This window comes from Nocardia sp. NPDC059240 (assembly GCF_042753865.1).
Classification (GTDB): Bacteria; Actinomycetota; Actinomycetes; order Mycobacteriales; family Mycobacteriaceae; genus Nocardia.
The window spans coordinates 55451-168393 of record NZ_JBHZAC010000006.1 but is presented as its reverse complement, the minus strand read 5'-3'; the positions used below and the strand labels follow the sequence as shown (position 1 = coordinate 168393).

At 67.6% G+C, this 112943-nt stretch carries 115 protein-coding genes and 1 tRNA gene (2 of these 116 running past the window's edge); 57 read left to right on the top strand and 59 right to left on the bottom strand.

Features of this window, described 5'->3' with window-relative positions:
- The 3 genes in view from ACFXHA_RS23070 to purH are tightly spaced (at most 26 nt apart) and all read left to right on the top strand, a layout consistent with a single transcriptional unit that may run on beyond the window.
- On the top strand, positions 1-92 hold the end of the coding sequence (locus ACFXHA_RS23070) for a DUF6350 family protein (protein ID WP_379359960.1). Its footprint begins 1429 nt before the window's first position; the window shows 92 of its 1521 coding nt (coding positions 1430-1521); the start codon falls outside the window, past its left edge; its stop codon occupies positions 90-92.
- A gap of 26 nt (positions 93-118) precedes the next feature.
- Entirely contained in the window at positions 119-772 is a 654-nt protein-coding gene (purN, locus tag ACFXHA_RS23065) for a phosphoribosylglycinamide formyltransferase (protein WP_379359958.1), read from the top strand.
- Positions 769-2343, top strand: a complete 1575-nt coding sequence (gene purH / locus ACFXHA_RS23060; protein WP_379359956.1) for a bifunctional phosphoribosylaminoimidazolecarboxamide formyltransferase/IMP cyclohydrolase — start codon at positions 769-771, stop codon at positions 2341-2343. Before purN ends, purH begins: the two co-directional genes overlap by 4 nt.
- Positions 2344-2425: 82 nt before the next feature.
- On the opposite strand, the gene ACFXHA_RS23055 is transcribed toward purH, so the two are convergent.
- Positions 2426-2890 carry a hypothetical protein gene (locus ACFXHA_RS23055; RefSeq protein WP_379359954.1) on the bottom strand — a complete coding sequence of 155 codons (465 nt, stop codon included), beginning with the start codon at positions 2888-2890 and terminating at the stop codon, positions 2426-2428.
- Positions 2891-3107: 217 nt separating this feature from the next.
- Here ACFXHA_RS23055 and ACFXHA_RS23050 point away from each other — a divergent pair, with 217 nt between their 5' ends.
- Positions 3108-3668, top strand: coding sequence for a LysM peptidoglycan-binding domain-containing protein (locus ACFXHA_RS23050; RefSeq protein WP_379359952.1), 561 nt, complete (start codon positions 3108-3110; stop codon positions 3666-3668).
- An 87-nt stretch (positions 3669-3755) separates the two neighbouring features.
- Here ACFXHA_RS23050 and rpsR read toward each other — a convergent pair whose 3' ends face one another.
- From rpsR to rpmB, 4 genes are read right to left on the bottom strand one after another with little or no spacing between them, the layout of a single operon-like run.
- Positions 3756-4010 (bottom strand): 30S ribosomal protein S18, encoded by a 255-nt coding sequence (gene rpsR / locus ACFXHA_RS23045; protein WP_067816435.1) that lies wholly within the window; start codon positions 4008-4010, stop codon positions 3756-3758.
- A 33-nt stretch (positions 4011-4043) separates the two neighbouring features.
- Complete coding sequence (gene rpsN, locus ACFXHA_RS23040; protein WP_379359950.1) at positions 4044-4349, bottom strand: 30S ribosomal protein S14; 306 nt, start codon at positions 4347-4349, stop codon at positions 4044-4046.
- A 23-nt stretch (positions 4350-4372) separates the two neighbouring features.
- Complete coding sequence (rpmG, locus tag ACFXHA_RS23035; protein ID WP_379359948.1) at positions 4373-4543, bottom strand: 50S ribosomal protein L33; 171 nt, start codon at positions 4541-4543, stop codon at positions 4373-4375.
- 10 nt (positions 4544-4553) lie between these two features.
- Positions 4554-4790: a 50S ribosomal protein L28 gene (gene rpmB, locus ACFXHA_RS23030; protein WP_379359946.1), complete on the bottom strand. Its 237-nt coding sequence runs from the start codon at positions 4788-4790 to the stop codon at positions 4554-4556.
- Between the two features lie 111 nt (positions 4791-4901).
- On the opposite strand from rpmB, the gene mrf reads away from it, so the two are divergent.
- The 3 genes from mrf to rpmF are packed head-to-tail and all read left to right on the top strand — an operon-like array spanning position 4902 to position 6698.
- Positions 4902-6233, top strand: coding sequence for a ribosome hibernation factor-recruiting GTPase MRF (gene mrf, locus ACFXHA_RS23025; RefSeq protein ID WP_379359944.1), 1332 nt, complete (start codon positions 4902-4904; stop codon positions 6231-6233).
- Between the two features lie 4 nt (positions 6234-6237).
- A complete protein-coding gene (locus ACFXHA_RS23020; protein ID WP_379359942.1) occupies positions 6238-6522 on the top strand; it encodes a type B 50S ribosomal protein L31 in 285 nt (94 codons plus the stop codon).
- Positions 6523-6524: 2 nt separating this feature from the next.
- Entirely contained in the window at positions 6525-6698 is a 174-nt protein-coding gene (rpmF, locus tag ACFXHA_RS23015; RefSeq protein WP_379359940.1) for a 50S ribosomal protein L32, read from the top strand.
- Here rpmF and ACFXHA_RS23010 read toward each other — a convergent pair.
- Positions 6695-6919 (bottom strand): hypothetical protein, encoded by a 225-nt coding sequence (locus tag ACFXHA_RS23010; protein ID WP_379359938.1) that lies wholly within the window; start codon positions 6917-6919, stop codon positions 6695-6697. The two genes, rpmF and ACFXHA_RS23010, sit on opposite strands and share 4 nt — an antisense overlap.
- Positions 6920-7244: 325 nt before the next feature.
- Complete coding sequence (locus ACFXHA_RS23005; RefSeq protein ID WP_379359936.1) at positions 7245-8273, bottom strand: DUF1906 domain-containing protein; 1029 nt, start codon at positions 8271-8273, stop codon at positions 7245-7247.
- 154 nt (positions 8274-8427) lie between these two features.
- Here ACFXHA_RS23005 and ACFXHA_RS23000 point away from each other — a divergent pair, with 154 nt between their 5' ends.
- The gene (locus ACFXHA_RS23000; RefSeq protein ID WP_379359934.1) at positions 8428-9216 is read left to right on the top strand and encodes a VOC family protein; all 789 of its coding nucleotides are present in this window, start codon (positions 8428-8430) and stop codon (positions 9214-9216) included.
- Positions 9217-9219: 3 nt separating this feature from the next.
- On the opposite strand, the gene ACFXHA_RS22995 is transcribed toward ACFXHA_RS23000, so the two are convergent.
- From ACFXHA_RS22995 to ACFXHA_RS22975, 5 genes are all read right to left on the bottom strand, one after another.
- Positions 9220-10044, bottom strand: a complete 825-nt coding sequence (locus ACFXHA_RS22995) for a hypothetical protein (protein WP_379359932.1) — start codon at positions 10042-10044, stop codon at positions 9220-9222.
- Positions 10045-10057: 13 nt separating this feature from the next.
- Positions 10058-10612, bottom strand: coding sequence for an ATP/GTP-binding protein (locus ACFXHA_RS22990; RefSeq protein ID WP_379360681.1), 555 nt, complete (start codon positions 10610-10612; stop codon positions 10058-10060).
- Positions 10613-10790: 178 nt separating this feature from the next.
- Positions 10791-11168 (bottom strand): DUF742 domain-containing protein, encoded by a 378-nt coding sequence (locus ACFXHA_RS22985; RefSeq protein WP_369633742.1) that lies wholly within the window; start codon positions 11166-11168, stop codon positions 10791-10793.
- Between the two features lie 11 nt (positions 11169-11179).
- A complete protein-coding gene (locus tag ACFXHA_RS22980; protein ID WP_379359930.1) occupies positions 11180-11590 on the bottom strand; it encodes a roadblock/LC7 domain-containing protein in 411 nt (136 codons plus the stop codon).
- The gene (locus tag ACFXHA_RS22975; RefSeq protein WP_379359928.1) at positions 11587-14706 is read right to left on the bottom strand and encodes an ATP-binding protein; all 3120 of its coding nucleotides are present in this window, start codon (positions 14704-14706) and stop codon (positions 11587-11589) included. The genes ACFXHA_RS22980 and ACFXHA_RS22975 overlap by 4 nt, the downstream gene beginning before the upstream one ends.
- Before the next feature lie 332 nt (positions 14707-15038).
- Between ACFXHA_RS22975 and ACFXHA_RS22970 the strand changes: the two genes are divergently transcribed.
- The 9 genes from ACFXHA_RS22970 to ACFXHA_RS22930 all read left to right on the top strand — a co-directional run bounded on the left by ACFXHA_RS22970 (position 15039) and on the right by ACFXHA_RS22930 (position 23518).
- Positions 15039-15728: a response regulator transcription factor gene (locus tag ACFXHA_RS22970; RefSeq protein ID WP_379359926.1), complete on the top strand. Its 690-nt coding sequence runs from the start codon at positions 15039-15041 to the stop codon at positions 15726-15728.
- Positions 15729-15817: 89 nt separating this feature from the next.
- A complete protein-coding gene (locus ACFXHA_RS22965; RefSeq protein ID WP_379360679.1) occupies positions 15818-17203 on the top strand; it encodes an ATP-binding protein in 1386 nt (461 codons plus the stop codon).
- Between the two features lie 501 nt (positions 17204-17704).
- Positions 17705-19216: a S1C family serine protease gene (locus ACFXHA_RS22960; RefSeq protein ID WP_379360677.1), complete on the top strand. Its 1512-nt coding sequence runs from the start codon at positions 17705-17707 to the stop codon at positions 19214-19216.
- Positions 19217-19314: 98 nt separating this feature from the next.
- Positions 19315-19809, top strand: a complete 495-nt coding sequence (locus ACFXHA_RS22955; protein ID WP_379359924.1) for a molybdenum cofactor biosynthesis protein B — start codon at positions 19315-19317, stop codon at positions 19807-19809.
- On the top strand, positions 19806-20102 hold the full coding sequence (locus tag ACFXHA_RS22950) for a hypothetical protein (RefSeq protein ID WP_379359922.1): 297 nt from the start codon (positions 19806-19808) through the stop codon (positions 20100-20102). Before ACFXHA_RS22955 ends, ACFXHA_RS22950 begins: the two co-directional genes overlap by 4 nt.
- A 247-nt stretch (positions 20103-20349) precedes the next feature.
- Complete coding sequence (locus ACFXHA_RS22945; RefSeq protein ID WP_379359920.1) at positions 20350-21021, top strand: MspA family porin; 672 nt, start codon at positions 20350-20352, stop codon at positions 21019-21021.
- A gap of 60 nt (positions 21022-21081) precedes the next feature.
- Positions 21082-21753, top strand: coding sequence for an MspA family porin (locus ACFXHA_RS22940; RefSeq protein ID WP_379359918.1), 672 nt, complete (start codon positions 21082-21084; stop codon positions 21751-21753).
- A 342-nt stretch (positions 21754-22095) separates the two neighbouring features.
- Complete coding sequence (locus ACFXHA_RS22935; RefSeq protein WP_379359916.1) at positions 22096-22773, top strand: MspA family porin; 678 nt, start codon at positions 22096-22098, stop codon at positions 22771-22773.
- Between the two features lie 64 nt (positions 22774-22837).
- A complete protein-coding gene (locus ACFXHA_RS22930) occupies positions 22838-23518 on the top strand; it encodes an MspA family porin (RefSeq protein WP_379359914.1) in 681 nt (226 codons plus the stop codon).
- 95 nt (positions 23519-23613) lie between these two features.
- Here the strand turns inward: ACFXHA_RS22930 and mscL are convergent, their stop codons facing one another.
- The 5 genes from mscL to ACFXHA_RS22905 all read right to left on the bottom strand — a co-directional run bounded on the left by mscL (position 23614) and on the right by ACFXHA_RS22905 (position 27471).
- Complete coding sequence (gene mscL, locus ACFXHA_RS22925) at positions 23614-24012, bottom strand: large conductance mechanosensitive channel protein MscL (RefSeq protein ID WP_379359912.1); 399 nt, start codon at positions 24010-24012, stop codon at positions 23614-23616.
- Between the two features lie 87 nt (positions 24013-24099).
- Entirely contained in the window at positions 24100-24747 is a 648-nt protein-coding gene (locus ACFXHA_RS22920) for an SAF domain-containing protein (protein ID WP_379359910.1), read from the bottom strand.
- 96 nt (positions 24748-24843) lie between these two features.
- The gene (locus tag ACFXHA_RS22915) at positions 24844-25149 is read right to left on the bottom strand and encodes an FmdB family zinc ribbon protein (protein ID WP_379359908.1); all 306 of its coding nucleotides are present in this window, start codon (positions 25147-25149) and stop codon (positions 24844-24846) included.
- A 70-nt stretch (positions 25150-25219) separates the two neighbouring features.
- Complete coding sequence (locus ACFXHA_RS22910; protein ID WP_379359906.1) at positions 25220-25804, bottom strand: 5-formyltetrahydrofolate cyclo-ligase; 585 nt, start codon at positions 25802-25804, stop codon at positions 25220-25222.
- 23 nt (positions 25805-25827) lie between these two features.
- Positions 25828-27471 carry a purple acid phosphatase family protein gene (locus tag ACFXHA_RS22905; protein WP_379359904.1) on the bottom strand — a complete coding sequence of 548 codons (1644 nt, stop codon included), beginning with the start codon at positions 27469-27471 and terminating at the stop codon, positions 25828-25830.
- A 198-nt stretch (positions 27472-27669) separates the two neighbouring features.
- Here ACFXHA_RS22905 and ACFXHA_RS22900 point away from each other — a divergent pair, with 198 nt between their 5' ends.
- From ACFXHA_RS22900 to glpR, 4 genes are all read left to right on the top strand, one after another.
- Positions 27670-28590 (top strand): UTP--glucose-1-phosphate uridylyltransferase, encoded by a 921-nt coding sequence (locus tag ACFXHA_RS22900; RefSeq protein WP_379359902.1) that lies wholly within the window; start codon positions 27670-27672, stop codon positions 28588-28590.
- Positions 28591-28634: 44 nt separating this feature from the next.
- On the top strand, positions 28635-29894 hold the full coding sequence (gene glp, locus ACFXHA_RS22895; protein WP_379359900.1) for a gephyrin-like molybdotransferase Glp: 1260 nt from the start codon (positions 28635-28637) through the stop codon (positions 29892-29894).
- 9 nt (positions 29895-29903) lie between these two features.
- Entirely contained in the window at positions 29904-30554 is a 651-nt protein-coding gene (locus ACFXHA_RS22890) for a GNAT family N-acetyltransferase (RefSeq protein WP_379360675.1), read from the top strand.
- A 204-nt stretch (positions 30555-30758) separates the two neighbouring features.
- Positions 30759-31820 carry a gephyrin-like molybdotransferase receptor GlpR gene (glpR, locus tag ACFXHA_RS22885; protein WP_379359898.1) on the top strand — a complete coding sequence of 354 codons (1062 nt, stop codon included), beginning with the start codon at positions 30759-30761 and terminating at the stop codon, positions 31818-31820.
- A gap of 218 nt (positions 31821-32038) precedes the next feature.
- Here glpR and ACFXHA_RS22880 read toward each other — a convergent pair whose 3' ends face one another.
- Positions 32039-33043 carry a hypothetical protein gene (locus ACFXHA_RS22880; protein WP_379359896.1) on the bottom strand — a complete coding sequence of 335 codons (1005 nt, stop codon included), beginning with the start codon at positions 33041-33043 and terminating at the stop codon, positions 32039-32041.
- A complete protein-coding gene (locus tag ACFXHA_RS22875) occupies positions 33043-33789 on the bottom strand; it encodes a ParA family protein (RefSeq protein WP_379359894.1) in 747 nt (248 codons plus the stop codon). The genes ACFXHA_RS22880 and ACFXHA_RS22875 overlap by 1 nt, the downstream gene beginning before the upstream one ends.
- A 319-nt stretch (positions 33790-34108) precedes the next feature.
- Here ACFXHA_RS22875 and ACFXHA_RS22870 point away from each other — a divergent pair, with 319 nt between their 5' ends.
- Together ACFXHA_RS22870 and ACFXHA_RS22865 are read left to right on the top strand one after the other, a co-directional pair.
- Positions 34109-35029 carry an NlpC/P60 family protein gene (locus ACFXHA_RS22870; RefSeq protein ID WP_379359892.1) on the top strand — a complete coding sequence of 307 codons (921 nt, stop codon included), beginning with the start codon at positions 34109-34111 and terminating at the stop codon, positions 35027-35029.
- 69 nt (positions 35030-35098) lie between these two features.
- Positions 35099-36076 (top strand): SMP-30/gluconolactonase/LRE family protein, encoded by a 978-nt coding sequence (locus ACFXHA_RS22865; protein ID WP_379359890.1) that lies wholly within the window; start codon positions 35099-35101, stop codon positions 36074-36076.
- Here ACFXHA_RS22865 and ACFXHA_RS22860 read toward each other — a convergent pair.
- The gene (locus tag ACFXHA_RS22860; RefSeq protein WP_379359888.1) at positions 36025-36681 is read right to left on the bottom strand and encodes a TetR family transcriptional regulator; all 657 of its coding nucleotides are present in this window, start codon (positions 36679-36681) and stop codon (positions 36025-36027) included. The two genes, ACFXHA_RS22865 and ACFXHA_RS22860, sit on opposite strands and share 52 nt — an antisense overlap.
- 269 nt (positions 36682-36950) lie before the next feature.
- Between ACFXHA_RS22860 and ACFXHA_RS22855 the strand changes: the two genes are divergently transcribed.
- A complete protein-coding gene (locus ACFXHA_RS22855) occupies positions 36951-37661 on the top strand; it encodes a helix-turn-helix domain-containing protein (RefSeq protein ID WP_379359886.1) in 711 nt (236 codons plus the stop codon).
- Positions 37662-37736: 75 nt separating this feature from the next.
- On the opposite strand, the gene ACFXHA_RS22850 is transcribed toward ACFXHA_RS22855, so the two are convergent.
- Positions 37737-38042, bottom strand: a complete 306-nt coding sequence (locus ACFXHA_RS22850) for a hypothetical protein (protein WP_379359884.1) — start codon at positions 38040-38042, stop codon at positions 37737-37739.
- A gap of 194 nt (positions 38043-38236) precedes the next feature.
- On the opposite strand from ACFXHA_RS22850, the gene ACFXHA_RS22845 reads away from it, so the two are divergent.
- A complete protein-coding gene (locus ACFXHA_RS22845; protein WP_379360673.1) occupies positions 38237-39193 on the top strand; it encodes an undecaprenyl-diphosphate phosphatase in 957 nt (318 codons plus the stop codon).
- 72 nt (positions 39194-39265) lie between these two features.
- Here the strand turns inward: ACFXHA_RS22845 and ACFXHA_RS22840 are convergent, their stop codons facing one another.
- Both ACFXHA_RS22840 and ACFXHA_RS22835 read right to left on the bottom strand, forming a co-directional pair.
- Positions 39266-40924: a cutinase family protein gene (locus tag ACFXHA_RS22840; RefSeq protein ID WP_379359882.1), complete on the bottom strand. Its 1659-nt coding sequence runs from the start codon at positions 40922-40924 to the stop codon at positions 39266-39268.
- 182 nt (positions 40925-41106) lie between these two features.
- On the bottom strand, positions 41107-42513 hold the full coding sequence (locus ACFXHA_RS22835) for a lipase family protein (protein WP_379359880.1): 1407 nt from the start codon (positions 42511-42513) through the stop codon (positions 41107-41109).
- A gap of 180 nt (positions 42514-42693) precedes the next feature.
- Here ACFXHA_RS22835 and ACFXHA_RS22830 point away from each other — a divergent pair, with 180 nt between their 5' ends.
- Entirely contained in the window at positions 42694-43512 is an 819-nt protein-coding gene (locus tag ACFXHA_RS22830) for an SDR family oxidoreductase (RefSeq protein ID WP_379359878.1), read from the top strand.
- 12 nt (positions 43513-43524) lie between these two features.
- Here ACFXHA_RS22830 and ACFXHA_RS22825 read toward each other — a convergent pair whose 3' ends face one another.
- Together ACFXHA_RS22825 and ACFXHA_RS22820 are read right to left on the bottom strand one after the other, a co-directional pair.
- Complete coding sequence (locus ACFXHA_RS22825) at positions 43525-44052, bottom strand: hypothetical protein (RefSeq protein ID WP_379359876.1); 528 nt, start codon at positions 44050-44052, stop codon at positions 43525-43527.
- Between the two features lie 50 nt (positions 44053-44102).
- The gene (locus ACFXHA_RS22820) at positions 44103-45338 is read right to left on the bottom strand and encodes a hypothetical protein (RefSeq protein ID WP_379359874.1); all 1236 of its coding nucleotides are present in this window, start codon (positions 45336-45338) and stop codon (positions 44103-44105) included.
- A 566-nt stretch (positions 45339-45904) separates the two neighbouring features.
- Between ACFXHA_RS22820 and ACFXHA_RS22815 the strand changes: the two genes are divergently transcribed.
- From ACFXHA_RS22815 to xdhC, 3 genes are read left to right on the top strand one after another with little or no spacing between them, the layout of a single operon-like run.
- Entirely contained in the window at positions 45905-47389 is a 1485-nt protein-coding gene (locus ACFXHA_RS22815) for a xanthine dehydrogenase small subunit (protein WP_379359872.1), read from the top strand.
- Positions 47386-49869, top strand: a complete 2484-nt coding sequence (xdhB, locus tag ACFXHA_RS22810; protein ID WP_379359870.1) for a xanthine dehydrogenase molybdopterin binding subunit — start codon at positions 47386-47388, stop codon at positions 49867-49869. The genes ACFXHA_RS22815 and xdhB overlap by 4 nt, the downstream gene beginning before the upstream one ends.
- Position 49870: 1 nt before the next feature.
- Entirely contained in the window at positions 49871-50725 is an 855-nt protein-coding gene (xdhC, locus tag ACFXHA_RS22805; RefSeq protein ID WP_379359868.1) for a xanthine dehydrogenase accessory protein XdhC, read from the top strand.
- Positions 50726-50781: 56 nt separating this feature from the next.
- Here xdhC and ACFXHA_RS22800 read toward each other — a convergent pair whose 3' ends face one another.
- From ACFXHA_RS22800 to ACFXHA_RS22780, 5 genes are read right to left on the bottom strand one after another with little or no spacing between them, the layout of a single operon-like run.
- Complete coding sequence (locus tag ACFXHA_RS22800; protein ID WP_379359866.1) at positions 50782-51420, bottom strand: histidine phosphatase family protein; 639 nt, start codon at positions 51418-51420, stop codon at positions 50782-50784.
- Positions 51417-53147 (bottom strand): carbamoyltransferase, encoded by a 1731-nt coding sequence (locus tag ACFXHA_RS22795; RefSeq protein WP_379359864.1) that lies wholly within the window; start codon positions 53145-53147, stop codon positions 51417-51419. Before ACFXHA_RS22795 ends, ACFXHA_RS22800 begins: the two co-directional genes overlap by 4 nt.
- Positions 53095-54198 (bottom strand): NAD(P)/FAD-dependent oxidoreductase, encoded by a 1104-nt coding sequence (locus ACFXHA_RS22790; protein WP_379359862.1) that lies wholly within the window; start codon positions 54196-54198, stop codon positions 53095-53097. Before ACFXHA_RS22790 ends, ACFXHA_RS22795 begins: the two co-directional genes overlap by 53 nt.
- Complete coding sequence (locus ACFXHA_RS22785) at positions 54195-55163, bottom strand: hypothetical protein (protein WP_379359860.1); 969 nt, start codon at positions 55161-55163, stop codon at positions 54195-54197. Before ACFXHA_RS22785 ends, ACFXHA_RS22790 begins: the two co-directional genes overlap by 4 nt.
- 29 nt (positions 55164-55192) lie before the next feature.
- On the bottom strand, positions 55193-55657 hold the full coding sequence (locus ACFXHA_RS22780) for an SRPBCC family protein (protein WP_379359858.1): 465 nt from the start codon (positions 55655-55657) through the stop codon (positions 55193-55195).
- A 459-nt stretch (positions 55658-56116) separates the two neighbouring features.
- Here ACFXHA_RS22780 and ACFXHA_RS22775 point away from each other — a divergent pair, with 459 nt between their 5' ends.
- The 3 genes from ACFXHA_RS22775 to ACFXHA_RS22765 all read left to right on the top strand — a co-directional run bounded on the left by ACFXHA_RS22775 (position 56117) and on the right by ACFXHA_RS22765 (position 58469).
- The gene (locus tag ACFXHA_RS22775) at positions 56117-56617 is read left to right on the top strand and encodes a nucleoside deaminase (protein ID WP_379359856.1); all 501 of its coding nucleotides are present in this window, start codon (positions 56117-56119) and stop codon (positions 56615-56617) included.
- Between the two features lie 119 nt (positions 56618-56736).
- Positions 56737-57681 carry an ATP-binding cassette domain-containing protein gene (locus tag ACFXHA_RS22770; RefSeq protein WP_379359854.1) on the top strand — a complete coding sequence of 315 codons (945 nt, stop codon included), beginning with the start codon at positions 56737-56739 and terminating at the stop codon, positions 57679-57681.
- Positions 57678-58469 (top strand): ABC transporter permease, encoded by a 792-nt coding sequence (locus tag ACFXHA_RS22765; protein WP_379359852.1) that lies wholly within the window; start codon positions 57678-57680, stop codon positions 58467-58469. The genes ACFXHA_RS22770 and ACFXHA_RS22765 overlap by 4 nt, the downstream gene beginning before the upstream one ends.
- Position 58470: 1 nt before the next feature.
- Here ACFXHA_RS22765 and ACFXHA_RS22760 read toward each other — a convergent pair whose 3' ends face one another.
- Positions 58471-61713 carry a BTAD domain-containing putative transcriptional regulator gene (locus ACFXHA_RS22760; RefSeq protein WP_379359850.1) on the bottom strand — a complete coding sequence of 1081 codons (3243 nt, stop codon included), beginning with the start codon at positions 61711-61713 and terminating at the stop codon, positions 58471-58473.
- A 120-nt stretch (positions 61714-61833) separates the two neighbouring features.
- On the opposite strand from ACFXHA_RS22760, the gene ACFXHA_RS22755 reads away from it, so the two are divergent.
- Positions 61834-62460, top strand: coding sequence for a hypothetical protein (locus ACFXHA_RS22755; protein ID WP_379359848.1), 627 nt, complete (start codon positions 61834-61836; stop codon positions 62458-62460).
- Here ACFXHA_RS22755 and ACFXHA_RS22750 read toward each other — a convergent pair.
- The 3 genes from ACFXHA_RS22750 to ACFXHA_RS22740 all read right to left on the bottom strand — a co-directional run bounded on the left by ACFXHA_RS22750 (position 62441) and on the right by ACFXHA_RS22740 (position 64633).
- Positions 62441-63154 carry a GNAT family N-acetyltransferase gene (locus ACFXHA_RS22750; protein ID WP_379359846.1) on the bottom strand — a complete coding sequence of 238 codons (714 nt, stop codon included), beginning with the start codon at positions 63152-63154 and terminating at the stop codon, positions 62441-62443. The genes ACFXHA_RS22755 and ACFXHA_RS22750 overlap by 20 nt on opposite strands.
- A gap of 9 nt (positions 63155-63163) precedes the next feature.
- Positions 63164-63607 (bottom strand): hypothetical protein, encoded by a 444-nt coding sequence (locus ACFXHA_RS22745; protein ID WP_379359844.1) that lies wholly within the window; start codon positions 63605-63607, stop codon positions 63164-63166.
- An 81-nt stretch (positions 63608-63688) separates the two neighbouring features.
- Complete coding sequence (locus ACFXHA_RS22740) at positions 63689-64633, bottom strand: LysR family transcriptional regulator (RefSeq protein ID WP_379359842.1); 945 nt, start codon at positions 64631-64633, stop codon at positions 63689-63691.
- Positions 64634-64693: 60 nt separating this feature from the next.
- Between ACFXHA_RS22740 and ACFXHA_RS22735 the strand changes: the two genes are divergently transcribed.
- The 3 genes from ACFXHA_RS22735 to ACFXHA_RS22725 all read left to right on the top strand — a co-directional run bounded on the left by ACFXHA_RS22735 (position 64694) and on the right by ACFXHA_RS22725 (position 68110).
- Positions 64694-65326 carry a hypothetical protein gene (locus ACFXHA_RS22735; RefSeq protein ID WP_379359840.1) on the top strand — a complete coding sequence of 211 codons (633 nt, stop codon included), beginning with the start codon at positions 64694-64696 and terminating at the stop codon, positions 65324-65326.
- Between the two features lie 194 nt (positions 65327-65520).
- Positions 65521-67074: an ArnT family glycosyltransferase gene (locus ACFXHA_RS22730; RefSeq protein WP_379359838.1), complete on the top strand. Its 1554-nt coding sequence runs from the start codon at positions 65521-65523 to the stop codon at positions 67072-67074.
- A 46-nt stretch (positions 67075-67120) separates the two neighbouring features.
- Positions 67121-68110 (top strand): SGNH/GDSL hydrolase family protein, encoded by a 990-nt coding sequence (locus tag ACFXHA_RS22725; protein WP_379359836.1) that lies wholly within the window; start codon positions 67121-67123, stop codon positions 68108-68110.
- A gap of 30 nt (positions 68111-68140) precedes the next feature.
- Here ACFXHA_RS22725 and ACFXHA_RS22720 read toward each other — a convergent pair whose 3' ends face one another.
- Positions 68141-69142, bottom strand: a complete 1002-nt coding sequence (locus tag ACFXHA_RS22720; protein ID WP_379359834.1) for a hypothetical protein — start codon at positions 69140-69142, stop codon at positions 68141-68143.
- A 173-nt stretch (positions 69143-69315) separates the two neighbouring features.
- Here ACFXHA_RS22720 and ACFXHA_RS22715 point away from each other — a divergent pair, with 173 nt between their 5' ends.
- Positions 69316-70266, top strand: coding sequence for a TIGR03564 family F420-dependent LLM class oxidoreductase (locus ACFXHA_RS22715; protein WP_379359832.1), 951 nt, complete (start codon positions 69316-69318; stop codon positions 70264-70266).
- Positions 70267-70351: 85 nt separating this feature from the next.
- Positions 70352-71194 carry an NmrA family NAD(P)-binding protein gene (locus tag ACFXHA_RS22710; protein ID WP_379359831.1) on the top strand — a complete coding sequence of 281 codons (843 nt, stop codon included), beginning with the start codon at positions 70352-70354 and terminating at the stop codon, positions 71192-71194.
- Between the two features lie 13 nt (positions 71195-71207).
- On the opposite strand, the gene ACFXHA_RS22705 is transcribed toward ACFXHA_RS22710, so the two are convergent.
- The 3 genes from ACFXHA_RS22705 to ACFXHA_RS22695 all read right to left on the bottom strand — a co-directional run bounded on the left by ACFXHA_RS22705 (position 71208) and on the right by ACFXHA_RS22695 (position 73970).
- Complete coding sequence (locus ACFXHA_RS22705; protein WP_379359829.1) at positions 71208-72782, bottom strand: hypothetical protein; 1575 nt, start codon at positions 72780-72782, stop codon at positions 71208-71210.
- Between the two features lie 141 nt (positions 72783-72923).
- Positions 72924-73151 (bottom strand): hypothetical protein, encoded by a 228-nt coding sequence (locus ACFXHA_RS22700; RefSeq protein WP_379359827.1) that lies wholly within the window; start codon positions 73149-73151, stop codon positions 72924-72926.
- A gap of 84 nt (positions 73152-73235) precedes the next feature.
- On the bottom strand, positions 73236-73970 hold the full coding sequence (locus ACFXHA_RS22695) for an SDR family oxidoreductase (RefSeq protein ID WP_379359825.1): 735 nt from the start codon (positions 73968-73970) through the stop codon (positions 73236-73238).
- Between the two features lie 113 nt (positions 73971-74083).
- Between ACFXHA_RS22695 and ACFXHA_RS22690 the strand changes: the two genes are divergently transcribed.
- Positions 74084-74998: an AraC family transcriptional regulator gene (locus tag ACFXHA_RS22690; protein ID WP_379359823.1), complete on the top strand. Its 915-nt coding sequence runs from the start codon at positions 74084-74086 to the stop codon at positions 74996-74998.
- Positions 74999-75021: 23 nt separating this feature from the next.
- On the opposite strand, the gene ACFXHA_RS22685 is transcribed toward ACFXHA_RS22690, so the two are convergent.
- The 5 genes from ACFXHA_RS22685 to ACFXHA_RS22665 form a co-directional block, all read right to left on the bottom strand.
- On the bottom strand, positions 75022-75483 hold the full coding sequence (locus ACFXHA_RS22685) for an anthrone oxygenase family protein (protein WP_379359821.1): 462 nt from the start codon (positions 75481-75483) through the stop codon (positions 75022-75024).
- A 130-nt stretch (positions 75484-75613) separates the two neighbouring features.
- Positions 75614-76417, bottom strand: a complete 804-nt coding sequence (locus ACFXHA_RS22680) for a HEAT repeat domain-containing protein (protein WP_379359819.1) — start codon at positions 76415-76417, stop codon at positions 75614-75616.
- Between the two features lie 130 nt (positions 76418-76547).
- A tRNA-Ala gene (locus ACFXHA_RS22675) sits at positions 76548-76620 on the bottom strand.
- Between the two features lie 88 nt (positions 76621-76708).
- Positions 76709-77323: a TetR/AcrR family transcriptional regulator gene (locus ACFXHA_RS22670; protein WP_379360671.1), complete on the bottom strand. Its 615-nt coding sequence runs from the start codon at positions 77321-77323 to the stop codon at positions 76709-76711.
- A gap of 100 nt (positions 77324-77423) precedes the next feature.
- Positions 77424-78134, bottom strand: coding sequence for a uracil-DNA glycosylase (locus ACFXHA_RS22665; protein WP_379359817.1), 711 nt, complete (start codon positions 78132-78134; stop codon positions 77424-77426).
- Between the two features lie 139 nt (positions 78135-78273).
- On the opposite strand from ACFXHA_RS22665, the gene ACFXHA_RS22660 reads away from it, so the two are divergent.
- The 7 genes from ACFXHA_RS22660 (at position 78274) to ACFXHA_RS22630 (ending at position 86172) form a co-directional block, all read left to right on the top strand.
- Positions 78274-78945, top strand: a complete 672-nt coding sequence (locus ACFXHA_RS22660; protein WP_379359815.1) for a trimeric intracellular cation channel family protein — start codon at positions 78274-78276, stop codon at positions 78943-78945.
- A 126-nt stretch (positions 78946-79071) separates the two neighbouring features.
- Positions 79072-79515 (top strand): GyrI-like domain-containing protein, encoded by a 444-nt coding sequence (locus tag ACFXHA_RS22655; RefSeq protein ID WP_379359813.1) that lies wholly within the window; start codon positions 79072-79074, stop codon positions 79513-79515.
- Entirely contained in the window at positions 79512-79946 is a 435-nt protein-coding gene (locus tag ACFXHA_RS22650) for an effector binding domain-containing protein (protein WP_379359811.1), read from the top strand. The genes ACFXHA_RS22655 and ACFXHA_RS22650 overlap by 4 nt, the downstream gene beginning before the upstream one ends.
- Before the next feature lie 253 nt (positions 79947-80199).
- Positions 80200-80949 (top strand): hypothetical protein, encoded by a 750-nt coding sequence (locus tag ACFXHA_RS22645; protein ID WP_379359809.1) that lies wholly within the window; start codon positions 80200-80202, stop codon positions 80947-80949.
- 2 nt (positions 80950-80951) lie between these two features.
- A complete protein-coding gene (locus ACFXHA_RS22640; RefSeq protein WP_379359808.1) occupies positions 80952-83099 on the top strand; it encodes an Rv1355c family protein in 2148 nt (715 codons plus the stop codon).
- Between the two features lie 67 nt (positions 83100-83166).
- Positions 83167-84990, top strand: a complete 1824-nt coding sequence (locus ACFXHA_RS22635) for a putative bifunctional diguanylate cyclase/phosphodiesterase (protein ID WP_379360669.1) — start codon at positions 83167-83169, stop codon at positions 84988-84990.
- A 207-nt stretch (positions 84991-85197) separates the two neighbouring features.
- The gene (locus ACFXHA_RS22630; protein WP_379359806.1) at positions 85198-86172 is read left to right on the top strand and encodes an SDR family oxidoreductase; all 975 of its coding nucleotides are present in this window, start codon (positions 85198-85200) and stop codon (positions 86170-86172) included.
- 3 nt (positions 86173-86175) lie between these two features.
- On the opposite strand, the gene soxR is transcribed toward ACFXHA_RS22630, so the two are convergent.
- A complete protein-coding gene (gene soxR, locus ACFXHA_RS22625) occupies positions 86176-86685 on the bottom strand; it encodes a redox-sensitive transcriptional activator SoxR (protein WP_379359804.1) in 510 nt (169 codons plus the stop codon).
- Positions 86686-86760: 75 nt separating this feature from the next.
- Between soxR and arcA the strand changes: the two genes are divergently transcribed.
- Both arcA and ACFXHA_RS22615 read left to right on the top strand, forming a co-directional pair.
- Positions 86761-88002, top strand: coding sequence for an arginine deiminase (gene arcA, locus ACFXHA_RS22620; protein WP_379359802.1), 1242 nt, complete (start codon positions 86761-86763; stop codon positions 88000-88002).
- A gap of 7 nt (positions 88003-88009) precedes the next feature.
- The gene (locus tag ACFXHA_RS22615; protein ID WP_379359800.1) at positions 88010-88384 is read left to right on the top strand and encodes a GntR family transcriptional regulator; all 375 of its coding nucleotides are present in this window, start codon (positions 88010-88012) and stop codon (positions 88382-88384) included.
- Positions 88385-88417: 33 nt separating this feature from the next.
- On the opposite strand, the gene ACFXHA_RS22610 is transcribed toward ACFXHA_RS22615, so the two are convergent.
- Positions 88418-90025: a dolichyl-phosphate-mannose--protein mannosyltransferase gene (locus tag ACFXHA_RS22610; protein WP_379359798.1), complete on the bottom strand. Its 1608-nt coding sequence runs from the start codon at positions 90023-90025 to the stop codon at positions 88418-88420.
- 107 nt (positions 90026-90132) lie between these two features.
- Between ACFXHA_RS22610 and rsmI the strand changes: the two genes are divergently transcribed.
- Entirely contained in the window at positions 90133-90990 is an 858-nt protein-coding gene (gene rsmI, locus ACFXHA_RS22605) for a 16S rRNA (cytidine(1402)-2'-O)-methyltransferase (protein ID WP_379359796.1), read from the top strand.
- Positions 90991-91100: 110 nt separating this feature from the next.
- On the top strand, positions 91101-92345 hold the full coding sequence (locus tag ACFXHA_RS22600) for a cytochrome P450 (RefSeq protein ID WP_379359794.1): 1245 nt from the start codon (positions 91101-91103) through the stop codon (positions 92343-92345).
- Between the two features lie 45 nt (positions 92346-92390).
- Here the strand turns inward: ACFXHA_RS22600 and ACFXHA_RS22595 are convergent, their stop codons facing one another.
- Positions 92391-93548 carry an alpha/beta hydrolase fold domain-containing protein gene (locus ACFXHA_RS22595; RefSeq protein ID WP_379359792.1) on the bottom strand — a complete coding sequence of 386 codons (1158 nt, stop codon included), beginning with the start codon at positions 93546-93548 and terminating at the stop codon, positions 92391-92393.
- A gap of 99 nt (positions 93549-93647) precedes the next feature.
- Here ACFXHA_RS22595 and ACFXHA_RS22590 point away from each other — a divergent pair, with 99 nt between their 5' ends.
- The 3 genes from ACFXHA_RS22590 to ACFXHA_RS22580 are packed head-to-tail and all read left to right on the top strand — an operon-like array spanning position 93648 to position 95580.
- On the top strand, positions 93648-94232 hold the full coding sequence (locus tag ACFXHA_RS22590) for a dihydrofolate reductase family protein (protein WP_379359790.1): 585 nt from the start codon (positions 93648-93650) through the stop codon (positions 94230-94232).
- Positions 94229-94774 (top strand): dihydrofolate reductase family protein, encoded by a 546-nt coding sequence (locus tag ACFXHA_RS22585; protein WP_379359788.1) that lies wholly within the window; start codon positions 94229-94231, stop codon positions 94772-94774. The genes ACFXHA_RS22590 and ACFXHA_RS22585 overlap by 4 nt, the downstream gene beginning before the upstream one ends.
- Entirely contained in the window at positions 94774-95580 is an 807-nt protein-coding gene (locus ACFXHA_RS22580; RefSeq protein ID WP_379359786.1) for an alpha/beta fold hydrolase, read from the top strand. The genes ACFXHA_RS22585 and ACFXHA_RS22580 overlap by 1 nt, the downstream gene beginning before the upstream one ends.
- On the opposite strand, the gene ACFXHA_RS22575 is transcribed toward ACFXHA_RS22580, so the two are convergent.
- The 9 genes from ACFXHA_RS22575 to ACFXHA_RS22535 form a co-directional block, all read right to left on the bottom strand.
- A complete protein-coding gene (locus ACFXHA_RS22575; RefSeq protein WP_379360667.1) occupies positions 95526-97664 on the bottom strand; it encodes an MMPL family transporter in 2139 nt (712 codons plus the stop codon). The two genes, ACFXHA_RS22580 and ACFXHA_RS22575, sit on opposite strands and share 55 nt — an antisense overlap.
- 84 nt (positions 97665-97748) lie before the next feature.
- The gene (locus ACFXHA_RS22570) at positions 97749-98933 is read right to left on the bottom strand and encodes a peptide synthetase (protein WP_379359785.1); all 1185 of its coding nucleotides are present in this window, start codon (positions 98931-98933) and stop codon (positions 97749-97751) included.
- Between the two features lie 12 nt (positions 98934-98945).
- Positions 98946-99986 (bottom strand): SDR family NAD(P)-dependent oxidoreductase, encoded by a 1041-nt coding sequence (locus ACFXHA_RS22565; protein WP_379359783.1) that lies wholly within the window; start codon positions 99984-99986, stop codon positions 98946-98948.
- Positions 99983-100252 carry a hypothetical protein gene (locus ACFXHA_RS22560; protein WP_379359781.1) on the bottom strand — a complete coding sequence of 90 codons (270 nt, stop codon included), beginning with the start codon at positions 100250-100252 and terminating at the stop codon, positions 99983-99985. Before ACFXHA_RS22560 ends, ACFXHA_RS22565 begins: the two co-directional genes overlap by 4 nt.
- Positions 100249-102081, bottom strand: coding sequence for a fatty acid CoA ligase family protein (locus ACFXHA_RS22555; RefSeq protein WP_379359779.1), 1833 nt, complete (start codon positions 102079-102081; stop codon positions 100249-100251). The genes ACFXHA_RS22560 and ACFXHA_RS22555 overlap by 4 nt, the downstream gene beginning before the upstream one ends.
- Positions 102078-102989 (bottom strand): hypothetical protein, encoded by a 912-nt coding sequence (locus ACFXHA_RS22550; protein ID WP_379359777.1) that lies wholly within the window; start codon positions 102987-102989, stop codon positions 102078-102080. The genes ACFXHA_RS22555 and ACFXHA_RS22550 overlap by 4 nt, the downstream gene beginning before the upstream one ends.
- Before the next feature lie 11 nt (positions 102990-103000).
- Positions 103001-104053: a 3-oxoacyl-ACP synthase III family protein gene (locus tag ACFXHA_RS22545; protein WP_379359776.1), complete on the bottom strand. Its 1053-nt coding sequence runs from the start codon at positions 104051-104053 to the stop codon at positions 103001-103003.
- Between the two features lie 375 nt (positions 104054-104428).
- Complete coding sequence (locus tag ACFXHA_RS22540) at positions 104429-105121, bottom strand: TetR/AcrR family transcriptional regulator (protein ID WP_379359774.1); 693 nt, start codon at positions 105119-105121, stop codon at positions 104429-104431.
- Positions 105122-105240: 119 nt separating this feature from the next.
- Complete coding sequence (locus ACFXHA_RS22535; RefSeq protein WP_379359772.1) at positions 105241-105909, bottom strand: TetR/AcrR family transcriptional regulator; 669 nt, start codon at positions 105907-105909, stop codon at positions 105241-105243.
- Positions 105910-106074: 165 nt separating this feature from the next.
- On the opposite strand from ACFXHA_RS22535, the gene ACFXHA_RS22530 reads away from it, so the two are divergent.
- Both ACFXHA_RS22530 and ACFXHA_RS22525 read left to right on the top strand, forming a co-directional pair.
- On the top strand, positions 106075-106878 hold the full coding sequence (locus ACFXHA_RS22530; protein WP_379359770.1) for a helix-turn-helix domain-containing protein: 804 nt from the start codon (positions 106075-106077) through the stop codon (positions 106876-106878).
- Between the two features lie 8 nt (positions 106879-106886).
- Positions 106887-107690, top strand: coding sequence for a helix-turn-helix domain-containing protein (locus ACFXHA_RS22525; protein WP_379359768.1), 804 nt, complete (start codon positions 106887-106889; stop codon positions 107688-107690).
- A gap of 267 nt (positions 107691-107957) precedes the next feature.
- Here ACFXHA_RS22525 and metG read toward each other — a convergent pair whose 3' ends face one another.
- A complete protein-coding gene (gene metG, locus ACFXHA_RS22520; protein ID WP_379359766.1) occupies positions 107958-109517 on the bottom strand; it encodes a methionine--tRNA ligase in 1560 nt (519 codons plus the stop codon).
- A gap of 89 nt (positions 109518-109606) precedes the next feature.
- Here metG and ACFXHA_RS22515 point away from each other — a divergent pair, with 89 nt between their 5' ends.
- On the top strand, positions 109607-110434 hold the full coding sequence (locus ACFXHA_RS22515; protein ID WP_379359764.1) for a TatD family hydrolase: 828 nt from the start codon (positions 109607-109609) through the stop codon (positions 110432-110434).
- 215 nt (positions 110435-110649) lie between these two features.
- Positions 110650-111777, top strand: coding sequence for a transglycosylase family protein (locus ACFXHA_RS22510; RefSeq protein WP_379359762.1), 1128 nt, complete (start codon positions 110650-110652; stop codon positions 111775-111777).
- On the opposite strand, the gene ACFXHA_RS22505 is transcribed toward ACFXHA_RS22510, so the two are convergent.
- The 3 genes from ACFXHA_RS22505 to ACFXHA_RS22495 all read right to left on the bottom strand — a co-directional run.
- Positions 111778-111909: a hypothetical protein gene (locus ACFXHA_RS22505; protein ID WP_379359760.1), complete on the bottom strand. Its 132-nt coding sequence runs from the start codon at positions 111907-111909 to the stop codon at positions 111778-111780. It abuts the gene before it with no gap.
- 107 nt (positions 111910-112016) lie between these two features.
- Entirely contained in the window at positions 112017-112898 is an 882-nt protein-coding gene (rsmA, locus tag ACFXHA_RS22500; RefSeq protein ID WP_379359758.1) for a 16S rRNA (adenine(1518)-N(6)/adenine(1519)-N(6))-dimethyltransferase RsmA, read from the bottom strand.
- Between the two features lie 13 nt (positions 112899-112911).
- Positions 112912-112943, bottom strand: the 3' portion of a protein-coding gene (locus ACFXHA_RS22495) for a lipase family protein (protein WP_379359756.1). The gene runs 1168 nt beyond the window's last position; the window shows 32 of its 1200 coding nt (coding positions 1169-1200); its start codon lies beyond the right edge, outside the window; it ends in the stop codon at positions 112912-112914.

The window sequence follows — 112943 nt, the reverse complement described above, 5'->3', positions numbered from 1 at the left end:
ATCAGGACGACCCCGCACCCCCTGTGAAATCGGCCGAGAACCCCGACATCGTGGACGCGGAAGTGGTAGAGGGAGACCTGCCGGACAAGTAGCAATCGGGCGATAGTTACTCTTAGGCGTGTCCACGCCCGTCCGTCAGCTGCCGCCGACCGCGCCCGCGACCATTGTCGTGCTGGCCTCCGGCACCGGATCTCTCCTACGTTCGCTGCTGGAAGCGACTCGGCAGCCGGGGTATCCGGCCGAGGTGATCGCGGTCGGGGTGGATCGTGATTGCGCGGCCACCGCGCACGCCGAGGACTTCGAGGTCTCCTCCTTCAAGGTGGCATTGAGCGATTTCGCGAACCGCACCGAATGGGATGCCGCGCTGACCGAGATCGTCGATGCCTTCCAGCCGGATCTGGTGGTGTCGGCGGGCTTCATGAAGATCCTCGGCCCCGAGTTCATGGACCGGTTCGCCGGTCGCATCATCAATACCCATCCCGCGCTGCTGCCCGCGTTCCCGGGCGCGCACGGGGTGCGGGACGCGCTCGCCTACGGGGTGAAGGTCACAGGTTCGACCGTGCACCTGGTCGATTCGGGTGTCGACACCGGGCCGATCCTCGCGCAGGAGGCGGTCGAGGTGTTGCCCGACGACGACGAGGCTTCGCTGCACGAGCGCATCAAGGTTGTGGAACGGCGGTTGCTGGCGGAGGTCGTCGCAGCCGTCGCTACCCGAGGCATTGTCTCCGATGGACGAAAGGCAGTTATTCCAGATGAGCGAGTTCTCCGGTGAGTGAACGTAAGCCGATCAAGCGGGCCCTGGTCAGCGTCTACGACAAGAGCGGTCTGATCGAACTGGCCACGGGCCTGCATCAGGCGGGCGTGGAGCTGGTGTCGACCGGTTCGACCGCCAACAAGATCGCCGACGCCGGTATCCCGGTCACCAAGGTCGAAGACCTGACCGGTTTTCCGGAGACCCTGGACGGTCGCGTCAAGACGCTGCATCCGCGCGTGCACGCCGGCATCCTGGCCGACACCCGCAAGGAAGAGCACGTCGACCAGCTCGTCGAGCTCGGTGTCGAGGCGTTCCAACTGGTGGTGGTGAACCTCTACCCGTTCACCCAGACCGTGGCCTCGGGCGCGAGCATCGACGAATGCGTCGAGCAGATCGATATCGGCGGCCCGTCCATGGTGCGCGCCGCCGCCAAGAACCACCCGTCGGTCGCCGTCGTGGTGAACACCGGTGACTACGCCGAGGTGATCGCCGCCGTGCAGCAGGGCGGTTTCACCCTGCCGCAGCGGACCGCCTTGGCCGCCAAGGCTTTCCAGCACACCGCCACCTACGATGTGGCCGTCGCCAGCTGGATGACCAATGTGGCCGTTCCGGCCGCCGCGCCGGAATCCGATGCGGCCCAGCAGTTCCCGGCCTGGATCGGCGCGACCTGGAACCGTGAGAACGTGCTGCGCTACGGCGAGAACCCGCATCAGGGCGCGGCGCTCTACGTCAACGAGGCCGGTCCGGCCGGGCTGGCGCAGGCGCGGCAGTTGCACGGCAAGGAGATGTCGTACAACAACTACACCGATGCCGATGCCGCCTGGCGTGCCGCCTACGACTTCGACGCGCCCGCCGTCGCCGTCATCAAGCATGCGAATCCGTGTGGCATCGCGGTCGGCGCGGACATCGCGCAGGCGCACCGCAAGGCGCACGCCACCGATCCGGTCTCCGCGTACGGCGGCGTGATCGCGGCCAACCGTGAGGTCTCCGTCGAGATGGCCGAGCAGGTCGCCGACATCTTCACCGAGGTCATCGTGGCCCCCTCCTACGCCGATGGCGCGGTGGAGGTGTTGCAGCGCAAGAAGAACGTGCGCGTGCTCGTGGCCGAGCCCGCCCAGCGCAAGGGTGCGGAGTTGCGTCCGGTCAGTGGCGGCGCGCTGCTGCAGGAGCGCGACATCCTCGATGCCGACGGTGACAGCGCCGCCAACTGGACCCTCGCGGCCGGTGAGGCCGCCGACGAGGCGACCCTGCGCGACCTCGAATTCGCTTGGCGCGCTTGCCGGGCCGTGAAGTCCAACGCCATCCTGCTGGCGGACGAGGGCGCGGCCGTCGGTGTCGGCATGGGCCAGGTCAACCGGGTGGATTCCTGCAAGCTGGCCGTGGAGCGGGCCGGTGACCGGGCCAAGGGCGCGGTGGCGGCGTCGGACGCGTTCTTCCCGTTCTCGGACGGTCCGCAGATCCTGGTGGCCGCGGGCGTGCGCGCGATCGTGCACCCGGGCGGGTCGATTCGTGACAAGGACACCATCGAGCTGTGCCGTGAGGCCGGGGTGACCCTGTACCTGACGGGGTCGCGTCACTTCGCTCACTGAGGTGAGACCCCCTCGGGGGCAATAGATTTCGGGGCCGGTGCGCTGATGTGCACCGGCCCCGAACTGTGTGCCGGCTCGGGATCTACCCGGCGCTCAATACTTTTCGATCACCCAGCGGTGCCTTCAGCGGGAGTTCCAGCGTGCCGAAGACGGCGATCATGGTGCACATTTTGCCGACCGCGCTGGGCAGGGTGCCGGATTTCAAGTCGACGGTGACGGTCGAGGAGGTCTCGGTGACGGCGGCGTCGACGCCGTAGCATTCCGGCGAGCCGGTCTGGAAGTTCACCGCGATCTTGTCGGGGGCGACGCGGGTCCAGCTGTCGAATGGAATGGTGTGCGGGCTGACGATGGTGGGATCGGCCGTGAAGGCTCGCCCGATTTGCCCGTTAGGTGCCTCGGTGGGCGTATTCGTGGTCGTCGTGGCAGCGCTGCTGCTGGATTTCGATTGGTCGCCACTGTTTTCCGTGCTCCCGCATGCGGTGATGGTGAGCCCGATGAGGGCGGCCGCGGTGGCAGCGAACAGGCGGCGTCCCCGGGTCCGGTACATGGCTGACACCCTAGTGTCCCGCGACCGTACGGCCGGTTCCGAGCGCGCGTTTCGACCCGCTGGCGAATTTCCGGCGAAGACACGCCGAAATCTTCGCAGAACCGGCGCGTAACAGTGCGGTGACCGGCGAACCATCGCTAACCTAGTCCCAGATGTGCGAATGCAGTTCCGCGCCATCGACTTATCTCATGATCTCCCCCTCCCGAAAGGACACCCCGTGGGCGACTCGTTGAAGGTCGGCGAAGAACTCGGTCGTGGAGAGTCGCTGCAAGGCGGCGCCTACACTCTGACTCTGCAAGATGATGGCAACCTGGTGCTGACCGACCCGACCGGCAAGGTCGAGTGGGCTTCCGCCACCAATGGCCAGGGCGTTGTCCGGGCCACCCTGCAGGACGACGGCAACTTCGTCCTCTACAAGGAGGATGGCGCCGCCTGGTCCACCGAGACCAACGGCAAGAGCGCGGACCGCCTGGTGGTTCAGGCCGACCGCAATGTCGTGCTCTACGGCTCCGACGGCAGCGCGCTGTGGAGCTCCGAAACTCAGACCGACAACCCGCTGGCGGCACCGGAGCCGGTCCAGACCCAGGCCGCCGCGGTCGAAGAGGTTCCCCCGCCGCCGCCGGCCGCTCAGACCTACACGGTCGAGCCGGGTGACACCCTGTGGGCAATCGCCGAGCGTTTCTACGGCGACGGCAACCGCTACCAGGAGATCGCCAACGCCTCGGGTATCAGCAACCCGGACGCCATCGACGTGGGCCAGGTCCTGACCATCCCGTAATCGGCGCTACGCCAAGTACTTTGGGATGAAACTATGAGGCTCCGATGCGAAAGCATCGGAGCCTCATAGTTTTTCGTTGTTACGTACTTACCGGCTCGTGAACGGCAGCAAAGCCATCTCTCGGGCATTTTTCACCGCCACAGCGACCTGGCGCTGTTGTTGCGGGGTCAGCCCGGTGACGCGCCGGCTCCGGATCTTGCCGCGGTCGGAGATGAACGTGCGCAGCAGGTTCACGTCCTTGTAGTCGACCGTCTCGACGCCGGCGGAGATCAGGGGGTTCTTCTTCGGGCGGCGGGCCTGCTCGGCGCGGACCTTCTTCGACGGTGCTCGCTTCACTGCCATGTCAGCGGTTCCTCACTCACGAATGTGGATGCTTTACCAACTCGATTTGTGCACACCGGGCAGCTCTCCCCGATGGGCCATCGCGCGTACCCGCACACGCGAGAGGCCGAACTTCCGGAGATGACCACGCGGGCGTCCGTCCGCGGCGTCCCGATTGCGCAATCGTACCGGACTGGCGTCGCGCGGCATTTTCGCGAGGGCGGCCTGTGCGGCGATGCGGTCGGCATCGTCGCTGGTCGGCTTGCGAATGATCTCCTTCAGCTCCGCCCGGCGTTCGGCGTAGCGGGCCACGATCTGTTTGCGCTCTTCGTTTTTGACGATCTTCGATTTCTTCGCCATGCCTGATAGGTCCTCTCGGAAGGTCAGCGGTCCTCGCGGAAATCGACGTGCCGCCGTGCGACAGGGTCGTACTTCTTGAGCACCATCCGGTCGGGATCATTGCGCCGGTTCTTGCGGGTGACATAGGTGTAACCCGTTCCGGCGGTGGACTTCAGCTTGATGACGGGCCGGATATCGGTCGACTTCGATGCCATTGCTTCCCTTTCAGATCTTCTCGCCGCGTGCCCGCAGGCGCGCCACGACCGCTTCGATCCCATCGCGATCGATGGTCTTGATGCCCTTGGCGGAGACGTTGAGTGTGATGCGCCGCCCCTCGCCGGGCAGGTAGTAGGTCTTGCGCTGGATGTTGGGGTCCCAGCGCCGGTTGGTCCGCCTGTGCGAGTGCGATACGGACTTGCCGAAGCCCGGCTTGCGGCCGGTGACCTGGCAGATGGCCGACATGGGCACTCCCTTCCCGGGTTAGACGTTCATGACAATCGTTTTCGACAACGAACTTATTCCAAGGTACATTGACTCCCCGGTAATTGAAAATCATTGTCGAAAGGGGGAGCGGTGACGTTCCACAGCAATCCGGTGTCGTCCCCACGCAAGCCTGTGCTCGTCCTCGCGGGACTCCCCGGGCGTGCCGCCGACGGGGTGGACCGGGCGGCTCGTCTGCTCGGGACCGAGCCCGGCACCGTCGTGGTCCGCCACGATCTGACCGAACTGCGCGAGGGAGTGGTGCGCCGCAGCGTCCGGATCGGCGGTCGCGAGAGCATCACCGTGCTCGAGCTCGCGCACGGCTGTGTGTCGTGCACGCTGCGCGCCGACCTGCTGCCTTACCTGTGCCTGCTCGCCGAGCGGGATTCGGTGCGCCGCATGGTGCTCGCGCTCGACCCGGCCTTCGAAGCGGAAGCGGTGTGTCAGGCCATCGCCGACGTGGTGGTCACCGGCGTCGTCGGCCGGGTGGACGGCCCGGCCGGGCGCAGTGTGCGCATCGATACCGTGCTCACCTGTGTCGACGCCCGCGACTGGCTGGCCGACGCCACCGGCGACGAGACCCTCGCCGAGCGCGGCCACGCCACCGCCGAGGACGAGCGCACCATCGCGCAGCTCGCCGTCGGCCAGGCCGAATTCGCCGACGCCCTGGTGGTTTTCGACGGCGGCGCCGACCTGTTCGACCGGGAGCGGACGGGTGCCGTGTTGGCCCGGCTCACCCCGCAGGCCCCGGTCGCCTGGGTCCACGGTCCCGATGCCCTGGACACGGATGATCTGACCTGGCTGTTGCGCCGGGTGCCCGACGACGCCCGTCGCGGCGCGCCCTTCGATCCGCACTCGCCGCTGCTGGCCGGTCAGCCGCCGCTGACCCCGGATTGCGGTGTGGCACTGCTGGAATTCGCCACCGATCGCCCCTTCCATCCCGACCGCCTGCACTCGGCCATCGACGTGCTGCTGGACGGCGTGGTGAGCGCCCGCGGCCGGGTGTGGCTGGCGACCCAGCCGGACGAGGTGGTGTGGCTGGAGTCCGCCGGTGGCGGCATGCGGGTCGGCGGCGCGGGAAAGTGGCTGGCCGCCATGACGTCCCGGGAACTCGACGAGGCCGATGCCGAGGGCGATCGGCGTTGGCGGGAACGTCGCGCCATGGCCTGGCTGCGCTGGCACGAGGAATTCGGTGACCGGCACACCTCGCTGGTGATCCTGGTCGCCGACGCCGATGCCGAGGAGATCCGCCACGCCCTGCACTGGGCGCTGGTGGACGAGGACGAACTGCGGCAGGTGCGATTCGCGCCGGAGCGGGTCGCGCTGTGGACGGATCCGTTCGGCGATCAGCACGAAGAGCCGTGCGACACCACCCGATCCGCGCCCGTCGCCGGGGACGGCATTACTCGCAACAACGAAAGGTGAAGTGATGAAACAGGGAATCCATCCCGCCTACCATCCGGTGGTCTTCCAGGACGTGAGCACCGGCAAGTGCTTCCTGACCCGTTCCACCGCGGTCTCCACCCGCACCATCGAATGGGCGGACGGCAATACCTATCCGCTGCTGGTGGTTGATGTGACCTCGGATTCGCATCCGTTCTGGACCGGCAATCAGCGCGTGCTCGATACCGCGGGCCGGGTGGAGAAATTCGAGCGCCGCTACGGCAAACGCGTTCGCGGCGGCGGAAATTCGACCCCGGACAAGGAGAACTGATCATGGCTGTTCCGAAGCGGAGAATGTCACGCGCCAATACGCACAGCCGGCGCTCGCAGTGGAAAGCGACCGTGCCGGAGCTGATTCCGGTCAAGGTCGGGGGAGTGGAGTATCAGGTGCCGCGCCGCCTCGCCCGGGCGGTGCAGCGCGGCCTGATCGATCCGTCGAAGCTCTAGCCTTCCTTGGCCGCCAGGTCCACGAGGGTGGCGGCGAGGCGGAAGTACTTGTTCTTGCCGAGGTCGGCGATGGTCTTCACGCCGAGCGCCTCGAGCAGCTGGGCGTCGTGCTTCTCGGTGAGTCCGGCGAGCGCCGAGGGCGGCGCGGCCAGGAGTTCATCGACGGTCTTGGTCTCATAGGCCTTGTCGAGAGCTTTGTCGAGTACCACGCTGACGGCCACGAGAGCCTCCTTCATCTGGAACTGAGCAAGAGATCGGACGACGCCGACAATAACCCCGAAGTTGCTGTCCCACCAGAGATCTGCCCGAGTGTTGCGGATTGGTGAACCGGACGTCCAATTGTTTCGAGAGTGCGAAAAAGTCTTCCCAAAGTTGTGAACTCGTGGCCTGGCGGCGGTATCCTCGTGCCTTGAGGGCGGGTTCTTCTGATTACAGAAGAACCCGCTCATCGCCACTTCAGGGCCAGTTCAGCAAGGGTTTCGGCGCCGTTCGCCGGCCGTGTGGCCGCTTTTCGCATTCCGGAGAAAATCCGACATTTCACCCAGTTCAGTTGCCGGATGGGGCATTCGACGGAGCAGCTACCGGAGCTTGTCCGCTTTGGGCGGGCTTGCCCGAATCGCCATTGGGTCCGGTGCCCCAGCCCGGCAACGGCACGCCGGGCAGCAACTGCTCGAGCTTTGCCAACTGGTCGGCGACGGCGGTGGCCGGGCCCTCCACCAAGGAGAAGGGGAACGGCCAGCGATGCTGCCCGGACACCCGGGCCAGCTCACTGCGGAGTTCGGCGGTCGTGGCTTCCAGATCGCTGATCTCGGTGCGCAATTCGTCGATCTGGGTGAGCGCCGCCGCCAGCCCGTCCACGACCGTCCGGTGGTGTCCCTGCGCGTCGGTGCCCAATTGCGGCCAGCCGCTGAGCCCGGGCCCGCGTAACTGGGTCTGGATATCGCGCAGTACTTCGTCCTGTTCGGGTGTCAAGTCGGGTTCCTCCGTGTTCACATCCCATTGACCGAAATCTGCCCGGTCGGTTTGATTCACATCGCATGGCACACCGTCGACCGTCACCTGCTCGCCGGTCTGGAACAGCGCGAGCCGCGGATCCACATTGCCGCCCGACCAGGCCACCGTCTGCCAGGCCCAGGTGGCGGTCCCGGCGTCCAGGGCCCGGCTCACCGGCCAATAGCCGCCGTAGATGCCGACATTCGCGCGGCCCAGCACATCGGCCGCACCGTTGAGGTAGTCGTTGATCGGCACCTGCTGCTGCGGGGTGGCGTCGAAGTCGGCGGAGAAATAGATCGGCCGATCCGCCCGCCCGCCGCAACGCAGCACCTGCGCCAGCGCCGAATGCGCGTCCGTCACGCCCGCGCCGTAGCCGTCGAGCATCCGCGCGGCCGTGGTCTCCCAGTTGGAAACGATCGAAATGCCGTGTGCGCGCAGATTGTCCGCTTCGGCGGGAGTGAGAAGTTTGCCCGGAAGGGTGGGCCCGCCGTCGGACAGATACCGGACGACGAAGTCGTACCCGGCCGCGCGAATGGCACTGGGAGCGGGCCGACCTGCGGCGTAGTCCAGCCCGAATCGCATGCTACCCACTGTAATTCGCCCGACACGCCCGGTGTGAGCCATTTCGAAAGTCCGAACGGGGACACCGCCGAACTCCCGCGACCGCCTGGGCGGAGTGGTTGACTGGGGCTACTTGTGAGCTGCGTCACGAATAGTTCAGAAACGGAGAAGTGGGATGCCTGTACGCAATGAGGCTTGGCCGCCCGGAACACCGTGTTGGGTCGACTGCCAGGTCGACGATCCGGTCAAGGCAGGCGAGTTCTACGGAGCGTTGTTCGGCTGGGATCTGCAAGGGGGCGGCGAGGATTCCGGCGGCTACCTCATGGCGCTACACGCCGGGCAGGCGGTGGCCGGGATCGGACCCAAGCCGGAGGTGGGGGTGCCGTCGGTGTGGACCACGTATTTCGCGGTGGCCGATGCCGACAAGAGCGCCGAACAGGTCACGGCGGCCGGTGGCACGCTACTGGTTCCGGCGTTCGACGTGATGGAGTTCGGCCGCATGTTCGTGGCCGCCGACGCCTCGGGCGCGCCCTTCGCGGTGTGGGAGGCGCGCGCGCACGACGGCGCGGCGGTGTACAACGAGCACGGCTCCTATGTCTGGAACGATCTGCACACCGGCGATCTCGACGCCGCGAAGCGTTTCTACGGCGAGGTCTTCGGGTTCACCTTCACCGAATTCGATGACGAGAACATGCGATACGCGACCTTCACCCCGCCGGGCGGCAGTGAGGCGGTGGGCGGCATCAACGATGACAGTGTGAACGGCGTCGCCGCGGCCCAGCCGTACTGGCTGAGCTGGTTCCAGTTCCAGGACATCGACTCCGGGTTGACCCGGGCCGTGGAGCTGGGCGCGACCGTGCTGATGTCCGCCACCGACGGCCCGTTCGGGCGGATGGCCATCATGGCCGCGCCGCAGGGCGAGCTGTTCGGACTGCTCGACCCCACGACGTCTGTCGCCGACTGAGATTCAGCGCCGTCCGCTGTGCGCCGAGGCCTGCTGCGAGGCCGCCTGCAGCGAGGTGCTGTGCAGTGCGGGGGCGGCCGGTGGCTCGGGGGGCGCGCTCGGCGTCCGCGCCTCCCGGCGGTCCGGTGCGACCAGGATGGCCGTGATCGGAATCGCCAGCGAGAGCGTGCCGACGATGAAGAACGGCACGAAGAAGTTGAACAGCACATTGCCCTGCGGCTGCGGCTGGGCCGGGTCCAGATGCACCTGCAGCCCGGTCAGCCCGGCGTAGTGCATGCCGGTCACCAGGACCGCGTAGACGAGCGCACCGAGCAGCACCAGCGGCACCGACGACACCCACAGGCTGAACCACAGGGTCAGCGCCGAGAGCACGAACGCGATCACGTACACCGCGACCGTGGACACCAGTGATTGGTCCACGCTGCCCTGGATGCGAATCGCGCTGAGCAGCAACTGGTGGATGCCGCCGAAGCCGAGGGCCATCAGCGCGGCGCCGAGCAGCAGCCGCCACCACACCAGTCGCTTGCCGTTGAGGAGCATCGCGATCAGCACGGTGACCGCCGCGACCACCGAGAACAACGTGATCGACAGATTGTCGTAGCGCAGCTGGCTGCCCTTGATGTCGAAGCCCAGCATCGACACGAAGATCGGCATGGCCACGCCGACACCACCGATGGAGATGGACGCCACGAACAGCCAGACCAGCCGGAACTTCTGGGTCACCGACTTGGTCGACTGCCGAATGCAGGCCAGCCCGCAGGCCGCGCCCGCGAAGGACACGATCAGCGCCAGCGCGACGACCCAGTAGCCCATCGAGAAATAGATCATCCGGTTGTCCCCCTTAACCGCGAGCGGCGTTTTCGCGCTGCGCCGCCATCAGCCTTTCGATCGCGTATTCGGTGACGGCGGCCAGTGAGCGGCGGACCTCGACCGGATCGCGCGCGTCGATATCCACGATCGGCACGCCGTCACGCACGCTCAGCGCCTCACGCAGTTCGGCGACCGGGAAGCGTGGGGCATCCGGGAATCGGTTGACCGCGATCAGGAACGGCAGCGACTTGGCCTCGAAGAAGTCCACCGCGGCGAAGCTGTCCTCGATGCGGCGGGTGTCGACCAGCACCACCGCGCCGATGGCGCCCTTGATCAGGTCGTCCCACATGAACCAGAACCGCCGCTGCCCGGGCGTGCCGAACAGGTACAGCACCAGGTTGCCGGGCAGGATGATGCGCCCGAAATCCATGGCCACCGTGGTGGTTTCCTTGCCCGGCGTGGCGGCGAGGTCGTCGACCCCGTCCGAGTAGCCGGTCACCATGGCCTCGGTGCGCAGCGGCACGATCTCCGAGACCGCGCCCACGAAAGTGGTCTTGCCCGCGCCGAATCCGCCCGCTACGACGATCTTGGTCGAGGCGGTGCGGGCCTCCTCGCCGGGGCGCGGCGGGAAGGGGAACTGTCCGGTGGTGTACGCCGGGACCTGCCCGGTCGAGTACGCGGGAAGCTGTCCCGTCGAGTACGCGGGAGCCTGCCCGGTCGGGTACGCGGGGCCCCCGTGCGGGCCGCCCGGGTACCCCCCGCCGTCAAAGGGCGCGGAGCCCATGCAGGGTCCTCTCCATCAGGGATCGCCGCTCGTCGAAGGTCGCCTGATCGCTCAAGGTGGAATGCACGCGCAGGGTTCCGGCGACGACGAGATCACCGATCACGACCCGGACCATGCCCAGTGGCCGTCCCAGGTGTGCGGCGATCTCCGCGACCGAGAGCCGCGCGGTGCCCAACCGCAGGATCTCGGTGCGCACGTCACCGGCGGGCCAATCGAAATGTGCGGTATACGACAGCGTTTCGACGACCGCCTCGAGCGGCAGATCCACCGCCGGCTCGGTGCGACCGCTGGTCAGAGCGTAGGGACGAACACGTGTGGTCGGAGGCCGGTTACCGCCACCGCCAAGGGGATTGGTCATGCGCGGCTCATCTAGGAGGCGGTGCGGGCGGTGGCCGAGACTGCGGATCCGACCCGGTCGACGAGGAGGGCCATCTCGTAGCCGATGCGGCCGATGTCGTGCTGCTTGTTGGCCAGCACCGCCAGATGCGAGCCATTGCCGACGCTCATGACCAGCAGGTAGCCGCGCTGCATCTCGACGATGGACTGCATCACCTTGCCGCCCTCGAAAAGCTGTGCGGCACCGGCGGACAGGCTGGCCAGACCGGCGGTCACCGCGGCCAGCTGTTCGCCGCGATCGGACGGCAGGTGTGGGCTGGTGGCCTGGAGCAGACCGTCCGCGGAGACCAGGACGGCATGCGAGACGCCCGGCACCTCCCGGGTGAAGCGAGTGACCAACCAGTTGAGGTTCTCATCCGTGTTGGTGCTCTGGGTGTCGGTCATGCATACCCTCCGTCGTTGTACTGGGAGTCTGCCCGTCCGGAACGGACGCCGCTGAGATGCCTGCTCAGGCTGGTGCGGATCTCGTCCGGATTGCGGCCTTCGCCGTCGTCCTCCTGGGCGACGGCACCGGGCACCAATTGGGCGCCGGGATGCCGGATCGGCAGCCCGCCCTGGGTGCGGCTACTGGTGGTCGGGTTGGCCGCTTCTTCGGCCGCGGCCCAGCCGGCGTCCGAACTCGACGACCACGCCGCGCTCTCGTATTCGGCGCTTTCGATTGCAGCGCTCTCGTTTACCGCCGTGCCCTGTCCAGCCACGCCCTGTCCGGCGCCGCCCTGTCCGGCCCTGTCCGGTTCGTTGGCCGGTTCCACCAGCCACTCGGAGACCATGCGCTGGAAGATCGGCGTCGGGGCGGGTGCGGCCGCGTTGCCACGAATGCCATTGGCGGCGTTGCCGTTGGCTCCGGTAGTGCCATCGGGTTCGGCACCGCCGGTGGGTCCGGGGTGGCCCTCGAACGCCGCGTTGGCGCGCGGGACCGTGCGCTCGACGGCATCCGAGACGGGGCCGACCGAGCCGTGGCCGGCCGAGCCGACCGGGCCCACGACATAACCGTTCTCGGTGGGGCGAGCCACGGGGTGCTCGCCGGTGCCGAACGCGCTGTAGCCATTGCCGAACGACGTGCCCGCGCTCTCGGCCTCGGCGCTGAACACGTACCCGGAGTTGTTGCCGCCCGCGGTGATCGGGGTGATCGGTTCCGGTTCCTGCGCTGCGGCCTCGGGCGTCGGTGCCTCACCCCAGAAGTCCAGTTCCGCAGGGGCGGGCGTGGCCTCGGATTCCGGCCGCAACGCGGTCACGCCGTAGGCGCGCGCCTCGTCCGGTGCGGTGAACACATCGGTGAAACCGTCGGAGAAGCGATCCTGCGCCGGCGGTTCGCGCCGGGCCGGCAAGGGCAGCACCGGTTGTTCCCCGGTGTCCGGGCCCGGCTTGCGCTGCGGCAGGCCGGAACTGGTGGTCGCGAAGCGCCCGGTGTTGGTGGCCGCGGGCTGGGCCGGTTCGGGCGGGTTGGGCACCGGTGTCAGTCGAGGTGGCGTGATCACCGGCTGCGGTGCCGAACTCGGCCCCGCGGGAAGGCCGACCGGTGCGAACGGCATCGGTCCCGAACCCATTCCGGCGGGCATCGGGATCGGCCCCGAGGCCATCGCGGCCGGGGGCACCGGCAGCGCCGTCGGCACCGCGTACTGCCCGGTCGGGTCGCCGCCGCGCTCCGGCGCGGGCGAGACCAGGCTGCCCGGCAGATGCACGCTGGCGGTGATGCCCGGCTGCTGCACCATGGCGGAGGTGCGGCGCAGGCTGACGGTGATGTTGTGCCGCTTGGCCAGTCGGCCGACGACGAAAAGACCCATGCGGCGGGCGGTCTCGACATTGACCTCACCACCGGAGGCCAGGCGATCGTTGATGCCCTGCAGGTCCTCGGCGTTCATGCCGAGGCCGCGGTCGGTGATCTCGATGAGATAGCCGCCGTCCACCGCGCGCGCCACCGACACCGCCACCGGGGTGGTGGGCGGGGAGTAGCGCAGCGCGTTGTCGATCAGCTCGGCCAGCAGGTGCTCGATATCGACGGCCGGTTCACCGGCGACGATGCCGTCGGGCACGGTGCCGATCTCGACGCGCTGGTAGTCCTCCACCTGCGAGACCGACGACCACAGCATGTCCGAGAGCGGCACCGGCGCGAGATGGCCACGGCGCAGCGCGGTTCCGGCCAGCACCAGCAGGTTGTCGCCGTTGCGGCGCATGCGGGTGGCGAGGTGGTCGAGGCGGAACAACGACTGCAGCCGCTCGGAGTCGTCCTCGTCGCGCTCGAGTTCCTCGATCAGGCTCAGCTGCTGCTCGACGAGGGATTGGCTACGGCGCGAGAGGGTCTCGAACATGTTGCCGATCTGCAGGCGCAGGCGCGCCTGTTCGGCGGCCAGGTGCAGCGCCTGGGCGTGGATGTCGTCGACGGCGCGGGCCAGCTGCCCGATCTCCTCGGTGGTGTGCACGTCGACCGGGGTGATCTCGGGGGTCGCGCCGCCGGCGCGCACCACCTCCAGCTCCTGTGGCAGGTCGATGTGGGCCACCTGCAGGGCATCTCGCCGCAGGCGCCGGACCGGCACGACCAGCGAGCGGGCCACCACCAGCGCGAGCGCCAGACCGGCCAGCAGCATCCCGATCACGACCGAGGTGTCGCGCAGCACGTTGTTGCGGGCCTCGGTGGTGAGCTGGGACAGCTTGCCGTCCATGGAGCCGGCGACGCCGCTGGTTTCCTTGTCGTAGGCGTCGGCACTGCTGCGCAGCGAATCCTGCATGGCCGGCAGGGTGCCCGCGTCGGGCACGTTCTGCATCAGGATGCCGACGCGGGTGCCCGCATTGTCCTTGAGCGTGTTGGCGTTCACCGCGGCTTCGGGCGCGAGCCCGCGGTACACCTCGATCATGGTGATCTCGGCGCCGATCGCGGTGAGCAGCTTGGTGCGCAGCGCCGGGTTGTTGCCCGCGCCCGGCACCGCGAGCATGACCCGCTCCTGGGTGAGCAGCCGCGCGGCGGTCAGCGCCGCGCCGAACTGCAGGAAGGATTGCTGGACGCGAAGGTCACCGACGGTGGGCGCGTTGGTGAGTGCGTTCTGGGCTCGCGTCTGGACCTCGTCGGCCTGATCGCCGATGGTTTGCGGCGAGCTGGTGCGCAGACTGTTGCGCATGGTCTTGGCGACCGCGACCGAGGTGCCCAGTTCCTTCACGACGCCGGGATCGGCGTTGGAGGACTTGAGCACGGTGTCCAATTCGGCCTGCGCCTGATCGAACTTGGTGGTAGCCGCGTCGAGCGCGGGGTCGGAGTCCTCGTTGCCGCCGGTGATGGCCGCGACCGCGAGTTCATTGGTGGCGGTGACGAATTTGACCGACGAGCGCATGACGTCCATCTGCTCGGTCGCCGCGCTCAGTTTCGAAATGGTCTGCAATTCGCTGTTGATGCGCAGTACCGCGAAGGTCGCGGCGAGGAGCACCGGGAGCACCAGCACGATGCCGACCTTGCGGGTAACGGGCCAGTTGGACAGGCTGAATTGCCACGACCGGGGTGCTGCTTCCATCCCGCTTCCGTTGCCTCCGCTTTTCACGAGTGACCCCCGGGTACGTATGCGGTTGTACGGCTTTGGGGTCGAACCCACGCAGAACCAACTAGAGGTCTTCTTTTACGGCCTGCAACATACCGCGTGAGCTGCGTAACGGCAATTCGAGCGACTCGCAGGTTTAGTTTCCGAATGCGGCCTTCCTGCAACGTTTTTCGCGTCGATTCGGTTGCCATTGCAACCATGTCGCCGCGGGCATCCGAAAAACCCGCAGGTCACCTGCTCGAGCCGCTCGGCGTGTCGGAGGGGACCTTCTCAGTCACCTCTCAGTCGCTGTGGGCAGACTGGTTGCCATGCGCATTCTGGTAGTCGACGACGATCGCGCGGTGCGAGAATCGCTGCGTCGTTCGCTGACCTTCAACGGGTACACCGTCGACCTCGCCGTCGACGGTCTGGACGCCTTGGAGAAGACCGCCGGCCAGCGACCCGACGCCCTCGTCCTGGACGTCATGATGCCCCGCCTCGACGGCCTCGAGGTGTGCCGCCGCCTCCGCAGCACCGGCGACGATCTGCCGATTCTGGTACTCACCGCACGGGATTCGGTCTCCGAGCGCGTCGCCGGCCTCGACGCCGGCGCCGACGACTATCTACCCAAGCCCTTCGCGCTGGAGGAACTGCTCGCCAGATTGCGCGCCCTGCTGCGCCGCACCGCGGGCGATCCGGTCGACCCGGCCTCGGAGGCCATGAGCTTCGCGGACCTGTCGCTGGATCCGGTCACCCGCGAGGTCACCCGCGGCGAACGCCCGATCAGCCTCACCCGCACCGAGTTCTCGCTGCTGGAAATGCTGATGGCCAACCCGCGCCGGGTGCTCACCCGCAGCCGCATCCTGGAAGAGGTGTGGGGCTACGACTTCCCCACCTCCGGCAACGCGCTCGAGGTGTACATCGGCTACCTGCGCCGCAAGACCGAGGCCGACGGCGAAATTCGTCTCATCCACACCGTGCGCGGCGTCGGCTACGTGCTGCGCGAGACCCCGCCGTAGGAGCCGAGCTCGTGGGTAGAACCGTTCCCCGGCGGCCGGTGGTCGCCGGACTCGGGTCCCGTACGGAGACGGCCGAACTGCGGCCGCCCATGCCGTTGACCCGATCGGTGTCACTGCGCTGGCGCGTGACCCTGCTGGCCGCCTCCGTGGTGGCCGTCGCCGTCGCCTTCACCTCCATCGCCGCCTACGCCATGGTGGCGCGTTCGCTGTACGCCGACGTGGACTCGCAACTGCGGGCCCGCGCCTCGGTGATGATCGACAACAACCTCGACAGCCTCGGCTTCCAGTCGCTGGTGTTCGTCGGGCTGTACACCAGCGATGTCGGTGTGGCCCTGGTCTTCCCGGACCAGTCCCAGTACGTGCCGCCGCAGACCACCCTGCCGCCCATCGGCGATCAGGAACGCGCGGTGGCGCGCGGCGAGATCGGCTCCTCGCTGCGCACCGTCGGCGATCAGCGGGTGCTGGCCCGGCGCACCCACTCCGGGTCCACCCTGGTGGTCTCGCAGCGGCTGCAGCCCACCAAGGAGGTCCTCGACCGGCTGGCGTGGCTGCTGTTCGTGGTCGGCGGGTGTGGGGTCGTGGTGGCCGCCGCGGCCGGAACCACCGTGGGCCGCACCGGTTTGCGGCCCATCGCGCGGCTCACCGCCGCCACCGAACGCATCGCCCGCACCGATGACCTCACCCCCATCCCGGTCACCGGCGACGACGAACTCGCCCGGCTCACCGAGAGTTTCAATACGATGCTGCGCGCCCTCGGCGAATCCCGGGAGCGGCAGCGCCGATTGGTCGCCGACGCCGGGCATGAGCTGAAGACGCCACTGACGTCTTTGCGCACCAATATGGAACTGCTCATCGCCTCCTCGCGGCCGGGCGCGCCCCGCATCCCGGACGAGGACATGGCCGAGCTGCGCTCGGATGTGATGGCCCAGATCGAGGAGTTGTCCACGCTGGTGGGCGATCTGGTGGACCTGGCCCGCGAGGACGCCCCGGAGACCGTCTACGAGCAGATCGACCTCGGCGACGTGGCCGAGCGGGCGCTCGAGCGAGTCCGGCGGCGGCGCACCGGAATCGAATTCGACGCCAAGCTGCGGCCCTGGTTCATCTACGGCGACGAACCCGGCCTGGAACGCGCACTGCTCAATGTGCTCGACAACGCCGCCAAGTGGAGCCCCGAGGGCGCGAAGGTGTTCGTCACCATGCGCGAGAGCGGGCGCGGCCTGCTGGAGTTCGCCGTCGAGGACGCCGGACCCGGCATTCCGCCCGCCGAACGCGAGCTGGTGTTCGAACGCTTCTACCGGACCACCGCCTCGCGTTCCATGCCCGGTTCGGGCCTGGGTCTGGCCATCGTGAAGCAGGTGGTGACCAAACACGGGGGCACCATCAACATCGATACTTCCGACCGTGGCGGCGCTTTGATCCGTATCGTGCTGCCAGGAGAAGGTGCACCACCGCATTCCGTGGTCGCGGACAACTGAGCTCGACAGCTTGGACAACTGCACACCGTAAAGCTGGGCTAGAAGCAAGCGCGGTCTCAGTCCGCTCTCAGTCGTTCCCGCCAGGATTGGCGACGAGACTCGAGGAGAAAACGAGAAATGACCGAGGATTCGAACCAGCGGGGCACCGAGCCCGAGGGCAACGCCGCGAACGAAGGCGCCGCCGCCGAGGCCGCGAACCGGGCCGCCCAGCCGAACCCGCCCGCGGGCGACCAGCCCTTCACCCCGCCCGCGACCCCGGCCGATTCGCCTCGCACCGCGGACGCACCGGACACCACCTCCGGGCTGCCGCAGCGCGACCCTTCGGGCCCGGCCGGCCCGGCCACCCCGGACGCCGGTTCCCAGCCCTTCGACGGTTTCTCCGCACCGCGGCCCCCGGCCGCTCCCGCATCGCCCGCGCCGGGTGGGCCGGGATTCGATGCGGCGCAGTCGTTTTCCGCGGGCGCGTCGCAGGGGCAGGGCGGCGATCCGGCCACCCAGGTGATGCCGGGTGCCGCGTACGGCGCTGCGGGACAGCAGGGTTCGGAGTGGGCGCGCGGCGGCGATCCGGCCACGCAGGCGATTCCGGGCGCGCCCTACGGTGCTCCGCACGGCGGTCCGGCTCCGCAGGGCGGTCCCGCCTACGGCGCGGCTTTCGGTGGGGCACAGCCCTATTCGGAGCAGTACGGGGGCGGTAAGCATCCGACGGAGGAGATTCCGGTCGGATCGCCGTACGCGCCTCCCGGTGCGTACGGGCAGGCGTATGCGGCGTCGGGGGCCGGATACGCGACCGGTCAGCATCCGGCGTACGCGACGGGTCAGCATCCGACACAGGTCATTCCCGGCATGCCCGGGGGACCGGGTATGCCGGGTGGACCGGGCATGCCGTACGCGGCGGCCCCCGCGCCCAAGCGGTCCGGCCGTGGCGGGCTGGTCGCGGGCGCGGTGGTGCTCGCACTGCTCAGCGGCGGCATCGGCGGCGGCGTGGGTGCGCTGGTGGCGCACAACGACAATCACACCGTCGCGACCAATGCGCTCGATCAGCCGGTCGGCAAGGGCAAGGCCGAGCCCGCGCCGGACGGTTCGGTGCAGGCCGTGGCGCAGAAGGTGCTGCCCAGCGTCGTCATGATCCAGGTGGCGGGCGTGAAGGCCGAGGGCGAGGGCTCCGGCGTGATCCTGTCCTCGGACGGCCTGATCCTCACCAACAATCACGTGGTCAGCGGTGCGGGCCAGAACGCCAAACTGACGGTGGCGTTCAGTGACGGCACGACCGCCCCGGCCACGGTCGTGGGCGCGGATCCGATCTCGGATATCGCGGTCATCCGGGTGACCGGCAAGGCCGATCTGAAGCCGGTCGACCTGGGTTCGTCCGCCGATCTGGCGGTCGGCCAGGGCGTGGTGGCGATCGGTTCGCCGCTGGGCCTGGCGGGCACCGTCACCAGCGGCATCGTGTCCTCGCTCAACCGGCCGGTCTCGACCAGCGGCGAGCCGGGCTCGCAGGGCACGGTCATCGACGCCATCCAGACCGACGCCGCCATCAACCCGGGCAACTCCGGTGGCGCCCTGGTCGATATGAACGGCAAGCTGATCGGCATCAATACCGCCATCGCCACCATGGGCACCGCGGAGTCGGCGGGCGCGCAGAGTGGTTCCATCGGGCTGGGTTTCGCGATCCCGGTGGACACCGCGCGGCGGGTGGCCGACGAACTGATCAAGAACGGCAAGGCCACCTACGCCCAGATCGGCATCACCGTGAAGGCGCAGGACGATGTGAACGGTGCGCGCGTCATGGACGTGTCACCGGATGGCCCGGCCGCCAAGGCGGGCATCCCGAAGAACGCGATCATCACCAAAATCGATGACCAGATCGTGGATTCGGGCAACTCACTGATCGCCGGGGTGCGCTCGCACCGGCCGGGCGACAAGGTCAAGGTGACCTACACCGACGACCAGGGTAAGAACCCGAAGACCGTCGAGGTGACCCTCGGCGAGGCAGCTGTGGAGGGCGGCCGATGATGAATCGAACGAATAGCAGGGAACCCGTACCGACGATTCGTGTCACCCCGGATGGGGGTTGGGAGCTGTTGTCGGACAAAGGCACTACGGTGAGCACCATGGAAATCGATGCCGCTGTGGCCGGCCGTGCTCTTGTCGTGGTCGTCGACGATCGAACCGCCCATGGCGGGGTGGATTCGCTGGGTCCGCTGGTCACCGAGCTACTCACCGAGGCCGGGTTCCTGGTGGACGCCTCGATCTCGGTGCAGGCCGACGAGGTGGAGATCCGCAATGCGCTCAATACCGCGGTGATCGGCGGTGTCGATCTGGTCATCTCGGTCGGCGGCACCGGCATGTCGCCGCGCGACGTGACGCCGGAGGCCACCGAAGAGGTGCTCGACCGTGTGCTGCCGGGCATCAGCGAGGCGCTGCGTTCCTCCGGACTGGCGTCGGGTTCGCTGGAAGCGGGTCTCTCGCGTGGGCTGGCCGGGGTGTCGGGCAGCACGCTGGTTGTCAACCTGCCGGGTGCGCGGGCGGCGATTCGCGATGGCATGGCGACCCTGGGTCCGCTGGCCAGCCGCGTGATTGATGAGTTGTCCGGTCTGTCGGAATGACCGACGCCGGTAGTCCTTCGGGGCCGGCCGATTCCACAGGATCGGCCGACCCCACCGAGTCGCCGGACTCTGATCCCACCGAGTCGACAGACTCCGATTCGATCGAGTCGCCCCGTCCGGCCGAGCGCCGGGCGGGGCCTCGTCGTTTATCTCCCGCCGAGCGCGCCCGTCTGGCCCGTATCTTCGGCGACGAATTGCCGTCCGCGTCCAAGGACGAGCGCTCGCCCGAGCCCGAATCCGGTGGCTCCTCCGATGATTGGCTGCGTTCGCAGGTCCCGCCGCATCACGGCTGAATCACGCTCTTATCCCGACTGCTGAGAATTTGCCATTGCTCTCACGGTGGGATTTGGCGTGTCCTTAATGATTCTGTTGCCATTTGGTAGCTGTTGTGGCTAAGGTCTCCATCGGGTCAACAAAGCTACGGCTCTATCGGTTTTGACATGCATGCTCGAGCGTTGCCTCCGATAGGAATGCCGAGCCGTAGCGACCTCTTCAGCCCCGGTGGTCGGGGTTGTCCGCAAGAAAACTGATGAGGGAACTATGAGCGAGAACCGGACTGCCGGTTTGCGGCGCGCCGCCCGTATTGCGGGTGTGGGCGCGGCCGCCTCTGTGGCCTTGGGCCTGATGTCCACCGGCGCCGCAAACGCTGACACCTTCGTGCCGTTGCCGGACGGTCACAAGGTCGCCGCGGGCGTCACCATCGATCGAGTCGGCGAGTCCGCCGTCATCTCGCCGTCGCTGTCGGCGAACGGCGCGGGACGCACCGCCTGGCTCTCGGGCAAGGTCATCGCCAATGTCGATACCCCGGACGGCAAGGTCGGCCCGAACAACGGCCCGAAGAACGGCCCCGGTTCGAACAACTCCTCGACCCACGGCACCTCGCAGGTCAACACCGGTTACATCATCGGCTGCCAGGTCAACATCTCCGACAGCGCGATCTCCGCGGGCGTCTCCGGTGGCGTGAGCCTGACCGGCGCCAACGCGGGCGGCTCGATCGGTCTGAACCTCGGCCCCGGCCAGGTCACCTTCGTGCAGGTCAACTCCAAGGACATCCCCAGCTCGGGCACGTACTCCATCGATTACAAGGATGTGCCGGTCGACGTGCAGGGCTGCGCGGGCTACGCCCAGGCGCGCGCCTACACCGTGGTCGAGATCATCGGCGACAACTACTCGAAGACCACCCTCTACGGGCAGCCGTTCAGCCTCGGCTGACGTGTGGTCATTACCCGATTCATTTCTCGCGTAAGCGAATTCGACCCTAGAGGGAAAATCATGAACGTTCGCAAGACGATGGCGCGGGCCGCCGGGATCGGCGCTGTCGCCACCGCTGCCCTGGGCCTGTTCTCGACCGGCGCGGCCAATGCCGACACCTTCATTCCGCTGCCCGGCGGCTCGATGACCCAGACCATGGACGACGGCACCGTCGTGACCATCACCATGACCGGCGAGTCGGCCAACATCAACCCGTCCATGGGCGCCACCCCGCTGCACCGCAATGCCTGGGCCTCGGGCTCCGCGCAGGTGCAGCTGTCGGGCACCAACGGCACGGTCGGCGGCAAGATCGTGCCCGGTTACGTGGTCGGTTGCCAGGTCAACATCTCCGGTGGCGGCGCCAACGGCGGCCCCAGCGTGGGTGCCAACTACGACGGCTCGAGCCCGACCGCCGGCGCCAATGTCGGTGGCAACCTGACCCTGGGCCCCGGCCAGTCGAAGGCCTTCTACCTGCTCGATCAGGAAATGCCGGACGACTACGGCCAGGAAGCGCACTACGTGCGCAACAAGTTCTCGGGTAACTCGGGTTCGGTGACCTGGTCGGACGAGACCATCAACCTGAACGGTTGCGGCGGCTACGCGCAGGCCCGCTCGTTCGTGGCGGTCCAGATCGAGACCGATCACGTCATCACGGCCTACACGCTGTGGGGTCAGCCCTTCAGTCTCGGCTGACATCGATCCAGCTTCGGCTGGATCAGTTTCCGCTCAGCGGAATGCCCAAGGGGCCCGGTGCAATAGCACCGGGCCCCTTTTGCTATCCATGACTTTCTCGACATACCTGCGGGTTTGTCTCAGCCGGTGACCGATCCTGTTCGCTCACGTCTCAAAGCTCACAGCGGTGATGTAAAGTGCCCTCCGTCGCTACGCGAAAAGAATTTGTTACCAGTAACACAGTGGCAACAATGTGGCGACAAACTCTACCGGGGATTCGCAAGGGTCCCAGGGGATTCGCAAGAGTCCCATTTCAACCTCGGTGGTCGAGGTTGAACCGCTAGAAACCTGATGAGGGGAAGTATGAGCGAGAACCGCACCCACGGTGTGCGCGTCGCGGCCCGTTTTGCGGGCATCGGCGCGGCCGCGGCCGTGGCCATCGGCCTTTTTTCCACTGGTGCCGCTAACGCTGACACCTTCGTGCCGTTGCCGGACGGCCAGAAGGTGAACCCGGCGGGCACCGTCACAATCACTCGGACCGGAGAGCACGCGATCGTCTCGCCGTCGCTTTCCGCCAATGGCGCGGGTCGCGTCGTGTGGGTCAGCGGCGCCGCGAGCGCCGTCGTCGACACTCCGGACGGCACCACCGGTCCGTGGAACGGCCCGACCAACAGCCCGGGTTCGAACAACTCGTCCACCCATGGCACGTCGATCATCAGCACCGGCTACATCGTCGGCTGCCAGATCAGCATCGGCGAGGACGCGATTTCTGCCGGAATCTCCGGCAACGTCAGCCTGAACAGCGCGGGCCTCGGTGGCTCGCTGGGTGTCAACCTCGGCCCCGGCCAGGTGGCGTTCGTTCAGATCGACTCGAAGGACATCACCAAGTCCGGCACCTACTCGGTCGAGTACCGGGACGCGGAGATGCAGATCCAGGGTTGCGCGGGGTACGCCCAGGCGCGTGCGTACACGACGGTCGAAGTTATCGGCAACGACTACTCCAAGACCACCCTCTACGGCCAGCCTTTCAGCATCGGCTGATGTGGTCTACACCCCGCCAAATCCTTTCTCGCGCAAGCGATTCGAATCTTCGAGGGACAACCAAATGAACATCCGTAAGACCGTGGCGCGGGTGGCCGGTGTAGGTGCCGTTGCCACTGCCGCTCTTGGCCTGTTCGCCCCCGGCGCCGCCAACGCCGACACCTTCATTCCGCTGCCGGGCGGAACCATCACCCAAACCCTTTCCGACGGAACCGTTGTCACGGTGAACCTGGTCGGCGAGTCCGCCAACCTCTCCGGGTCGATGGGTGCCACCCCCGTGCACCGCAACGCCTGGGTCTCGGCCTCGGCGCAGGTTTCGATCTCCGGTGACACCACCGCCACCGGCGGCAAGATCTACCCCGGTTACGTGGTCGGCTGCCAGGTCACCATCGATGGCGGCAACGTCAACGGTGGCGCCACCGGTGGTGCGAGCTGGGACAGCTCGGGCAACGTCACCCCGCAGGCCGGCGCCAACACCGGTGCCAACCTGACCCTCGGCCCCGGCCAGGCCAAGTCGTTCTACATCCTGGATCAGGAAATGCCGGACGACTACGGCAAGGAAAGCCACAAGACCCGCAACAAGTTCACCGGCAACAGCGGTTCGGTGACCTGGGCCGATGAGACCATCGGTCTGAGCGGTTGTGCCGGTTACGCCCAGGCGCGCGCCTTCGTGAGCGTCGAGGTCGAGACCGACAACGTGATCAGCTGGGTCACCCTGTGGGGCCAGCCCTTCAGCCTGGGCTGATCCGCCTGAGCTGACAAGCTGAAATACCAACGGGCCCGGTGCTTTTCGCACCGGGCCCGTTTGCTTTGTCCGGCTTCAGCTTTCGTGTTTGTCGCCTAGCTTTCGTGTTTGCCACCGGCGCTGCGTTCGGCGAGCAGATCCCGGATCTGGTGCAGCAGTTCGTTATCCGTGAGCGCGTCGTCCTTGCTGCCCCAGCGGGACTTGGCCTTGTTGGCGGGGATCACCAGCACGAAGTAGAGCAGCGCCGCGATGATCACGAAGTTGAGCGCCGCGGTGATGATCGGCCCGATCGCCACGAAGGTGGCGGGTTTGTCGGCCACCAACTGGAAGCCCAGGCCGAGTTGATTGGAGCCACCGAACAATGCCAGCAGCGGATTGATCACGCCGTCGCTGAAGGCGGTGACGATGGCGACGAACGCGGTACCCATGACCACGGCCACGGCCAGGTCGACGACATTGCCGCGTAGCAGAAAGTCCTTGAAACCCTTGAGCATTGCCGAAACTCCTCTACTCGAGCTGATCGAACGCAGTGGTATTCGGGTGTAGAGCGCTATTGGGGCTGTACGGCGATGCTAGTTCATTCAATGAAAGACCACGGTGAGCGCCGTGCGCAGCGAGGCCGCCGCCACCGTCGTGGCCCGGCGGGAATCCAAGGCCACCAGCACCACCCGGTCGGCGCGCCCGCGCCCGCCGTCGGACCCTGACACCAGCACCACGACCGCGTCCGAGGCCAGCAGGCGGGCCGCCCGCGCGCCCCCGCCGGAGTCCGCGCCCGCGACCACGTCGACCCGGTCACCGGCTCGTAGAATCTCGGCAACGGCATTGTCCGCCAGGCGAATCGGGACGATGCGCGCATCGGGTGCGTGCGCCGCCAGCGCCGCCAGCCGCGATCCGACCACGCGCGGTTCGGTCACGATCTCCCCGGCCGCGAGGCCGCCCGCCAGGGTGGCGCCGCGCACTCGTCCGGCGTCGCGTAGCGCTCCCGCGGGCAGCGTGGCGGTCTCGCGTGGCGCGGTCCGCAGATCACCGTCGCCCAGTACCTGACCGGGGGCCAGGTCGTGGGCGGCGACCAGCACCTCGGTATGTCCTGCGGTCGGCTCGGTACGGACGGCCAGAAAGGCCGCGAGCGCAAGTAGCCCGACCGCCGACGCGCGTCGCGCCCGCGGCGCATCCGCCCCGGTCAGGCGGCTACGGAAGTCTTCCAAGAATGCTCGGACCGCTCGCGTCATGGGGGCAGCGTAGGGCCGTGCCCGGGGCGACACGCGCGCCGAAAAGCCGGGCTGTGGAGAACGGCCCGGCTGTGGATGAACGACGAGAAAAGGGGATTAAGCGGCCGAGGTGCTGCTCGGCGTGCTGGTCGACGTCGAGGCGGACGTGGTGCTCGACGCGGCCGAGGAGCTGGAGCCGCTGTCCGGGGTGGACGCGGGCTTGGCGGCCTCGGAGGAGGTGGAGCCGTTGCGGCTGTCGGTGCGGTAGAACCCGCTGCCCTTGAAGACGATGCCGACCGAGTTGAACAGCTTGCGCAGCTTGCCGTTGCACTGATCGCAAGTGGTCAATGCGTCATCGGAGAAGGACTGCACGATGTCGAACTTGTTGTCGCACTCGGTGCATGCATACGAGTAAGTAGGCATCGGGTAACCTCCACGCTCTTCGTCGAATTGGCACTCTACAGCTGGCAGTGCCAACGCTGCCAATCGGGTGTCAATTCCCGACGTGATCTTCCAGTCGCCGCAGACCGCCGAACGGGGTCAGTGCCCATCCCATTCGGTGGTCGTGGGACTCCTCCGGCAAACGCGCCACGAGTTCGTCGTCACGCACCACGGCGACCAATCGCGCATCGGCGCGGCAGGCGCCCAAACTGCGATCGTAATAACCGGCCCCGCGCCCCAATCGGACGCCTCGCCGATCCACCGCCAATGCCGGAACCAGAATGGTGGCGGCGAGCGCGATCCCATTCGCGACCGGCTCGCCCTCGGGTTCGCGGAGTCCGAACCGCCCGCGCCGCAAGCCTTCCGGTCCGGTGTACTCGGCCCATTCCAGCGGGCCGGGCTCACCGGTCACCGGAAGCAGCACCCGGGCCCCGGCCGCGCGCAGCGCGTCCAGCATGGCGAGCGATCCGGGCTCGCCACCGACGGGTACGTAGGCGCACACCCAGTCGTCGCCGCCGAGTTCGGCGGCGGCCGTCGCCAGCGCCGCCGCCTCGCGTTCCCGGCTCTCCGTCGAGAGGGCCTTGCGCGCCGCGAGGATCTCCTCGCGCCACGCTCGCTTGTCCCGTTCGCCCGTCACGCTCCCACCCTAGGGAGCCGCCCTCAGCGGTCCGAGCGGGGCCGGGTGAGAGTGAAGGTGTCGATCGCCTTCAGCTCGCTGCTCGGTCCGGTGAGCGCGTAATAGGTGCCCTTGATGGTGGTGTTGCCGCCCGGTGTCCCCGGGTCCACGTCGAAGGAGCAGAACCCGTACGGGTTCGCCGCGTCCTTGAAGGCCGACCAGGGCGCGTCCTCGAGCACGTACACGGGGGTCTTCTTGCCGGTGGCCGGATCCACGTCGCCGACGGAGGTAATGACCCGGCACTTGTCGCCCGGGAAGAACAGCTGATTGGACGGCGAGGAGGTGCCACCGCCGCCGATCACCAGGTGCACGGTGCCCTTGGTGGTGTCGACCACGTCCTTGCGGGTGTCGGCGGGCTTGGGGGTGAGCGTCTCGAAGCCGGTGGTGCCACGCACCGGATGGGAACGCTCGTAATGGTGTTCGTGCCCGCACAGCACCAGATCGACCTGGTACTTGTCGAACAGCGGCAGCCAGTCCTGCCGGATGCCCAGGTCCGCGCCGTTGAACTTGTCGGCCGAGGAGATGGCGACCTGGTGCATGAACACCACCACCCAGTCGATGCCCTTGTCGGCGCGGGCCTTGGCCAATTCGCCTTCCAGCCACCGCTTCTGGGCGCCGCCGGAGTAGCCCTTGACGTAGCTGTTGCCGCCGTCCTGCAGGCAGATGTCGTCATTGGCGACGGCGATGACGCGCACGCCGCCGACGGTGAAGGAGTACCAGAGGCCCTTGGCGTGGTCCTCGGCTCCGGCGTCCGGCACGCTGAAATACGTTTGGAATGCCTGATATCCGATGGGCCCGTTGCCGAGTTCGTTCTCGTGGTTGCCGGGCGCGGGCATCCAGGGCCGGTAGCGGGCGGAGCGAGAGTTGTTGGTCCAGTAGTCGTTCCAGGTGCGGACCCGGTCGGTGGCGATATTCGCGTAGCAGAGGTCGCCGTTGATCAGATTGAACAATGGCGCGAGCGACTCCACGGCGGCGGTGACGTCGCCGGCGTATTGCGAGCCGAGATTGTCGTTGAGGGCCTTGCCGTCGACGATCTTGCCGACCGTGGGGGTGCCCTGATCGCCGAAGCTGGTGAAGCGGAACTTGGCGCGGCCCGCGGGAGCGGTGCGGATGGTGCCCAGTTCCGGCGGCGCGCCGTCGTGCCCGGCGGCGTACACGTAGTCGGTGTCGGGGGACAGGCCGGTGATGCGCGCGTGGTGGGCCTGAATCTCGATGCCCGACTTGGCATCCCGATAGGTGCGGGTCTCGGCCTGCACGCTCTTGCCGAAGCCCGCGTCGGCGGTGCCGTAGCGCACGGTGGGTGCGGTGACCGATCCGGTGGTGTGCCAGCTGACCACGACCTCGCGGGTGGCGTCGGCCCCGAACTGCAGGTGCAGTCCCGAAACCCGCGGCGCGGCAGCCCGATCGGGACTGGTCACCAGCTCGGCCGAGCGCGGCCAGGCGGCGGCGTTGGAGGTGTCGCTGCCGCGCAGTGCCACCGCACCGCCCGCGCCGACGGCCAGTCCGGCGATACCGGCGATCGCGGACGCTCCGAACAATCGGCGGCGGCTGAGTCCGGCGGCGGCAGCGTTCGGTGCGGCGGTGTTTTCCGAGTGATCGGAGCTGTGGGGATCCTCACGGTCGGTCATAGGTGTCAGCTAACAACCGCTGGGTACGGCGAAGGTCACGGCGTGGCGAACATGAAATGAAATAAACAGGTCGGTCTACCAGATGAGACTCGGTCCGGCGTTCGATGCGCCCTTCACCGTCGCGACCTTTAGGCTCTCGGGGATATCGAGGCGGCCACGAGCCGCTTCGAGCTTTTCACGGATGGATAGGGTGAATTCATGACAGCTAACGGCGGCGGAGCCGATGCGTGCTTCCGCACCGCGGTGGTACCCGCGGCGGGGCTCGGCACCAGGTTCCTGCCCGCGACCAAGACGGTTCCCAAGGAGCTGCTGCCGGTGGTCGACACCCCGGGCATCGAATTGGTCGCCGCCGAGGCCGCGGAATCCGGCGCCAATCGGCTGGTGATCGTGACCTCGCCCGGAAAAGACGGTGTGGTCGCGCATTTCGTCGAGGATCTGGTGCTGGAGAGCACCCTCGCCGAACGCGGCAAGTTCCATCTGCTCGAGAAGGTGCGCAAGGCCCCGGCGCTGCTGGACGTGACGTCGGTCGTGCAGGAGGAGCCGCTGGGCCTGGGTCACGCGGTGGCACAGGCGGAATCGGTGCTCGACGACGACGAGACCGCCATCGCCGTGCTGCTGCCCGACGATCTCGTGCTGCCCTCGGGCGTGCTGGAGCTGATGGCGCAGGTGCGCTCGGAACGCGGCGGCTCGGTGCTGTGCGCGATCGACGTGCCCAAGGACGAGGTCAGCGCCTACGGCGTCTTCGATGTCGAGGAACTGCCGGGCGCTCCCGAGGACGTGCTCAAGGTCAAGGGCATGGTCGAGAAGCCCGCCGTGGAGGACGCGCCGTCGACCTTCACCGCCGCCGGGCGATACCTGTTGGACCGCGCCATCTTCGACGCGCTGCGCCGCATCACCCCGGGCGCGGGTGGCGAACTGCAGCTGACCGACGCCATCGCGCTGCTGATCGACGAGGGTCACCCGGTCCACGTGGTGGTCCATCGTGGGTCGCGACACGATCTGGGCAACCCGGGCGGTTATCTTCGTGCTGCGGTCGATTTCGCGTTGGAGCGCGAGGAATACGGTCCCGCCCTGCGCGAGTGGCTCGAACAGCGGCTCGGGCGGACCGGAACCCGCTAGCCGACCGCGCACCAACAGGCCAGTGGAGACAATGGAAGGGCGGCATGCGCTCGGTTGAGGATCAGCAGATCAAGGTGACCGCCGCGGCCGTGGCGCCGCGGCCGGTCCGGGTCGCGATCAGCGAGGCCCAGGGACTGCTGTGTGCCGAGGACGTGGTCACCGAGCGTCCGCTGCCCGGATTCGATCAGGCCGCCATCGACGGATATGCCGTGCGCAGTGTGGATGTCGCGGGCGCGGGCGCGAGTATCCGTGACGAGGACGGCAATTCGGTGGATCTGAGTCTGCCGGTGGTGGGTGAGGTGGCCGCGGGCTCGCGGCAGCCGATTCGCCTGCAGCCGCGTCAGACCGTGCGGGTGGACACCGGCGCGCCGCTGCCGACCCTCGCCGATGCGGTACTGCCGCTGGAGAACACCGACGGCGGCCGGGCTCGGGTGAAGGTCTACGAGTCGGTGCGCTCGGGTGATTACGTGCGCCGCATCGGCGATGACGTGCAGCCCGGGGATCTGGCCGTGCGTGCGGGCACCATCATCGGCCCGGCCCAGGTGGGTCTGCTGGCCGCGGTCGGCAAGGACAAGGTGCTGGTGCATCCGCGCCCGCGGCTGTCGGTGCTGTCGGTCGGCGGGGAGCTGGTCGACATCGATCGCACGCCCGGTCCGGGCCAGGTCTACGACGTGAACTCCTACGCGCTGGCCGCCGCCGCGCGCGACGCGGGCGCGGATGTGAACCGGGTCGGCATCGTGAGCGCCGACCCCAAGCGGCTGCGAGATGTGGTGGAGGGCCAGCTGGTTCGCTCCGAGGTGGTCGTGATCGCGGGCGCGGTCGGCGGCTGGGCCTCCGAGCAGGTGCGCGAGGCCCTCGAGGGTCTCGGCGAGCTGGAGATCACCCGGGTGGCCATGCATCCCGGTTCGGTGCAGGGTTTCGGTCTGCTGGGCCGCGACGAGGTGCCGACCTTCCTGCTGCCTTCGAATCCGGTTGGTGCGCTGGTGGTTTTCGAGGTCATGGTGCGGCCGTTGATCCGGATCGCCTTGGGCCGCCGCCATCCCATGCGCCGGGTGGTGCGGGCGCGCACCATCCTGCCCATCGCCTCGATTCCGGGCCGCCGCGGTTATCTGCGCGCGCAGCTCATGCGCGACGAGCAGACCGGTGACTATCTGGTGCAGCCGCTGGGGGGTCCGAACGGCGCGTCTTCGCATCTGCTGGCCACCATGGCCGAGGCCAACAGCCTGATCGTGATCGATCCGGATGTCACGGAGGTGCGTACGGGGGACGAGGTGCGGGTCGCGTTCCTGGCACAGCGAGGGTAGGGCGTGGACATGAATGTCTTCCGGACCGCCCAGCATCCGGGCTGGCCGGCGCATCTGGGACCGGTGCGGGTCGCGGCCGGTGTGGTCACGCTGCGCCCGATCCGCCTGCGTGACGCCTCGGTGTGGAGCCGGATCCGGGTGCGGGACAGGGATTATCTGGAGAAGTGGGAGCCGACGGGCCGCGGCCCGTGGGAGGCCCGCAACCATTCCAGCAATTGGCCCGCCCTGTGGTCGGCGCTCAAGGCGGAAGCCCGGCGCGGCGCCATGATTCCGCTGGTCATCGAGGTCGACGGGCAGTTCAGCGGGCAGCTCACGGTGGGCAATATCGTGCGTGGCGCACTGCGTTCCGCGTGGATCGGGTACTGGGTGTCGAGCGAGCTGGCGGGTCAAGGGGTGGCGACCGCGGCGCTGGCATTGGGGCTCGATCACTGTTTCGGTGAGGTGGGCCTGCACCGGGTGGAGGCCACCGTGCGGCCGGAAAACCTTGCCAGCCAGGCGGTTCTGCGCAATGTCGGCTTCCGCGAGGAGGGGCTGCTGCAGCGCTACCTGGATGTCGACGGGGCTTGGCGCGACCATCTGCTGGTGGGCATGACCGTCGAGGAGATCTCGGGCACGGTGGTGGACAGGCTGATTCGCGCCGGGCGCGCCACCAAAGCCTGATAAGTCGCTGTGCAGTGCGGCCGTGAGATTTTCGTACCTCACTCCTGTGACTAGTGTTGCGGGTGTGATCGGCGCGCCTGTGGGGAATTCCGGTTTGGTGGAATTAACCTACGGACGTCGGTGGTGCGTCCGCCTACCAACCGGTAGGTGTTGCGGGGCACGTCGAAGGGACAACGATCTGGGCGGGACGGAGGTGTGACGGCAATGCCGAATTCGATCTTGTGGATCGGTTTGGTGGTGCTCTGGGTCTTCGTTCTGTTTCCCATGCTGGCCAACCGTCATCCGCGCATCCGTCAGCACACCGACGCCGCCCTGTCCACGCGGGTGTTGCATCGTGGTGGGGCCGAGCGAAGCGCTAGGAAAGGTCCGGCGACCGGACATGACACCGACCCGGACTACGTACCGGTTCGCAGGAAGCTTCAGCACCCGAGCGAGGATCCGGAGGATCGGATGACCAGATCGGACGACAGCGTGGCTGCATCGGACGAGAAGGAAGTCGACACCGAGGGCTCGAGCAGTGTCGCCCAGGCAACCACCGTAGCGGCCCAGGTCACCACCGAAGCGGCCGCGCCCGAGGCGGATTCGGCGGAGACCGCCGCGGAGCCGGAGGAGAGCGACGAATCCGAATCCGGGACAGGCGAACCCGAGCCGGTCGCCGCCGAAGCTGCCGTCGAGGAGCCGGATCCCGAGCCGCGCGCACCCCAGCGCACCCGCATCCCTGCCCTCCGCGCGCCCGACCCCGCACCCGAGCCGGAACGCGAATCGGATTCCGACGACGAGGATTTCGTACCCTCCCGGCGCGGCCGCGGCGGCTTCGACGCCGAGGCGGACGCCGCCGCCCGCGCGGCCCGCTACACCTTCCGCCAGCGCGCCGTCCTGGGCCTGGTGCTCTCCACCCTGATCCTGGCCGCCGCCGGCTTCGCCATCGCCTCGCTGCTGTGGTCGCTGAGCGCCCTGTCCGTGGTGGCCCTGGTGGGCTACCTCGGCTACCTACGCAGACAGGTGCGCATCGAGGCGGACATCCGCCGCCGCCGCGCCGCCCGCTCGGTTCGCAAGCGCACCGACCTCGAGGACGAGGCCCCCGCCCGCGACCGTCCCCGCCCCGACCGCGAAGAGACCCGCACCCAGCTCCGCCGCGCCGTCCTGGTCGAACCCGACGACGAGGACCCGCTCTTCGAACACCTGGAACTCTTCGACGCCGCCGAGGCCCGCGCCACCCGCCAGCGTGCCACCGGCGGCCGCGAACGCCGCGCGGTAGGCGAATAACAGCACCAGCGAGAGGGGCTCCCCGGGTTAACCGGGGAGCCCCTCTCGCTGTATGCGGTAAGCCCCCGGGAGTCCCGAGAGTTGGTTCGCCGCATTGTGAATAGCCTTTTGCTATCGCACTGTTCCCGATCTCGTCGATCGCCGATCGAATCAATTGCGAAGCGGCACATAAAGAAGGGGCCCGGCACTCGGCCGGGCCCCCTTCTTTCGATCCGTTGTCAGCCGACCGGAATCTGCCGCTCGATGAGTTCGGCCATGGTGCGCAGTTTGGCGGCGAATTCCCGAGCCGCGACCGGATGGTCGGTGGACCCGCGCACCACTTTCTGCGTGAGTGCGGTGAGTCGTGATTCGACCGAACTGAATACGTCGGTCGTCTGCGACTGCTCCTCGATCACCTCGCCGCGCATCCACGCCTGCAGCCGCTGCACTACTTCGCTCTCGTCGTAGTCGTCGGGCAGTACCGCGACGGCTTCGCGGAGCTTGCCCGCGGTGACCTTCACATCGGCGGCCAGCGTGGTGTACACGGTGACCGCCGCCTCCTCACCGTAGGCCGCCGCCACCGGCAGCAGCTCGCGGATCTGTCCCTCGTTGAGCGACGGTGCGACCGGATGCAGTCGCGCCGCCAGCGGCCAGGCGCGGATCAGCTTGTGCGCGTAGGACCGTTGCATGTCCCACCGCTTCTCCACGTACTCGTCGAAGGTGGCGTGCTCGGCACGGTAGAGCCGGGCATCCCGCACGATCTGCAGCGCGCGCCCGGCGGTCCAGAAGGCGACCCGCAGGGCGTCGATGGAGGATTCGCAGACTTCGAGCTGTTCGCTCTCCGAGCTGCTCAGCGGGCCCGCACCGGCCATGGCGGGCAGCGGCATCTCCAGCACCGAGGCCGTGGGTTCGGATGGTGGCGTCGGCGTGGGTGCGGGCGGTACAGCGACCTGCTCGTCCGGAACCGGCGCTACCGGAACCGGCCGGGCGGGAACGGCTTCCAGCACGGCCACCGGCGACGGGGGAGCCGGTTCGGTGTCGGCCACCGGTTTCGCCGCGACCGCGGGTTTCGTCGACGGCGACATCAGCACCGCGGTCGCCGCCTTCGACAATTGCGGCGTGCGTGGCCATTTGGCGTCCCGCAGCGGGGAGACCGGGGGAGTGTGCTCGGCCTCATCGGAGAGCGGGTTGCGGCCCAGCCCCCCGCCGCCGCCGATGGAGCCTTTACGGCGTTGCGGTGGCATCAGGCCGGCACCTCCATCGGAATACGGGTCGCCGCCACGGCTTCCAGATAGGGCCGTATCAATTCGTCGCCGACGGCTCGATATTCACCGAGATCCTCGATCGGATTCTCGGCGCCGTCGCCGACTTCACCGTCGGCGGCTTCGCGATACCACTTCCACGCGCTGACATAGGAGTCGAAGACGTCGTATCCGGCGTCCTCCAGATTGCCGCGCTGGGTGCGGTATTCGGTGGAAACGTTGACGCCGTTCTTCATGGTGACGGGCACCTTGGTCATGAGCACGCGCACGCGAATGGCGCGATCGTGTTCGGCGGCGGCCTCCTCGGCGGCCCGATAGGTACTGGGCACGCGCTTGACCTCCGAGGGGCTCACGCTGGTGACCAGCACGAGTTCGTCGCTCACCGGGACGGCGGCCTTGAAGATCTCGGCGGACTCACCACCGGCGTCGACGATGATCACATCGAAGTTGCGGGAATTGTCGGTGATGCAGTCGTGCACATGCCGAGACGGGAAGGCGAGCAGTTCGAAGGGGACGTCGACTTCGGCCTTCTGTAATCGCCGATACCAGGAGTACCCGGTCTGACTGAGCGGGTCGGCGTCGATGACGAGTACTCGAAGTTTGTGCACGCTGGTGAAATACGAGGCGAGGAAGAAGGCGGAGGTCGTCTTGCCCACGCCGCCTTTGAGATTCCCCAGCGTGACCACGAGAGGTTCGGGAAGATTCGGTAGCGCACCGGATTCGGTCATTGAACATCCTCCTGATGATGGGGAGGGCAGGTTTACCGTTCGCCAGTCTCACACGGGCGCGCGTCCAAATCCGTCACCGCGCGCGTGATGTCGCGGATTTCGGCCGAAATCGACTGTGTCCAAGGCCGAAAACTGCTGTGTCCAATTGGACACAGCCGTCAATGGTTACTGTTTCGTTATGAATAACACGCCTGTCATTCGTTGCGCCGCCTGATCTTCCGGCGAAATATGCAATTTCGGATCTGCTGGCAGTACCGAACATTCGCGAGTGTTGGACGGAAACCGGATAGCCCACGGCTTAGACGGAGGACGACCGCTCATGGAACAGATCGGTGATAGACAGAAGGTTCTGAAGCTTCCGCGGCTGAGCCTGCGGACCCTGGTCACAGGAGTCCTCGGCGCGGCGGCCGTGGGTGCGGCCCTGCTGTTCACGGCGGGCGAGGCGCATGCGGCGCCGATCGAGGTCCCCGGTATCGGGGCGATCGACATCCCGAACGAGATCGCGGCGCAGCTGGGTATCCCCTCATCGGGGCAGCCCGGGATCGCCGTTCCGGCACAGGAATCCACGGGTGGGGAAGCCGGTGGTTCCCGTCCCGTGACGAATCCCGATGCCGACGACCGTATTCCGGGTGTCGGTGAGGCGGATGCCTCGCGGATGGTCGCGATCCCCGAGCGGGTCGCCATCACTCCCGCGGACCCGCTGCAGGATCCCGTTCCGGTGCAAGCACTCTCGCCCGAACCGTTGCGCCCGGCCCCCGCGCCGGAGGTCCGCTCGGTGGTGGTGGCCGGACTGGGCACCTTCCAGCTCCCGAACGTCCTGCCGCCGCTGACCGGCATCCCCGGAGTCACCGATGCCGCGGCAGCGCCCGCGTCGGTGCCCGCGAGCATGCCGCGGGTGACGCCCGGCCAGCGCGCCATCGAGGCGGCCCGCAGCAAGCTCGGTGCGAATTACCGCTCGGGCGGCAACGGCCCGGACTCCTTCGACTGTTCGGGTTTCGTGCAGTGGTCCTATCGCGAGGCCGGAGTCGAATTGCCGCGCACCAGTTATTCGCAGCTGGCCTCCGGCACCCCGGTACCCCTGGACGAATTGCAGCCCGGCGATCTGGTGTCGTATTACGGCGGCGGTCATTCCGCGCTGTATCTCGGCGACGGCAAGATCATCCATGCCAGTGACAACAGTTCCGGCGTGAAGATCTCACCCCTGAACAATATGCCGGTGACCGGAGCCCGCCGCTTCTGATCGAACCCGTCAAGCCCCGAAAACGTCTTACGATGCAGAGATCATTCGGCCGAATTCGCGAGGTGCGAGATGGGCAAGCTGAGGCGCACGAGGTCGGGACTCGGCAGGCGATCGGCGGCAATCGCATTCGCCGCACTCTCCGTCGCCGGATTGTCGACCGTCACCGCCGCACCGGCATCCGCCGCCCCGGTCTGTCCGGGGGCCGGGCAGCCGACCTTCACGGTGGCCACCGTGCCGGGTGCCGCGCTGGAGGGCATCACCGTCGACCAGGCGGGCCGGGCCTTCGTCACCGATCTGGTGAGCGGTCAGGTCTTCCGCATCGACGCGCCGGGTGCGCCCGCGGTGCCGATCGCCCGGGTTCCCAGCGGTGGTGCCGGTGCCCTGGCCTGGCTGCCGGACGGTCGCATGCTGGTCGGCTACGGTGCCGATGCGCGCGCGGCGATCGGCGACAGCATCCGCCACGCCGGCATCGTCACGGTCGATCCCGACACCGGGGCCATGGCCCCCTTCGCGGCGGGGCTCTCCGCGGCCGACGGCATGGATGTCGCACACGACGGAACCGTCTATGCCACAAATGATTTCGGCTCACTGGTGGGCCGGGTGTATCCGAACGGCGTGGTGCAGGCGGACTGGGCGAACTTCCCCAGCGCCAATGGCGCGGTGCTGGATCAGGGCAACGGCTTCCTCTACGTCTCGCGCACCTTCGTGAATCCCGGGGTCAGCCGGATACCGACCGCCGCGCCCTGGGCCCCGCAGTCCTTGCTCGACCTGTCCGGTGGTGACTTCTTCGACGCTCCCGACGGCCTGACCCTCGACGCGCTGCAGCGCCCGGTGGTGCCGTTCAACCCGTCGGGTCAGGTGGTCCGCATCGACAACCCGGGCCAGTACTGCGTCCTGGGCTTCGGCCCGCAGTTGACCAGCGAGGTGCAGTACGGGCGCGGTGATCGGGGCTTCTCGGCCGGGCGGCTGTTCGGCATCACCTTCACCGGTCAGGTCTACGAGATTCCGGGCGGGTTCGACCCCGATGCGCGCACGGCCGCGCCCTGACGGTCGACGGGCTCGGTGAGCAGTCCGACGATCATGGCGATGATGTTGTCCTGCACGTCGTTTCGCTCACCGGCGGTGGGCAGGTCCTGGCTCTCGTAGTCGGCGAGCAGGGCGAAGATGACGGTGCTCATGGCCCGCAGCCGGTAGGTGCGTTGCGCGCGGCCCAGGTCGGGTAGCGCCCGGTAGAGCCGGGTCACGATCTCTCGCGTGGCGTGCCAACGCTTTTCGCTCAGGTCGGGCCCGGTCAGCGCCGGATGCGCGCGGGCCTGCTCCAGGAATCGCGCGTAATGCGTGGACCCCTCGGCCCGGGGCACGTCGAACATGGGTCGCACCAGGATGTCGACCAGCGCGGCCACACTGTCGGGCGCGTCCGCGGCCCGGTGGGCGGTCAGCAGTTCGGTGCGACGCGCCTCCAGCGCGGGCTGGTGGCGTTCGATGATGGCGGTGATGAGCCCGTCCCGGGATCCGAAGTGGTAGTGCACCGCGGAGTTGTTGCGCTGTCCAGCCGCCACCGCGATATCGCGCAGGGCCACATCCGGCCCCCGTTCGGCGATGGTGCGCTCACCGGCGAGCAGAATGAGCTCGCGCGCGTCAGGACTGTTCACCGGGTCACTATAGGACCGCGTCGTCCTCGGCGTGTCAGGCCGTGCCGGACGTGTCGCGGCGGCCGCACGCGATTCGACCTTGGGCGAACGCTACGTTGCGTTCACAATGCGGGTAATGAACGAATGCCGGTGGGATCGGGATAACGCCTGCCGCACAGGCGAATTCGCGATGTCGCAGCGCCGGAGCCTAATGCAATCACGCAGGTCGTGTGTTGCAATAGGTTGGAGCCCTGCCGCTTCGGCGGCACTCTGATGAAGGAGCCGCTCCGATGCCCGGAGGAAGACTCAGCCAGGAGGATCGCCGTCTCATCGCCGCGGGCTTGGCCGGCGGGCTCGGCTATGCCGATATCGCCCGTCAGCTGCACCGCCCCACCTCCACCGTGAGCCGCGAGGTGACCCGCAACGGCGGGCCGGGACGCTATCGCGCCGATCTGGCCCAGGCCGCCACCGCGGTGCGCTCGCGGCGTCGCGCGCCCCGGCCCAAACGCACCGAAAACCCTTGCGGCGCAGACGAACACGGCCGTAGCGAGGTGCTGCTGGCCGAATTCAGCAGCCAGTTCGCGGCGCTGTTCGCCCAGACCGGCATGCCCAAGATGGCCTCGGCGGTGCTGGCCCGGCTCTACGCCGCGGACTCCGGCAGTCTCACCGCCGCGGAGCTGGTGGCGCATCTGCGGGTGAGTCCGGCGACGGTCTCGGCGGCCGTCGGCCATCTGGAGGAGCAGTCGCTCATCCGCCGTGACCGTGACCCGGGCAGTCGGCGCGATCGTTACTTCATCGACGAATCCGCCTGGTATCGCGCCACTCTCGTGAGTGCGCAGGCCAATGAGCGACTCGCGGCCAAGGCTCGCGACGGCGCGGACGCGCTCGGATCGGCCACGCCCGCCGGGCTGCGGCTGCTCGGCATGAGCGAGTACCTGGAGCGGGTGGGCCTGGATATGGTCCGCTCCGCGGAACGCTGGCGCGCGCAGTTGGCCAACTAGCACCGCAGTGCCACCGAGAGCCGCAGTGCCACCGAGAACTGCAGCGTCACCGAGAACTGCTGTGCCGGTGGGGAATCAGAGCGCGGGAGCACCGGGTGGCGAGCCGCGGAATGGATTTCCGACGGCAATTCCCGGGAACCTGCGGTGAATTCGATCCACATAGCGGCGCACCGTGGAGAGTTCCGCACTGATCGATTGCCGGGCCTCCGCGGTCGGCGCGGTCTGTAATCGCCTGGTCAGTTTGACTACATGCTTTTCCAATTCATCCAGGAAGATGCGAGCCTGAGCTAACTCGGGATCCTCGCCGGTGTCGGGATTGTCGAATCCCCTGTACTGCATATCGCGGAAGTATTCCACGCAGGCCGCCTCCGTGCCGCGCAATTCGATTGCGTACAGGGAGAATTCGCCCTTCGCAGCATTGCATGCGCCGCATTGAAACCCCCGCTCCAGGGCCGCGAGCCGCCCAGGCCCCGGCCGCGGCGCGGACGCGAAGTGGCAATCGGACACTGGTAGCCTCGCCAGGCGAGCAGCCCCAGGCGCGGGGTGTTCGGTTCCCGCACGCCCGTCCGACAGGAATTCGAATGGCCATCAGTTACCTGGAATCGATCGTCGTCGGCGCACTGCAAGGGGTGAGTGAACTCTTCCCCGTCTCCAGTCTCGGGCACAGCATTCTGTTGCCCGCCCTGGTGGGTGGCAAGTGGGCCGACGATCTGAGCATGTCCGCCACGGATTCCCCGTACCTGGCGTTGCTGGTGGCCATGCACGTCGCCACCGCGGTGGCCCTGGTGATCTTCTTCTGGCGTGACTGGGTGCGCATCTTCCGCGGCCTCTGGGATGTGGCGCTGACCCGTCAGATCCGCACGCCCGAGGCCAGGCTGGGCGTGCTGCTCGTGATCGCCACCATCCCGGTGGGACTCGCGGGTCTGCTGCTCGAGAAGGCGGTCCGCCACTATCTCGGCAACCCCATTCCCACCTCGATCTTCCTGGCGATCAACGGTTTCGTGCTGTTGTCGGCGGAGATCATGCGCAAGCGCGACCACGAGCCCGAATTCCAGTTCAGCAGCCCCACCGGCCGCACCACGGACCTGTCCATGGAGGACACCATCGTGCTGCCGATGACCGACCCGGATCGCGCCTCGGATGTTCGCCTGTCGCGCCTGAGCATTCGCGACGCCACCCTGATCGGCGCGGCCCAGATCGCCGCCCTCTTCCCCGGCATCAGCCGCTCGGGCAGCACCATCGTGGCCGGCCTGTTCAAGGGCATGCGGCACGAGGACGCCGCCCGCTTCGCCTTCCTGCTGGCCACCCCGGTCATCCTGGCGGCCGGTGTGCTCAAGATGCCGGAGCTGTTCAAGCCGCAGAACCACGACATTCTCGGCCCGGCGCTGGCGGGCAGCGTGGTGGCGGGCGTGCTGTCCTACATCTCGGTCAAGTTCCTCACCGCGTACTTCGAGACCAAGACGCTGACCCCGTTCGCCATCTACTGCCTGGTCGGCGGACTGGGCAGCCTGGTCTGGTTCACCATTCGCTGAGCCGGTCCCCGACAACGACAATGCGCCGGTGCGCACCCGGAAGGGGTGCGCACCGGCGCATTTCGTTTCAGGTCAGTGCGTGGGTGTCGTGGTCGGCGGCACCGTGGTCGTCGTGACCGGCACCGTGGTGGTGGTCGGCGCGACGGTCGTGGTGGTGACCGGCGGGGTGGTGGTCGTGACCGGCGGGGTCGTGGTGCCCGGGTCCGGGGTGACCGTGGCGGTCGGCGGCACCGTGGTGGTGGTCGGCGGCACGGTGGTCGCGCTGCCCGGCGTGGTGGTGGCCGGAGTCGTGGAACCGCTTGCGGGCGTGCTGGTTCCGGACGCGCTGGCCCGGGCCGCCGCGAGCGCGTTCGGGGTCGTGGTGGCCGTCGGCGAGGAGGTCAGCGTGTGCGGGTCGAGCTGCTTGGCCTGCGCCTCCTTGGCGAGTTCGGTCAGCCACGCCGCGGCGTAGTCGGCCGAGCTGACCTGCTTGCCATTGTCCGGGTTCTGGTCGTGCCAGTAGTCGAAGTGGTGGCCGGTGCCGTTGGGGCCCAGGGTCAGGTTGTACGGGTCGTTGAGGATCACCGGGATGGTGTTCTGGTTGGTGGTGATCAGCCCGATGACCTCGTTGAACACCTTCTGCGGCAGGTAGGCCAGCGGCGACATGTTCTGGGCGTCGATATTGCTCGCTTCGACCGGTGTCGGGTTGTCCTGATTCGGCTTGTAGTCCGGCGCGGACACCTTCAGCAGCACATCGAGGAAGGTCTCCTTGCTGGTCCACCAGCCCGGATCGTGCGCGATATCGGCGAAGGCGTTACCGGCGATCTTGCCCAGCACCACGGCCACATTCATGCCGCTTTCCGGGGTGAGGGTGTTGTCGTTCTGGATCTGGTCGACATTGATCTGCCGACCCACATTGACCGCCAGCTGCAGCAGCGAGATGTTCTTCGGTGCGGCACAGGTGAGGTCGCCGTCGGAGCAGAAGGACGCGATGCGGCCGTTGAGTGAGCCGAAGTCGCCGGCATGGTCCTGCAGTGCGCCCTGACCGCCCGCGACGTCCTTGTTGTTCTGATAGCTCTGGTTGAAGTTGTCGGGGTGGCTGGGATCCTTGGCCCCGATGAACGGGCCGTCACCCGCCGAACGCCCCGAGTCGGCGAGGATCACGACACCGGCCACATTGCCCGGATCGACGATCCCGTACTTGCCGTCGGCCCCGGCGTTCTGGTGCCCGATCTCCTGGGCGACCCGGCGCGTGACGTCCGCGCCTTCGCTGTAGCCGACGATCGCGAACTTGGTGTTCGGGCAGGCCGCGGAGATATCGCGCATGACCTGCTCGGTATTGGCGACACCGGTGTTCACGGAGTCTTCGTAGGTGCTCAGGTTGGCCGGGTAGGAGACGTACACGGCCCAGTACGAATTGGAGTCGACCTGGCCGTTGGGGGCGTTGACGATCGGATCTTCCCAGTGGCTCTGGTAATCGTCCGAAAGCGCCGCGGGCAGCTCGTTGCCATTGGCGTCGACCAGCATCTTCGTGGTGCCGGCCTGCGGTGAGTCATTGCGCCCGGCCACCGAGATGGTCACCATGTCATGGCATTCGGTCACCGACGCCTTGAGCGCCGGATCGGCCTGCTTGGAATCCGGTGACGACGTGTACGCGAACGTCACCGCGACCACGGCCGCCAATCCCAGTGTTGCGGGTGCCGCCACCGCCGACATAATGCGATGTCGTTTCAAGAAGCCGCGAATATCCATGCCCGAATCCCCATTTCACCCCGACAGTGAACCGTCAAAGCCCTGTCTGCAGTCGGGCCATCTACCACCGGAGACGTCGTTGCGGGTGACGCGAGCGTTACTTTCGCGAATGAGTCGCTATCGCAGCGTGACTCGAGTACGCCAGTGACACAGGCCCCCGATGAGACCTGCGTCACATCGGTTTACGCCCCGATCGGCTTGCCGAAGAACGACGCCAGCGTCTCGCCGAGGGTGTCGCTCAGGGTCTGCAGCTCACCCGGGGTGCCGAGCATGGAGGGCATATCCGTGGTCGAGCAACCCGGTTGCGCCGCAACACCATTGAGGCGATCGAACAGCCACATCAGGGCGGCGGGTCCGCCGGTGACCTCGGCCATGATGTGCTCGCTGGCCCAGTCTCGGGTGTAGGTCAGCTGGGCGGCCGGGTCCTGGCAATAGGTGTTGACGAGCTGATCGGTCGAGCCGAGCGGCAGGATCTCGTCCCACTTGGAATGCCACATGAACACCGGCATATCCGGCAGGCTCTTGCCGAGCCGGGTGTCCTCGAGCATGGCCTGCACGGCCGGCTCTTGCAGCGGATCGGGGGAGTTGATCATCCCGGTGATGTTCAGGAACGGCAGCAGCGCGGACTGATACTGCACGCAGAACGGCGCTTTCACGGTGCGCAGCAGTTGGCCGAGCGGGTTGAGCTTCTGGTCCAGCAGCGCGTTGAAGTCCGGGTACTCGCGGGCCAGGCCGAGCACCGCGCCGAGCACCAGGCCGGCGGTCGCCTGATTGTTGGCCATGAGCAGCGTCGCGCCCAGGTCGGCTCCCGTGCCGCCGGAGGCCGCGCCGACGATATTCAGTTCCGGCGCATAGGTTTTGCGTAGTTCGGCGGCGTGCATGGTCGGCATCGACCCACCCGAGTAGCCGTACAGGGCCACCGGCGCGCCCGCCCCGACGCCGAGTGGCGCGAAGGAGGTGGCGGCGCGAATGCCGTCGAGGGTGATGCGCCCGCCCAGCGGACCCGCCGCATACGCCGAATTCGGGCCCTGGTGATCGGGGATCACCACCGCGTAACCCTTCTGCAGGGCCGACTGCGCGAAGAGGAACTCGGCGGGCGCGACGATCTGCCCGAGGAAGGTCGCGGCCGAGAACTGTTGCAGCGCATAGGAGGGACTGCAGTAGCCCGCGGTGGAGTCCTCGGCGATCTGCACCGAGAGCAGCTTGCGTGGCGTGGGGGAGACCCCGCGCGGCTTGAGCAGGGTGGCGACGGCCGGGATGGCCTCGTCGCGACTGTTGTTGGAGCGGTAGGAGACCTGCCAGGCGTCCACGTTCAACGGGATCAGCCCGAAGTTGGCGACGTTCACCTGCCGGGCCGCGATGATCTCGCCGGGCGCGGCGGCCGCCACCACGTCGGCGGGCGGGTAGTAGAAGCCGGGGTCGAGTTCCGGCGGCAGCGGCAGAATCCGGGCCGGCTGGATCGACGGCGGCGCCGGTGCGTCGGCCGGATCGGCCTGGGCCGGTCCCGCGGTCAAGCCCGCCACCACCAGCGCGCAGATGGATATGGTCCCGAGCCGCACGATCCGGCCGGTCAGTCTCCTGGTCCTCATCGACCTACTTCCTCACCCTGATCCCCATTTGTGAGACTATGCAGTCTCAATATTGCAGAGCACACTATGCCACGGATGTGATCGGGCTCGCAATATCCATGGCTGGCGGAAAAGGCCAATGCCAGCGGAAACGGCCGCAACCCTTGCTTGGAGTGCACTCCAGCTCAGTAGGGTCGAAGCATGAGCAAAATCTGGTTCATCACCGGTGTCTCAAGGGGTTTCGGGCGTGAGTGGGCCCTCGCCGCACTCGAACGTGGCGACAGCGTCGCGGGTACCGCCCGCGATCTCGCCACCCTCGACGACATCGTCGCCAAGTACCCCGACACCTTCCTCCCGCTGCACCTCGACGTCACCGACCGTGCCGCCGATTTCGCCGCCGTCGAACAGGCCGCCACCCACTTCGGCCGCCTCGACGTGGTCGTCAACAATGCCGGCTACGGCCAGTTCGGCGCGGTCGAGGAACTCTCCGAACAAGAATTCCGAGATCAGTTGGAAACCAACGTCTTCGGCGCGATGTGGGTCACCCAGGCCGCCCTCCCCATCCTGCGGGCCCAGGGCAGCGGCCACATCCTGCAGGTCTCCAGCATCGGCGGCATCTCCGCCTTCCCGAACCTCGGCGCCTACCACGCCTCCAAATGGGCCCTGGAAGGCTTCTCCCAAGCCTTGGCCGCGGAGGTCGCCCCCTTCGGCATCCACGTAACCCTCATCGAGCCGGGCGGTTTCGCCACCGACTGGTCCGGCCCCTCGGCCCGCCACGCCACCCCCCACCCGGCCTACGAACCCATCCGCGTCGGCCGCAACGCCACCCGCAACTCCATCCGCCGCGGCGAACCCACCGCCACCCGCACCGCCATCCTCACCGTGGTCGACGCGGAGCAGCCCCCGCTGCGCCTGTTCCTCGGCGAACTCCCCCTCACCATCGCCACCGCCGACTACGAATCCCGCCTCGCCACCTGGCGTGAATGGCAGCCGATTTCCCTTGCTGCCCAAGGCGAATAGACGATGACGCGGTCAGCCGCAGCGCCAATGCCCGGTCACTTTGGTGACGCCGGGATAGGCATTCGCGGCTGACCCGTCGGTCAAGGCATAGCTCTCGGTGATGGTCCCGCCTTTGTGGTCGGCGTCCATCGTCACGATGCCACCGTCACCGCCGAATCTGGGCCAGTCCTGCCGGTCGCCGGGAAGCAGCAGATCGTTGCCCCATTCTATGGCGTCCACCTTGTCCGGTGTTCCAGGCTGCAGGTAGGCCGTCGAATCGCCCCGAACCAAGATGCCCAAGGTCAACCGGACCTGACCGACGGTGCCCGTGATCGTCGCCATGAAGACCGGCCTCCGCGCACCCGTCGATTGATCCTGGCCCACATAGTCCGAACACCGAGTGTGGTGGCCGAGCTCGATCGGGTCGGTCGTATGCGACAACACGCTCACCCCGTTGTCGAGCGTGCCGGTGATATTGCCGCTGAAACTCAAGGCTTCCGGGACATCCGGAAGCCGATCGAAGTAATCGAATGCGTCGCATGCCGACACGAGCGCGGCCACACCGGCGACCGCGAGGCTCGTGCGTATTCGGGATCGGTGCACCGGCGATGTCATTCGAAGCGGGACATGGCACGCAGTTGGTCCATGACCTCGGGGGACGGGTGGTGTTCGACGCGGTAGCGGTCGGGGTAGAGGCCCGCTTCGGGCTTCAGGTCGAGGACTTCGGCCAGGACGTCCCACGGCACCGGAAAGGTGTCGCCGGTCTCGACGTCGGTGAGGGTCACGTTGTGGGTGCGCGGCAGCAGGGTGGGGACGGTGTCCGTCCATGGGGCCGAGGTGGATTCGGTGCCGTCCTCCATGCGGAAGTGCATGATCTTGGCGGCGTAATCCTCGATCACTCCGGCGTCGAGATCGGCGCGCAGATTCTCGTATTGCCCGCGGTAGGCATGGGCGGTCAGCGTGGCCTCGGCGTTGCGGATCTCCTTCCACGCCAAGTGATCCCGGGATACCCGATACGGCACCAGACGACCCGCGTCGTCCAGGGTGTAGGGCACCGGCGAGACCTCTCGCACCGCGTTGTCGAACAGTTCGCGAGCGGCATTCACCAGCAGCAGCACATGTCGTTCGGAAAGCTCCGCACCGGCCAGCACGCCGACGTTCTGCGCGATGAACACCAGCGGCCGTGCCCCGGCTTTCTTGCCGATCCCGGCCAGCCACCCGTCGACCAGCGGCAGCGCACCTGCGTACAGATTGCCGTCCGTGTCGGGGATGCGCAGCATCCCGCCGTTGACGCGGGCGTTGTAGCCGGCGACGGTATCGAGCGCGAGACCGGTGAGATTGGCTCGGGCAGTGGCGAATACAGTCTCCGCGTCCACGTCCCACTTCTCCAGCTGGGACGGATGTACCCGCTGCATCGACGTCGGATGATCCACCACCAGCGTCTCCATCAGGCCCGGCAGCAGTGGCCGCCACAGGATGTGGTCGGCGACCCGCATGCCCTCCATCCGGGTGCTGAGTTCACCGGCCTGCCGGATGAGCGGCCGCAAGCGCGGGGCGGCCTCCTCCCATTCGCTCGGCGACTTGATTCCGCCCAGACCGGGACTGACATTGACGAAGTCGAACAGCATCCGATTGCCTTCGCGTGGCGTGACCGACCGGGTCCGCCTGAACACCGTTTCGAGGTTGATCTGACCCCGCGTCCCGCTCGCGGCGGTGTAGCGGATGGAGAAGTCCTCGACGTCGAACTCCGACTCCGTCACCCCGTGCGCCCGCACCATGGCCAGCGCCTGCTCCCCGAACTCCTGCTTCGTACGCTTCGAACCGAACGCCCCACCCAGAAAACTCATGCGCGGCAATCTAACCGAACCCGGTGACACGTGCGCGCCGTCGCCGCGACCAGGGTGCCCGCCGGCGCGCGCTGGCGGAACATACAAAAGCGTCGATAGTTATGCGAGAGCTTTTCGTAGCTATTAACAAGAGCGCGCTTATTGTGCGATAAACCGATTCATTCACAGCTCGCCCGAGGCCTCGTCAGAGGTTCCCTCAAACTGTTCCGGACCACCCCACATCAGCTTGACCTATAGGTCCGGCGGCACGTAGCGTCGGTCACACCGATACGTGAGCTGCTTGGAAGGAGGCGTTGTCGGATGTCCATCTCCATCTCCGATCTCCGCCACCTGGCTCACCGGACCGCCTGGGTTCCGGGTCGTGTAGCTCACGGCTTCTGACCAGCCCGTTTCCCGGCGTGCCCCGTTTGCGGCCCCGGCATCTCGCTCTGTGTCATCGATTGCGGCATGTCATTTGCCCGCTGTTTCGCGCTCCGGGTACTCGGGCTGCGCCACCGTAAATAGAAAGCTCCTGAAATGGCGACTAGGATTATCGAGAAGACCGCGCACCGAAATGAGGTCGTGCCATGGTAGACGCGCGGATCACGGTCAACGGGAAAGTCACCCCGATTTCCCCTGCGGCACCGCACACCACGGTCCTGGATTTCCTGCGGGACCGCGGTTTCACCGGGAGCAAGGAAGGCTGCGCCGAAGGCGAATGCGGCGCTTGTTCGATCATGGTGGCGCGCCCCGGTGTGGAGTCGCCCACCGACTGGATCGCCATCAATGCCTGCCTGGTGCCGGTCGCCTCGCTCGACGGTCAGGAGATCGTCACCGCCGAGGGTCTCGGTGAGCTCGATGGTTCCGGTACCCCCACCGAACTGCACCCCGTGCAGAAGGAGATGGCGGTTCGCGGTGGCTCGCAGTGTGGTTACTGCACCCCGGGCTTCATCTGCTCGATGGCTTCGGAGTACTACCGGCCGACTCGTTGCGCCTCCGCGCACGCGGAGACCGCCGAGGCCGAAACTACCGAGTCGCACGATCACGAGCACGGCCCCAATGGTTTCGACCTGCACTCGCTGAGTGGAAACCTGTGCCGCTGCACCGGTTACCGCCCGATCCGCGATGCCGCGTACGCGCTCGGCGAGCCCGAGGCCGACGACAAGTTCGCGCTGCGCCGCGAGCAGGACGCGCCGGAGCCGGTCGCCACCGAGTACTCGCAGGACGGCCGCACCTTCCGTCGCCCGGAGACCCTGGCCGAGGCCGTGCAGCTGCTGCGCGAGCGCCCGGACGCGGTGCTCGTCGCCGGTTCCACCGACTGGGGCGTCGAGGTCAATATTCGTTCGCGCCGTGCGGATTACGCCATCGCGATCGACCGCCTCCCCGAATTGCGCGGCCTGACGGTCGAATCCGATCACATCGAGATCGGTGCGGCCATGCCGCTGACCGAGATCGAGCGTCGTCTCGACGGCAGCGTGCCGCTGCTGGCGCAGCTGTTCCCGCAGTTCGCGTCCCGGCTGATCCGCAACAACGCCACCTTCGGCGGCAACCTCGGTACCGGTTCCCCGATCGGTGACTCGCCGCCGGCGCTGCTCGCGCTGGGTGCGTCGGTGGTGCTGGCCTCCGCCGACGGTGAGCGCACGGTCGAGCTGGCCGATTACTTCACCGGCTACCGGCAGAGCGTGCGTCGTGCGGACGAGCTGATCAAGTCCGTGCGCATCCCGCTGCCGCTGGCGCCGGTGACCGCGTTCCACAAGATCGCCAAGCGCCGTTTCGACGACATCTCCAGTGTCGCGGTCGCTTTCGCGCTCGAGCTGGAGGACGGCATCGTGAGCCGGATCCGCATCGGTCTGGGCGGCGTGGCCGCCACCCCGATCCGGGCGCGCGACACCGAGGCCGCCCTGATCGGCAAGCCCTGGACCACCGACACGGTCGAGGCCGCCGCCGCGATCCTGCAGGGTGAGGGCACCCCGATGAACGATCACCGGGCCAGCTCCGAGTACCGCGCCGCGATGCTCGGCCAGAGCCTGAAGAAGCTGTACGCGCAGACCACCGAGGCGGTGCTGTCATGAGCCATCTGTCCGAGCGTCCCGAAAAGCCGGTAGTCGGCGTCCCGATGCCGCACGAGAGCGCGTCGCTGCACGTCACCGGCACCGCGCTGTACACCGACGACCTGGTGTACCGCACCAAGGACTGCCTGCACGCCTACCCGGTGCAGGTGTTCAAGGCGCACGGTGCGATCAAGTCGCTGAACACCGACGCCGCCTGCGCGGTGCCCGGTGTGGTGCGGGTGCTCACCATCGCGGATGTGCCGGGCGTCAATGACGCGGGCATGAAGCACGATGAGCCGCTGTTCCCCGAAGAGGTCATGTTCAACGGCCACGCGGTCGCGTGGGTGCTGGGCGACACCCTGGAGGCGGCCCGCCTGGGTGCGGCCGCCGTCGTGGTGGAGCTCGAGGAACTGCCGTCGCTGATCACGGTGCGCGAGGCCATCGCCGCCGAGAGCTTCCACGGCGCGCGTCCGACCATGATCCGTGGCGATATCGACGAGGGTTTCGCCAACTCGGTGCATGTGTTCGAGGGCGAGTTCGAGTTCAAGGGCCAGGAGCACTTCTACCTCGAAACCCATTGCGCCCTGGCGCAGGTCGACGAGGCCGGGCAGATCTTCATCCAGTCCAGCACGCAGCACCCGTCGGAGACACAGGAGATCGTCGCGCACGTGCTCGGGCTGCACAGCCACGAGGTCACCGTGCAGTGCCTGCGCATGGGCGGCGGCTTCGGCGGCAAGGAGATGCAGCCGCACGGTTTCGCGGCCATCGCGGCGCTGGGCGCCAAGCTCACCGGTCGCCCGGTTCGCCTGCGGCTCAACCGGACCCAGGACCTGACCATGTCGGGCAAGCGGCACGGCTTCCACTCCTCGTGGAAGATCGGCTTCGACGCCGAGGGTCGTATTCAGGCCCTGGACGCGACGCTGACCGCCGACGGCGGCTGGAGCCTGGACCTGTCGGAGCCGGTGCTCGCTCGCGCGCTGTGCCACATCGACAACACCTACTGGATCCCGAACGCGCATGTCGCGGGTCGGATCGCGAAGTGCAATACGGTCTCCAACACCGCTTTCCGCGGTTTCGGCGGCCCGCAGGGCATGATCGTGATCGAGGACATCATGGGCCGTTGCGCGCCCCTGCTGGGCCTGGATCCGGCGGAGCTGCGGGAGCGGAACTTCTACGCGCCCAACCAGACCACGCCCTACGGCCAGCCGGTCGGGCAGACCGATCGCATCGGCAAGATCTGGCACGAGACCCAGGACAACGCCAACTGGGCCGAGCGTCAGCGCGACATCGCCGCGTTCAACGCCGCGCACCCGAACACCAAGCGCGCCTTGGCGATCACCAACATCAAGTTCGGTATCTCGTTCAACCTCACCGCCTTCAACCAGGGCGGGTCGCTGGTGCTGATCTACAAGGACGGTTCCGTCCTGATCAACCACGGCGGCACCGAGATGGGCCAGGGCCTGCACACCAAGATGATGCAGGTCGCCGCGACCACGCTGGGCATCCCGCTGCACAAGGTGCGGCTGGCTCCCACGCGAACCGACAAGGTGCCCAACACCTCCGCGACCGCGGCCTCCTCGGGCGCGGACCTCAACGGTGGCGCGATCAAGAACGCGTGTGAGCAGCTGCGCGGGCGACTGGTTCAGGTCGCCGCGACCCAGATGGGCGGCAACGCCTCCGACATCCGCATCATCGACGGTGTCGCGACGCTGCTCGGCAGCGACAAGACCCTCGACTGGGATGCGCTGGTGCACACCGCGTACTTCCAGCGGGTGCAGCTGTCGGCCTCGGGCTTCTACCGCACCGAGGGCCTGCACTGGGACGCCAAGATCTTCCAGGGCTCGCCGTTCAAGTACTTCGCCTACGGCGCGGCCGCGACCGAGGTCGAGGTCGACGGGTTCACCGGTGGCTACAAGATCCGCCGCGTCGACATCGTGCACGATGTGGGCGACAGCCTTTCGCCGCTGATCGACATCGGTCAGGTCGAGGGCGGGTTCGTGCAGGGCGCGGGCTGGCTGACCCTGGAGGACCTGCGCTGGGACACCAGCGACGGCCCCAACCGCGGTCGCTTCCTGACCCAGGCCGCGAGCACCTACAAGCTGCCGTCCTTCTCGGAGATGCCCGAGGAGTTCCACGTGACGCTGCTCGAGGACGCCACCGAAGAGGGCGCGGTCTACGGCTCCAAGGCCGTCGGCGAGCCGCCGCTCATGCTGGCGTTCGCGGTCCGTGAGGCGCTGCGGCAGGCCGCCGCCGCGTTCGGGCCGGAGGGCACCAGCGTCGATCTGGCGTCGCCCGCGACACCGGAGGCGATGTTCTGGGCCATCCAGGGCGCGCGCCGGGGTGACGTGGCCGCCAAGGCGCTCACCAACGGGCACGCCGTCAACGGGCATGCCGCGAACGGCAACGGCCACAACGGCAATGGCAGCAATGGTCACGCCAATGGCAATGGCAGCAACGGCAACGGTGTCGCCGTCGGTACGACCGCGCTGAGCGGAGTCTGACATGACCTGGGTGGCCGCGGTCGAACGGTTACGAGCCCGCCGGGAACCCGGCGTGCTGGTGACCGTCGCGACCGTGCGCGGTCACGCGCCCCGTAAGGCCGGCGCGAAACTGGTTGTCGGACAGACGGAGTCCTGGGGTTCGATCGGCGGCGGCAATATCGAGGCCGTCGCCATCGACCGGGCGCGCGAGCTGATCGCGGCGTCCGATCCGGAAACGGAGATCATGGACTTCGCCCTCAACGACAAGGTCACCAACCGGCACGGCGTGCAGTGCTGCGGCGGCGCCGTCAGCATTCTGCTGGAGCCGCTGCCGGTGGTGCCCGCCGTCGCCCTGTTCGGGGTCGGGCACGTGGGCTACGAACTGGCCCGCATCCTGGCCCGCCAGGATCTGGACCTGCACCTGATCGATACGCGCCCGGAACAGCTTGCCGAGGAACGCCTTACGGTTCTCGACGACTCCGTCGCGCAGGTGCACGTGCATCGCCCGCTGATGCTGCCCGAGGAGATCCTCGGGGAGCTGCCGCCCGGCACCCACGTGCTGATCATGACCCACGATCACGCCGAGGACGCCGCGCTCTGCGACACCGCTTTGCGCACACCGGAACTCGGCTCCGTCGGCCTGATCGGCTCGGCCGCCAAATGGTCGCGGTTCCAGAAGAAGCTGGCCACCGAGGGCGGTTTCGACGCCGCCACCATCGCCCGCATCAAGACCCCGATCGGTCTGACCGAGATCACCGGCAAGGAGCCCGCCATCATCGCGGTGAGCGTGGCGGCGGATCTGATCATGACCTTCGAGGCGGAACGGCACGCGAAAAACAGTGTGGCCCCGGTCCATTCGATCGCGGACAGCGCGTAGGACAAACGCTGAGGCCCCGGTTCTCCAGGAGAACCGGGGCCTTTCGCATCGGCGGGTCAGCGCAGATGCGCGGTGTCATTCAACGTGCATACCGATGTGGTCCCGTCGTCGAAGTACGCCACCTCCGACAGGGAGGCCGCGGCCATCTCCATCCGGAACAGCGATTCGGGCGGCGCGCCCAGCGCGAGCCGGATGAGTGTCCGCAGCGGCGCGACATGCGAAACCACCAGCACCGTCTGGCCCGGGAATTGGGCCAGGATCTTGTCCCGCGACCACTCGACGCGGGTGGTCACCGACTCCAGGGATTCGCCCGTCCCTCCGGGTACCGCCGCCGGTGACGCCAGCCACGCCGTCATCTCGTCCGGGTAGCGCTCGCGTACTTCGGCGAAGGTAAGTCCTTCCCACACACCGAAATCCGCCTCCCGCAAGCCGTTGGCGAGCCGGACGTCCAAGCCCAGCTTCCCGGCCGTCGCCGCGGCAGTTTCCCGGCACCGGCGCAGCGGCGAGGACACCACCGCGTGCACCGGGCCGAACTCCGCCAGCCGGGCGGCGACGGCGTCGGCCTGCCGTCGCCCGGTCTCCGACAGGGCCGGATCGCTGCCGCCGCTGCCGGAGAATCGGCCCTCCGGTGTCAGGGCCGTCTCACCGTGCCGCAGCAGTATCAGCGTGGTGGGTTCGCCCGGTGCGAATGTCATGCGGACACTGCGGCTTTCGTGACGAGGTAATTGCCGAGCACCAGATAGTCGATCTCGGTGCCGAGGAAACAGTTCAGCGCGTCCGCCGGGGCACAGACGATCGGTTCACCCGCCACATTGAACGACGTGTTGATCAGGCAGGGCACATCGGTCAATGCGGTGAAGCGGCGCAACAACGCTGCCAGCCGCGGAGTACCGCCATCCGTGATGGTCTGCACCCGAGAGGTGCCGTCCACGTGGGTCGCGCCCGGGATGACATCGCGGAACTCCGGACGTACCGGGAACACGAAAGTCATGTACGGAGAACGGGTTTTGCGACCCATCTCGAAGACCTTCGGCGCCTCGGATTCGAGGACGAGCGGCGCGAACGGGCGGAACGGTTCACGATGCTTGACCCGGGTATTGATGACGTCCTTGATATCCGGGAAGCTCGGGTTGGCGAGGATGCTGCGGTGGCCGAGTGCCCGCGGTCCGTGCTCGAGCCGGCCCTCGAACCAGCCGATGACCACCTTCTCGGTGAGCAGTTTCGCGACCTGGTCGACGATCTCGTCTTCGCCGAGGCGAGTCCAGCCGACCCGATCATCGAAGTCCCGCAGAGCCTGTTCGATCGCCGCATCATCGTATTCCGGTCCGAGGTAAGGGGTTACGGGCAATGGCTGTTGCGGGTGTGCGATGCCGGGGTGGTTCAGCCAGGCATACGCGGCGGCGCCGATGGTGATGCCGGTGTCGCTGGCGCCGAAACTCACCTCCATCTCCTCGAACCGCGACCCCTCGAACAGCGGAGTGTTGTTGAGGCAGTTCAACGCGACGCCACCCTCGAACAGCAGACACCCGAGGTCCGACTTCGATTCCAGCGCCCGCAGTTGATGATTGGTGACGACACCCAGCATCTCCTGCGCTGCCGCCGCCACCCTCGCCTGATACTCGAGAGTGTCCTCGAACGGCCCGAAGTACTGTTCGAACAGCGGATCCAGGTTGCGCGGATTCTCGGCCGCCAGCGGCACCCGGAAGCTGTAGCGGCCGTCCTCGTGCAGCCGGATCAGATCTTCCACGAACGGATTCGGCACCGGCGGCCGGGCGTAGCCGGACAGCCCCATCACCTTGTATTCGTCATTGTTGGGCACGAACCCGAGGAAGCGGGTGATCGCCGCGAACAGCAGGCCGATCGAGTACTCCGCGCCGATGGTGGATTCGTCGAAGATCCGCACCCGGCCGTCACGGATCTCGCCGAGCACCGTCGAAAACCGCTCCGCGCGACCGTCACTGACGAGGAAGGCGCTGTCTTTCATGCCCGCCAGGTAGTACCCGGTCATGGCGTGCGCGACGTGATGTGGGACGAACACCACCTTGGCCGGATCGGGCGCGAGGCCGGTGCGCGCGGCGAAGTCGGCGAGAACCGCGTCGGGACTGACGATTTCGGCCAGAATCTCGACCCCGGTCAGCGCATCTCCGGACCAATTCCAAGGAATGGCAATGAGATCCACGTCGGCGAAGTCGATACCGGCCTGATCCAGGCACCACCGCACCGAGTTGATCGGGAAGTCGGTTGTCTTCTTGTCCCGGTTGAACCTTTCCTCTTCCACGGCCGCGACGATCTCACCGTCGATCAGCAGGGTGGCGGCCGCGTCGTGGCCCATGAGGTAGTGCTTGTCGATACCTACCGCACCGAAATTCTCAGCGAAGAACTTCGATACTCGGCTGAAACCGTTGCACGCCAAGACGATCATCGTAATTTCCTTCTTTGCCGAGTACGAGATCGCGGACGAGTGCCCCGGCGGCAGGTGCCTGGCACAGCCCCTGACCGGAGAACCCCGCCGCGTAGAGGAAGGGGCGGGCGGGATCGCGGCCGATGACGGCCATGCCGTCCGGGCTCACATCGAGATCCCCGCTCCACCCGTGGTCGACGCGCTGCCCCGCGAACGCCGGATAGGTGGCACCGAGCTGCGCGGAAACCCGCTGCCGCCAATCCTGCTGGGACTCATCGGGACCCGGGCGGCCCATGCCGACGAGAATGAGATCGCCCCAGGAGCGGATACGCAGGCTCGACGGATGCAGGGTCATCGGCAGGGCGTGCGGCGCGGTCACGGGCGCGTCGGTCAGCAGCAGATCCACCGGATAGGTCGTGACCGGCAACTCGACCCCGGCCATGGCGGCCACCGTGTCTGCCCACGGACCGGCCGCGCAGACGATGGTGTCGGCCAGGATGCTGCCGGTGGGCGTATGCACCCGCCCGTCCGGATCGATGGCGGTGACCGGAGTGTGCGTGCGCAGCACGGCCCCGGCCCGCTCGGCTGCCGTGGCATAGGCCTTCACGATCGCGGCCGGATCGCAGGCGTACGCGTCGGGCGACCAGGCGGCCGCCACGATGGTGCGTTCATCCAGCAGTGGGTTGCGCAACGCCGCCTCGGCCGCGGTGATCAGTTCGACCTCGACGCCGGCGACATGCTGGGCGTCCAGCTCGCGCTGGAAGTCCTCCACCTGCTGCTGCTCGGTGAACAGCACCAGGAACCCGACCCGCTGCAGCAGCAGATCGGTGCCCGTGCGCTCGGCGAGCTGGTGATAGTCGGCAAGACTGCGCACGGCGAGACTGCTGGTCAGGGGGCTCCCGGGGAAGTAGGTGCGGATGACGCCCGCGGTGTTCCCCGACGCTCCCGAGCCGAGGTCGCCGCGCTCGAGCAGGACGGTGCCGACCCCGGCCTCGGCGAGGTGAGCCGCGATCGACGTGCCGATGACGCCACCGCCGATGACCAGGACTTCGGTGCGCTCCACCGGGCTCACGACTGCGAACCCACTTCCGCCGGGCGGAACTGCCGCAGGTGGTCACCGCTGTCCCACGGGTACAGGTGCAGGTTCCACGCGCCGAGCGTGTTCACATACAGCGCCATCTGGCTCACCACGGCCAGGAAATCATCGCGGTCGAGCTGGTCGAGGCAGGCCAGGAACCGCTGGGTGAAGGCCCACAACGGCTCCAGACCGCAGTAGCCCAGGAACTCGGCGGGCACACCGACCAGCAAGCGGGTCATGTGCCGCAGCGAATCCATCGGCATGTCCTGCACGGCGGCCCGGACCAAACCGCCGTAGGAGGCGTACCCCAGCGGCCGGGTCTCGCCATTGACGAACAACAACGTCGGCAGCACCGTCTCGAAACTGCCTGCCCCCGAAGGAATCACGCCCCGGTGCAGCTCGGCCAGCTCGACCGGCTCGGTCAGCCAGATCCGCTCGGTCTCGGCGTGCACATCGTGGATGAGCCGGTTGGCGTCCGCGTCGGCGGCGGTCAGATGCGGAATGCGATGGCCGCTCTCGCTGCCCGCCTTGCGGACCTCGACCAGGATCGGCTGCTTGGTGGAATACACCGAATCCCACACCGCCCGACCGGCTTCCAGCAGGTTCGCGATGTCCTGCTCCCGAATCCGACCCACCGGCGCGGCGGGCATCGGCTCGGTCAGCGTGCCGTACTTGATGCCCAAATGCTGTAGCGCGGAAAGGAATACGGTCCCATCCGGCGCGTCCCGTCGGTCGGCGATCTTCGTCTCCGCGGGCACGTGCAGCAGCGAGGGGATCGGCGCGACGTGGTAGAGATGCTCGCCCGCCACCAGGGCGTGGCCTTGCAGGCTGCGGTAGGGGAGCGCCTCCCATAATGCGTCGGCAAGTTCTTCGTTGCGACCGTCGAGTTCCGCGGTCACGGTGATGCCGATTTCGGGCCAGACGATCTCGATATGTCGTCCGGTCGATGACTCTGACAAGGGGTTCTCCTTATAGTGCGAGGTCGGCGCTACTGCTGTGCGAAGTAGTCGCGCACCGCGTCGACCTGCTTGGCCATCATGTCGATGATGGTTTCGACGACCTCGGTCTCCGCGTCCTCGGCGATCGTCAGCTCGCGCGTCCAGTCGAAGAAGCTGCGATTGGGGTCATTGGTGATGGACCGGACGCGGATCGTCGCGACATACAGGTCCACGCCCATGGTCGGTTCGATCGAGCGGTAGGTCTGCAGCCGCTTGAGCTCGTCACGCCCGGCGATCTCCTGCTGCACCAGCCCATCGCTGAACACCAGCGTGAAGTTGTAGAGCGCCGGTACCCGCTCCGGCCCGGCGTCACCGACCCAGTGCACGTCCTTGGCCGAAGGGCCGGAGACGATCGTCACCAGCTTCAGGGCGTCCCGCACGACCACCCAGACAGTGGCCGGATCAGCGTCGATGACGCTCGAGTGATACATCGTGTGCTTGCGCTGAACAGCCACGTAAAATCCTTGTCCGGCAAGGTAATTGCCTCAAAATTGCAAACTTCGTAGTGAAGTACACAGGCGGTCGAGCCGGAACGGCCAGGGATGGAAGCCACGAACAGTGGCCCGGGTCACAGCCGGTATTTCGTAGAGTCACACGAACTCAAATGTTGCGAAAGTCGTTGTGCCCCAACGTGAATGATTTACAAGACGGTATTTTCAGGGTCGAGCCGCATGGAAATCCCGGAAATTATCGATGCGTACCAAAATTGCAACCCCCTGACCAGGGCAAAAGCACCCGTTTCGTCCTTCTATACGAAAGAGGGGTCCTAGGTAAGGACCCATTTCATGGATTCCGCCCTAGCTGATAGGCCCGCCCGCGCTGTGTACTCCTAATCACACAGTTGCAGCAACGTAAGGGATCAGTGCCGTGGACTTCTTCCCCGGAGTCCCTGCCCTATCCATAGAGGAGTGACCATGACCGCGACCGAAGTGACGCTGCAGGAGCTCGAGCGCGCCTGGCTCGACGAGGCGATCAAGCTGGCCACCACGAGTGTTCACAAGGGCGGCGGCCCGTTCGGTGCCCTGATCGCCAAGGGCAGCGAGATTGTCGCGGTGGGCCACAACCAGGTCACCGCCACCCTCGACCCCACCGCGCACGGCGAGGTCAGCGCGATGCGCGCCGCCTGTAAGGAACTGGGCACCTTCTCCCTGCAGGGCTGCGTGCTCGTCACCTCCTGCGAGCCGTGCCCGATGTGCCTGTCCTCGGCCCTGTGGGCGCGAGTAGACCGGATCATCTTCGCCGCCGACCGGCACGATGCCGCCGTCGCCGGTTTCGACGACCGCAAGTTCTACGAGCTGTTCGAGACCAAGCCCGCGGGCGAGGACTGGCCGACCACCATCGAGCGCCTCGAGCTGCCGAACGCCAACGCCCCCTTCGAGGCGTGGCTGGCCAAGACCGACCGCATCGACTACTAACTCGATACGCGCAGCTCAGCGGCGGTACGACCCTCGGGTCGTGCCGCCGTTTGCGGTATCAGGGGGCATGTCAGGCCGGTGTCAGGTCCGTATCAGGGCGGCTGGCCAAAGTAACCGACATGAACAACACAGCAATCGCCGCCTCCGGGTTGCGGAAGTCCTACGGGGACAAGAAAGTCCTCGACGGGATCGACCTGAATATCGCGGCCGGATCCATCTTCGCCCTGCTCGGCCCGAACGGCGCGGGCAAGACCACCACCGTCAACGTGCTGACCACCCTGGCCCAGGCCGACGGCGGCACCGCCTCGGTCGCCGGATACGACCTGGCCACCCAGGCCCGCTCGGTGCGCGCCTCGATCGGCGTCACCGGCCAGTTCGCGGCGGTCGACGATCTGCTCACCGGCGAGGAGAACCTGCGCCTGATGGCCGATCTGCATCGGCTGAAGAGCGCCGACGCCAAGCGGGTCGTGGCCGGGCTGCTCGACCGCTTCGAGCTGACCGGCTCGGCCGGCAAGCAGGCCTCCACCTACTCCGGCGGCATGCGCCGCAAGCTGGACCTGGCCATGACGCTGGTGACCAAGCCGAACATCGTGTTCTTGGACGAACCCACCACCGGTCTGGATCCGCGTAGCCGCCGCACCATGTGGGACATCGTGCGGGAGTTGACCGCCGACGGCGTCACCATCTTCCTGACCACCCAGTACCTCGAGGAAGCCGACCAGCTGGCCGACCACATCGCGGTGCTCGATCAGGGCCGCATCGTCGCCGAGGGCACCGCCGACGAACTCAAGCGCCGGGTGCCCGGCACTCACGTCCGCCTGCACTTCGCCGAGCTCGCCGACCTGGACGCGGCCGCCGCCATCCTGCCGGCCGCGACCCGCGACGAGGACGCCCTGGCCCTGCGGGTCCCGGGCAGCACCGGCTCGAAAGCCCTTCGCGCCCTGCTGGATCGGCTCGCCGACCACTCCCTGGAGGCCGACGACGTCTCCATCCACACCCCTGATCTCGACGACGTCTTTCTTGCCCTGACCGGGCACGCCACCACGGAGGCCGAAGCACAATGAGCACCATCACCCCCACCACCGTCGCCCCCGCCACCCTCTCCGGCGCGCTGTCCGACTCGATCGTCATGCTGCGCCGCAACGCCAAGCACATCGCCCGCAATCCGGTCACCATCTTCAATGCGGCCCTGATGCCGGTCGTGATGATGCTGATCTTCGTCTACGTCTTCGGCAGCGCCTTCGATGTCGGCCAGCACTACATCAACTACGCGACTCCCGGCATGATCCTGCTGGCCATCAGCTACGGGCTCTCGGGCACCGCGGTGTCGGTCAGTTCGGATATGGCCAAGGGCGTCATCAACCGCTTCAAGGTCATGAGCGTCTCCCGGGGCGCTGTGCTGACCGGCCATGTGGCCGCCACCATCGTCACCAATGTGGTCGCCATCGCGGCGGTCATCGGCGTGGCCTTCGCCCTCGGGTTCCGCTCGCCGGCCTCCGCGGGGGAGTGGCTGGGCGCCATCGGCGTCATGCTGGCCACCTCGTTCGCGGCCTCCTGGCTGACCGTCGCGCTGGGCATGGCGGCCAAGACCCCGGAATCCGCCGGTATGGCGGTGGTGCCGCTGATCATGCTGCCGTTCCTGAGCAGCGCGGTCGTACCCGCCGACAAGATGGGCCAGGGCGTGCGGCAGTTCGCCCAGTACCAGCCCTTCACGCCGATCATCGAATCCCTGCGCGGGTTTCTCACCGGACACCCGTCGGGCGGCTACACCGCCGCCGCACTGGCCTGGTGCGTCGGGTTCACCGTTCTCGGCTACTTCTGGTCGCGGGCCACATTCAACAAGCGGACGTAGGTCAGTCCGCGAAGGTGGCCTCCGCCAACTCCCGCCAATCCGATTCCGCACCAACCCTTGTCGCCTCGGTGAATCCCATTTCACCGAGGCGACTTCGTGTTTCCCGCTCGATCCGCTCCACATCCGGCTGGGAGCGATCGGGCATGCCGCGCACCGTGGCACTCGCGGCCAGCAGCTTGGCCGCGTGTTCGTCGCGCCCCTCTCGCAGGGCCTGGTCCGCGAGCCCGACCAGCATCCGGGCCAGCAGGGGAGCGGCCACCCGCTCGGAGACCGCGTCCAACGCCGCCCGCCGCTCACGGCGGGCCACCTCCGGATCCTCGGCGAGATAGCCGAGCAGATCATGGATTTCGACCACGAGGTACTCCGCCTCGACATCGATGCGCTGGGCGCCGGCGACCTCGAGCTGGCGGCGGGCTTCCACGGTGTCACCGCTCCAGCGGGCCAGTTCGGCCCGCTCCAAGGCCAATTGGGCCAGCGAGCCGGGCCAGGCCGTGCGATCCGCCCAGCGCTGCGCCTCGGCGGCGGCGGCCGCGCTCGCCTCCGAATCGCCCAGCAGCCAGAACAATTGGGCTTGCCGCGAGCGCATCCGGGCGATGTCCTCGATCGCACCGACCTCGGTGACCACCGCGATCGCCTCTTCGAAATGCGCGGCCGCACGGGCGAATTCACCACTCATGGCGAGGCGCTCCGCGAGTTCGGTGAGCGCGAACGAGATGCCCCAGCGCTCACCGACGGCCCGGAACTCGGCCAGCGCGCGCTCGAGATGCTCATCCACCTCCGGTCCGTCCTGGCCGAGCATGACGCGCATCTTGCCCAGTTGCAGCCGGGCCAGGGCCCGCACCCACGGATCCTCGTCGGTCAGGAGTGCCTCGAAGGCGGGCAGGTACTCGTCGGGTCCGTGCAGCAGGCGTTCCAGCGCGCTCACGAACACCAGGGCCGGATGGCGAGCCGAGCCATGGCCGCGCCGGTCGTCGTGGTCGGCTCGGTTGTCGTGGCCGGCCTGTCCGTGCCGGTGGGCCTTCGTGATCCATTCCTCCACGGCGAACTGATCGTTCGGCCCGGTGGTCGCGAAATGCACGACCAGCCCGTAGACCGTGGCGAGGGTCTCGTCATCCACGGTGCCCGGGGCCTGCCCCGTGCCGGCTGCCGCCGACTCCGTGCTGCCCGCTCGCTCAGCCGCATCGGCGGCGGCGGTGACCAGTTCCATGCCCTCGGTCTTGTGGCCGCCGAGCCACCAGTACCACCCGGCCGCCGCCGCGAGCCGGGTCGCCCCGTCGGCGTCCTGCGCGGCCAACGCACCGCGCATCGCGGCGGCGATATTGTCGTGGTCGGCTTCGAGAATGGCGAGCCACTCCAGTTGTTCGCCGCGGCGCAGGTGGGAGTCCGCGGTCGCGGCCAGTCCGGTGAAATACGCGAGATGCGCGCGGCGGGCCGAATCCGCTTCGCCCGCTTCGTCGAGTCGCTCCCGGGCGTATTGGCCGATGGTGCCGAGCATGCGGTAGCGCGGGCCCTTGTCCTCGGTGACGACCAGCAGCGACTTCTCGGTCAGGGAGGTCAGTAGTTCCAGCACCTCCCACTGCTCGACCGCGTCTTCGCCATAGACGGTTCCCGCGCAAACCTGTTCGGCCGCTTCCAGACTCGCACCGCCGGAGAACACGGCGAGCCGGCGCAGTACCGCGCGCTCGGGTTCATCGAGCAACTCCCAGCTCCAGTCGACCACCGCGCGCAGGGTGCGGTGCTGTGGGATCGCGGTGCGACTGCCACCGGTCAGCAGGCGGAAGCGGTCGTCGAGCCGGGAGGCGAGCTGGTCCAGGGACATGGTGCGCAGCCGGGCGGCCGCCAGCTCGATCGCGAGCGGAATCCCGTCCAGCGCACGGCAGATGCGGCCCATGGTGGCCAGGGCGGCGGCGTCGGAGCCGAGATCTTTGCGCACGGCGCTCGCCCGGTCGCGCAGCAGTTCCACGGCGGGGGAGGCGGCGATCGCGGCCGGGTCGGCGTCGGTGGCGGGCAGGCTCAGCGGTTCGACCTGCCACAGCGCCTCGCCGGTGATGCCGAGTGGTTCGCGGCTGGTGGCGATGATGCGCAGGCGGCGGCATTCGCCGAGCAGCCGGTGCGCGAACGCGGCCGCGGCCTCGATGATGTGCTCGCAATTGTCCAGTACCAGGAGGGTTTCGCGGTCGCGCAGCGCGGCGACGAGGCGGTCCATGGGTTCGGCATTGGGTCCGCCGCCCAGCAGTGCGTCCCGCAATCCGAGTGCGGCGAGCGCTGATTGGGCCACGTCGTCGCCGATGCTGAGCGAGGCGAGTTCCACCAGCCAGGCCCCGTCCGGCAGATCCGCGAGCAGGGTTTGCGCGGTTTCCAGCGCGAGGCGGGTCTTGCCCGAGCCGCCCGGACCGGTCACCGTGGTGAGGCGGTGCTGGGAGATGAGGTCGCGGACGGCCGCGACATCGGCGTATTTGCCGACGTAGCTGGTCAATTCGGCCCGCAAATTAGTGCTGCGGTCGGCGGTCTGCCCGCCGACCTCGCCCCGCAGCAGCGCGACGTGCAGCGCGGACAGGTCCGCCGACGGGTCGACGCCCAGTTCGTCGGCCAGCGTCTCGCGGGTCTGCTGATACACCGCCAGTGCCTCGGTGACCCGGCCCGCGGCGGCCAGAGCGCGCATCAATGCCGCGGCGAGCCGCTCCCGCAACGGATTACGGGCCACCAGCTCGGTCAGTTCGGCGATCAGCGCGGGACCGCGGCCGAGGCCGATCTCCACCTCGTACAGGTCGTCCTGGGCGGCCGCGCGCAAGCTCTCGAGCCGGGTGACGGCGGCCTCGAAGGCCTCGTTGTCGCGCATGTCGACGTCCTGCATCGGCGTGCCGCGCCACAATTCGAGCGCCTCGCGCAGGCTGTCGGCCCGGCGGGCGTCGTCACCGCCGCGGGCCTGGTCCAGCAGCTGTTCGAAACGCACGGCGTCGACGTCGGCGGGTTGCACGGCCAGCCGATAGCCGCCCGCCTCCACGCCCAGCGATCCTTCGGGCAGCGACCGGCGCAACCGGGAGACCAGCGCCTGCAGCGCATTCGCCGCGTCGGCGGGTGGCTGCTCGCCCCAGATCCAGTCGACCAGCGTCGCTTTCTGAACCGCGCGCCCGGGTTCGAGGGCGAGTGCGATCAGCAGCGCCCGCAACCGGGCGCCCGGCACCTCGAGCAATCCGCCGTCGGTCATTCGGATTTCGAGCGGTCCTAGCATCCCGATCTGCACCCGGACATTCTGCCGTGATGTGACCGGGCGTGTCAGATCGGTGTCAGGTCCGTATCAGCCGGGGCGGCGAGAGTGGTTTTCACCAGCCGACATCGGCTACCGATAACCGAGGAGCACGCCATGCCCGCCTTCCAGACCCCCGCGCCGATCGCCGTCACCGTCGAGATCCTGTCCGGCCGGGTCACCGTCGACGCCGCCGACCGCACCGAGACCGTGGTCGAGGTGCGCCCGGCCGACCCGGCCAAGAAGGGCGACGTGCGCGCCGCCGAGCTCACCCAGGTCGATTTCACCGACGGCGTGCTGACGGTGAAGACGCCGAAGCAGTGGCGCACCTACACGCCCTTCGGCGGCAACCCGTCGATCGAGGTGACCATCCAGGTGCCCACGGGTTCGCGGCTGACCGGCAGCGCCGGGGTAGGCAGCATTCACGGCACGGGCGAACTCGGCGATACCGCGCTGGAGATCGCCGTCGGCGAGATCATCGTCGACCGGCCGCGCGGATCGGTGACGGCGAAGGCCGCCAAGGGCGATATTCGCATCGGCGAGGCCGTGCGCGGGGTCATGCGGTTGGAGACGTCCATGGGTGAGCTGGAGGTCGGCATTCACCCCGGCAGCGCGGCGCAGCTGGACACCAATGGCAATGGCGGCGTCCACAACCGGCTCGCCCCGGTCGGTCCGGACAGCGAGACCGTTCAGGTGATCGCCCGGAACACCATGGGCAACATCATCATCCGGCATGCGGCGTGAGCCGCTGGATGAGCCGGGCGTGGACCTCCGGCCAATCCTCCGCGGTGATCGAGAACAGCACGCTGTCGCGTACGGTGCCGTCGCCGCGGCGGAACTGACGGCGCAGCGTCCCTTCGTATTTCGCGCCCAGGCGCGCGATCGCCTGCTGCGAGCGATGGTTTCGGATATCGGTCTTCAACTGGACTCGCCCGACCCCGAGCGTCTCGAAGGCGTATTCGAGCAGCAGCAGTTTGGCTTCCGGATTGACCGCGGTACCCCACACCGACGGGTGGTAGACCGTGAATCCGATCTCCATCCCGGCATCGCGGGGCCGGACATCCAGATAGGCGGTGACGCCGACGATCTCGCTGGCGGGCACGTCGCCGACCGGGCGTCGGGTGCGCACGGTCCACATCTGCCAGTCCGCGGCCGCATCCGCCTGCCGCAGCCGGTCTTCGAACTGTCCCGCGACCTCCGGCCGCCCCGGGATATGCGCCCACACCGCATCGTGATCGAGGGCCCCGAACAGCGCCGCCGCATCCGCCGCCGCGTCGACGGGGCGCAACTCGACCGTGTCGCCGCACAGTACTGTGCCGGACGGCACCGGCCAGGTCATCTCCGGCCATACCTCGTCCGCGGGGCGGGGATCGGGAAGCGGCTGAAAACGGGCCGGTTCCAAGGTCTCTCGCAGGTCTGACGACGTATCGGGCGACATGCGCCCAGGCTATCCGTGACCGTGCGGATGCCACACCTGGGGCGACAGGTCGTACGGCGTCGCCATCCAGCGGTTGGACGGTGGTGAGAACAGCAGGCCCAGCACGATCAGGGTGAGCACGCCCAGTGGGATGCCCAGCCCCGGATGCCCCGTGGTGACCGCCAGCCAGGCCAGCCCGAACAACAGGATCTGCGCGATGGTGGCGGTGGTGCGCGGCCACCAGCGGCCGCGGATCAACTCGATCCCGGAATACAGCACCACGGCGGCCAGACCGATGAGGAACGCCGTGCCCGCGAATTTCCCGGCGTGCAGCGAACCGGCGCCCGTCGCCACATGCCAGCCCACCCGGATCGCCGCCGCCGCACCGACCGCGCCCTCGGCGGCGACCAGTGCCCCGGCAGTACGCACCACCGTCGGCGTCCCGCCCTGATGAGCGAGCCTGTCTTGGCCCATCGCCCCACCCTAGGACAGGAGGGTCATCACAAGGTCACCGTTGACCTACGAATTGCCGACGCTGTGACTCCACGACGGCCATCAGTGTGGGGCCGCGCGATATCGCCAGGTCGGCGTCCAGTACTCGGTGTCGGCGAGCTCGCTGTGCCGGATGTCGAGGTAGGCGCGCAGGTCCGTGAGGGCGGGGTGGGGGTTGTCGGTGCGCCAGATGAGTGACATCGGATAGATCGGTGTCGGGTCGCGCAGCGGGATGCGCCGGAGGTCGTAGCTGTCCGGCCAGAGGTATTGCGTGCCTTCACCGACCAGCATCGTCAGGTCGGGAGAGTGCGAGAGATCCTCCAGCAGTGACTCTTTCGCGAAGATCGGGAGGCTGGTGTCGATGGTGAGATCGAAGGTGGCGGCGAGTTCGGCGTAGTAGTCGGCGACTTCGCCGCTCGTCGGCAGTCCCGGCATCCAGATTCGGTGCGCGGCAAGCTGAGCGGGGGTGACGGCGTCCGCATCGGCCAGCGGATGCCGGGGACCGACGAGCACCTGGTGTGGTTCGGCGATGACGGGTGTCGCGCTGATCGACGTGGGCAGCCGACGCTGCGCCGGGACCGCGTGGAACGTGGCGTCGACGGCTCCGGCCTCGACCGCTGCCACCGCCGCCTCGAGGTCGCCCTCGAGGGTCACCACATCCAGCTCGATCGCCGGATGCGCGCGATGAAAATCCTGGAGGAGTCCGGAAGTCTTGATCCGCCGGGCGACCACATCCACGCGCAGCCCGCGTTGTCCGGGCCGCACCGAGCCGGCGGCCCGTGCCGCTACCCGCAGCAACTCGAGGGCGTGCGGCAGGAACGTCTGCCCGTCGAGGGTCAGTTCGGCGCCCCGGGCGGTCCGCGCGAACAACCGCGTACCCAGGTCTTTTTCCAGGGTCGCGATGCGTTTGGACACCGCCTGCTGGGTGATCGAGAGCGTGAGCGCGGCCTCCTGGAACTGTCCGGCCTCCGCCACCGCGACGAAGGTGCGGACACCGATCAGTTCCATCCGGCAACCCTATCGACGGTTAATGATCTTCGTCGCACGAGAACGGGTTACAGTCACGCCGTGAAATATCTTGTGGGCTGTGCTCTGGCCCTGTCGTTCGCGGTGACGGGTTCACCGGCAGCGCAAGCGGATTCCGCTCCGACCTGTACCGATACCCCGAACTCCTACACCCCGGGCTGGCAAACCGGATGGGCCGCCTATCAGGCCGCGCAGAAGAGTCCCTCCTCCGGGCAGGCGTCGCGGACGGTCGATCTGCCGATCACCATCAACGCACCGATCGCGCACGTGTGGACCGCGTATTCGAACCTGCGCAACGACATCGGGCGGCATCCGTTCCTGAAGGACATCATCATGCATCGCACCTGCAGCGACGGCGTGACGACGACCAACGATTTCACCGCGCTGGAGAACGTGCCGATGGGATCGGTCGACTATCCCGCGAAGACGCAGGCCGAGCAGATCCTGCATCCGGCTGACCACTACTACACGACCAACAGCTATGACGATCCCAGCGTCATCACCCAGCAGAAGATCACCTTCACCGACAACGGCAACGGGACCACGACGGTGAACGAGCACATCACCTTCACCACGAATCCGCTGCTGCTGTCCTTCACCGCCGACAATGGCATCTCGTCGCATCAGGCGTATCAGGCGGCGCTGAAACGCGACATCGAGAACGGCACGCTCTGACTCTCGCGTACCTGTAGGTGCAGGTGGGTCGGGGTGATGAGCTTCGGCCCCCGGGGTCGCCGATGTGAACGGGGTGTTCGCTTGCCTTCAAAGTGAAATAACGATATTTTCCATTACCTGTCTGGTGCTGTGTCCCGCGTCACGCTCGCTGCCGGATGTGACCTGGCCGTCGCACGATGAGGATTGTTCCAGCAATGACGCTCACCTTTACCTCTGAACACGAATCACACACCGCACCAACGGTATTCGCGTGGCGGGGCGTCCTGCTGATCTCCGGTCTGATCACGCTGGTGTGGTCGGTCTCCGCGGCCCGCTTCCAGCTGGCGGGCGACGAGCTGTACTACCTCGCCTGCGGGCGGCGGCTGGCCGTCGACTACGTCGACAACGGACCCGCCATCCCCCTGATCGCGCGGCTGTGCGACCTGCTCGCACCCGGCTCGGTGCTCGCGCTGCGGATTCCCGGATTGCTGCTGCTGGTCGCGGTGTCGGTACTCGCGGCCGCCGTGGCCTTCGAATGCGGGGCCCGGCCGCGCTACCAGTTCATGGCCGCGGCGGGCTACGCCGCCTCGCCCTTCGTGGTCGCCTTCACCGTGCTCGACAGTGTCGCCCTCGATGTCGCGCTGCAGGCCACGATCGTCTGGCTGTTCGTCCGCTGGGTACGCACCCGCCGCGACCGCCTGCTGATCGGGGTGGGCGTGGTCGCGGCCCTCGATGTCCAGGACAAATGGCTGGTGCTGATGCTGGCCGCCTGCGTCGGCTTCGGCATGCTCGTCGCCGGGCCGCGCGAGATCCTGCGCCGTCCCGCACTGTGGCTGGGGCTGTTGATCTTCGGGCTCGCCATGACGCCGTCCCTGCTCTGGCAGGCCCACCACCATTGGCCGCAACTGGCCACCAACGCCGCCATCGCCAAGGAGACGGCGGGCAGCGACGGCGGCCAGTGGGGGACCGTGGCGGCGATCATGATCACCACCGGATTCCTCGGCGGCGGCCTGGGGGTGCTGGGCCTCTACGGGCTGGCTCGATCGCCGAAGCTGCGGCCCTACCGGTTCGTACTGGTCGCGGCTCTGCTGATGATCGTGCTGGTGATCGCGGAGCACGGCCGGTCCTACTACGTGGCCGGGGTCGTTCCGGCGATCTTCGGCGCGGGCGCCGCGACCCTGTCCGGTCTGCTCGAGACCGACGGTGCGCGATCGGGGCTGCGGCGGCTGTTCACCGGACTCATGGTCGCCTCCGCGGTGCTGACCGCCTTGCTCGCGACGCTGCCGTACCCGCGCAGCTGGATCACCGTGCCCAACAACGGCTACTGGGGATTCCTGCAGCACTACGGCAACGACGACTGGGCCGATCTGGCCGACGCGGTGCACGGGGTGGCGATCGGCCTGCCGCCCGCCGAGCAGGCCGACGCCGTGGTCGTCACCGAGGCGTACAACGAGGCCGGGGCGCTCGACCATTACCGGCAGACCCAATGGATTCCGCCCGTCTACAGCCCCAATCGCGGATTCGGCGAATTCGGCCCGCCGCCGGACTCGACCCGCACCTTCCTGTACGTCGGCTACAACGACGCACCCGAGCAGCGGGCCTTCCTGGCCGAATTCGCGCATGCCACACCGGTTCTGCAGATGGACAACCCGCTCGGCATCGCCGGGCAGAACCACCACGTGACCGTATGGATCTGCCGTGATCCGCTGGTCCCGATGTCGGTCGCCTGGCCGAAACTGACCTACATGATCGTCCCGCCGGCTTCGTGAGCGAGGGAGTCGTCCACACGCTATTTTCTGTCGGGGAGGAATTGCCTTGAACAAGAACAAATTCGGAGCGGTGCTGCCGGCCATCGTCGCCGTGCTCGCCGCGGCCGGTGCGACCGGCGTCGCCGCCGCCGACGACGCGACCGCCGCCGCGGGCCGCACGCTGGTGGTGATGGGCGATTCGTTCGCCGCGAACCCGCCCTGCGACGGGGTACTGGTGAAATGCGACGGCAACGATGATGCCGCCGCACACGAATGCCTGCACCGCGACACCTCCTGGCCCGTCCAGTTGAGCACGCTGATGGGCGTCGAGGCCGCGGACTTCGAGAACGCCACCTGCACCAACGCCTCGATCGACAGCGGACCGGTGACCGCGAGCGGCCAGCAGGTTCCGGGCCGGGACGGCTATACCTTGGCCCAGTTGGCCATCAAGGCGGCCAAGAACGGGGCGTTCGGGCCGCGCACCAAGGTGGTGGCGATCCAGTTGGGCGCCAACGACGAATGGCCGCACGATTCGGCCACCACCGCCGACGCGCCCGCACAGTTGACGTGCGCCTTCAACCTCGACCAGGGGTGTGACGCCGACGCGGTCACCCAGGGGCGATGGCCCGACCTCGACACGGTCAACGGCCCGGCCTACGCCGACCGGGTACGCAAGGTCGTCGACTACGTGAAGTACTACGCGCCGAACGCGAAGATCGAACTCGTCGGCTATCCCGAACTGGCACCGGCCGGTTCGAACGACTGGTGCCTCGACGTGCTGGGTGTGTTCCGCTACGTCCAGCCGCGCGGCGGCGCCATCAACGCATTCTGGAACAAGGTCGACGACGCCGAACGCGATGCGGCCCAGCTGCTTTCGATCGACTTCGTCGACGCCCGGACGACTACCGCCGGACACGGGCTGTGCTCGGCCGATCCGTGGGTGCTCGGCGCGCTGGATCCGAAGGTGAACCTGGTCGGCCTGCCGTTCCACCCGTCACCCCGGGGCGATGCGGCCGTTGCGGGTGCGGTGTACAGCCATATCGCACCGGCCAACTGACCCGGACAGGAGTTACTTACCGCCGGGGTGTCAATAACATGACCCGGATTCCGCGCGATCGAACGCTTCGGCCCACTCGTCCGGTGACATGTAGAACGGCCGCACCATCTGCGCGCGCATCTGTGCAAGGCCGCCGGGATACGTGTGCAACACTTTGAGAAATCCTTGGCAGGACCCCCGGACGTAGGCCTCATGGTAGTCCTTCACCGGTGGCGTCGTCTCGGGCGTATCGGGTTGCGACGGTTCGGGTTTCGCTGTCGACGGAGCGGGCCGCACCGTGGTGGTCGGTGGCGGCTCGGGGCTGGGTGTGGTGGTCTCCGGCGGAGGCGGCGGTGGAGTCGCCGACGGCAGATCCGGCTGCACGGTCGCCACGGCACTGGTCGTGGGAACCGGGGTAGTGGTCGGGCGTGATGTGGTGAACCGTGTCGTGGTGGTACCGGTCGCCGAGGTGGTGTCGTCGCCGCTGCTCGTCAGCACGATGGCTGTCGTTGTCCCACCGGCGATCACGAGGACGGCGGCGGCGATGGCCACCCAGACCCAAGGTTGCTGCGCGGGTGGCCTCGCGGCTGCCGGGGCCGGGCTCCGCTGCGGAGTCGGTTGCTGCGGAGCCTGATACGACGGGGCCGGGCCGATGACGGCGAGTAGTGCGCCGCGGGCGGCGGCCGAAGCCGGGTTGTCGTCGGGGTAGGCGGCCGAATTGTGTGCTGCCGCAGCCGAGATCGGGATCAGCCGGACGAGATTCGCCGGATACCCCAGCGCCGCAGTCGCTTGCGCGAGCGTCTCGACCTGATGGGGCGGCAACCCATCCGGGTACGCGAGCGCCAATCCGGCCGGTGGCGGTCCGCTGCGCGCGGACATCGCGGCATGCAGGACCGCTCGCAGTGCCGATATCGCCCCGTCCCGATCCGCCGGGATCACGATCACGCCGCCGGGCATCCGGATCGGCGTCACCTGTCCGGCGGCCACCTCCAGCCCAGCCGCGGCGGTCGCCGTCGTCCCGAATGCGATGCCCAGCAGCCAATCGCCCCCCACCACATTCCTCCTGGACGGTCGACAAACAGGCGATCAGTATAGGCAGGCCCCCGACGACCCGCGCGGCTCGGCGATCGGATCGACTCGTGCAAGTCGCCAAAGGCATTGTGCTCATGGTGATTTCATCACCGCATTACGGGAACAGGCCCTGACATGCGGGGGTTGCCCACGGCATGACTCTCGGAATTGCGCTCGCCGCAACGAATGCGGACAACTATGTCGACGCGATTGTGGACCAGGCTCGGGTGGTGCACGAATTGGGTGTCGGATCGGTGTGGTTCGGGCAGCGAATGGACTATGACTCGCCCGCGCTGGCCGGGATCGTCGGCCGTGAGGTGCCGGGACTGCAGGTCGGTACCTCGGCGATTCCGGTGGTCGGCCGCCATCCGCTGATCGTCGCCGCACAGGCGCAAACCGCGCAGGCCGCGACGCACGGCCGGTATCACCTGGGCGTGGCGCTCGGCTCGGCCCTGGTCGCCGGTGCGTTCGGCGCCCCTTTCGATCGGCCGATCGCTCGTCTGCGTGAATTCCTCACCGCGATCACCCAATTGCTCGATACCGGGACCGCCGAATTCCATGGCGAACTGCTCGCCGCCGCGCCGCCCTGGCCGACCGCCCTACCCGGAGCGCAGCCGCGAACGCCGGTCCTGGTGGCGGCAATGGGACCGCAGGCATTGCGGGTCACCGGTGAACTCGCCGACGGAATTCTGCCGTTCCTGGCCGGTCCGAAGGGCTTGGCCGGGACCATCGTTCCCGCGATCACCCGTGCCTCGGCACGCACCCCACGCGTGGTCGCCTTCGTCCCCGCCGTGGTCACCGCCGATGTCGACGCCGCCCGCGCACAGGCGCTCGAGCGCCTCGCGTTCTACGAGCAGATACCGTCCTACCGCCGGGTCATCGACCTGGAAGGCGCCTCACGCGCAGGCGAACTCGCCCTCATCGGCGACGAGGAAACCGTCGCCGCCGGGATCCGCCGCTACTACGAGGCCGGAGCCACCGAGGTAGTCCTCGTCAGCACCGACCTGACCGGCCCCGCCGACGAGCACCGAACCTGGTCCCTGGCGGGCGAACTCGCCGCCCAACACACCACTGTCTCAGCATCGGCAGATCCGGCCCGCAACTGATTCGGCCCCATCGGTGCTCGAGCCGCCTACGGTTGGAGCGGAAGCTGCTGAATGACAGGGCTTTCCGGCTGATGAGGAGATGGCGATGTACTTGGTGACCGGCGCTGCCGGCAATGTCGGATCCGAGGTTGTGCGGGCACTGTGGGCCGGTGACCACCCCGTTCGTGCCGTGGTGCGGGATCCGCGCGCGGCGCGGCTGCCCGCGGGGACCGAGATCGTCACCGGCGATCTCGATGCGGCCGAGACACTGCTGCCGCTGCTGAACGGGGTGGAGGGCATATTCTTGCTGCCCGGCTACACAGGCGCGGCGGGCCTGCTGGATGCGGCGAAACGCGCGGGAGTCGCACGCGTGGTGCAGCTTTCGGGTGGATCGGCGGGTTCGCGGGACATGAGCAATGCGGTTACGGCGATGATGGCGGGAGCCGAGCAGCTGGTGGCGGCATCCGGCCTGCCCGCCACCGTGTTGCGCCCGGCGTCGTTCATGTCCAACACCTTCCGATGGCTGCCGCAGCTGCGGGCGGGCGACGAACTGCGATTGCAGTTCGCGGGCGTCCGCACGGCGGTCATCGATCCGGCGGATATCGGCGCGGTCGCGGCGGTCGCGCTGGTCGACGATGCGCACGCGGGCCGGACCTACACATTGAGCGGGCCACAGTCTTTGAGCGCGATCGAACAGGTCGAGATCCTCGCCGCCGAACTCTCGCGACCGCTGCGCGTGGTCGCGCTGAGCGACGAGGAGAGCTACGCGGAAATGCTGACCCAGATGCCCGCCGCCTACGCGGACGCCTTCATGAACTTCTACGGACACGGCGGCCTCGACGAATCCGCAGTGCTGCCCGCAGTTTTCGACATCACCGGCCGGGAGCCCGGCGACTACACCAACTGGGTGCGCGCCAACAAGGCCGCGCTCACCCCGTCGCCGAACTGACTCAGGAGCCGCGTCAGGTGCGGTCGAGGACGCTGCCGAGCGGGTCCAGGACCAGATGTGACTCGGTGGCTTCGACTTTCACCTCGTAGATCTGCTGACCGTTGAGGGTGGAGTCGATGAATCGGGCGAGTTCCGCGTTGTCGGGATTGCGGGGGTCGGCGGGGCGGAGATCGAGGGCCCCCTCGAGTCCGCGGGGGTTCTGGTCGAGCCCTTCGCCTCGGGGCAGCAGGCGCAGTTCATCGGTGGTGTAGAGGGCGATCGGGTAGGCGTGGCCGGTGGGGGAGGTGAGGGTGACGGCGTGTTTGGTTTGGGCCCAGTCGAAGTGGTCGACGGCCAGGGTCCAGCCCGTCGGGAGCGCGCCGCGGAAGGACAGCTCGCTTTCCGGCGCGAGGGTGAGTGAGGACTGGTCGAGGTTGGGGTTGGCGGACAGAATCTGCTGTTGCAGTGGCTGATTCGTCGCCGTGAACTGCCAGTCCGCTGCGGCGAGATCCTTGAACCAGTAGCCGGTGACGCCGTCGCGGCGGCCCTCGACGCGCAGTTCCCGGTTCTCCACCAGGGGCCCGCTGTCGTGCACGGAAATGCGGCCGGTGATCTCGCCCGGAATCTTCGGCTGCGCGATCCAGTCCTGGGCGGGCAGGGAGATGGCGGCGTACTGCGGGTCGAACCGTTCCACCAGCTGGTTGGGCGCGGACGGCTTGCGTCCCTGCTCCTGCCAGGTGTAGCGGCCCGGAATGTGGTTGGCGCCGGCCATATCCAGGTCGTACTTGCGGGTGTACATATCGCCGTAGCGGTTCATGACGAAGGTGACCGATCCGGAGACCGACAGCGAGTTCGAGATGAAGCGTCCGTCCAGCGGTCCGCCGATCTCGTAGCTGCGGTCCGGCGGTAGCCACGGGTCCTGATAGACGATGCGTGATCCGTCGCCGGTGAGGCTGACCAACTCGACCAGGCCCGCCGTCGTCGGATGCCGATTCCCTTCCGCGTCATCGAAACTCGTCGACATGCGGTGACTGATCGCCCAGGTCTGCGCGGTGGTGTCCGCGGCCGCGACCCGATCACCCGGCCACAGCCAGATGGGCGCGCCGTACGAGTAGGTCCAGTTCCACAGCAGCGGGCCGGAGAGCAGATTGTCGAGCGAATAGATCCACCCGTTCGCATCCGCGGCGACAAGCATGTTGTTGTTCAACGACATTGCGACGATCTGCCCCGCCAGGCAGCCGGGAGTGGCGACCGCCCGCCACGGCCCAGCCGATCCGCGCGGCCGCGCGTACAGTGCGCCCTCACGCAGCACCACTTCGACGACATCGTTGAATCCCTGTGTGGTGTCCCGCAATTCCACGCTGGGCGGAAATTCCAGCCCCGCCGGTGCGACCGGCAGATCATCGAACTCCGACGGCCCCTTGATACTGGGCAGCGGCAGGAACAGCCCCGGCAGCGGCGGAATGATCTGCAGCGTCCCGATCTCGGGGACACAGCCCAGCGGCCGCGACTGCGCATCGGGATCCGCGCCCGCCGTCGGCATCCCGGCCCCCGCCAGCACACAGCCGACAACGAACACGACCCGCACCCCGAACGTCCAGCGCCCCATCTGCACACCGCTCCTATCCGGGAATCTCCATCCCTACGGCGCGTACCGTAGCCCGCCGCACATCCCGAACCGTGAATCCCACGCGGAACAAAAAATGCCCGTGACCTCCACCGAGGTCACGGGCGGTACCGACCCGCAGGGTCAGTTGTCGTCGTTGTGGAACAGCAGGCGCCCGATCATGTCGCCGAGCGCGTGCCCGGACCCCGCGGCACTACCCGATCCGTACCCGCTGATATCGGCGTTCTGCTGGCTGCTGTCGACCGGCTGCAGCTGCACATCCGCACTCGCCGCCCCGGCGGTAACCACGACGGCCGCACCGATAATGACCGTGCCCAGCGCAGCACGAACGTACCCACTCTTGATACTCACAGTGACCCTCCCCGGACCGCCTACCGACGGCCAAACAATCTTGACGCAGGAATTGTGCACCGCCACAAGGAATCTGCGCAAGATCTAAAACATGCCGCCCCCGGCGTGGATGGTCTGGCCGGTTATCCAGCGTGCCCCCTCCGAGGCCAGAAACGCGACCACGTCGGCGATATCGGCGGGTTCGGCCAGCCGTCCGAGCGGGATCTCGGCGGCGACCACCGAAAGCTGCGCTGACCCCATGGTTTCCGCTACCTTCTCGGTGCGGGTGGGGCCCGGAAGCACACTGTTGACGGTGATTCGCCGAGGTGCGAGTTCGGTGGCCAGGACCCGCACGAGTTGATCACCCGCAGCCTTGCCTGCGGCGTACAACCCCGCGCCGGCGCGCGGAACCACTGCCGCACCACTGGATATGACGATGATCCGGCCGTCGTCGACCACCTGCCGGGCAGCTGCCCGCAGCGTGGCGAAGGTGGCCCTGGTATTGGTGTCGAAGACGCGGTCGTAGTCGGCGTCGGTGGCCTGGGCCAGCGGAGTGAAATGAGTGACCGCCGCGCTGTGCACGACGATCTTCGGGTCGCCGTAGTTCTCGCGCGCTACGTCGAAGAGGTGTTGAACCTGTTCGGGCACAGCAACATCAGCCTGCACTGCCGTTGCCTGCCCGCCCGCCGCGTGGATCGCGGCGACCACGGACTCGGCCGCCGCCGCATCGGACCGATAGTTGACGATGACACCGGCTCCGGCCGAGCCGAGTCGTTCGGCGACGGCGCGACCGATGCCGCGCGCGGCGCCCGTGACGATGACGGAGGAAGGATGCGACACGAGGATCTCCTCTGGACGAATTGTGCTGTCGCACTGACGCTATGAGCCGGGATTGATCCGAACCATGGTGGAATGTGCCCGAAACATGTTCGATCGGATCATGGGAAGCCACGATGAAGCTCGACGTACTGAGTGAGGCGGTCGCCGCATCGACTACCGCTCCCGCTCTTTCCGTTCACACGCACGCCCGTGCACCCTGGGGATTGCGCTTCGGCGGGCGGCGGGGATTCGGTTTCCACGTCATCGTGGACGGCGAGTGCCTGCTGATTCGCGACGGCGCACAGCCGATCGTGTTGCGCGCCGGGGATGTCGTGCTGATCCCGGCAGGGTCGCCGCACACACTCGCGAACCCCGCCACGGCGGAGCCGGTCGACCCGGTGGTCGTCCATCGTGTCGACAGGATCACGATCGGCGGCGACGGCGAGGAGACGACGCTGCTGTCCGGCGCCTACCGGATCGAGCAGAGCAGACGCCACCCACTGCTCGCCGATCTACCGGAGGTGGTGCACCTGCCCAGCTCCCGGGAACCCCGGCTGGCTGCCGCGATCGCGTTGCTCGCCAACGAAATCCGCTCACCCGGCCCCGGCGGCGACGCCATCGTCACCGCCCTGGTGGAAGCCCTGCTGATCTACATCCTGCGAGCCTGGTACGGCACCCGAGCCACCGGCTGGACCGCGGCCATGGCCGACCCGGCGATCGGCCACAGCCTGCATCGAATGCACGCCCACCCCGCCGAACCCTGGACGGTGGATCGCCTGGCAGCCGAAATCGGCCTGGCCCGAGCCACTTTCACCCGCAGATTCACCCGCCTGGTCGGCGAACCACCCCTCACCTACCTCACCCGCTGGCGCATGATCACCGCCGCACGCCTGCTCCGCCACGACCACGCACCCCTGGCGACCATCGCCCGCCAGATCGGATACACCTCGGAATTCGCCTTCGCCAAGGCATTCAAACGCGAGTACGGAATCGCACCCGGCATCTATCGCCGCAACCACGAGTCGCTCGCGGATGGTGCGTGGCCCTGAAACGCATCCATCGGAAGGTTCGGTCAGGGCAGTTGCGCCGAGACGGTGGCCGCCAACAGGACGAAGCCGATGAGCAGGAGCCAGGATCGCAACGCCTGGAAGAACTCCCAGCGATCGCGGGTGGCCTTCCAGGTCTCCGGAGGATGCTCGGGATCCCACTTTCCGGTCGCCCGGTTGATCGGCACGTTGAAGATGATCGTCGACACCAGCGCCACCACCAGCGTGACCGCGGCACCGCAAGCAAGGATTCGCGGGGCGCCGCCGTCACCCCAGGCATGCACGGCGTAGGCGATGGCGAGCACGACGGTGAGAGTCATCGCGACGGGCATCACCCGGCCGAACGTCTTCAAAAGCCCCCGCTCCACTTCCACGTGGTGGACAGGCGGCAGGCGCCGAATGACGGGGTGAACGAAAGCGTACGAACCGAATTCGGCGCAGGCCGTGAAGCCGCCCACCGAAAGGACTACGAAGGCAAAGTAGTTCATCACCACTCCTGTAGAGCCTTGTCCAAGGCTCTCGAACAACGTACCCGGAGAGCGTGAACAGCCGAGCCGCTCGCGTAGGCCGCCTGGCCATGAAACGAATCCATGCGTTAACGCGGGTCGGCTACCGCTCTCAGGATTCGCGGGCTGCGATCGCGGCTTGAATTCGTCGGAGCGTGCGGAGGCCCTTCTTCGCGGCGACGTTCACCATCCCGTCGAAGACGGTTGCGCCTCGGTCGTGGGCCATCAGCCGTTCCAGCGTCGGCACGGCACGATCGTCGCCGGTCGAACCGAGCGCGACGGCGGCCCAATACCGCTGGTTCGGGTCGTTGCTGCCGGCCGCCTCGCACAGCCTCGGGATGACGTCCGGGGTGAAGGTGGACAGGGCGCTGGCGATGTAGCCGATGCGGTAGTACCGGCGGTTCTCGAATTCGTCCCACAGCGCGGCCAGGGCCACCTCGCCGCCGAGCATGCCGAGGGTTTCAGCGGCACGCTCGCGCATTCCCGCGATCGGGTCCCGCAACAGGGGAGTGATTGCCGGGACAGCCGTTTCGTCACCGAGTGCCCCCAGCGCTATCACCGCCTGCACCCGGGCGTACTCCTGCGGATGTTCCAGCATCGCGACCAAACCGGGCACCGCGTCGCGGAACCCGAGCGCCGCACACCCCATCGCCGCCCACGCCTGGCAGTTGTACCGAGTATCGGCAAGCGCCGCGAGCAACGGTGCCTCGAGGCTGTCGTCACCGAAGACCGCCGCATGATTCAACGCCTGGCTGTAAAGCGACCGGTGATAGTCGGAATAGTCGCGCACCAGCGCACGCAATGCTTCCTTGGCGGATGTGTCGCCGTACCCGGCCCGCTCGACCAAGAGCCGCAGATTGTCCTTCCGCGTCTCGAGGTCTCCATCTTTCAGGCGTCGCACATCAGCTGGTTTCACCGCCCAACGGTACCTGCCGGTTCGGTCTGCCAATTCCATCAGCGCAGGTAGCCGGGTCCATCAGACGCCAAAGAGTCAGGGCGAAAACAAAACCGCCCGCGATCTCATCCGAGATCACGGGCGGTTGTTGTGGAGCTAAGGGGAATCGAACCCCTGACCTTCTCGATGCGAACGAGACGCGCTACCAACTGCGCTATAGCCCCGCGGGGTCGTTTCCGGCCCGCGGTGGAAAACTTTAGCAGGTGGGTTGGTGTGGGGGCGAATCGGCTGGTTGGGGGTGGTTTGAGGCCGTCAGGGGGTGGGTTCGCTGTAGGACTCGAGTACTCGTAGGAAGAGGTCTACTCGGTAGTCGCGCACGTGTGGGTTGTTGGGTTCCAGGAGGCATTGGGCGAGGGTGCCGTCGTGGACTGCCACCAGGGCTCGGCCCAGGGCGGTGGGGTCGGGGACTCGGCGGCCGTTGCGGCGCATCAGGGTGACCACTACGGGGGTGAGGGCTGTGGAGATTGCTTCCTCGCGGGCCACCACCACCTGGCGGAGGGCGGGGTTGCGGAGGGCGTGGGCGGTGAATTCGGAGGTGATTCGAAACCACTTGTCGTCCACGGGGACTGCGGCCAGGAGTTGTTCCACGGCGCGGCGGGGGTCGAGCGCTATGCCGTCGGGGGTGTCCAGCATTGCGGTGGCCTCGGCCAGCATGCGGGCGGAGCGCTGTTCCCACATGGCGAGGAACAGTTCCTCCAGGGAGGTGAAATTCGAATAGAAGGCGCCGCGGGTGAATCCGGCTCGCTCGCACACCTGCTCGACCGAGCAGCGGCCGAAGCCCTCCTCGGCGAAGGCTTCGAAGGCCGCGTCCAGCAGTCGCTGTCGGGTCTCGGCGCGCTTCGGGCGCACTCGCACGCCTCCGGCCACCTCGTCGTCGGTGACCGTCGCCTCCCGCCCGGATTCATCATCGGCCCTGCTCACGACCGCATCTTATCCGGTTGGGCAGCCGCACCCGGCCTGGTGAGGATCAGGGGAGTCCGGCGGTTCGGGCGGCGGTGGTGAGGACTTGCTCGAGCATGGCGGGGGTGAGGCGGCCGGTGAAGGTGTTCTGCTGGGAGGGGTGGTAGGTGCCGAACAGGTGTAGTGGGCGGCGGTCGGGGCGGGCGGGGGAGAGCTCCACATGCGCGCCGTGGGTGAACTTGGGTCTGGGTTTGGGGATCTCCCAACCGGATTCGGCGAGGGCGGGCAGCAGGGCCTGCCAGCCCCAGCCGCCGAGCACGACGATCGCGCGCAAGGTCGGGGCGAGCAGGTCGAGTTCGGTGGTGAGCCAGTGCCGGCAGGTGTCGCGTTCGGTGGGGGTGGGTTTGTTGTCGGGTGGGGCGCAGTGGACGGGGGCGGTCATGCGGGTGCCGAGCAAGCGCAGGCCGTCGTCGGCGGACACGCTGGTGGGCTGGTTGGCCAGGCCGGCGGCGTGCATGCGGGCGATCAGGACGTCGGCGCTGCGGTCGCCGGTGAACATGCGGCCGGTGCGATTGCCGCCGTGGGCGGCGGGAGCGAGGCCGACGATCAGCAGGCGGGCATCGGCGGGGCCGAAGGCCGGAACCGGTTTACCCCAGTAATTTTCATCACTGAAGGCGGCTCGTTTCTCGTGTGCGACCTGTTCGCGCCAGGCCACCAGGCGGGGGCAGGCGCGGCACGCGGTAAGTTCCGCGTCGAGCTGGGCAATTGTGTGGCACACGAGGCGACTCAAGCACACGGCGGCTCGAACCGTGCGGCGACGCGGCGATGTCATGAACCGGGTAGGGCCCTGCCGGGATCCGGGCATACTGAGCGCCGATAGCCGAGAGTTAGCGACTGGGAAGGAAACCCGCCACGCCATGAGTGATCTCGTCGAACTCGGCACCCCCGTGGACGCGGCGCAGAGTGTGGGAAACCTGGTGGGCGTGTTCGCATTCGGACTCTCGGGCGCACTGCTCGCGGTGCGCCGCCGATTCGATGTGGTCGGCATCGCGGTGCTGGCCATCGCCACCGCGACGGGCGGCGGCGTGATTCGCGATCTGGTCATCGGCCGCACCCCACCGCTCGCTTTTGTGCAGGTCTCGTACGCCGGAATCGCGCTGCTGGCAGCGGTACTCATCTTCTTCTGGCATCCGCCGGTGCGGCTGGTGCGCATCCCGTTGAACGTCGCCGACGCCATCGGCCTGGGCATCTTCTGCGTGACCGGCACGGTCACCGCCTTCCAGTACGGCATGTCGGCCACCTCGGCGGCGGCGTTGGGCGTGGTCACCGCGGTCGGCGGCGGCGTGATCCGGGATGTGCTGGCCGGCGTCACCCCGAGCGTGCTCAGCGACGGCGAGCTCTACGCGGTGCCCGCCCTGCTCGGCTCCGCGGTCACCGCGACCCTGCTGCACTACGGCCAATACACCTATTGGACAGGCGGTCTCGCCGGCGCGGGCGCGGTGACCCTGCGCCTGATCGCCCTGCGCCGGCACTGGCACGCCCCGATGGCCCGCCCGCACCGCCGCCGCGACGACACCCCATCCGGCTAGCCGTCCCGCTCCGGCGCGGCCCCGGGGTACCGCTGTCGTGTCGCGGAGCACGCCCCGAAGTGATTGATAGCATGGCGAAGGCTTGGCCGACTGGCTGTGATCACACCTCGAGAGAGTTCCTTACCAATGCAGTTCGAGATCGTCGAGCGGGACGAGACGTGGGTTGCCGGGTTGCCGGTGCGCAGCCCGAAACGTGCCCTCGGTGAACTGCGTGACCACGATCTGGAGGTGGCCTGGGCCGCCGTCCTGCATCAGGAGCTCGGTGGCCCGCTGGCCTCGGCCTACACCGATTACGCGGCGGAGCTCGGCACCTACAACACCCAGATCGTCGGGTACGAGTGCGGCTCGCTCGCCGAGGTGACCCGCGGTCACATCGTGGCCCGCCTGCCGCGCGGCACCTACGCCCGCTTCTCCTCGGTCGGTAACTTCCCGCAGGTGATGACGGATCTGTGGACCCAGATCGCGTACGCCGAGGAGCACAAGCAGATCAAGCGCATCCACACCGGCGACTTCGAGACCTACCCGCACGCCTACAAGATCGATCTCTATCTGGCGGTCGAGCCGTCATGACCTATTCGATCGTGGTCCGGCCCGGCGGGGTCTACGGCGGCCTGGTGGTCCCGCGGGTGCGACCCAGCTTCAAGGTGTCCAACAGTGAGCTCATCGAGTTCCTGCGCGATCGGCTGCGGGATCGGGACGATACCGCGCGCCCGCTGGCCACGGTGTATGTCCCCGACCCGGCGGGCAATTACAACGTCGTGGTCGCCTACGAGTACCCCGGCCCCGACGATGTCCCCACCGGTGACGTCCTGATCCGGGTGCCGAAGGGCGTCTACGCCCGGTTCCGCCCGAACGGCGACTACCACGATCCCGCCGAGGATGTCTGGGCCCAGGTCGATGACGCGACCGCGTCCGCCGAGATCACCCGGGCATACCGCGAGGAGATCGAGATCTGGTCCGGACCGGCCGAACTGGAGCTCTTCATCTCCATCCTGGTCTGATTGCTAATTGTTAACTAGTTGGGAACCAACTGGTCTTGTCGTTGAAATTCATGACTGATAGCAATGGTTTGACCAGGGGGAATTTCCGGAGCCCCTTCCGGGTTTCGGGGGATTAGCCGGATGCCTGGACAATTTCAACGGGCTGACGGATACTCCCCTAGGTGCCCATGCGGGGCACTGTCGATACATACCCGTATCGGGCTGGAACGCAAGAGGGTTGCGCGAAGTAAGTGCATTAGTGGAGCGGAACTTTATGAAAGTCGAACCGATCGCGTTCACCCCCACGGAAGACCCCGGTAGCGGGATGCTCCGCTACCGTCACGCGGATTCCGGATGCACGTTCCTGGTCGGGCCGCCCCACGCTGATCTCGCACTCTGGCGGCAGTGCATGGACGGCGCCCTCGAGGTGTACCGCCACTACGGTTCCGAGGACGCGCTCGAATACGACGCGGTCATCGACGGTCGTTCGACCATCCTGTTCGGTATTGCCCTGGACGCCGAGGGAAGAGCCGTCGCCGGTGTCCGGGCCGAGGGCCCACATCAGCACGTCGACACGGTCCACGCCGTCGCGAGCTGGGCCGGTCTGCCGGGTGATGCGGCGTTCCGCCGGATGGTCGCCGATCAGATTCCCGACGGTGTGATCGAGTGCAAGGCGGGCTGGACCGTTCGCGACACTCCGCATCGCCGCGAGCTCGCGGATTGGGTCGCCCGCGCGATCGTGCATTGTGCCTCCCTGTTGGGCGTGCGGTACGCCGTCGGTGTGGCCCCCGATCATGCGCTCAAGTGCTACCGCAGCAGCGGCGCGAATGTCGCCTGGTGGATTCCGGCGACCTCGTATCCGGACGATCGGTACCGGACCGTGCCGATCTGGTGGGATATGCAGACATATCGCACTGTCGCAACGGAATCGCAGACCCGGCTGATCGATCTTGAAATGGCCGAACTCACCGCGGACGGCACCAGGCTGCCGATAGTCTGGGCCCGGGACGAGGGATCGGCCTGACTATGTCCACCGACCGTCCTACGGCCGGGGATTATCGGCCCATCCTGCTCGATGAATTCCATCCCGAAGACGCCCGGACGTTGGCGGAACTGCGGTCGGACCCTTCCATAGAATTTTCCGATTTGCGCGATTTGCTGCGTGCCGAATTCGCGGCGCTGGTGAATCCGCCAGAATTGTCGGAAACGCCGGAGTCGGATCGCTGGGTCCATTACCCATGGCGCCGTGCGGTTATCGCGCTGCCCGGCGCGGAGTTATTGCGTGCGGTTCGGCTGGACCGGAATCGAAATACCCTCACCCGTGCCGACCAGCGGACCCTGGGTGAACTGACCATCGGCGTGGTCGGGCAGAGCGTGGGTCACGCCGTCGGCTACACCCTCGCGCTGGAGGGTATCTGTGGCGGGCTGCGGCTCGCCGACTTCGACACCATCGAGCTCACCAACCTCAATCGGGTGCCGGGGACGGTATTCGACATCGGTGTGAACAAGGCCGTGGTGACTGCCCGCCGGATCGCGGAACTCGATCCCTATCTGCCCGTCGAGGTCTTCGACGCGGGGATCACTGTGGACAATGTCGACGAATTTCTGTCCGGATTGTCCGTTGTTGTCGAAGAGTGCGATTCGCTCGACATCAAGCTGGTGACCCGCGAGGCCGCTCGGCGACATCGCCTGCCGCTGCTCATGCAGTCCAACGACCGCGGCCTGCTCGATGTGGAGCGCTTCGACCTCGAACCCGATCGCCTGCCCTTCCACGGCCTGCTGGGCGAAATCAGCGCCGCCGATCTGCGCGGCCTGTCGACCCGCGACAAGGCCCCGCATGTGATCCGGATTCTGGACGGCCGCAATCTTTCTCGCACCCTGGCCGCGAGCATGGTGGAGATCGGCGAATCGCTCAACAGCTGGCCGCAACTGGGAGCGGACGTCATGCTGGGCGGTGCCAGCGTGGCGACCGCGGTGCGGCGCATCGGACTCGGATTGAAACTGCCGTCTGGTCGCACCCGCGTCGATCTCGAGCAGGCACTGGACGAGATCGCCGAACCGGCTCCGGCCGAGGATCTGGTGTGGCCGCAGGAGTCGGCCGAGAATCCGCTGCCCGAATCCGGTGCCGCGGCCATCCTGGCCTGTGCACAGCGCGCACCCTCGGGCGGCAACGCGCAGCCGTGGACCCTGGGCCTGGCCGACGGGGTCGTCACGATTTCCCTTGCGCCCGAGCGCTCTCCGCTGCTGGACATCGGCTGCCGGGGCAGTGCGCTCTCGGTCGGAGCGGCACTGTACAACGCCCGATCGGCCGCCGCCGCGCTCGGACTGCTCGGCGACAGCGACCTCGGCAGCACCGGACCCGGACACCTGACCGCGACGCTGCGGCTGGGGTCGGGCTCCGACCCCGTGCTCGCCGCCGATCATCAGGCGCTGCTGGCACGGCATACCAATCGAGGCGCCGGTACCGCCGCGCCGATTCCGGCCGGGACGCTGGAAGCCCTGGCCGCGATAGCGGCGGCGGCCGGCGGCGGATTGCGCTGGGCGGCCGACCGCGAGGCCATCGATCGACTCGCCCTGCTGCTCGCCGAATCCGATCGGGCGCGCTATCTGACCCCGCGCCTGCACGAGGAGATGTTCGCCGAACTGCGCTGGCCGGGCGATGATCCGCGCACCGGTCTGGATCTGCGCACGCTCGAGCTGGCAGCGGATGAGCTGGCCAAGCTCGAGATCGGGCGACGCGCCGACGTGATGGAGTCCGTTCGCTCCTGGCGGGGCGGCATCACCCTGGGCGATTCGATTCGTGACCGGGTGCGGACGGCCTCGGCGGTGGTGGCGGTGACCTTCCCCGCCCCGATCCCCGAGGACGCGGCCGAACTGGTCGCCTACGCCCGGGCGGGCGAGGCGATGCAGCGCGTCTGGATCGGCGCGCAGCGGCAGGGATTGGCGGTGCAGCCGGTGTCGCCGACCTTTCTGTATGCCCGACGCCCTGGCGAACTACATACGGTTTCCCCGGAGTTCGCCGATACACTAACGTCACTTCAGGACCGCTTCCTGGACGTATTGGGAGTGCCTGAGCACGAGACAGTGGCAGTCGTTCTTCGCCTCGGTTACGCGGCGGAGGTCACCGTTCGGAGCAGGCGACTTCCGATACCGAACGCGGACACCAGCGGCTAGTGCGATCGGAGACAAGGTGCCTCGGCGAACTCTCGACTCACTGGTGACGCAGATCGCCGCCGAACTGATGGCGGTCGATGCCACGACGATGGCGGACGCGAGTGAACGGGTGCTGTCCTGGCTGGTCGATCATTTCGATGTCGACTTCAGTTTCCTGCGCCACACCGATCAGAAGCAGCGCGCCTCGATCCTGATCGCCGAATGGCCGCCGCGTCCGGTGGCGGTGGACCCGGATCCGTTGCGCGTGACCTACTTCGACAACACCAACTCGGTTTTCGCTCAGCTCGAACAGCTGACCGAGCCGATGATCATCCGGCGCGCCCCGGACTACCCCGACTATCAGGCGTTCATCCAGCAGGCGACGGGCTTCTCCGAGGTGTCGGCCGCCTGCGTGCCGCTGGTGTCGCGGGAGACCTCCACCGGCGTGCTCGGTTTCATCAAGGTCGGCGACCGGGATTGGAGCACCCGCGAGATCAATGTGCTCAAGGCGATTGCCGCCTTGTTCGCGCAGTTGCAGGCGCGGGTGGAGGCCGAGGAGCGGCTGCGCTATATCGCCATGCACGATGATCTGACCGGGTTGGCGAATCGGCGGGCGCTGCTCGAGCATATGGAGGATCGGCTCAGACCCGGGTGCGCGGGGCCGGTGGCGGCGTTCTTCCTGGATCTGGATCGGCTCAAGGCGCTCAATGATTTTCTGGGGCATACGGCCGGGGACAATTTCATTCGCACGCTGGCGACTCGGTTGCGCGAAAACCTGGATGCCGGTGACATGATCGCCCGGCTGGGCGGGGACGAGTTCGTGATCGTGCCGGCCAAGCCGATGGACGCCGCGGCGGCCGAGCGGGAGGCCAGCCGGATCCAGCAGTTGATCGCGCGGCGGGTGACCGTCGGCGAGGAGACCGTCAGTCGTGGCGCGAGTGTCGGTGTGGCGCTGGGGATCCCGGGTGAGACCACGGTGGCCGATGTGCTGCGGCGCGCGGATCACGCTCTGCTGTCGGCGAAGTCGAGTGGCGGCAACGGTGTCGCGGTGTTCACCGATGCCATGCGGGCGCAGTTCGAGTTGCAGGACGACGTCGAGTTGAACCTGCGTGGCGCGGTGTCGGACGGTTCGTTGTTGCTGCACTATCAGCCCGAGGTGGATCTGCGCACCGGGCGGGTGGTCGCGCTGGAAGCGCTTGTGCGCTGGCAACATCCGACCCGTGGACTGTTGCCGCCGGGGGCGTTCGTGGGTGTCGCGGAGGCCACCAATCTGGCGGGTGAGCTGGGTCGCTGGGTGATCCGCACGGCCGCGGAGCAATTCGCGTCCTGGCGGCGCCGCGGGCTGGCCTCGAATGTGGTGATCCGGATCAATGTGTCTCCGGTGCAGCTGGTTTCGCTGGACTTCGTGGAGACCATCGAAGGGATTCTGCGCCGCTACGGAATCGACGGGTCCTCGGTGTGCCTGGAGATCACCGAACATGTGGTGGTGCAGGATCTCGCGCGCACCCAGGTGACCTTGCGCGGGCTCAAGCGGATGGGCGTGCAGATCGCCATCGACGACTTCGGGACGGGGTATTCGTCGCTGTCGCATCTCAAGGCGCTGCCGGTGGACGCGGTGAAGATCGACCGCGGTTTCGTGCAGCGGCTGGGCGCCAGCGCCGATGATCTGGCGATCGTGAAATCGATTGTGGGGCTGGCGGGTTCGTTCGGACTCGGGGTGGTCGGCGAGGGTGTGGAGACCACGGTGGCGGCGCGCACGCTGGTGGCCCTGGGCTGCTATCGGGCGCAGGGCTTCCTGATCGCGCGGCCGATGCCGGCCGAGGAGGTCGAGGAGCATCTGGCGGCGGGGCGGATCGCGCTGGATCTGGACCTGCCGGGGACCAGCCGGTCGGTCCTGCCGGGCCCTTCCTGAACCGGGTCCCCGGCGTGCCGGGCTCCGATTCGGGGCCGTCGTGAAACCGATCCCCTAATGTTCCCGAGCGTGGCCGCGAATCCCGGGCCCAGTGGCTCGGTGCCCAGGAAAATAGGGGCGTAACGGGTACTCACCCGACATGCGAACAACTCTGTTCGCGTAGTAGCGTGCGGTCTGACAAGGCTGTCAATCGAGGGATGGATCGACGTGCGTGGACGTGGCCTGAGTGGCAAGAAGACCCTGGTAACCGGCGCGGCGAGCGGTATCGGCCGGGCCACGGCGCTGGCGGCCGCCCGCAAGGGCGCGCGCCTGATCCTCACCGATGTGAACGCCGACGGGCTGGACGCGACGGTCGAGTCCATCCGGGCGGGCGGCGGCACCGTCGAGGTGGCGGCGGCCCTCGATATCAGCGATTACGACGCCGTCACCGCCTTCGCGGAGCAGGTGCACGATCAACTCGGCTCGCTCGACGTGGTGATGAACGTCGCGGGCATCTCCACCTGGGGCACGGTGGAGAACCTCGAGCACCGCCACTGGAAGCGGCTCATCGACGTGAACCTGATGGGCCCGATCCATGTGATCGAGAATTTCGTGCCGCCCATGATCGCGGCGAAACGCGGTGGCGCGCTGGTCAACGTGTCCTCGTCGGCCGGGCTGCTGGCCTTCCCGTGGCATGCGGCCTACAGCGCCAGCAAGTTCGGGCTGCGGGGTGTCTCGGAGGTGCTGCGCTTCGATCTGGAGCGGCACGACATCAATGTGCACCTGGTGGTGCCGGGGGCGGTGGATACGCCGCTGGTGCAGACGGTCGATGTGGTGGGCGTGGATCGGGACGATCCGCGAATCCAGGCGTGGATCAAGCGGTTCCGCCGCCACGCCAAATCGCCCGACGCGGTGGCCGAGACGATTCTGCGCGGGGTGGAGAAGGGGACCTACCTGATCCACACCCAGTTCGATATTCGCTTCGGCTACTGGTGGGCCCGCAAGTTCGCCTGGCCGTACGAGTTCGCCATGCGGCGGGCCAACGACCTGTTCACGACGTTCCTGCCGCGGCCCGCGTCGGATTCCGACCGACAGCCCGCCGGACCGACGGGAGTGGGCGCGCCCGAAAAGCGAGCAGTCGACGAGCCCGAGCAGGCCGGAGTCGGCGCGCCCGAGCAGGCGGGCGTGACCGCGCACGAATAGCGGTCAGGCAGGGTCGGCGGCGGGCCCGCAGATGTCCGGCTTGGCGCAGTTCTCGCCGGCGTGGGTGTCCAGCACGCGTGCGCCCGGTCCTTGATCGCCGAGATGGTCGTGGGCGTTGAAGATCTTGCAGACGCCCAGCGAGAGGCAGCCGCAGCCGATGCAGCCGGTGAGGTTGTCGCGCAGGCGGACCAGTTGTTCGATGCGGTCGTCGAGGTCTTCGCGCCAGGTGGTGGAGAGGGTTTCCCAGTCGCGGCGGCTGGGGTTGCGGCCGTCGGGGAGGTTGTCGAGCGCGCAGCGGATTTCGGCGAGCGGGATGCCGACACGCTGTGAGATCCGGATGAAGGCGACTCGGCGCAGGGTTTCCCGGGGGTAGCGGCGTTGATTGCCACTGGTTCGGCGGGCTGTGATCAAGCCCTCACGTTCGTAGAAATGCAAGGCGGACACCGAAACTCCGGCTCGCTGGGCCAGCTGACCGGGGGTCAGCTCCTTCGCCTGCCACGACGCGGTTTGCACACCTGAACATTACTCCAGGTTTTTCGCGGGTGCGAATTGCATGCCATCCGTGCCGAAGGGAACTACCGTCGTGTCATGGGAACAAAGGCCGCACCCACGGCGCGACCGTTTTCCGTGACCTCGGAGGTCGGCGCGCTGCGCACGGTGCTGTTGCACCGCCCGGGCGACGAGCTGCGTCGGCTCACCCCGCGCAATAACGACCAGCTGCTGTTCGACGCCATTCCGTGGGTCGAGCGCGCGCAGCAGGAGCACGACATCTTCGCCGAGGTGTTGCGCGGGCGCGGGGTCGAGGTGTTGCTGCTGGCGGATCAGCTGACCGAGACCATCCAGCACAGCGGTGCGGCCAGGATTCAGGGCATTTCGGGCGCGGTGGACGCGCGGCGGCTCGGTCACGTGCTCGCCGACGAGCTGGCAGCCCACCTGAGAAGGGTGCCCGCGCCGGAGCTGGCGCAGATTCTCATGTCGGGCATGACATTCGACGAACTGCCCTTCGGCGCGGACGCCACCTCGCTGGTGCGGCGCATGCATCACGGGCACGACTTCGTCATCGACCCGCTGCCCAATCTGCTGTTCACCCGCGATTCCTCGTTCTGGGTCGGGCGGCGGGTGGCCATCACCTCGCTGGCGCTGCCCGCGCGGGCGCGCGAAACCTCGCTCACCGACCTGATTTACGCCTTCCACCCACGATTCCTCGGGGTGCGGCGCGCCTACGAATCGCATCAGGCCCCCATCGAGGGCGGTGACGTACTGCTGCTCGCGCCGGGCGTGGTGGCGGTCGGGGTGGGGGAGCGCACCACGGCGGCGGGTGCGGAAGCCTTGGCGCGCAGCCTCTTCGAGGACGATCTCGCGCACACCGTGCTCGTCGTGCCGATCGAGCAGACCCGTGCGACCATGCATCTCGACACCGTCTGCACCATGGTGGACGTGGACGCGGTGGTCATGTACCCGGCAATCCAGGATGAATTGTGTGCCTTCACCATTCGCAGGGAGGGCGGTGCGGGAGAGAAGCTCGGCGTGAGCATCTCCGGCCCGGATCCGTTCCTGCGGGTGGCCGCCGAGGCCATGGGCATCGGGAAGCTGCGGGTGGTGGACACCGGTCTGGACGGTGTCACCGCCGAACGTGAACAGTGGGACGACGGCAACAACACCCTCGCCCTGGCCCCGGGGGTGGTGGTGGCCTACGAACGCAATGAGAACACCAATGCGCGGCTCGAAGACGCCGGAATCGAGGTGCTGCGCATTCCCGGCTCCGAGTTGGGTTCCGGCCGTGGCGGTCCGCGCTGCCTGTCCTGCCCGTTGTCGCGTGACGAGGTGTGATGAAGCCATGCTGGACATCCCGGTCGACCACCACTCGACGGTCCCGCCCTACGAGCAGTTGCGCCAGGGCATCATCGCCCGGGTGCGCTCCGGGGAGTTGGCCGCCGGCACCAAGATCCCCACGGTCCGGGCCTTGGCGGCGACGCTGAAGCTGGCTCCGAACACGGTGGCGCGGGCCTACCGTGAGCTGGAGCAGGACGGCGTGCTCGAAACCCGGGGGCGGCTGGGCTCTTTCATCGCCTCGTCGGGCGATCCGACGCGGGATCTGGCGGGGCGCGCGGCGACCGAATATGTCGCGGTGATCCGCCGACTGGGCCTGGACGACGATTCGGCCGTGCGCTACCTGCACGCCGCGCTGGGTGAAACCCGAACGATCAGTTGATCGTTCGGGCGCCCAGTTGATCGTTCGGGACGCTCAGCGCCAGCTGGGCAGCCAGAGGTGCTCGTGCCAGTTGCTGGGCGTGATCGACATGCCGGTCAGGATCGGCCAGAGCCAGATGAAATTGGCGATGACCAGGGCCAGGTAGACGCAGACCAGTAAGAGCCCCAAGCCTTGTCGCTCGCTCTGCGGTGCGAAGTACTGCCATCCCGGGGCTCCCGTGAGCCGTCGCCCGCTGGGTGGGGCGTGCCCGAGGATGTCACCCAGCGCCAGTGCCACACCCATGGCCAGGAACGGCGCGAGCGGGACAGCGTAGAAGTAGTACATCTGCCGGTCCAGATCCAGGAACCAGGGCAGGATGCCCGCGCCGTAGCCGACCAGCACGGCGGCGTAGCGCCAGTCCCGGCGTACCGCGCTGCGCCAGATGGCCCAGCCGAGCATGGGGAAGCAGACCCACCACAGTGCCGGGGTGCCGATCGCCATCACGGCCTTCACACAGGTGGCCTGGCCGCAGCCGTTCACATTGGTGTCGGCGTAGTAGTAGAGCATCGGCCGCAAGCCCATGAACCAGGTCCACGGCTTGGATTCCCACGGATGGTGATTGCCCGCGGAATTGGTGAGCCCCTGGTGGAAGGTGAGCACCTCGCCGCCGTAGTACCAGAGTCCGCGCAGCGCGCTGGGCACCCAGGAGAAGTCGCCGCCGCGCCCGACCTTGACCCCGACCGCGTACCGGTCGTAGCTGGTCTCGCTGGCGAACCAACCCCAGAAGGAGGCCAGGTACACGAACAGCGGGATGACGCACAGTGCGTAGACGGTGGGTCCGAGGTCGCGGACCGCGACGCCCGCCCAGGGCCGCCGCACCCGGTAGCCGCGCCGGGCGGAGAGGTCGAAGGCCAGTGACAGGGCCGCGAAGCCGATGATCCAGTAGGCGCCGGACCATTTGGTGCCGCAGGCCAATCCGAGCATGAGGCCCGCGCCGAACCGCCACCAGCGCACCCCGAATCGGGGGCCGTAGTCGCTGTCGTCGATGCGGCCTTCGGCGGCGACCAGCGCGATCCGGGTGCGGATGTCGTCGCGGTCGACCACGAGGCAGCCGAAGGCGGCGACGACGAACAGGGCTTGGAAGATGTCGAGCATGCCGATGCGTGAGGACACGAAGGTGAGTCCGTCGCAGATCAGCAGGATGCCCGCGAATGCGCCGATCAGGGTCGATCGGGTCATGCGCCGCACGATGCGAATCGTCAACAGCACGATCAGCGTTCCCGAGACCGCGGCCGTGAAGCGCCACCCCCACGGCGAATACCCGAACATCGCCTCCCCGATGGCGATCATCTGCTTGCCGACGGGCGGGTGCACGACCAGCCCGTACCCCGGGTTGTCCTCCACCCCGCCGCCGGTGAGCACCTGCCATCCCTGTGGCGCGTAGTGCTTCTCGTCGAAGACGGGAGTGTGCAGATCCGTCGGATAGTTGAGGAACAGGAACCGGGTAATGGCGGTGATGGCCGTCAGAAACAGCGTGACCGCCCACCCCCGAGCCCAATCCGTGGGCCCGAAATCGGGTGAGGGCAGCAGCGGAGCCGGACTCGACAGCCCCGCCGTCTCCGCCCCCACCGCTGCCGGTCGCGCGTCGGTCACCTGGGTCACGCCGTCGATCGTAAGCGCTCGCCGCCCCCGAGTCCCGCCCCGGTGAGCCACGCGTGCGTGGATAGAGTCGACAGCAAGTTCTCCGACCACCGACGAATAGGAGCGCAATGAGCGCGGATCCCACCTCCTCCCGGGGGCGGCTGGTCTTGGCTGCGACGCCGATGGGGGATATCGGGGATGCTTCGCAGCGGTTGCGGGACGCGTTGGGGGCCGCCGAGGTGGTGGCCGCGGAGGACACGCGGCGGACGAAGTCATTGGCCAAGGCGATGGGGGTGGAGATCGCCGGGCGGGTGGTGAGTTTCTACGACCACGTGGAGACGGCGCGGATTCCGATGCTGCTGGAGGAGATTCGGGGCGGGAAGACCGTGCTGCTGGTGACGGACGCGGGGATGCCGTCGGTCAGTGATCCCGGGTATCGGATGGTGGCGGCGTGTGTGGAGGCGGGGTTGCCGATCACGTGTCTGCCGGGGCCGTCGGCGGTGACGACGGCGTTGGCGTTGTCGGGGCTGCCGGTCGAGCGGTTCGCGTTCGACGGGTTTCCGCCGCGCAAGGGCGGGCAGCGTAAGGAGTGGTTGCGGTCGCTGACTTCCGAGGCGCGGGCGGTGGTGTTCTTCGAGGCCCCGCATCGGCTGGCGGATTGCCTGGCCGACGCGGTCGAGGTGCTCGGTCCGAATCGGCGGGCGGCGGTGTGCCGGGAGCTGACCAAGACCTATGAGGAGGTGGTGCGCGGCACGCTGGCCGAGCTGGCCGCCTGGTCCGTGGCGGGTGCGCGCGGTGAGATCACCGTCGTGCTGGAAGGGGCGCAACCGGTTTCGGAGGCACCTGCCGATCTGGTCGGTCAGGTGGAGGCGCTGATCGAGTCGGGGTTGCGGCTCAAGGACGCGTGCGCGGAGGTGTCCGCCGCGACCGGGGCGTCGCGGCGGGAGCTGTACGACGCGGTGCTGGCGGCTCGCTCCGGCGAGTAGCGCCGCGCCGGATTTCCCTCGAGCGGGCGGGTTTACGCGCAGCGTTGCAGGCGGCCGCGGGAGGTCGATGGCCGGGCCGCAATCGCGCAGCACTGTTAGAGTCCCCGTTCATGGTGCACGAGACCGCTGTCGCGGCAGGCGAATCGGCGGTCGAGCCGTTCGAGCTGACCGAGGACTTCTACCAGCACCCGCACGCCGCCTACGACCGGCTGCGTGCGCACGGCCCGGCGCATTTCGTGCGCTTTCCGGACGGCGGAACCGGTTGGCTGATCACCGATTACGACGCCGCCAAGGCCGCTTTCCTGGATCCCACCATCAGCAAGGTGCTCAAGTCCGAGGGTGCGCGGGCCGCGCTGTCGGGAGAGGGCGCGGGCGCGCAGGTCTCGGCGGCCATGTTCGGCGACATGATGGTCTTCTACGATCCGCCGCAGCACACCCGGCTGCGCACCCTGGTCAACCGCGCCTTCAGCAGCCGCGCGGTGCGCGAAATGGCCCCGCGCATCACCGAGTTGGCCGATACCCTGCTGGCCGGGTTGGCCGCGTACTCGGCGGCCGATCAGGATCTGCTGGACGACTACGCGTTTCCGCTGCCCATGCTCGTCATCTGCGAACTGCTGGGCGTACCCAACGAGGAGCGCGACAACTTCCGGAAGTGGTCGACCACCCTGGTCTCCAATGACGAGACCATGGAGGCGCGCGGCGCGGCGGTGCAGCAGTTCGTCGCCTATATCGACGCGCTGATCCGCGCCAAGCGGGACGCGCCCGCCGATGACCTGCTCTCCGAACTGATCACGGTCAGCGAGGACGGTGACCGCCTGTCGCACCGCGAGCTGATCAGCATGGTGTTCCTGCTGCTGGTCGCCGGTTTCGAGACCACGGTCAACCTGATCTCGAACGCGGTCGCGATCCTGCTGTCCGACAAGACTCTTCGAGACCAACTCGTCGAGGATCCGGAGCGGATACCGGATTTCGTGGAGGAGGTGCTGCGCTACGAGTCCCCGGCGAGCGAGGCCACCTTCCGCTACACGACGGAGCCGGTCACCCTGGTCGGCGTCGAAATCCCTGCCGGACAGCGCATTCTGGTGTCGATGGCCGCCGCCGACCGCGATCCGGCACGCTTCGCCGATCCGCATCGGGTGGATCTGGATCGTGCCGACAAGAACCATCTCGCCTTCGGCTACGGCATTCACCGCTGTGTCGGTGCGCTACTGGCGCGGACGGAGGGCACGGTCGCGCTGACCCGTCTGCTGGCCGCCTACCCGACACTGGAATTGGCCGCCGGCGCCGAATTGTCCTGGCGCAAATCGCTGATCGTGCGCGGTCTGACCGGTCTGCCGGTGCGGCTGCGCCCCTGAGCCGGGCGTCGGGTCGAGGCTGTGCTCAGAGCATGACCGCGCTGCTCAAGGCGTCACCGGGGCCGGTTTCTGCAGAAAGTCCCCGACCTGCTGGACCGCCTCGGCCGCCTCGGGATGGAACGACCAGTAGATCTGGAAGGCGTGCCCCTCGACCGGGAAGCTGGTGTGTCGCAGCGCATTCCCGCTCTCCCGCAGCCGCGCCACGAGCAGGTCGGTATGGCGCCCCAGCGCGTCGAACTCGCCGTATTGCACCAGCGTCGGCGGCAAGCCGCGCAGGTCCGCGCACATCGGGTTGGCCTCCGGATCGGTGGCCGGGATCCCCGCCAGGTAGGCGTTCTGAAATCGCATGTGCTGCTCGATATCCGCGGGCGGATCGTCCTCCGGTGCGAAGAAATCGACCGCGGGACACATCAGGACGGTGGCGCGCGGCATCGGCAGACCGTCGTCGCGAGCCCGCACCAGCGCCGCCAGCAGGAGCATCGCGCCGGTCGAATCACCGACCAGCGCAATCTGTTCCGGCCCGCGACCGGTATTCAACAGCCACCGGTAGGCGGTGAGCACATCGTCGCGCGCGGCCGGGAACGGATGTTCCGGGGCGAGCCGGTATTCGGGCACCAGCACCCGGGTCCGCCCGGCCTGCGCGACCGCGCCCGCCATGCCGCGATAGCCGTAGGCCGAGCCCATCATGAAGCCGCCCCCGTGCGCGTAGACCGCCACCGTGTCGGCGTCCCCGGCCGGAATGAGCTGAATTCCCGGCACCCCGCCGGCGTTCACCGGCTCGAGCGTGACGCCCTCGGGCATCGGGAACTCCGCGTGCATGGCCTCGAAGGCCGACCGCATGGGCGCGAGATCGCCGTTGAAGGTGTCCTCCACCGGACTCCACAGCCGGTCCATGCGCGCGGTGAGCTCCCCGCCCGCCGCACGGGCCGCCAGCAGCGCGCCGTCCAGGTTGGCGAGCACGTCGCGGGTCCGATCCAGCAGTGCCGCACCCGCCGGGGTGAGGCCCACGCTGCGGGTATTGCGATGGAACAGATCGCAGCCCACCAGCTTCTCGAACGATCGGATGGTCCGGCTGAGCGCGGGCTGGGTGACGTACAGCCGCTGCGCCGCGCGGCCGAAGTTCAATTCCTCGGCGACCGCGACGAAGGCGCGCAGGTGCCGGAGTTCCACGCCCTCGGGGGTCTGAGGTAGCGGCTCGACCATGCGGCCGAGTATGCCCCTCCCGCATTCATGCCGCAGCGGCATCGCTGTCTTGCGAACCCGGCAATTCCTTGGGCTTCCCAAAACTGCGACCGTAGACGCATGGGAAAAATTGTTGCAGGGCAGTATCTTTCACTCGACGGCGTGACGGAGAGCGGCTGGACCGGTCTCGCCCCGTCGATCTCACCGACCGACCCCCGCACCGGGGCCTATTTCAACGACGCGCAGGTACAGCAGGCCGTGGGCGAGCTGATGGCGGGCAATGACGCCATGCTGCTGGGCCGCACCACCTACGAGAACCTGAAGATGTTCTTCACCACCCAGTCCGGCCCGTACTTCGACGCCGTGAACGCGATGCCCAAGTACGTGGTCTCCACGACGCTGGAGTCGTCGGACTGGAACAACACCACGATCCTGCGGGACAACCTGGTCAAGGAGATGACCGCGCTCAAGGATCGGCACAGCCAGATCGGCATCGGCGGCAGCGGCACCCTGATCCGCTGGCTGATCGCCGAGAACCTGCTCGACGAGCTGCTGCTGCTGGTGTTCCCGGTGGTGCTCGGCGGTCCGGGCGCGCGGTTCTTCACCCGGGATCAGGTGCCCGCCACCTTCACCCTCACCGACTGCCATCCGCTGGACTGCGGTGTCGTGAGCCTGACCTACACCCGGCAGGACGCGCAGGCATGATCCGCCGCATCACCGCCAACGTCTACGTCTCCCTCGACGGCGTGGTGGAAGCGCCGGAGAACTGGCACTTCCCGTACCACGACGACGCCACCCAGGAGGCGGTGATGGCGGGCCTGCGGGCCGCCGACACCCTGCTGCTGGGCCGCAAGACCTACGACATCTTCGCCGGAGCCTGGCCGGACCGGGACGGCGAGATGGCCGACTGGTTCAACCTGACCCCGCGGCTGGTGGTGTCCTCGACACTGCGGGACCCGGAATGGAAGGGCACGTCCGTACTGGCCCCCGAGCGACTGGCCGAGGAGTTGACCGAGCTCAAACAGCAGCCGGGCCTCGCCATCGCCGTGCACGGCAGCATCAGCCTGGTGCGGACGCTGCTCGAGCTCGGACTGCTCGACGATCTCACCCTCATGCTGCACCCCCTCGTCGTGGGCTCGGGCGAACGGCTGTTCGCCGACAACGGTCCCCGAATCCCGCTACGACTCTCCGCCGCAACCACTTTCGGCAGCGGTATTCAATCCCTGACTTACACGAAGGACATCTGATGGAACCCACCACCGGCACCGTCGACTCCAAGGACGGCACCACCCTCGCCTACACCCGCTACGGCTCGGGACCGACCGTGGTGCTCGTCGACGGTGCGCTCGCCGCCCAGGAGTTCGGACCCAACAAGGCGCTGGCCGAAGCCCTTTCGAGCAAATACACCGTCTACACCTACGACCGCCGCGGCCGAGGCGGCAGCGGCGACAACCTGCCCGTCGACATCGAGCGCGAATACGAGGATCTCGACGCCGTCATCGATCTGGCCGGGGAACCGGTGATGCTCTACGGCATCTCGTCCGGCGGCGGCCTGATCCTGGACTATCTGCGCAGCGGGCGGACGGTGCGCAAGGTCGCGCTCTACGAGGTCCCGTTCGTGGTCGACGCCACCCGCCCGCCGCTGCCCGACGACTACCTCGAGCACCTGCATTCGCTACTGGCACAGGGCAAGAACGGCGACGCGATCAAGTACTTCATGCGTCAGGGTGTGCGTCTGCCCGCCCTGCTGGTGGCCGCGTTCCCGCTCTTCCCGGGCTGGAGTCACCTCAAGACGGTGGCCCCGACCATGGCCTACGACATCCAGTATGTGGCCGCGTTCCAGCGCGGGGCGAAGCTGCCCGCCGACCGTTGGTCGGAGTTCGGCATTCCCGTCACGGTGATCGCGGGCAGCAAGAGCCCCGAGTGGATGCGCAATGCCAATGCCGCCTTGGCGCAGGCGATTCCGGGCGCGTCACACCGGGTGCTGCCCGGCCAGACTCACTTGGTCAAGGCTCCGGTCCTGGCGCCCGCACTGATCGAATTCTTCGGCTGACCCTTGTTCCGATTACCCGGGGCCCACCAATTGGCGGGCCCCATCAGCTTGACCAGGGCCGGGACCAGCAGCATGCGGACCAGGGTGGCGTCGATGATCAACGCGATCACCATGCCGAGGCCCAGGAACCGCATGGGGGTGAGCGGCGAGAGTGTGAACGCGCCGGTGATGAGCACGAGAAGCGTTGCGGCGGCGGTGATCACGCGCGCCGTCTGGACCGTGCCGATGCGCACGGATTCCTCGGTGTCCGCCCCGGCGTCGTGCGCCTCCACCATGCGCGAGAGCAGGAACACCTCGTAGTCGGTGGACAGGCCGAACACCACGGCGATGATCAACACCATCATGCCCGCCGACAGCGGACCGACACTGATGTGCAGCACGCCCGCCAGATGTCCCTGATCGAAGATCCAGGTCAGCACCCCGAAGGTGGCAGTCAGGCTCAGGAACGCCATCAGTACGGCCTTGAGCGGCAGCACGATCGAGCGGAACGCCAGCGCCAGCATGAGCAGCGTGACCGCGACCATGACCGCGATCATGAGCGGCAGCCGGTCCAGGACGGCGGCGATGCTGTCGACGGTACTGGCGCTCTCCCCGCCGACGCGCAGGTCCAGCCCGTCCGGGTGCAGTGCGCGCAGGTCGCGCACGATGTCCTGGGCGCGCGGCGAGCGGTCCGGGGCGGCGAGCGCGGCGTGGATGACCGTGGTGTTGTCGCGCGTGTCCAGCGCCGTGGCCTGCCGGACGCCCTTCACACCGCTGATCTCGCGCAATGCCGTGCTGATGGCCGCCGGAGTCGGTGTGCCGCCGTCGGTTCGGCGTAGCAGGACGGTCGCGCCGCTGTTGGCGGACGGAAAGTGCGCGCTCAATTCGTCGACGGCGGTGCGGGTTTCATTGCCCGCGGGCAGTGCGGTGTGGTCGATGTCGCCGAGCCGGACCCCGGTCAGCGGTGCGGCGAGGACCAGTAGGATCGCGCCGACCGCGATGGCCACGGCACCCGGTCGCCGCATGACCGCGGTGACCACCCGTCCCCAGAATCGTTGCGCCCGTTCCTCGGAGCGATCGAAGGCGTCCGCGCGCCAGCTCCACTTGCCGATGCGCGGGCCCAGCAGGGCCAGGATCGCGGGCAGCGCGGTCACCGAGAGCAGTGCGGCCAGACCGACCGCCGCGATCGCGCCGATGCCGAGCGAACGCAGGACGGCGAGCGGGAAGACGAAGGTGCCCGCGAAGGCGCACATGAGCAGCAGCGCCGAGAACAGCACCGTACGTCCGGCGGTCCGCAGGCTCGCGGCCACCGCCTCCTCGGTGGTTCGACCCTGCCGCAGCTCCTCCCGGAACCTGCCGACGATGAAAAGCCCGTAGTCGATGGCCAATCCGAGCCCCAGCAGCGACACCACGTTCATGGCGAACACGCTGACCTCGGTCAGGCGTGCCGTGATCCCGACCGCGCCCAGCGCACCCACCACCGACAGCGTGCCGATCAGCACCGGAAGTGAAGCGGCCACCACCCCGCCGAACACCAGCACCAGCACCAGCGCGGTCAACGGGATCGAAATCGATTCGGCCAGCACCAGATCGTGCCGCGACTGATCGCTGATGGTGTCGGCGAGCGCGCTGTACCCGGTCAGCTTGGTATCGAGCCCCGGAACCCGCAGCGCCGCCGCAATTTTCGGATACTCCGCGACCCGCTGATTGTCATTGCCCGCCGAGAACACGACGGCGACCGCCTGCCGCCCATCGGTCGACCGCAGGAAGGCGGATCGCGGACTGTTCCAGAAACTTTCGACCGGCCGATCCAGCAGCGCCGGATCGATCTTCCCGATCGCCGCGGTCACCTGCGGCCCGATATCGGCCAGCGACTGCCCCTCGGGCGCAGTGTAAATGGCGATCACATCAGGGTTCTGCGGCCCCAGCCGCTCGGTGACCCACGCGTCCACCGACGCGGATTCCCCCTTGGGCACCACGAACCCGGCCGAGCTCACCCGCTGCTGCAACCCGGCCGCGAACAGCCCGAGTCCCAGCGCGAACAACACGGCCACCACCAGCACGGTCTTGGGCCAGGCCACCACAATCCGAGACCAGGCGGCAATGGGCCCACCCGGCTCAACGGCCGCGGCGACCTCCGGGGAACTGTCGACGACGGTCATGAGGCACTCCGATCCTGGTGGGGAAGGTCAGCGGTTGGCGTCGGAATTGGTCGGTGTCAGTTCGGTTTCCAGGGTTCGGACGATGCGGTCCAGGAGGGCGTCGAGGCGTTCGGGGATGCCGCGGCCGTTGCGGACGGAGACGGTGAGTTCGGTGCGGCCGCCGCATTCGGTCATGCCCATGAGCAGGGGCATGGCGACGCTGTGCTGGGGCATGACCTTGATGGCGGTCGGGGCGAAGCCGGGGACCGCGAGTTCGTCGAGGTCGTAGCGACCCATGTGGGAGACGGTGGCGGAGGCCAGGTTCAGGCCGGTGCGCGCGCCCAGGACGTTCAGGGTGCGCAGTAGGCCGCGGCCGGCCGCCTGCGGGAGGTATTTCAGGCCGCCGTTGTCCATCTGGTTGAGCTCGCGGTTTTCCTTCAGCCCGGCGCGCTTGATGTCGTTGAGCTGCTTCCAGTCCATGCCCGGCCGCACATCGAGGAACAGCGGCAGTGCGAGATTGGCGGTGGAGCGCAACGCCGGATCGTGGCGGCGGATATCGACCGGAATCATGATGCGGGAGAGCGGTCCGCCCTCCTCGGCGAGCAACGCCGCCACCCGCATGAGCGCGCCCGGCCCGGTCGCGTGAATAGTGCGGGTACGCAACAGGTGCCGGTGCTCGCCCCGTTCCTGACGGCCGTGCCCGAGCGCCGAACGGAACTTCGGCAGCATGAGCGTGGGTCGCCCGGGTGCGCCGACCTTGCGCACCAGTTCGGCGTCGGCGATCGGATCTGGTGCGCCGACGGGTTCCTCACCGCGCAGCACCCGCAGTACATCGGTGGCCCACATGACCATGCCCATGCCGTCCATGACGCCGTGGAAGACCCGGAACACCAGGGTGGTCGGCGCGCCCGTGAGCAGCAGCACCTCCACCGTGGCATCGGCGTTCGGCCCGATCGGGCTGGTGAGCACCGGATCGGCTTCCAGCGCCGGGTATTGCAGCGCGTGGTCGACCACGCGCACATCGGGCGCGACACCGCTGTCGATCCACTGCTTGCCGTCGCGGACCAGGCGCGCACCGGGATTCGCGGCGGCCGCGGTGGCGACCGCGCGCCGCAGCGCCTCCGGGTCGATGCTGCCCTCGCCCTCCACCACGAATTGCATCAGGAACGGCGGAGCCAGGTCCCGCATGGGGAAGTAGATGAGTTCGGTGGGGGAGATGGGACGGCGGAACATGTGCCTACCTGCCTAGATCTTCTCGTTCAAAGCAACAATGCCGCCCTGGGTTTCGAGCCAGGCCAGGAAGTCGGTGAGTCCGGTTTCGCGGTCCACGATCGCCCGGTAGCCGAAATCCTTTGCGGCGGCCGAGGTGTCGTAGGTCGCGGTGCGGGTCATCAACGCCACCACGTAGCGCGACAGCGGCGGTGACCAGCGGGTGGCGACGAACGGTATGCGCCAGACGGTTTCGATGGCGGCCACGATGGCGTTCAGGACGCGCGGGTTCGGCTGCCGGGTCGGCTTCGGGTAGCCCAGACCGGTGGCGACGTCGCCGAGGAAGCCCCACACGTCGGTCTGCTCGGCATCGGCGATGAAATACGGTTTGCCGCCGATGTTTTCGGACTGCGCTGCCAGCACGCACGCCTCGACGATGTTCTCCACATGGCACAGCGAGGCCTTGACCTGCTTGCCGTAGGACAGATCCGGCAGCGTGCCCTCCGCCGCGCGTCCCAACAGTCGCACGATCGGCCCGGAGCGGTCGCCCGCACCCCAGATGGCGCGCGGACGCAGTGCACAGGCGGCGAATTCCGCTGTATTCGAGGCCAGTACCAGCCGCTCGGCCTCGGCCTTGGTCTCCGAGTACAGGTTCAGGTACCGGTGCGGGTACGGCACCGATTCGTCGACGTCCACCTGGTCGCCGCCGTCGCGGTCCATGAGCGCGCTCGGGCTCGAGATGAACACGAACCGCCCCGCACCGTTGCGTTTGGCCGCACGCACCAGATTGTCGGTGGCCGTGACATTCTCGGCCACGAACTGCGCCCGGGTACCGCGATCGTCCACCCGCGCCGCGCTGTGGAAGACCACGTCCACGCCCTTGGTGGCGCGTTCCAGCGAAACCTGGTCGGTGAGGTCGCCGGTGATGATCTCGATCTGGTCGATCACGTCGTACAGGTCGCGCAGATTGCTGCTGGCCCGCGCCAGAATGGCCACCTCGTAGTCGCCGTCGCGGACCAGGCGGCGCACCAGCGCCCCGCCCAGGAATCCGGACGCGCCCGTCACCAGTGCTTTCACGCCGCCTCCTGGGTTTTCCACCAAGTGATTCCGAAGATCTGGGTCATGGCCGCCGTCTTCAACGGCGAATGTTCGGTCCCTGCCGTGGCTTTCAGCGCGGCCGGGATCTGCGCCGCGTGCACGACGAGGCTGAGGAACGCGTCGATCCAGAACACCGCCCGCAACAACCGGTTGGCGGGAGCACGATCGCCCGCCGCCAGTAGCAGGCCGAGGGCCAGATACAGCCACCCCAGTACCGGAATCGCCCGCAGCACAGTCACCTTCATCGTCCATCCACCTTTCCGAGCTGCTCCGCCGCCCAGACCGCGAGCTGTTCGCGGCCGATCTTGGCATTGTGGCGGATGTCGACCGGGAACTTCGGATGGAACAGGAAGGTGGAAACCGGTGCGGTGACATCGAATTCGGCGGCCCGCTTGCGCAGTTCGGCCGTCAGCACGGCATGATCCGCGCCCGGCTGCGCCTCGACGCAGAGCACCGGCAGCTGGGTGCCGCGCGTGCCCACACCGACCAGCGCGGTGCGCGCGACGCCCGGGACGATATTGAAGACCTGCTCGACCTGCACCGAGAACATCGGCCCGTCGACGGTCGAAAGTCGCTGACTCTTGCGGCCGCAGAACCAGATTCGCCCCTCGCCGTCGATCCAGGCCAGGTCGCCGGTGCGATGCCACACCACGTCGCCGTCGCGGATCTTGCCGGCCAGGTTGGCCGCCTCCGGCCAGTAATAGCGGGTGCTCACGTTCGGCCCGGACACCACCAGCTCACCGATGCCGCGGGTGTCCGCCAGCTCGGTCTCGCGGGCCTGCGCCTGCGCCCAGGTGGGGAGCGGATCGTCGGTGATGGCGACCAGTTGCGCCCGCACGCCCTCGGCGGGACGGCCGACGCAGGTGCCGTCGCCCAGCTGGGCGCGCTCGGCCAAACCGTCGAGGAGTTCCCGGGATTCGATGGTGGACATGGGCAGGGCCTCGGTCGAGCCGTAGCCGGCGTACACCTCGGCGTCGGTGGCCAGCACCCGTCGCAGCCCGGCGATGCACCAGTCCGGGACGGGCGCGCCGCCGGAGAAGATGCTGTGCAGGGTGGGCACCGGCGTGTGGTGCTGCTCGAGATGCCGCAGCAGCGGAATCAGGACGGCGGGCGAGGCGAACATGGTCTTCACACCGAACCGGTTGAGGGCGTCGACCACGTGCGCCGGATCGGTCGAACCGACCTTGCTGGGCACCAGGGGCGGCAGCACACAACGGGATCCGAGCAGCATGTCCAGAATCCCCACCAGCGGCAGGGTGATCAGCGAGGTGCCCGGCTCCACCCGGCCGCGCGCGGCATGCACCTGCTCGACCATGGAGCTGAGATTGCCGTGCGTCATCTCCACGGCCTTCGCGGGACCGGTGCTGCCGGTGGTGAAGGCGATGAGCAGCACCTCGTCGTCGGGTGCCGGGACCCGCTCGCGCAGGGTGAAGGCGTCGAACGGGGCGCGATGCTCGGTCTTCGCCGCAGCGGTCCTTCGGGATTCGAGCGTGGACAGCAGCTCCTCGAGCCTGGCGGCCACCTTGGCGCTGCGCGGCCCGGCCGCTTCGAGCTCGGTCCGCAGCCGGTCGCCGAGGCGGCCCGTGGTCACCGGCGCATCCCAGTCGCGCAGGGTCGGGCCGCCCCAGAACCAGCGCGGGCCGACGGTGAGAGTCACCCGCACGTTCCGGAAGTACTTGGCGAACAGCTTGCGCGCCGCGTGCGCCTGCGGAATCCCGATGAAGGCCTCGGCATCGGCGGCGCGCAGGCAGTTGAGCATCTTGCGCAAGCCCATGCCCGGGTCGATGACCACCGGGACCGCGCCGATCTTCAACAGCCCCAGCATGATCGCGTACAGCTCCGGGCTGGGCAGCACCAGCACGATGGTGCGGGTGCCGCGGCCCACCCCGGCGGCGGCCAGGTGCAGGCCGATGGTGTCGGACCACTCGTCGAGCTCACGGTAGGTGAGGTGGCGGTAGTCCGGGAGGCCGGAGGCGGTCTTCCCCGCGGGGTAGATCACCGCCTCACGGTCCGGATCGGCGGCCGCGACCGCGCGGAAGCGGTCGATGGCGCGCCAATAGGTCGCGGTGGTCACGCCGCGGCTCCGGCGAGGGCCGGGAGCCGGTAGACGACGGCCGCCGCCGACGGGCCCGCGCCCGCCGCCACGAACAGCACATCGCGGTAGGCCGCGAGCGAATCCGCCGCGACGGCAGCGTCGTACGCCAACGGCAGCGAGGCCGTGTGCGGGTCGCCCTGGGACAGATCGGGGGTGAAGACGGCCTCCGGTGCGATGCCGAGTTCGGCGGCCAGCAGCGCCGGGAACTCGCCGCTGGGCGTGGACGCGATGAGGGCCGTGGTGGTCTCGTCGATATCGCTGCCCGCGAGGGCGGCGCGGGCGGCCTCGGCGGCCACCGCGAGCAGCCGGTCCAGGTAGTCCGGCTCCCGGTCGACCGTCATGAGCCCGCGACCACGGTCGCCCATGGTCTCGGCGTCCACGTAGGACTCCAGGCCGGGCGTGCCCTCGGCGGCGCGGGTGTGCACCCGTCCGAAGCCCTCGGGCTCGTCGGTCTGCTCCAGCAGCAGCGCGGCACCGGCTGTGGCATAAGGGAATTCGTCGTCGGCCGCGGAGCGGGTCAGCGACGGATGGGTGTCACCGGACACGATCAGCACGTGCTCGGCGCTGCCGGTGGCCAGTACCGCCTGCGCCACCTGCACCGCGTTGAGCACACCCGTGCCCGCGTTCATCAGGTCGAAGGAGAACGACCGCGGGTCCTCCTTCACGTAGTCCAGCCCGATGCCCGCGGCCTTCTGGATGAGCGCCGACACGGCGGGCTCGACGGTGTTGTTGTCGCGGAAGATGCCCGCGTTGATCATCACGCCGACCTGCCCGGGCTCGATGCCCGCGCTCTCCATGGCCCGCTTCGCGGCCCGGCCGCTGAGCTCCACGATGCTGAAAGTGTCGGTGTCCCGGCTGATTCCGGTGGATTTGATGCGCACGCCCATGTTCGTAGACCTCAGACCTTCAGCGACGAGATGGTGGTGGACAGGAAGCCGCCGACCACGCCGGAGGCGGCCGGGATCATCAGGATCTTGGAGCCGGTGGTGATGGCCTGCTGACTCAGCTGATCGTGCAGCACGATGAAATGCGAAGTGCTGGAGGTGTTTCCGTACTTCTCGATGACGTTCAGGTCCGGCGGCATGGGGTGGCCGAACTCGCGTTCCGCGATGGCGTTCATGTACGGAATCGCCGCCGCGCCGAACTGGTGGTGGATGATGTAGTCGAAATCCTCATCGGCGAAGGTGATTCCGCGCTCTTCCATGAAGTTGCGCTGGGTGTCGGTCCACAGCAGGAACCGCGCCTCGTTGTGCATCTTGCGGTTGTCGGTGTAGAGCGCCACGCCGTTGGTCTTGTCGCTGGGCATGCCCAGGCACAGGTGTGAGAACTCCGACGCGGTGGTCAGTTCGATGTAGTGGATCTTGTCGTTGTCGTCGACGGCCTCGTCGAGCACCACGCACGCGCCGGAATCGCCGACGGTCAAAGAGGCGAATTGCAAATCGTATTTACTGGAAATCTCATTCACGGCCGTCTCCGCAATAGGAGTAATGGCCTCACCGCTGACCACGATGCCGCGTTTCACCGCGCCACTGCGAATCATGCGGTCGAGAATGTAGACGCCACTCATCATGCCCGCGCAGGCATTCGAGAGATCGAAGGCGATGACATCCTCGCGGGCGCCGATGGCCCGGCCGATCGCGCCGGCGAAGGACGGCTCCATGTACATCTTGGTGCCGTGCTTGCTGCGCGTGATGGAGGTGGAGATGATGACGTCGAGATCGCCTGCGGCATAGGATGACCTGGACAGACTGTCCTCGACGGCCTTCATGGCCAGCACGAAGGAGTCTTCCCGGCTCTCCGGCCGGTTGTCGCGGAAACGCCGTTCCTTGACGCCCGTGATTCGTTCGAGATCGAACTCGGGGACTTCCTTCAATTGCGAAAGCAATTCGGCTGTGGTGACACGCTTCTCGGGCAGATAAGCGCCGATGGACTCGAATCGAGATTGCGGCACAGGGGACTCCTGGAACTAGGAAGAAAAGTGAACGTCAAGCTCGGATGAAATGAGGCTACCCGAGAGTAACTAGCACTGGGAACTCAAGCGTTCCGTGTAGCTGTCTGGGACGAATGATGAACGCACGCTTAGTGTTACCGCCGGTGCCGCAAAGATTTTCGGCCCAGCCGTCGCGGTCATCCGGGCGCTGAAATGGGCATAAGCCATCCGCCGGGCGCGGTGGGCAACACCTGGCTATCTGACGTTATGTGTCATCGATATGGCACGCGAATGACGAACCGGGGGTTTCGCTGTGAGTGACTTCACCCCGGTACGCCGAAGTACTGCCCCGTCGTCATTCGTCGGCGCAAACTGTCTGAGCGACAGCGGTTTTCGCTAGTCGCGCGGCGGTAATCCCAGTACCGCGACGACGAACTCGACGAACAGCGGGGCCAGTTCGGGCACCCGGTGCGCACCGTCGGCCACGATGACCCGGCGGGTGCGCTCCCCGATGGCGTCGGGAATCAGTTGGAAGAGCGCATCGGTGATTAGCGGCAGACTGGGGTCCGTCTCCCGCGCCTGCGCGTAGAACACCCGATACAGATCGGCGAAGCGGTCCACCGCCAGATCGCGCAGTGCCACCGACTCCTGATCCACCTTGAACGCGTCGACCAGCATCAGGCGCGCGAAATCCGGTTCGGAGGCCACGGTTTCGCAGAAGGTCACCACTATCGACTCGATGCGTGCGTACGCCCCGGCGTCGGTGGGCAACTGGGCCAGCTCCTCGACGATGCGCGCCGCGATGATGTCGGAGCCGGTGCGCACCGCCTCCACGAAGCAGTGCTCCTTGTTGCTGAAGTGCTCGTAGAAGGTGCTGCGCGAAACCCGTGCGCGGGCCACGATGTCCGACAGCGTGGTGGCGCCGTAGCCCTTGGCCTCGACGCATTCCACCATGGCCTCGAGCAGTCGGCCGCGCTGGGAGGTGAGTACCGCATTGCGGGCGGCGCGATGCCGCTCCTCGAAATGTGTGCGCTGCAGGGTGGTTCCATTCGGTTCGTTTGCCGGTGTCCAAGCCTGCCTGTCGCGCATTCATTCCTCCGTTACTGAACCGCGGCCCCTTCAGATCGTCATTATCATCGGGTCGCGAGGGCGCCGCCGGGGCGGCATTGCGGGCGGGTGACCTCAGTCGCTCTCGCCGGGGTGTCGGTTTACTCCGGTGGTAGTCGCAGTACCGCGAAGGCGAAGTCGCGCAGATCCGGAATGTGTTGCGGCAGTTGGTCGATCTCGCCGCGCTCCACCAGCCGCCGGGTGCGTTCGGCTATGGCGTCGATGATCAGCGCCAGCTGTGCGTCGTTCACCCGCGGCACCGCGCTCGATTCCTCGCGGGCCCGCTGCTGGAACTCGGTGTAGAGCGCCGCGAACATATCCAGCGAGGCGTCGTGTCGGTCCACCGCCGCCCCGCCCGCCTTGATCGCCTCGACCAGGACCAGCCGGGACAGCTGTGGCTCGGCCACGATCACCTCGCAGTAGGTGATCAGCGAATTGGTCACCAGCCCGCGCACATCCGGATGCTCGAGCCGCGCCATCTCCTCGCACAGCCGCGTGTACAGCAGATCGGCCCCCGCCTCCACCGCCGCTACGAAACACTCCTCCTTGCCGGCGAAGTGCTCGTAGAAGGTACTGCGCGAAACCCGCGCCCGCCCCACGATGTCGGTCAGTGTGGTCGCGGCATACCCCTTCAGCTCCACGCACTCGCTGATCCCCTCCAGTAGCCGCCCCCGCTGCGAGATCAACAACGCCTCCCGGGTCGCCCGATGTCGATCCGAGCACTCGTCGCCCCGAACTCCCGCCTCGTCCTCCATCTCGATAGCGCTCATGCCCATATCGTTGCATCGCTACTGCAACTTGCTCACATCGCCCCGTAGCTGCGCGAAGTCCGCACGACCCCGGCCCCCGCCGTAGGCTGACGCTGCCGGAAGTTGGATCTCGACCGCCGCTTCGGTAGAAATTGCGGAGAGATTGCTGAATCCTCGAGGGGCAGCGTGAGCCAGGAGGTAGGCCGACAAGTGGTGACCGGCGAGATCGCACCTGTCCCCGAACAGCCCCTGCTCGGATTGTTCATGCGCTACCGGCGCGAGAGCCTGGGACTCACGCAGGAAGAGGTCGCGCGGCGGATGTTCGTCAGCGTCTCGCTGTATCGCAAGCTGGAGAGCGGCGAGCGCCCCATGTCCACGGACCGCCTGGCCGACTGGAGCGTCGCCATGGAGGCGCCGGAGTGGTTGCTGCGCAAGATGGTCTCGGTGGCGATGCCGAAGCTGACCTCCGTCGAGGCGGGGGTGTGGCCACCGGCATTGCGCGCGGAAGACATCGAACACCTGGAGACCTTCCCGTTCCCGGCCTTCTATCACCGCGTGCCCGAATACGAGGTGCTGGCGTCGAACGAGGCCGCGCGCCAAGCCTTTCCGTGGCTGTTGCCCACCGCCGAGGACGCCGATCGGCCCACCAATGTCATCGTGCAGATGATGACCACCCCGATCGCGCGCGAGGCCCTGATCAACTGGGAGTTGATCGTGCACCGCCTGCTGTTCGTGCTGCGGATCAATGCGCCCGGCATTGTCGCCCCGGAACGCCTCGCCCAGATCGTCGACGCCTGCCGGAGCAACCCGGACTTCGAGCGCCTCTGGAACACCGATATGCGAGAAGAGGATTGGAACGACTCGCTGGTGCGGGTGCGCAATCCGGAGACGGGCGGCGAAATTCACCTGACCATGCGCTCCTACAACGCCTGGCATCCCGATAACTGTCCCTACCAGCTGTTCATGCTCACACCGCGGGTGCCGAACTAGGGGGTCGCATGTCCGCAATCCTGGATCTGCCTCCCGAGCAGCCGCTGGTCGGGACCTACATGCGGTATCGACGCGAGACGCTCGGCCTCACGCAGGAGGAAGTCGCCCGGCGGATGTACATCAGCGTGTCGCTCTACCGGAAGCTGGAGAACGGGGAGCGCGTCGTATCGGCCGACCGGCTCGAGGACTGGTGCGCCGCCATGGACGCACCGCTGTGGTTGCTCGAGAAAATGGTCTCGCTCGCCATGCCCAAGGCGTCGAGCCTCGCGGTCGGAAGCTGGCCGCCGGATCTGCGCCAGGAGGACCTCGACCACCTGGAGGCGCTGCCGGTCCCCGCGTTCTTCCATCAGTTCCCCGAGCAAGAGGTGCTCGCCGCCAACGCCATTGCGCTCGCGGGTTTCCCGTGGCTGGCCCCGGCGAGTCCGGATGCCGAGCGCCCGGTGAACGTCATCGAGCAGTTCATGACCATCCCCGAGGCCCGCGAGCTGATCGTCAACTGGGAGACCGTTGTTCGCCGGCTGCTGTTCGGCCTCCGCGTCATGTCGCCGGGGGTCGTCGATCCGGCCCGGCTCGAGCAGATCCTGGATACCTGCCGCACCAACCCGGACTTCGACAGGCTCTGGGCAACCGGCATGAGCGAAGAGCTGTTCAACGACTCGCTGGTGCAGGTCCGCTTTCCCGGCATGGACGCGCCCGTGAGCTTTACGATGCGCTTCTACAACGCCTTTCACCCACGGTGTGGTTACCAGCTGTTCATACTGACGCCGCGCGCGCCCGGCACTCCCACCGTGGATCCGCTCGCCGTGCTCTGACCTGGCTGCTCTCCGACTTGGATGCCCAGGTCAGCGCGAGTACCCCAATTCGTGCCGCTTACACGGGTTGACCGGCACCGCCGCTGGATCGGATGCTGTTTCGGCGAGATCAACTACTGCCCGATCCGATTCCGCGGATCGGGCAGTCGTGTGTTCGATGCGGCATTCCCATTCCGGTGTGGAGTTCGGAGGGGAATCTCCACCCGTAGCGACGGGTGTCTCGGTGGCCGCCCGCCGAAGGGGGGCGGGCGGCACCGGAATCTTCTTCTAGGACTTGGGCACTACGTACTTCGGGAAGACCACCTCGGGCTCGGGCAGCGAGGTGCCCGAGTTGAGCGGAGTGGCGATGTCCGCGAAGGTCCGCTCGGTGGCGCCGAGCAGGTCCAGGATCTTGCCCGCCGACGCGGGAATCACCGGCTGCACCAGGATCGAGACGATGCGCAGCACCTCCATGGTCACGTACAGGATGGTGCCCTCGCGGGCGACGTCCTCCGGGGTGCCCGACTTGGCCAGCGTCCACGGGGCCTGCGCCGAGAAGTAGCGGTTGGTCTCACCGAGGGTGAGCCACAGCTGCTCGAGGCCGAGATGGATCTGCTGCACGTCGAATTCGGCGCGGACGCTCGCCGCCAGACCGTTGGCACGATCCAGCAGGGCGCGGTCGTCCTCGGTGAACTCGCCGGGAGTCGGTACGACACCGCCGAAGTCGCGGGCCACCATCTTCAGGCAGCGCTGCGCGAGGTTGCCGTACTCATTGGCCAGATCGGAGTTGATCCGGCCGATGATCGACTCCTCGCTGTAGGAACCGTCCTGACCGTAGGAGATCTCGCGCAGCAGGAAGAAGCGCAGCGCGTCCACGCCGAAGGTCTCGACCAGGTCCAGTGGATCGACCACATTGCCGACCGACTTGGACATCTTCTCGCCCTTGTAGTTGACGAAGCCGTGCACGAAAACCCGCTTGGGGAGCTCGATTCCGGCGCTCATCAGGAACGCGGGCCAGTACACGGTGTGGAACCGCGAGATGTCCTTGCCGATGATGTGCAGATCCGCGGGCCAATACTTCTGGAACGACGGCGAATCCGTGTTCGGGAAGCCCGCGCCGGTGAGGTAGTTGGTGAGCGCGTCCACCCACACGTACATGACGTGATCGGGATGGCCGGGCACCGGCACACCCCAGTCGAAGGTGGTGCGTGAGATCGACAGATCCTTCAGCCCGGCCTTCACGTAGGAGACGATCTCGTTGCGCCGAGTCGCGGGCGCGATGAATCCCGGGTTGGTCTCGTACAGTTCGAGCAGCTTGTCCTGGTACTTGGACAGGCGGAAGAAGTAGTTCGACTCCTCGGTCCACTCCACCGGGGTCTTGGTGTCGGTGGAGATGCGGGTGCCGTCCTCGAGGAGGGTGGTCTCCTCGTCGGTGTAGAAGGCCTCGTCGCGCACCGAGTACCAGCCGTTGTAGGTGTCGAGGTAGATGTCGCCCGCGGCGACCATCCGCTCCCAGATGGCGACCGACGCGGCCAGGTGGTCGTCGTCGGTGGTGCGGATGAAGCGGTCGAAGGAGATGTCGAGCGTCTTGTCCATGGCCTCGAACACATCGGAGTTGCCGGAGGCATACTCCTGCTCGGTGAGTCCGGCGGCCTTGGCGGCCTGCTGCACCTTCTGACCGTGCTCGTCGGTTCCCGTCATATAGAACACATCGAAGCCGTCCAGCCGTTTGAAGCGGGCCAGGGCATCGGAGGAGATGTACTCGTAGGCGTGCCCGATGTGGGGAGTGCCGTTCGGGTACGCGATGGCCGTGGTGAGGTAAAAGGCGGGGCGTTCGGATGCGCTCATGGTGCTGACTACTCTATCTTTCGTGTCCTTCGTCGCTCGCGTGAATATCCCTGTGGCTGGTGTCGCCCGCTCTGTTCGGAGCGGTGGGCATGCGTAACAGCCGACCCGCGCCCGAACCGCCGCAGCCGCTGTCGCCCCTCATCGACGCGCACACCCATATCGACGCCTGCGGGGCCACCACGCCGGAAACGGTTGCGGCGCTGGTGGACCGGGCCCGCGCGGTCGGGGTGCGGGAGCTGGTCACGGTGGCCGACGATCTCGAGGCTGCGCGCTTCGCAGTGCAGGCCGCGAACTGGGACGACCGCGTGTACGCGGCGGTCGCGTTGCACCCGACGCGCGCCAACCACCTCGACGACGCGGCCAAGGCCGAGCTCGAAACGCTCGCCGCGGATCCGCGCGTGGTCGCGGTGGGGGAGACCGGGCTCGACTACTACTGGCCCGGCAAGCTCGACGGCTGCGCGGAGATCGAGGATCAGGTCGAGGGTTTCCGCTGGCACATCGACCTCGCCAAGCGCCTGGGCAAGGCCCTCATGATCCACAATCGTGAGGCCGATCACGACCTGCTCACCGTGCTGCTGGATGAGGGCGCGCCGGAAACCGTGATCTTCCATTGCTTCTCCTCCGACGCGAACATGGCGACGGCCTGCGTGGAGGAGGGTTACGTGCTGAGTTTCTCCGGCACGGTCAGTTTCAAGAATGCGCACGAATTGCGCGAGGCCGCGAAACTCGTTCCGGACGAACTGATTCTGGTCGAAACGGATGCCCCGTTCCTGACCCCGCACCCGTTCCGCGGTGCGCCCAACGAGTCGTACATGCTGCCCTACACGCTGCGTGCGTTGGCCGAAATCCGTGATCAGGATCCGCTGCAGCTGGCCAAGATCACCACCGCCAATGCCCGGCGCGTTTACGGAATCTGAGAACCAAAAGCTCGCAATCGGAACGGTTCTCGCAAAATTTATGCGAGGCCCGGCCCGGTTGGTCTTCTGTGTCGTGTCTCACTATGATCTAGCCCGATCGTGACTTACCTGCGGTTCGATATCGGGTCGTGATTTCAGTACCCGCAGTTCCGCCGGTAGTGGTTGTGAATCCCTCACCCCCTCGTTATCGTACTGTGACCATGCCGGGATTTCCGATGCACGCTTTGGCGAAGATCAACTCGTCGCGTTCCCCGATGTTGTACGGGGCCATCGCGGCGATGCTTGTCACGCTCATCGTCGGTGCGGGCGTGTCCATCATGGCGAAAAAGCAGGTCACCTTCGTGGTGGACGGCAAGGAGTTCGTCGAGAGCACCATGCGCGGCGACGTGCGCGGCGCGCTCAAGGACGCGGGCTACGGGCTCACCTCGCGCGACGATGTATCCCCTTCGGCCGGAGCGCATATCGGCGACGGATCCACCATCACGCTGAACCGGGCCCGCGAGGTCGCGCTCATCATCGACGGCACCCCGTCCAAGGCCTGGACCACCGCGCTCACCGTGGCCGACGCCATCACCAAGCTGAACCTGCCCGGCGACGTCTTCACCTCGCCCGCGCGCCCCAGCCCGCTGCCGCTGGAAGGTGCGCAGCTGCTGATCACCAACCCGCGCACGGTCGAGTTGTCCGACAACGGAGTTCCCGCATCGCTGGTGCGGCTGGCCGCCCCGACCATCGGAGAACTGCTCGAGGCGCAGGGCCGCCCGCTGATCAATCAGGACTTCGTGGTGCCGCCCGCGACCACTCCGCTGACCGAGGGCATGAAGATCACCGTCACCCGCAAGGTGGTGCAGAACCGCACCGAGCGGGTGCCGCTGGATCCGCCGGAGAACATCATCGAGGATCAGACGCTCAATATGAGCCACACGATCGTCGAGAACCCGGGCGTGCCGGGCACCCAGGACGTCACCTTCGCGGTCTCCATCGTGAACGGCCAAGAGGCGAGCAAGGATCCGATCAAGGCGAACGTGATCGTGCCCGCCCAGCCCAAGACCGTGCGTAAGGGCGCGAAGCCGGGCACCGAGGTCCCCGAGGTGCAGAACGGCAATACCTGGGACGCCCTGGCCAAATGCGAATCCGGCGGCAACTGGGCCATCAATACCGGCAACGGCTTCTTCGGCGGCATCCAGTTCGACCAGAACACCTGGGAACGCCAGGGCGGCACCCGTTATGCGCCGCGCGCGGATATGGCGACCCGCGAGGAGCAGATCGCCATCGCCGAAGTGACCCGCGCCCGTCAGGGTTGGGGCGCGTGGCCGGCTTGCACCTCGCGGCTGGGTATCAGCTAGCTAGAAGCCGTGCCCGGTGAGCAACTGGAACGGCATGCTGAGGAACATCAGCGCGACGAACAGTGAGGACCGGACCGGATCCCCGTTCAGATAGCCGTCGCGCAGCCAGGTCGTTGCTTCCGCCGAACCCATGTCGTCTCCCATTCGATTGCGAACACTGCCGTACGGCATGTCGATCTCGCGAATCCGGTTGTTACCGAATGGAAGTTGCTGGGCCGTGTCAGGACTGCTGCCCCGCGTCAGGACTGCTGGGCGAGGCGGACGTAGGCGGCGGTGTCGAGGGTTTCGCCACGAGCCGTCGGGTCGATTCCGGCGGCGACGAGGCGCTTCTCGGCCTCGGGGGCGGAACCCGCCCAGCTCGCCAGGGCCGCCCGCAGCGTCTTACGACGTTGCGCGAACGCGGCGTCGGCCACGGCGAAGACCTTCTGGCGGAAGGCTTCGTCCTGCGGCCACGGCGATTCGGCGAAACGGTCGATGCGCACCAGCCCGGATTCGACCTGCGGCACCGGCCAGAAGATCTGGCGGCCAACGGTTCCCGCGCGGCGCACGGTGCCGTAGAAGCCCGCCTTGACGCTCGGCACGCCGTAGATACGGCCGCCAGGGGTGGCCGCCAGCCGGTCGGCGACCTCCAGCTGCACCATGACGAGAGTGGTTCGGATACTGGGGAATTCGGCCAGCAGGCTCAGCAGCACCGGCACGGCCACGTTGTACGGGAGATTGGCCACCAGGGCGGTCGGCGCGGCGGGCAGGTCGGCGTGGGTGACCTTCATGGCGTCCATGGGCACCACCGTGAGCCGCTCGGTCAGCTCCGGCGCGCGCACGCCCACCGTCTCGGGCAGGTGGCCCGCCAGCGTCGGGTCGATCTCGACCGCGATCACCCGATCGACCACATCGAGCAGGGCCAGGGTCAGTGACCCGAGACCCGGCCCGACCTCGAGCACGGTGTCGTCGCGGCTGACGCCGGCGGTGGCCACGATGCGGCGCATGGTGTTCGCGTCGTGCACGAAGTTCTGCCCGAGCTGCTTGGTCGGGCGGACGCCGAAACGCTCCGCCAGCTCACGCACTTCGACGGGGCCCAGCAGGGCAGCTTTTCCACGACCGGCGACAACGGGTTCGGACATTCTGGAAAACCTATCAAGACACCGTGGGAGCGGCGAAGATGCGGT

Coding starts and splice junctions, on each gene's coding strand:
- ACFXHA_RS22980 (WP_379359930.1), bottom strand. CDS start 11,590: ATGACCGACACCCAGAGCACCAACACGGATGAGAACCTCAACTGGTTG.
- ACFXHA_RS22835 (WP_379359880.1), bottom strand. CDS start 42,513: ATGAGGACCAGGAGACTGACCGGCCGGATCGTGCGGCTCGGGACCATA.
- ACFXHA_RS22750 (WP_379359846.1), bottom strand. CDS start 63,154: ATGTCGCCCGATACGTCGTCAGACCTGCGAGAGACCTTGGAACCGGCC.
- rpmF (WP_379359940.1), top strand. CDS start 6,525: ATGGCTGTTCCGAAGCGGAGAATGTCACGCGCCAATACGCACAGCCGG.
- rpmB (WP_379359946.1), bottom strand. CDS start 4,790: ATGTCGGCCATCTGCCAGGTCACCGGCCGCAAGCCGGGCTTCGGCAAG.
- ACFXHA_RS22870 (WP_379359892.1), top strand. CDS start 34,109: ATGGAACAGATCGGTGATAGACAGAAGGTTCTGAAGCTTCCGCGGCTG.
- rsmA (WP_379359758.1), bottom strand. CDS start 112,898: ATGTCCGAACCCGTTGTCGCCGGTCGTGGAAAAGCTGCCCTGCTGGGC.
- ACFXHA_RS22655 (WP_379359813.1), top strand. CDS start 79,072: ATGCAGTTCGAGATCGTCGAGCGGGACGAGACGTGGGTTGCCGGGTTG.
- ACFXHA_RS22900 (WP_379359902.1), top strand. CDS start 27,670: ATGACAGCTAACGGCGGCGGAGCCGATGCGTGCTTCCGCACCGCGGTG.
- ACFXHA_RS22730 (WP_379359838.1), top strand. CDS start 65,521: ATGACGCTCACCTTTACCTCTGAACACGAATCACACACCGCACCAACG.
- ACFXHA_RS22865 (WP_379359890.1), top strand. CDS start 35,099: ATGGGCAAGCTGAGGCGCACGAGGTCGGGACTCGGCAGGCGATCGGCG.
- ACFXHA_RS22855 (WP_379359886.1), top strand. CDS start 36,951: ATGCCCGGAGGAAGACTCAGCCAGGAGGATCGCCGTCTCATCGCCGCG.
- ACFXHA_RS22840 (WP_379359882.1), bottom strand. CDS start 40,924: ATGGATATTCGCGGCTTCTTGAAACGACATCGCATTATGTCGGCGGTG.
- ACFXHA_RS23055 (WP_379359954.1), bottom strand. CDS start 2,890: ATGTACCGGACCCGGGGACGCCGCCTGTTCGCTGCCACCGCGGCCGCC.
- ACFXHA_RS22940 (WP_379359918.1), top strand. CDS start 21,082: ATGAACGTTCGCAAGACGATGGCGCGGGCCGCCGGGATCGGCGCTGTC.
- ACFXHA_RS22535 (WP_379359772.1), bottom strand. CDS start 105,909: ATGAGCGCTATCGAGATGGAGGACGAGGCGGGAGTTCGGGGCGACGAG.
- ACFXHA_RS22995 (WP_379359932.1), bottom strand. CDS start 10,044: ATGATCTATTTCTCGATGGGCTACTGGGTCGTCGCGCTGGCGCTGATC.
- ACFXHA_RS23000 (WP_379359934.1), top strand. CDS start 8,428: ATGCCTGTACGCAATGAGGCTTGGCCGCCCGGAACACCGTGTTGGGTC.
- ACFXHA_RS22640 (WP_379359808.1), top strand. CDS start 80,952: ATGTCCACCGACCGTCCTACGGCCGGGGATTATCGGCCCATCCTGCTC.
- ACFXHA_RS22880 (WP_379359896.1), bottom strand. CDS start 33,043: ATGCCACCGCAACGCCGTAAAGGCTCCATCGGCGGCGGCGGGGGGCTG.
- ACFXHA_RS22525 (WP_379359768.1), top strand. CDS start 106,887: ATGTCCGCAATCCTGGATCTGCCTCCCGAGCAGCCGCTGGTCGGGACC.
- ACFXHA_RS22635 (WP_379360669.1), top strand. CDS start 83,167: ATGGCGGTCGATGCCACGACGATGGCGGACGCGAGTGAACGGGTGCTG.
- ACFXHA_RS22755 (WP_379359848.1), top strand. CDS start 61,834: ATGCCCGCCTTCCAGACCCCCGCGCCGATCGCCGTCACCGTCGAGATC.
- ACFXHA_RS22875 (WP_379359894.1), bottom strand. CDS start 33,789: ATGACCGAATCCGGTGCGCTACCGAATCTTCCCGAACCTCTCGTGGTC.
- mscL (WP_379359912.1), bottom strand. CDS start 24,012: ATGCTCAAGGGTTTCAAGGACTTTCTGCTACGCGGCAATGTCGTCGAC.
- ACFXHA_RS22935 (WP_379359916.1), top strand. CDS start 22,096: ATGAGCGAGAACCGCACCCACGGTGTGCGCGTCGCGGCCCGTTTTGCG.
- ACFXHA_RS22795 (WP_379359864.1), bottom strand. CDS start 53,147: ATGATCGTCTTGGCGTGCAACGGTTTCAGCCGAGTATCGAAGTTCTTC.
- ACFXHA_RS22570 (WP_379359785.1), bottom strand. CDS start 98,933: ATGTTCCGCCGTCCCATCTCCCCCACCGAACTCATCTACTTCCCCATG.
- ACFXHA_RS22745 (WP_379359844.1), bottom strand. CDS start 63,607: ATGGGCCAAGACAGGCTCGCTCATCAGGGCGGGACGCCGACGGTGGTG.
- rpsN (WP_379359950.1), bottom strand. CDS start 4,349: ATGGCGAAGAAATCGAAGATCGTCAAAAACGAAGAGCGCAAACAGATC.
- ACFXHA_RS22600 (WP_379359794.1), top strand. CDS start 91,101: ATGGTGCACGAGACCGCTGTCGCGGCAGGCGAATCGGCGGTCGAGCCG.
- ACFXHA_RS22970 (WP_379359926.1), top strand. CDS start 15,039: ATGCGCATTCTGGTAGTCGACGACGATCGCGCGGTGCGAGAATCGCTG.
- ACFXHA_RS22560 (WP_379359781.1), bottom strand. CDS start 100,252: ATGAAGGTGACTGTGCTGCGGGCGATTCCGGTACTGGGGTGGCTGTAT.
- ACFXHA_RS22510 (WP_379359762.1), top strand. CDS start 110,650: ATGCACGCTTTGGCGAAGATCAACTCGTCGCGTTCCCCGATGTTGTAC.
- ACFXHA_RS22580 (WP_379359786.1), top strand. CDS start 94,774: ATGGAACCCACCACCGGCACCGTCGACTCCAAGGACGGCACCACCCTC.
- ACFXHA_RS22645 (WP_379359809.1), top strand. CDS start 80,200: ATGAAAGTCGAACCGATCGCGTTCACCCCCACGGAAGACCCCGGTAGC.
- glp (WP_379359900.1), top strand. CDS start 28,635: ATGCGCTCGGTTGAGGATCAGCAGATCAAGGTGACCGCCGCGGCCGTG.
- ACFXHA_RS22770 (WP_379359854.1), top strand. CDS start 56,737: ATGAACAACACAGCAATCGCCGCCTCCGGGTTGCGGAAGTCCTACGGG.
- ACFXHA_RS22740 (WP_379359842.1), bottom strand. CDS start 64,633: ATGGAACTGATCGGTGTCCGCACCTTCGTCGCGGTGGCGGAGGCCGGA.
- ACFXHA_RS22905 (WP_379359904.1), bottom strand. CDS start 27,471: ATGACCGACCGTGAGGATCCCCACAGCTCCGATCACTCGGAAAACACC.
- ACFXHA_RS22765 (WP_379359852.1), top strand. CDS start 57,678: ATGAGCACCATCACCCCCACCACCGTCGCCCCCGCCACCCTCTCCGGC.
- ACFXHA_RS22965 (WP_379360679.1), top strand. CDS start 15,818: ATGCCGTTGACCCGATCGGTGTCACTGCGCTGGCGCGTGACCCTGCTG.
- ACFXHA_RS22815 (WP_379359872.1), top strand. CDS start 45,905: ATGGTAGACGCGCGGATCACGGTCAACGGGAAAGTCACCCCGATTTCC.
- ACFXHA_RS22890 (WP_379360675.1), top strand. CDS start 29,904: ATGAATGTCTTCCGGACCGCCCAGCATCCGGGCTGGCCGGCGCATCTG.
- ACFXHA_RS22960 (WP_379360677.1), top strand. CDS start 17,705: ATGCCGGGTGCCGCGTACGGCGCTGCGGGACAGCAGGGTTCGGAGTGG.
- ACFXHA_RS22540 (WP_379359774.1), bottom strand. CDS start 105,121: ATGCGCGACAGGCAGGCTTGGACACCGGCAAACGAACCGAATGGAACC.
- ACFXHA_RS22685 (WP_379359821.1), bottom strand. CDS start 75,483: ATGAACTACTTTGCCTTCGTAGTCCTTTCGGTGGGCGGCTTCACGGCC.
- ACFXHA_RS22915 (WP_379359908.1), bottom strand. CDS start 25,149: ATGCCTACTTACTCGTATGCATGCACCGAGTGCGACAACAAGTTCGAC.
- ACFXHA_RS22975 (WP_379359928.1), bottom strand. CDS start 14,706: ATGGAAGCAGCACCCCGGTCGTGGCAATTCAGCCTGTCCAACTGGCCC.
- ACFXHA_RS22930 (WP_379359914.1), top strand. CDS start 22,838: ATGAACATCCGTAAGACCGTGGCGCGGGTGGCCGGTGTAGGTGCCGTT.
- ACFXHA_RS22550 (WP_379359777.1), bottom strand. CDS start 102,989: ATGGGCGTGCGCATCAAATCCACCGGAATCAGCCGGGACACCGACACT.
- arcA (WP_379359802.1), top strand. CDS start 86,761: ATGGGAACAAAGGCCGCACCCACGGCGCGACCGTTTTCCGTGACCTCG.
- ACFXHA_RS22515 (WP_379359764.1), top strand. CDS start 109,607: ATGCGTAACAGCCGACCCGCGCCCGAACCGCCGCAGCCGCTGTCGCCC.
- ACFXHA_RS22590 (WP_379359790.1), top strand. CDS start 93,648: ATGGGAAAAATTGTTGCAGGGCAGTATCTTTCACTCGACGGCGTGACG.
- ACFXHA_RS22710 (WP_379359831.1), top strand. CDS start 70,352: ATGTACTTGGTGACCGGCGCTGCCGGCAATGTCGGATCCGAGGTTGTG.
- ACFXHA_RS22800 (WP_379359866.1), bottom strand. CDS start 51,420: ATGACATTCGCACCGGGCGAACCCACCACGCTGATACTGCTGCGGCAC.
- ACFXHA_RS23020 (WP_379359942.1), top strand. CDS start 6,238: ATGAAACAGGGAATCCATCCCGCCTACCATCCGGTGGTCTTCCAGGAC.
- ACFXHA_RS22615 (WP_379359800.1), top strand. CDS start 88,010: ATGCTGGACATCCCGGTCGACCACCACTCGACGGTCCCGCCCTACGAG.
- xdhB (WP_379359870.1), top strand. CDS start 47,386: ATGAGCCATCTGTCCGAGCGTCCCGAAAAGCCGGTAGTCGGCGTCCCG.
- ACFXHA_RS22705 (WP_379359829.1), bottom strand. CDS start 72,782: ATGGGGCGCTGGACGTTCGGGGTGCGGGTCGTGTTCGTTGTCGGCTGT.
- ACFXHA_RS22650 (WP_379359811.1), top strand. CDS start 79,512: ATGACCTATTCGATCGTGGTCCGGCCCGGCGGGGTCTACGGCGGCCTG.
- ACFXHA_RS22505 (WP_379359760.1), bottom strand. CDS start 111,909: ATGGGTTCGGCGGAAGCAACGACCTGGCTGCGCGACGGCTATCTGAAC.
- ACFXHA_RS22985 (WP_369633742.1), bottom strand. CDS start 11,168: ATGACCAATCCCCTTGGCGGTGGCGGTAACCGGCCTCCGACCACACGT.
- ACFXHA_RS22920 (WP_379359910.1), bottom strand. CDS start 24,747: ATGACGCGAGCGGTCCGAGCATTCTTGGAAGACTTCCGTAGCCGCCTG.
- ACFXHA_RS22950 (WP_379359922.1), top strand. CDS start 19,806: ATGACCGACGCCGGTAGTCCTTCGGGGCCGGCCGATTCCACAGGATCG.
- ACFXHA_RS22820 (WP_379359874.1), bottom strand. CDS start 45,338: ATGAGTTTTCTGGGTGGGGCGTTCGGTTCGAAGCGTACGAAGCAGGAG.
- rsmI (WP_379359796.1), top strand. CDS start 90,133: ATGAGCGCGGATCCCACCTCCTCCCGGGGGCGGCTGGTCTTGGCTGCG.
- ACFXHA_RS23005 (WP_379359936.1), bottom strand. CDS start 8,273: ATGCGATTCGGGCTGGACTACGCCGCAGGTCGGCCCGCTCCCAGTGCC.
- rpmG (WP_379359948.1), bottom strand. CDS start 4,543: ATGGCATCGAAGTCGACCGATATCCGGCCCGTCATCAAGCTGAAGTCC.
- ACFXHA_RS22585 (WP_379359788.1), top strand. CDS start 94,229: ATGATCCGCCGCATCACCGCCAACGTCTACGTCTCCCTCGACGGCGTG.
- ACFXHA_RS22715 (WP_379359832.1), top strand. CDS start 69,316: ATGACTCTCGGAATTGCGCTCGCCGCAACGAATGCGGACAACTATGTC.
- xdhC (WP_379359868.1), top strand. CDS start 49,871: ATGACCTGGGTGGCCGCGGTCGAACGGTTACGAGCCCGCCGGGAACCC.
- ACFXHA_RS22595 (WP_379359792.1), bottom strand. CDS start 93,548: ATGGTCGAGCCGCTACCTCAGACCCCCGAGGGCGTGGAACTCCGGCAC.
- ACFXHA_RS22660 (WP_379359815.1), top strand. CDS start 78,274: ATGAGTGATCTCGTCGAACTCGGCACCCCCGTGGACGCGGCGCAGAGT.
- rpsR (WP_067816435.1), bottom strand. CDS start 4,010: ATGGCAGTGAAGCGAGCACCGTCGAAGAAGGTCCGCGCCGAGCAGGCC.
- ACFXHA_RS22955 (WP_379359924.1), top strand. CDS start 19,315: ATGGAAATCGATGCCGCTGTGGCCGGCCGTGCTCTTGTCGTGGTCGTC.
- ACFXHA_RS22945 (WP_379359920.1), top strand. CDS start 20,350: ATGAGCGAGAACCGGACTGCCGGTTTGCGGCGCGCCGCCCGTATTGCG.
- glpR (WP_379359898.1), top strand. CDS start 30,759: ATGCCGAATTCGATCTTGTGGATCGGTTTGGTGGTGCTCTGGGTCTTC.
- ACFXHA_RS22775 (WP_379359856.1), top strand. CDS start 56,117: ATGACCGCGACCGAAGTGACGCTGCAGGAGCTCGAGCGCGCCTGGCTC.
- ACFXHA_RS22690 (WP_379359823.1), top strand. CDS start 74,084: ATGAAGCTCGACGTACTGAGTGAGGCGGTCGCCGCATCGACTACCGCT.
- ACFXHA_RS22830 (WP_379359878.1), top strand. CDS start 42,694: ATGAGCAAAATCTGGTTCATCACCGGTGTCTCAAGGGGTTTCGGGCGT.
- metG (WP_379359766.1), bottom strand. CDS start 109,517: ATGAGCGCATCCGAACGCCCCGCCTTTTACCTCACCACGGCCATCGCG.